83 protein-coding genes, 1 tRNA gene, 1 other RNA gene and 1 pseudogene are annotated in these 86,324 nt (G+C 74.0%); 39 read left to right on the top strand and 47 right to left on the bottom strand.

The window, feature by feature from the left end:
* Positions 1-75 precede the first annotated feature (75 nt).
* The 4 genes from ACQP6G_RS10650 to ctaC all read right to left on the bottom strand — a co-directional run bounded on the left by ACQP6G_RS10650 (position 76) and on the right by ctaC (position 4,246).
* Complete coding sequence (locus tag ACQP6G_RS10650) at positions 76-909, bottom strand: SCO4651 family lipoprotein (protein ID WP_429764283.1); 834 nt, start codon at positions 907-909, stop codon at positions 76-78.
* A 195-nt stretch (positions 910-1,104) separates the two neighbouring features.
* Positions 1,105-1,506 (bottom strand): cytochrome c oxidase subunit 4, encoded by a 402-nt coding sequence (locus tag ACQP6G_RS10645; RefSeq protein WP_429764282.1) that lies wholly within the window; start codon positions 1,504-1,506, stop codon positions 1,105-1,107.
* Positions 1,503-3,323 carry an aa3-type cytochrome oxidase subunit I gene (ctaD, locus tag ACQP6G_RS10640; RefSeq protein WP_429764281.1) on the bottom strand — a complete coding sequence of 607 codons (1,821 nt, stop codon included), beginning with the start codon at positions 3,321-3,323 and terminating at the stop codon, positions 1,503-1,505. The genes ACQP6G_RS10645 and ctaD overlap by 4 nt, the downstream gene beginning before the upstream one ends.
* A complete protein-coding gene (gene ctaC, locus ACQP6G_RS10635) occupies positions 3,323-4,246 on the bottom strand; it encodes an aa3-type cytochrome oxidase subunit II (protein ID WP_429764280.1) in 924 nt (307 codons plus the stop codon). The genes ctaD and ctaC overlap by 1 nt, the downstream gene beginning before the upstream one ends.
* A gap of 370 nt (positions 4,247-4,616) precedes the next feature.
* On the opposite strand from ctaC, the gene ACQP6G_RS10630 reads away from it, so the two are divergent.
* Together ACQP6G_RS10630 and ACQP6G_RS10625 are read left to right on the top strand one after the other, a co-directional pair.
* Positions 4,617-5,816, top strand: coding sequence for a cysteine desulfurase family protein (locus tag ACQP6G_RS10630; protein ID WP_429764279.1), 1,200 nt, complete (start codon positions 4,617-4,619; stop codon positions 5,814-5,816).
* Complete coding sequence (locus ACQP6G_RS10625; protein ID WP_429764278.1) at positions 5,813-6,085, top strand: sulfurtransferase TusA family protein; 273 nt, start codon at positions 5,813-5,815, stop codon at positions 6,083-6,085. The genes ACQP6G_RS10630 and ACQP6G_RS10625 overlap by 4 nt, the downstream gene beginning before the upstream one ends.
* An 81-nt stretch (positions 6,086-6,166) precedes the next feature.
* On the opposite strand, the gene erpA is transcribed toward ACQP6G_RS10625, so the two are convergent.
* Positions 6,167-6,517, bottom strand: a complete 351-nt coding sequence (gene erpA, locus ACQP6G_RS10620) for an iron-sulfur cluster insertion protein ErpA (protein WP_429764277.1) — start codon at positions 6,515-6,517, stop codon at positions 6,167-6,169.
* 112 nt (positions 6,518-6,629) lie between these two features.
* Positions 6,630-7,118: a hypothetical protein gene (locus tag ACQP6G_RS10615; protein ID WP_429764276.1), complete on the bottom strand. Its 489-nt coding sequence runs from the start codon at positions 7,116-7,118 to the stop codon at positions 6,630-6,632.
* A gap of 115 nt (positions 7,119-7,233) precedes the next feature.
* Here ACQP6G_RS10615 and nadA point away from each other — a divergent pair, with 115 nt between their 5' ends.
* The 3 genes from nadA (at position 7,234) to ACQP6G_RS10600 (ending at position 9,738) form a co-directional block, all read left to right on the top strand.
* The gene (nadA, locus tag ACQP6G_RS10610; RefSeq protein WP_429764275.1) at positions 7,234-8,463 is read left to right on the top strand and encodes a quinolinate synthase NadA; all 1,230 of its coding nucleotides are present in this window, start codon (positions 7,234-7,236) and stop codon (positions 8,461-8,463) included.
* 44 nt (positions 8,464-8,507) lie between these two features.
* The gene (locus ACQP6G_RS10605) at positions 8,508-9,119 is read left to right on the top strand and encodes a DJ-1/PfpI family protein (protein WP_429764274.1); all 612 of its coding nucleotides are present in this window, start codon (positions 8,508-8,510) and stop codon (positions 9,117-9,119) included.
* Between the two features lie 82 nt (positions 9,120-9,201).
* Positions 9,202-9,738: an acyl-CoA thioesterase gene (locus ACQP6G_RS10600; protein ID WP_429764297.1), complete on the top strand. Its 537-nt coding sequence runs from the start codon at positions 9,202-9,204 to the stop codon at positions 9,736-9,738.
* A gap of 25 nt (positions 9,739-9,763) precedes the next feature.
* Here the strand turns inward: ACQP6G_RS10600 and ACQP6G_RS10595 are convergent, their stop codons facing one another.
* From ACQP6G_RS10595 to ACQP6G_RS10585, 3 genes are read right to left on the bottom strand one after another with little or no spacing between them, the layout of a single operon-like run.
* Entirely contained in the window at positions 9,764-10,306 is a 543-nt protein-coding gene (locus ACQP6G_RS10595; protein WP_429764273.1) for a hypothetical protein, read from the bottom strand.
* A complete protein-coding gene (locus tag ACQP6G_RS10590; RefSeq protein WP_429764272.1) occupies positions 10,296-10,802 on the bottom strand; it encodes a pyruvoyl-dependent arginine decarboxylase in 507 nt (168 codons plus the stop codon). The genes ACQP6G_RS10595 and ACQP6G_RS10590 overlap by 11 nt, the downstream gene beginning before the upstream one ends.
* The gene (locus tag ACQP6G_RS10585) at positions 10,799-13,753 is read right to left on the bottom strand and encodes a hybrid sensor histidine kinase/response regulator (protein WP_429764271.1); all 2,955 of its coding nucleotides are present in this window, start codon (positions 13,751-13,753) and stop codon (positions 10,799-10,801) included. The genes ACQP6G_RS10590 and ACQP6G_RS10585 overlap by 4 nt, the downstream gene beginning before the upstream one ends.
* A gap of 132 nt (positions 13,754-13,885) precedes the next feature.
* Here ACQP6G_RS10585 and ACQP6G_RS10580 point away from each other — a divergent pair, with 132 nt between their 5' ends.
* On the top strand, positions 13,886-14,272 hold the full coding sequence (locus tag ACQP6G_RS10580; protein ID WP_429764270.1) for a response regulator: 387 nt from the start codon (positions 13,886-13,888) through the stop codon (positions 14,270-14,272).
* Positions 14,269-14,652, top strand: a complete 384-nt coding sequence (locus tag ACQP6G_RS10575) for an Hpt domain-containing protein (protein WP_429764269.1) — start codon at positions 14,269-14,271, stop codon at positions 14,650-14,652. The genes ACQP6G_RS10580 and ACQP6G_RS10575 overlap by 4 nt, the downstream gene beginning before the upstream one ends.
* Before the next feature lie 12 nt (positions 14,653-14,664).
* Here the strand turns inward: ACQP6G_RS10575 and ACQP6G_RS10570 are convergent, their stop codons facing one another.
* Complete coding sequence (locus tag ACQP6G_RS10570; protein WP_429764268.1) at positions 14,665-15,501, bottom strand: VOC family protein; 837 nt, start codon at positions 15,499-15,501, stop codon at positions 14,665-14,667.
* An 11-nt stretch (positions 15,502-15,512) separates the two neighbouring features.
* Positions 15,513-16,937 (bottom strand): dipeptidase, encoded by a 1,425-nt coding sequence (locus ACQP6G_RS10565; RefSeq protein WP_429764267.1) that lies wholly within the window; start codon positions 16,935-16,937, stop codon positions 15,513-15,515.
* Positions 16,938-16,967: 30 nt separating this feature from the next.
* On the opposite strand from ACQP6G_RS10565, the gene ACQP6G_RS10560 reads away from it, so the two are divergent.
* From ACQP6G_RS10560 to ACQP6G_RS10550, 3 genes are all read left to right on the top strand, one after another.
* The gene (locus ACQP6G_RS10560) at positions 16,968-17,582 is read left to right on the top strand and encodes a DUF3043 domain-containing protein (RefSeq protein ID WP_429764266.1); all 615 of its coding nucleotides are present in this window, start codon (positions 16,968-16,970) and stop codon (positions 17,580-17,582) included.
* 26 nt (positions 17,583-17,608) lie between these two features.
* On the top strand, positions 17,609-18,622 hold the full coding sequence (locus tag ACQP6G_RS10555) for an aldo/keto reductase family protein (protein ID WP_429764265.1): 1,014 nt from the start codon (positions 17,609-17,611) through the stop codon (positions 18,620-18,622).
* 95 nt (positions 18,623-18,717) lie between these two features.
* Complete coding sequence (locus tag ACQP6G_RS10550; protein ID WP_429764264.1) at positions 18,718-19,179, top strand: GNAT family N-acetyltransferase; 462 nt, start codon at positions 18,718-18,720, stop codon at positions 19,177-19,179.
* Positions 19,180-19,221: 42 nt separating this feature from the next.
* On the opposite strand, the gene yczE is transcribed toward ACQP6G_RS10550, so the two are convergent.
* A complete protein-coding gene (gene yczE, locus ACQP6G_RS10545; protein ID WP_460624651.1) occupies positions 19,222-19,899 on the bottom strand; it encodes a membrane protein YczE in 678 nt (225 codons plus the stop codon).
* A 318-nt stretch (positions 19,900-20,217) separates the two neighbouring features.
* On the opposite strand from yczE, the gene yczR reads away from it, so the two are divergent.
* On the top strand, positions 20,218-21,687 hold the full coding sequence (yczR, locus tag ACQP6G_RS10540; protein ID WP_429764262.1) for a MocR-like transcription factor YczR: 1,470 nt from the start codon (positions 20,218-20,220) through the stop codon (positions 21,685-21,687).
* Positions 21,688-21,718: 31 nt separating this feature from the next.
* Here the strand turns inward: yczR and ACQP6G_RS10535 are convergent, their stop codons facing one another.
* The 4 genes from ACQP6G_RS10535 to ACQP6G_RS10520 are packed head-to-tail and all read right to left on the bottom strand — an operon-like array spanning position 21,719 to position 23,890.
* Positions 21,719-21,925, bottom strand: coding sequence for a hypothetical protein (locus tag ACQP6G_RS10535; protein ID WP_429764261.1), 207 nt, complete (start codon positions 21,923-21,925; stop codon positions 21,719-21,721).
* Positions 21,922-23,031, bottom strand: a complete 1,110-nt coding sequence (locus ACQP6G_RS10530) for a quinone-dependent dihydroorotate dehydrogenase (protein WP_429764260.1) — start codon at positions 23,029-23,031, stop codon at positions 21,922-21,924. Before ACQP6G_RS10530 ends, ACQP6G_RS10535 begins: the two co-directional genes overlap by 4 nt.
* Entirely contained in the window at positions 23,028-23,534 is a 507-nt protein-coding gene (locus tag ACQP6G_RS10525; protein ID WP_429764259.1) for a hypothetical protein, read from the bottom strand. Before ACQP6G_RS10525 ends, ACQP6G_RS10530 begins: the two co-directional genes overlap by 4 nt.
* Positions 23,531-23,890, bottom strand: a complete 360-nt coding sequence (locus ACQP6G_RS10520; protein ID WP_429764258.1) for a hypothetical protein — start codon at positions 23,888-23,890, stop codon at positions 23,531-23,533. The genes ACQP6G_RS10525 and ACQP6G_RS10520 overlap by 4 nt, the downstream gene beginning before the upstream one ends.
* 63 nt (positions 23,891-23,953) lie before the next feature.
* Here ACQP6G_RS10520 and ACQP6G_RS10515 point away from each other — a divergent pair, with 63 nt between their 5' ends.
* The gene (locus ACQP6G_RS10515; protein ID WP_429764257.1) at positions 23,954-25,444 is read left to right on the top strand and encodes a leucyl aminopeptidase; all 1,491 of its coding nucleotides are present in this window, start codon (positions 23,954-23,956) and stop codon (positions 25,442-25,444) included.
* 77 nt (positions 25,445-25,521) lie between these two features.
* Here ACQP6G_RS10515 and ACQP6G_RS10510 read toward each other — a convergent pair whose 3' ends face one another.
* Together ACQP6G_RS10510 and ACQP6G_RS10505 are read right to left on the bottom strand one after the other, a co-directional pair.
* A complete protein-coding gene (locus tag ACQP6G_RS10510) occupies positions 25,522-26,274 on the bottom strand; it encodes a class I SAM-dependent methyltransferase (protein WP_429764256.1) in 753 nt (250 codons plus the stop codon).
* A 37-nt stretch (positions 26,275-26,311) separates the two neighbouring features.
* Positions 26,312-26,656, bottom strand: a complete 345-nt coding sequence (locus ACQP6G_RS10505) for an oxidoreductase (protein WP_429764255.1) — start codon at positions 26,654-26,656, stop codon at positions 26,312-26,314.
* 251 nt (positions 26,657-26,907) lie between these two features.
* Between ACQP6G_RS10505 and sucB the strand changes: the two genes are divergently transcribed.
* A complete protein-coding gene (gene sucB / locus ACQP6G_RS10500; protein ID WP_429764254.1) occupies positions 26,908-28,698 on the top strand; it encodes a 2-oxoglutarate dehydrogenase, E2 component, dihydrolipoamide succinyltransferase in 1,791 nt (596 codons plus the stop codon).
* Between the two features lie 78 nt (positions 28,699-28,776).
* On the opposite strand, the gene ACQP6G_RS10495 is transcribed toward sucB, so the two are convergent.
* Both ACQP6G_RS10495 and ACQP6G_RS10490 read right to left on the bottom strand, forming a co-directional pair.
* Positions 28,777-30,177, bottom strand: coding sequence for a hypothetical protein (locus tag ACQP6G_RS10495; RefSeq protein WP_429764253.1), 1,401 nt, complete (start codon positions 30,175-30,177; stop codon positions 28,777-28,779).
* Positions 30,178-30,232: 55 nt separating this feature from the next.
* A complete protein-coding gene (locus ACQP6G_RS10490; protein WP_429764252.1) occupies positions 30,233-31,324 on the bottom strand; it encodes a Gfo/Idh/MocA family protein in 1,092 nt (363 codons plus the stop codon).
* Positions 31,325-31,472: 148 nt separating this feature from the next.
* Between ACQP6G_RS10490 and ACQP6G_RS10485 the strand changes: the two genes are divergently transcribed.
* Positions 31,473-31,823 carry a hypothetical protein gene (locus tag ACQP6G_RS10485; RefSeq protein ID WP_429764251.1) on the top strand — a complete coding sequence of 117 codons (351 nt, stop codon included), beginning with the start codon at positions 31,473-31,475 and terminating at the stop codon, positions 31,821-31,823.
* Here the strand turns inward: ACQP6G_RS10485 and ACQP6G_RS10480 are convergent.
* The gene (locus tag ACQP6G_RS10480) at positions 31,804-34,182 is read right to left on the bottom strand and encodes an MMPL family transporter (protein ID WP_429764250.1); all 2,379 of its coding nucleotides are present in this window, start codon (positions 34,180-34,182) and stop codon (positions 31,804-31,806) included. The two genes, ACQP6G_RS10485 and ACQP6G_RS10480, sit on opposite strands and share 20 nt — an antisense overlap.
* A gap of 36 nt (positions 34,183-34,218) precedes the next feature.
* Between ACQP6G_RS10480 and ACQP6G_RS10475 the strand changes: the two genes are divergently transcribed.
* The 4 genes from ACQP6G_RS10475 (at position 34,219) to ACQP6G_RS10460 (ending at position 37,336) form a co-directional block, all read left to right on the top strand.
* Complete coding sequence (locus tag ACQP6G_RS10475) at positions 34,219-34,731, top strand: MarR family winged helix-turn-helix transcriptional regulator (protein ID WP_429764249.1); 513 nt, start codon at positions 34,219-34,221, stop codon at positions 34,729-34,731.
* Entirely contained in the window at positions 34,728-35,447 is a 720-nt protein-coding gene (gene lipB / locus ACQP6G_RS10470; protein WP_429764296.1) for a lipoyl(octanoyl) transferase LipB, read from the top strand. Before ACQP6G_RS10475 ends, lipB begins: the two co-directional genes overlap by 4 nt.
* Positions 35,448-35,564: 117 nt before the next feature.
* Positions 35,565-36,575, top strand: a complete 1,011-nt coding sequence (gene lipA, locus ACQP6G_RS10465) for a lipoyl synthase (protein ID WP_429764248.1) — start codon at positions 35,565-35,567, stop codon at positions 36,573-36,575.
* A gap of 11 nt (positions 36,576-36,586) precedes the next feature.
* Positions 36,587-37,336 carry a DUF4191 domain-containing protein gene (locus ACQP6G_RS10460; RefSeq protein ID WP_429764247.1) on the top strand — a complete coding sequence of 250 codons (750 nt, stop codon included), beginning with the start codon at positions 36,587-36,589 and terminating at the stop codon, positions 37,334-37,336.
* Between the two features lie 110 nt (positions 37,337-37,446).
* Here ACQP6G_RS10460 and ACQP6G_RS10455 read toward each other — a convergent pair whose 3' ends face one another.
* Positions 37,447-37,920: an RDD family protein gene (locus ACQP6G_RS10455; protein ID WP_429764246.1), complete on the bottom strand. Its 474-nt coding sequence runs from the start codon at positions 37,918-37,920 to the stop codon at positions 37,447-37,449.
* Positions 37,921-38,109: 189 nt separating this feature from the next.
* Between ACQP6G_RS10455 and glnA (ACQP6G_RS10450) the strand changes: the two genes are divergently transcribed.
* On the top strand, positions 38,110-39,534 hold the full coding sequence (gene glnA, locus ACQP6G_RS10450; protein ID WP_429764245.1) for a type I glutamate--ammonia ligase: 1,425 nt from the start codon (positions 38,110-38,112) through the stop codon (positions 39,532-39,534).
* A 375-nt stretch (positions 39,535-39,909) separates the two neighbouring features.
* On the opposite strand, the gene ACQP6G_RS10445 is transcribed toward glnA (ACQP6G_RS10450), so the two are convergent.
* The 5 genes and pseudogenes from ACQP6G_RS10445 to glnA (ACQP6G_RS10425) all read right to left on the bottom strand — a co-directional run bounded on the left by ACQP6G_RS10445 (position 39,910) and on the right by glnA (ACQP6G_RS10425) (position 46,339).
* Positions 39,910-40,203 (bottom strand): hypothetical protein, encoded by a 294-nt coding sequence (locus ACQP6G_RS10445; RefSeq protein WP_429764244.1) that lies wholly within the window; start codon positions 40,201-40,203, stop codon positions 39,910-39,912.
* A gap of 54 nt (positions 40,204-40,257) precedes the next feature.
* Positions 40,258-40,491: pseudogene (locus tag ACQP6G_RS10440) on the bottom strand (citrate/2-methylcitrate synthase); the annotation flags it as partial.
* A 175-nt stretch (positions 40,492-40,666) separates the two neighbouring features.
* On the bottom strand, positions 40,667-41,677 hold the full coding sequence (locus ACQP6G_RS10435) for a DUF808 domain-containing protein (protein WP_429764243.1): 1,011 nt from the start codon (positions 41,675-41,677) through the stop codon (positions 40,667-40,669).
* A 121-nt stretch (positions 41,678-41,798) separates the two neighbouring features.
* On the bottom strand, positions 41,799-45,005 hold the full coding sequence (locus ACQP6G_RS10430) for a bifunctional [glutamine synthetase] adenylyltransferase/[glutamine synthetase]-adenylyl-L-tyrosine phosphorylase (RefSeq protein ID WP_429764242.1): 3,207 nt from the start codon (positions 45,003-45,005) through the stop codon (positions 41,799-41,801).
* Positions 45,002-46,339, bottom strand: coding sequence for a type I glutamate--ammonia ligase (gene glnA, locus ACQP6G_RS10425; RefSeq protein ID WP_429764241.1), 1,338 nt, complete (start codon positions 46,337-46,339; stop codon positions 45,002-45,004). The genes ACQP6G_RS10430 and glnA (ACQP6G_RS10425) overlap by 4 nt, the downstream gene beginning before the upstream one ends.
* Before the next feature lie 118 nt (positions 46,340-46,457).
* Here glnA (ACQP6G_RS10425) and panB point away from each other — a divergent pair, with 118 nt between their 5' ends.
* Complete coding sequence (gene panB, locus ACQP6G_RS10420; RefSeq protein ID WP_429764240.1) at positions 46,458-47,330, top strand: 3-methyl-2-oxobutanoate hydroxymethyltransferase; 873 nt, start codon at positions 46,458-46,460, stop codon at positions 47,328-47,330.
* 7 nt (positions 47,331-47,337) lie between these two features.
* Here panB and ACQP6G_RS10415 read toward each other — a convergent pair whose 3' ends face one another.
* Entirely contained in the window at positions 47,338-48,201 is an 864-nt protein-coding gene (locus tag ACQP6G_RS10415; RefSeq protein WP_429764239.1) for an alpha/beta fold hydrolase, read from the bottom strand.
* Positions 48,202-48,259: 58 nt separating this feature from the next.
* Positions 48,260-48,457 carry an SPOR domain-containing protein gene (locus ACQP6G_RS10410; protein WP_429764238.1) on the bottom strand — a complete coding sequence of 66 codons (198 nt, stop codon included), beginning with the start codon at positions 48,455-48,457 and terminating at the stop codon, positions 48,260-48,262.
* Between the two features lie 28 nt (positions 48,458-48,485).
* Here ACQP6G_RS10410 and ppgK point away from each other — a divergent pair, with 28 nt between their 5' ends.
* On the top strand, positions 48,486-49,253 hold the full coding sequence (gene ppgK, locus ACQP6G_RS10405) for a polyphosphate--glucose phosphotransferase (RefSeq protein ID WP_429764237.1): 768 nt from the start codon (positions 48,486-48,488) through the stop codon (positions 49,251-49,253).
* Positions 49,254-49,281: 28 nt separating this feature from the next.
* On the opposite strand, the gene ACQP6G_RS10400 is transcribed toward ppgK, so the two are convergent.
* The gene (locus tag ACQP6G_RS10400; RefSeq protein WP_429764236.1) at positions 49,282-49,671 is read right to left on the bottom strand and encodes an STAS domain-containing protein; all 390 of its coding nucleotides are present in this window, start codon (positions 49,669-49,671) and stop codon (positions 49,282-49,284) included.
* Positions 49,672-49,941: 270 nt separating this feature from the next.
* Between ACQP6G_RS10400 and ACQP6G_RS10395 the strand changes: the two genes are divergently transcribed.
* The 3 genes from ACQP6G_RS10395 (at position 49,942) to ACQP6G_RS10385 (ending at position 52,955) form a co-directional block, all read left to right on the top strand.
* Positions 49,942-50,649: a DUF1990 family protein gene (locus tag ACQP6G_RS10395; RefSeq protein WP_429764235.1), complete on the top strand. Its 708-nt coding sequence runs from the start codon at positions 49,942-49,944 to the stop codon at positions 50,647-50,649.
* Positions 50,650-50,821: 172 nt separating this feature from the next.
* A complete protein-coding gene (locus ACQP6G_RS10390) occupies positions 50,822-51,661 on the top strand; it encodes an alpha/beta hydrolase (protein WP_429764234.1) in 840 nt (279 codons plus the stop codon).
* A gap of 118 nt (positions 51,662-51,779) precedes the next feature.
* Positions 51,780-52,955, top strand: a complete 1,176-nt coding sequence (locus tag ACQP6G_RS10385) for an epoxide hydrolase family protein (protein WP_429764233.1) — start codon at positions 51,780-51,782, stop codon at positions 52,953-52,955.
* Positions 52,956-52,958: 3 nt separating this feature from the next.
* Here ACQP6G_RS10385 and rnpB read toward each other — a convergent pair.
* Positions 52,959-53,348, bottom strand: an RNA gene (gene rnpB / locus ACQP6G_RS10380) — RNase P RNA component class A.
* 50 nt (positions 53,349-53,398) lie between these two features.
* Positions 53,399-53,782 carry a tautomerase family protein gene (locus tag ACQP6G_RS10375; RefSeq protein WP_429764232.1) on the bottom strand — a complete coding sequence of 128 codons (384 nt, stop codon included), beginning with the start codon at positions 53,780-53,782 and terminating at the stop codon, positions 53,399-53,401.
* A 78-nt stretch (positions 53,783-53,860) separates the two neighbouring features.
* Between ACQP6G_RS10375 and ACQP6G_RS10370 the strand changes: the two genes are divergently transcribed.
* Both ACQP6G_RS10370 and ACQP6G_RS10365 read left to right on the top strand, forming a co-directional pair.
* Entirely contained in the window at positions 53,861-54,697 is an 837-nt protein-coding gene (locus ACQP6G_RS10370; protein ID WP_429764231.1) for a YaaA family protein, read from the top strand.
* A 36-nt stretch (positions 54,698-54,733) separates the two neighbouring features.
* The gene (locus ACQP6G_RS10365; RefSeq protein ID WP_429764230.1) at positions 54,734-55,075 is read left to right on the top strand and encodes a TfoX/Sxy family protein; all 342 of its coding nucleotides are present in this window, start codon (positions 54,734-54,736) and stop codon (positions 55,073-55,075) included.
* Positions 55,076-55,078: 3 nt separating this feature from the next.
* Here ACQP6G_RS10365 and ACQP6G_RS10360 read toward each other — a convergent pair whose 3' ends face one another.
* Genes ACQP6G_RS10360 through ACQP6G_RS10345 form a run of 4 tightly spaced genes read right to left on the bottom strand, consistent with a single transcriptional unit; the run spans position 55,079 to position 59,289 of the window.
* A complete protein-coding gene (locus ACQP6G_RS10360) occupies positions 55,079-55,771 on the bottom strand; it encodes a histidine phosphatase family protein (RefSeq protein ID WP_429764229.1) in 693 nt (230 codons plus the stop codon).
* On the bottom strand, positions 55,771-56,520 hold the full coding sequence (locus tag ACQP6G_RS10355) for a zinc ribbon domain-containing protein (protein ID WP_429764228.1): 750 nt from the start codon (positions 56,518-56,520) through the stop codon (positions 55,771-55,773). The genes ACQP6G_RS10360 and ACQP6G_RS10355 overlap by 1 nt, the downstream gene beginning before the upstream one ends.
* 22 nt (positions 56,521-56,542) lie before the next feature.
* Complete coding sequence (locus ACQP6G_RS10350) at positions 56,543-57,514, bottom strand: Nif3-like dinuclear metal center hexameric protein (RefSeq protein ID WP_429764227.1); 972 nt, start codon at positions 57,512-57,514, stop codon at positions 56,543-56,545.
* Between the two features lie 26 nt (positions 57,515-57,540).
* A complete protein-coding gene (locus tag ACQP6G_RS10345; RefSeq protein WP_429764226.1) occupies positions 57,541-59,289 on the bottom strand; it encodes a bifunctional 3'-5' exonuclease/DNA polymerase in 1,749 nt (582 codons plus the stop codon).
* A 139-nt stretch (positions 59,290-59,428) separates the two neighbouring features.
* Here ACQP6G_RS10345 and ACQP6G_RS10340 point away from each other — a divergent pair, with 139 nt between their 5' ends.
* Together ACQP6G_RS10340 and ACQP6G_RS10335 are read left to right on the top strand one after the other, a co-directional pair.
* Positions 59,429-60,847, top strand: a complete 1,419-nt coding sequence (locus tag ACQP6G_RS10340) for a dihydrolipoyl dehydrogenase family protein (RefSeq protein ID WP_429764225.1) — start codon at positions 59,429-59,431, stop codon at positions 60,845-60,847.
* Between the two features lie 134 nt (positions 60,848-60,981).
* Positions 60,982-62,724, top strand: coding sequence for a serine/threonine-protein kinase (locus ACQP6G_RS10335; protein ID WP_429764224.1), 1,743 nt, complete (start codon positions 60,982-60,984; stop codon positions 62,722-62,724).
* A 287-nt stretch (positions 62,725-63,011) separates the two neighbouring features.
* Here the strand turns inward: ACQP6G_RS10335 and ACQP6G_RS10330 are convergent, their stop codons facing one another.
* The 5 genes from ACQP6G_RS10330 to ACQP6G_RS10310 form a co-directional block, all read right to left on the bottom strand.
* Entirely contained in the window at positions 63,012-64,109 is a 1,098-nt protein-coding gene (locus tag ACQP6G_RS10330) for a fatty acid desaturase family protein (protein ID WP_429764223.1), read from the bottom strand.
* 139 nt (positions 64,110-64,248) lie between these two features.
* Positions 64,249-64,470 carry a hypothetical protein gene (locus tag ACQP6G_RS10325; protein WP_429764222.1) on the bottom strand — a complete coding sequence of 74 codons (222 nt, stop codon included), beginning with the start codon at positions 64,468-64,470 and terminating at the stop codon, positions 64,249-64,251.
* Positions 64,471-64,498: 28 nt separating this feature from the next.
* Complete coding sequence (locus ACQP6G_RS10320; RefSeq protein WP_429764221.1) at positions 64,499-64,873, bottom strand: LapA family protein; 375 nt, start codon at positions 64,871-64,873, stop codon at positions 64,499-64,501.
* Between the two features lie 103 nt (positions 64,874-64,976).
* Complete coding sequence (locus tag ACQP6G_RS10315; protein WP_429764220.1) at positions 64,977-65,984, bottom strand: acyl-CoA desaturase; 1,008 nt, start codon at positions 65,982-65,984, stop codon at positions 64,977-64,979.
* A gap of 79 nt (positions 65,985-66,063) precedes the next feature.
* Positions 66,064-66,645, bottom strand: coding sequence for a hypothetical protein (locus ACQP6G_RS10310; RefSeq protein ID WP_429764219.1), 582 nt, complete (start codon positions 66,643-66,645; stop codon positions 66,064-66,066).
* A gap of 85 nt (positions 66,646-66,730) precedes the next feature.
* Between ACQP6G_RS10310 and ACQP6G_RS10305 the strand changes: the two genes are divergently transcribed.
* Positions 66,731-67,066 (top strand): DUF6221 family protein, encoded by a 336-nt coding sequence (locus tag ACQP6G_RS10305; RefSeq protein WP_429764217.1) that lies wholly within the window; start codon positions 66,731-66,733, stop codon positions 67,064-67,066.
* Between the two features lie 61 nt (positions 67,067-67,127).
* Here ACQP6G_RS10305 and ACQP6G_RS10300 read toward each other — a convergent pair whose 3' ends face one another.
* Positions 67,128-67,679, bottom strand: coding sequence for a GNAT family N-acetyltransferase (locus ACQP6G_RS10300; protein ID WP_429764215.1), 552 nt, complete (start codon positions 67,677-67,679; stop codon positions 67,128-67,130).
* A 220-nt stretch (positions 67,680-67,899) separates the two neighbouring features.
* On the opposite strand from ACQP6G_RS10300, the gene ACQP6G_RS10295 reads away from it, so the two are divergent.
* Positions 67,900-68,676, top strand: a complete 777-nt coding sequence (locus tag ACQP6G_RS10295; protein WP_429764213.1) for a CPBP family intramembrane glutamic endopeptidase — start codon at positions 67,900-67,902, stop codon at positions 68,674-68,676.
* A gap of 18 nt (positions 68,677-68,694) precedes the next feature.
* Entirely contained in the window at positions 68,695-69,501 is an 807-nt protein-coding gene (locus ACQP6G_RS10290; protein ID WP_429764211.1) for a CPBP family intramembrane glutamic endopeptidase, read from the top strand.
* 219 nt (positions 69,502-69,720) lie between these two features.
* Here ACQP6G_RS10290 and ACQP6G_RS10285 read toward each other — a convergent pair whose 3' ends face one another.
* Positions 69,721-70,947 (bottom strand): FAD-dependent monooxygenase, encoded by a 1,227-nt coding sequence (locus tag ACQP6G_RS10285; RefSeq protein ID WP_429764209.1) that lies wholly within the window; start codon positions 70,945-70,947, stop codon positions 69,721-69,723.
* Between the two features lie 101 nt (positions 70,948-71,048).
* Between ACQP6G_RS10285 and ACQP6G_RS10280 the strand changes: the two genes are divergently transcribed.
* A complete protein-coding gene (locus tag ACQP6G_RS10280) occupies positions 71,049-71,699 on the top strand; it encodes a TetR/AcrR family transcriptional regulator (RefSeq protein ID WP_429764207.1) in 651 nt (216 codons plus the stop codon).
* 95 nt (positions 71,700-71,794) lie between these two features.
* On the opposite strand, the gene ACQP6G_RS10275 is transcribed toward ACQP6G_RS10280, so the two are convergent.
* The 3 genes from ACQP6G_RS10275 to ACQP6G_RS10265 all read right to left on the bottom strand — a co-directional run bounded on the left by ACQP6G_RS10275 (position 71,795) and on the right by ACQP6G_RS10265 (position 72,831).
* Positions 71,795-71,871, bottom strand: a tRNA-Val gene (locus tag ACQP6G_RS10275).
* Between the two features lie 68 nt (positions 71,872-71,939).
* Positions 71,940-72,416, bottom strand: a complete 477-nt coding sequence (locus ACQP6G_RS10270) for a peroxiredoxin (RefSeq protein ID WP_429764205.1) — start codon at positions 72,414-72,416, stop codon at positions 71,940-71,942.
* A 4-nt stretch (positions 72,417-72,420) separates the two neighbouring features.
* The gene (locus tag ACQP6G_RS10265) at positions 72,421-72,831 is read right to left on the bottom strand and encodes a DUF3052 domain-containing protein (protein WP_429764203.1); all 411 of its coding nucleotides are present in this window, start codon (positions 72,829-72,831) and stop codon (positions 72,421-72,423) included.
* Positions 72,832-73,209: 378 nt separating this feature from the next.
* On the opposite strand from ACQP6G_RS10265, the gene aceE reads away from it, so the two are divergent.
* Entirely contained in the window at positions 73,210-75,957 is a 2,748-nt protein-coding gene (aceE, locus tag ACQP6G_RS10260) for a pyruvate dehydrogenase (acetyl-transferring), homodimeric type (RefSeq protein ID WP_429764201.1), read from the top strand.
* Between the two features lie 93 nt (positions 75,958-76,050).
* On the opposite strand, the gene ACQP6G_RS10255 is transcribed toward aceE, so the two are convergent.
* On the bottom strand, positions 76,051-76,725 hold the full coding sequence (locus tag ACQP6G_RS10255) for a hypothetical protein (protein WP_429764200.1): 675 nt from the start codon (positions 76,723-76,725) through the stop codon (positions 76,051-76,053).
* 99 nt (positions 76,726-76,824) lie between these two features.
* Between ACQP6G_RS10255 and ACQP6G_RS10250 the strand changes: the two genes are divergently transcribed.
* The 6 genes from ACQP6G_RS10250 to ACQP6G_RS10225 all read left to right on the top strand — a co-directional run.
* A complete protein-coding gene (locus ACQP6G_RS10250) occupies positions 76,825-78,057 on the top strand; it encodes a PucR family transcriptional regulator (RefSeq protein ID WP_429764199.1) in 1,233 nt (410 codons plus the stop codon).
* 96 nt (positions 78,058-78,153) lie between these two features.
* Entirely contained in the window at positions 78,154-79,134 is a 981-nt protein-coding gene (locus ACQP6G_RS10245; protein ID WP_429764198.1) for an ACP S-malonyltransferase, read from the top strand.
* On the top strand, positions 79,131-80,156 hold the full coding sequence (locus tag ACQP6G_RS10240) for a beta-ketoacyl-ACP synthase III (protein WP_429764197.1): 1,026 nt from the start codon (positions 79,131-79,133) through the stop codon (positions 80,154-80,156). The genes ACQP6G_RS10245 and ACQP6G_RS10240 overlap by 4 nt, the downstream gene beginning before the upstream one ends.
* 151 nt (positions 80,157-80,307) lie before the next feature.
* Positions 80,308-80,559 carry an acyl carrier protein gene (locus tag ACQP6G_RS10235; RefSeq protein ID WP_079574895.1) on the top strand — a complete coding sequence of 84 codons (252 nt, stop codon included), beginning with the start codon at positions 80,308-80,310 and terminating at the stop codon, positions 80,557-80,559.
* Positions 80,560-80,663: 104 nt separating this feature from the next.
* On the top strand, positions 80,664-81,917 hold the full coding sequence (locus ACQP6G_RS10230) for a beta-ketoacyl-[acyl-carrier-protein] synthase family protein (RefSeq protein WP_429764196.1): 1,254 nt from the start codon (positions 80,664-80,666) through the stop codon (positions 81,915-81,917).
* Between the two features lie 287 nt (positions 81,918-82,204).
* Positions 82,205-86,324, top strand: a 4,120-nt coding sequence (locus ACQP6G_RS10225) for a choice-of-anchor G family protein (RefSeq protein ID WP_429764195.1), incomplete at its 3' end; no start/stop codon positions are given.

Below are 86,324 nucleotides of genomic sequence, written 5' to 3'. Positions count from 1 at the left end.
AGGCCGGGACGGGGCCGCGGTGCTGCGGCCCCGTCCCGGCCTCTCTATCTCGGCGAGTCTCTCTATCTCGCGGGATCAGCCCTGACCGAACTCCGAGTACGGGATCACGTCGTCCTCGGCGGGCGCCGTGACGTCGACCGGCTCGCCCCACTTGCTGAACGTGGACTCGACGACCATCTCCTGCCCCTCGACCTCCATCGTGATGTCGGCCTCCACGGGCAGGCCCCGCGGGTCCACCTTGTAGACCGCGGAGATCTCGCCGAGCTGGTCAGCGGTCGACGCGTCGATGCCCGCCGTGCCGTCCTTCACCTTGGACGGGTCGATCGTGGCCGTGTAGACCTGGGTCTCGACACCGTCGACGGTCTCGGTGCCGGTGTGCTCGAACGAGGTCACGGCGTCCGCCATCGCCTCTGCCTGCGAGGCCGCGTCCATGGACTCCATCGAGTCGATCGTGCCTGCGAGGGCCGGGTCCTTCGCCATGTCCTCAGCGGTCATCGACAGGTACTTGCCCTGGGTCATCTCCCCCATGGACAGGTAGATCGTGCCGTCGAGCAGCACGATGTCCATGTCCATGCCCATGACCGCCATGGACATCTGCATGGTCGTCTCGTCGAACGTCGGGCCGTAGGCCACGTCGGCCGACGTGGTGCTCTCGGTCATCCCCGCCGACTCGGCGAGCTCGCCCGAGTACGTCAGCTCCATGTGCGCGCTCGACGCCTCTTCCTGCGCGGCCTGCATCTGTCCGGCCAGGTCCGTCATCGTCGAGACCGTCGCGATCTTCGCCGCCGGCTCCTCGGCGGCCTGCTCGCCGGCGGCGGGGGCCGCGGGCTCCTCGCTCCCGCAGGCGCTCAGGGCGAGGGCGACCAGGCCCGCCGATGCCAGGGCCACGGTCTTCTGGGGGACGCGCATGATGCTCCTTCTCAGGGAATCGTGAAGTTTCATTGCATCACGGGATGCACTGCACGGTCAGCGGGTCGGACAGCACCGTCGCGGATCGTTGTCGATCCGTGTCCCGCGCCGTCTCGGCCCTAGGACGCCCCCGGGGGAACGGCGAAGGGCCCCTCACGCGCGTCGCGTGAGGGGCCCTTCCCGGGAGCAGAAGCCTCAGTGGGCGTGCTGACCGCGGCTGAACTCGAACACCCAGCCGACGAGCCCGATGACCCCGAGGATGAAGCCGATGTAGAGCACCCACCAGCCCACGGCAAGCCCAAGGAACGCGATCGCGGCGGCGGCGGCGATCACCAGCGGCCACCAGCTCCACGGCGAGTACACGCCCTGGTCGCCGGCGCCCTGCTCGATCTCGCCCTCCTCGTCGTCCTCCGGACGGGGGTCGATACGACGGGCGGTGAGCGCGAGGTAGGCGCCCACCATCGCGACGAGCGCACCCACCAGCGGGATGCCGAGGTAGCCGACCGGCTCCTGGAAGTGCGTGACGAAGCCGTAGATCACTCCGACGAGCACGAAGAACGGGGCGAGGAACAGGAAGAGCTTGATCTCGATCTTCACTTGCGGTTCTCCCCCTCGTCGTCGATCACGGTGGTGGTCGACTGGGCAGCCGACGACTGCGCGCTGTCGCGACGCTCCTCGACCAGCTGCTGGTGCCCGCGCCGGTCCGGGTCACCGTAGACCTGGACCAGAGGCCCGTGGCCCGGCGCCTGCTCCATCGCCGCGACCTCGGGGTGGTGCAGGTCGAAGGCCGGCGACTCCGAGCGGATGCGCGGCAGCGAGGTGAAGTTGTGCCGCGGCGGCGGGCAGCTGGTGGCCCACTCGAGGGAGCGGCCGTAGCCCCACGGGTCGTCGACGGTGACCTTCGGCGCGTTCCGCCAGGTCGTGTACACGTTCCACAGGAACGGCAGCGTGGAGGCCGCCAGGATGAACGCGCCGATGGTCGACACCTGGTTCTCCCAGGTGAAGCCCTCCTCGGGCATGTAGTCGGCGTACCGACGGGCCATGCCCTCGACGCCCAGCCAGTGCTGGATGAGGAACGTCATGTGGAAGCCGATGAACAGCAGCCAGAAGTGGATCTTGCCGAGCCGCTCGTTGAGCATCCGGCCCGTGAACTTCGGCCACCAGAAGTAGAAGCCGGCGAACATCGCGAACACCACGGTGCCGAAGACCACGTAGTGGAAGTGCGCCACCACGAAGTACGAGTCGGACAGGTGGAAGTCCAGGGCGGGGCTGGACAGGATGATGCCCGTCAGGCCGCCGAAGAGGAAGGTCACGAGGAAGCCGATCGACCACAGCATCGGTGTCTCGAACGTGAGCTTCCCGCGCCACATCGTGCCGATCCAGTTGAAGAACTTCACACCGGTCGGGATGGCGATCAGCATCGTCATGAAGGCGAAGAACGGCAGGAGCACCGCGCCGGTCACGTACATGTGGTGGGCCCACACCGTCACGGACAGCGCCGCGATCGCGATCGTCGCGTAGATCAGGCCCTTGTAGCCGAAGATCGGCTTGCGGCTGAAGACCGGGAAGATCTCCGACACGATGCCGAAGAACGGCAGCGCGATGATGTACACCTCGGGGTGGCCGAAGAACCAGAACAGGTGCTGCCAGAGGATCGCCCCGCCGTTCTCGGGGTTGAAGACCTGCGCCCCGAGACGACGGTCGGCGCCCAGCGCGAAGAGCGCGGAGGCCAGCGGCGGGAAGGCCATCAGCACGAGGAGGCTCGTGACGAGCGTGTTCCACGTGAAGATCGGCATCCGGAACATGGTCATGCCCGGCGCGCGCATCGTGATGATCGTGGTGATGAAGTTGACGGCACCGAGGATGGTGCCGAAGCCAGCCAGCGCGAGGCCGAACACCCAGAGGTCTCCGCCTAGCCCTGGACTGAACGTCGTGTTCGACAACGGTGCGTACGCGAACCAGCCGAACGACGCGGCGCCCTGCGGGGTGAAGAAGCCCGCCGCCGCGATGAGGCCACCGAAGAGGAACAGCCAGTACGCGAACATGTTGAGCCGCGGGAACGCGACGTCGGGCGCGCCGATCTGCAGGGGCATGATCACGTTGGCGAAGCCCGCGAACAGGGGTGTCGCGAACAGCAGCAGCATGATCGTGCCGTGCATCGTGAAGAGCTGGTTGTACTGCTCCTTGCTCTGCACCACCTGCAGGCCGGGCATGAACAGCTCGGCGCGGATGAGCAGGGCGAGGATGCCTCCCACCGCGAACCAGATGAACGACGTGATGAGGTACAGGTAGCCGATCGTCTTGTGGTCGGTGGAGGTGATCCACTTGACCACGGTGCGACCGAGGTTCTGGCGCTTCGGCGCGAGACCGGGGATGACCTCGACGTCGTGCGCGGGGGCAGTCGTGGCCGCCATCAGTTCTCGACCTCCGGGAGGGTGTCTTCCTGCGGGAAGTTCGCGTCGTGCTGCTGGCGGTTCAGGTCGAGCCCGAGCTCGCCGGTCTGGCCAGCGGCCTCGAGGTCGGCCATGTGGGCGTCGTACTCCGCCTGCGAGACGACCTTGACGTTGAAGAGCATCCCGGAGTGGAACTCGCCGCAGAGCTCGGCGCACTTGCCGGCGTACGTGCCCTCACGGGTCGGGGTGACCTGGAAGGTGTTGGTCCGGCCCGGGATCATGTCCTGCTTGTACAGGAAGGCGGGGATCCAGAACGAGTGGATGACGTCGCGGGAGTCCAGCGTGAACTCGACCGTCTGGTCGACCGGGAGGTACAGCGTCGGGACGTCCTTCGACGTGCCCGGGGCACCGTCGACCTCGTCGTCGATCGTCTGGCCGCCGACGTCGAGCAGGTGCTGCCCGGAGTCGTAGACGTCGGAGTCCAGGTAGTTGAAGTCCCAGCTCCACTGCTTGCCGATGACCTGGATGTTCACGTCCGGCTCGGCGCTGGTGTCCTGCACGGCCGACATGTCGCGGTCCGTGTAGAAGAACAGGACGAGGATCATGATCGTCGGCACGGCCGTGTACATGATCTCGAGCGGCATGTGGTAGCGCGTCTGGATCGGGAGCTGGTGGTCGTCCCGGCGCTTGCGGTACGCCGCGACGCACCACAGCATCAGGCCCCACGTGATCACACCGACGATCAGCGCCGCGATCCAGGAGCCGACCCAGAGGTTCGTGATTCGCTCGGTCTGGTTGGTCACCTCCCCGTCGGCGTAGCCGGGCAGGTATCCGCGCTTGACGGAGTCGCTGGCACAACCGGAGGCCAACACGGCGACGGCGCCGGCGATAGCCGTCGCGCGCAGGATGACCCGCCGGGTGCGGGTGGGGCTCTTCGAGTGCAAGGGAGGCCTTTCACGTCACGTCCTGCCCGACCGCCACGGCCCCTCTGGGCAACAGGCACGCGGACAGGACCTTCGTCCTCGATGAGGTGCAGCCTAGCGCGCCCGGAGCAGGTTCGACGCCGCAAAAGCACCCTCGGGGCGTGACTCTTTCCGCACGGGACGTCCACAACTCCTTCTTGCACACAGACCCCAGGAGAGTGTCAGATCGATCCTCGGGAGTGTCAGATCCTCCGGACCGTCCCGGACCCCGACCGACCGGACCTCGACGCCCCGAAGATGGCACGATCGTGCCCCGGGCGCGCAATCCGCGCCCGCCCGACGCGCCTCGACACGGCATCGGGACGCACGTCAGCCCCCACGGAGCACGCCTGTGACCGACACCACCGAGCCGACCGGGAACCACTCCCCCGCGGCGCCGCCCACGGCGTCCGCCTCGCGGGTGCACCTGGACAACGGCGGCGGCGCCCCGCTGCACCCGCTCGCGCGGCAGGCCCTCCTGCAGGCGCTCGACGACGGCTGGGCCGACCCGCACCGCCTGCACACGGAGGGACGCAGGGCGGCGCGCCTCCTCGACGGCGCGCGGGAGGCGGTCGCCGCAGTCCTGGGGGCGCGTACGGAGGAGGTGCGCTTCACGGCCGGACACGCGTCCGCGCTGCGCGACGCCCTGGTGGGCACCGCGAAGGCCCGGCGCCGCGCGGGCGGGGACGTCGTCGTGGGCGGCACCGAGCGCGCGGCGGTGCTGCACGCGGCAGCCGCCGCCGCACAGGCCCAGGAGGGCGAGCGCGCGGTGGTCGGCGTCGACCGCCACGGTCGCGTCGACGCGGACGCCTTCGCGGACCGCGTCGCGCGCCCCGGCGTCGCGCTCGCGGCGCTCCAGCACGCCAACGGCGAGGTGGGCACGCGGCAGCCGCTGAGCACCGTGCACGAGGCCACCCGGGCCGCGGGGGTGCCGCTCCTCGTGGACGCGGGCGCATCGCTGGGCCACGACGTCGTGCCCGACGCCTGGGACCTCCTCGCCGCCCACCCGGCCGACTGGGGCGGGCCCGCCGGGGTGGGTGTGCTCGCTGTGCGTCAGCGCGTGCGGGCCGTCCCACCCGCGCCTGAGGACGCCGACCCCTGGGCGCCCGGCGGGGTGAGCGTGCCCGCCGTGTTCGCCGCCGCCGTGGCCCTGCAGGCCACGGAGGCCGACCGCGCCGCGCAGGACGAGCGGCGCCGGCTCCTCACGCAGCGCGTGCGGGAGGCGGCCGCAGCCGTCCCCGACGTCGAGGTGGTGGGCGAGCCGGACGACCGGCTCCCCCACGTCGTCACGTTCTCGTGCCTGTACGTCGACGGCGAGGCGCTCGTGACGGAGCTGGACCGGGCGGGCTTCGCCGTCGGCTCCGGCTCCGCCTGCACCGCGAGCACCCTGGAGCCGTCGCACGTGCTCGCGGCGATGGGGGTGCTCACGCACGGCAACGTGCGGATCGCCCTCGACCGGTCGACCACCGAGGACGACGTCGACCGCTTCCTGGCCGTCCTGCCGGGCGCCGTGCGGCGGGTGCGCGACGTGCTCGGGGTGGGCGGGCTGTGAGCGCCGGCGACGCCGTGGTCGTCGACGCCCGCGGCCTGCGCTGCCCGCTGCCCGTGATCCGGCTGGCCGCGGCGTCCCGCGACCTGCCCGCCGGGACGCTCGTGACCGTGCTGTCGACCGACCCGGCGGCCCGGCACGACGTGCCCGCCTGGGCCCGGATGCGGGGGCACGCGACCGTCGCCGAGGCGGAGGTGACCCCGGACGAGGGAGCAGACGGAGGCACCAGGTGCGTGTGGTCGCTCACCGTGCGGCTGGGCGCCGACTCCTGAGCCGCGACGACACCCGGCCCGCCACGACGACGGCCCGGCCACCCCGTGGGGGCGGCCGGGCCGTCGAGGTCGCTCAGCGGTTCAGCTGAAGGAACCGCCGCAGGCGCAGGAGCTGCCGGCGTTCGGGTTGTCGATCGTGAAGCCCTGCTTCTCGATGGTGTCCGCGAAGTCGATCTTCGCGCCCTCGAGGTAGGGCACGCTCATGCGGTCCACGACGACCTCGACGCCGTCGAAGTCGCGCAGGGCGTCGCCGTCGAGGAGACGCTCGTCGAAGTAGAGCTGGTAGATGAGGCCGGAACAGCCGCCGGGCTGGACGGCCACCCGCAGACGGAGGTCGTCGCGGCCCTCCTGCTCGAGCAGGCTGCGAACCTTGTCGGCGGCGACGTCGGACAGGTCCACGGCGTGCGTGGCGATCTCGGTGGTGTCGGTCATGCTTCCTCCAACAGGCGGACCGGTACGGCTGTTCCCGATCCTACGCGCGAATTCCGTGGGCGCGATGACGCGGGTCACAGGCGCGGCGCGGCAGCCGTCGAGGTCGTGGCGGTCATGCCCAGGACGGCGCCCAGGTCCGCGCCACGCGCGCGGTCGCCGGCACGGCGTCGGCCCCCGTCTCGTGCACGCCGCTCACCCCGGCCCCGGACCACTCGCGCCGCGACACCTCGCTGCGCCCGGCCAGCACCACGACCGGGACGGCGTGCGGCGCGGCGGCCGCCACGGCGGCGGGGACGCTCCCCTCGCGCAGGGTCGTGCCGTCCAGCACGGGGACGTGCACGACGACGAGGTCGGCCTCCGCGGCCGGGCCGGTGAGCGGCCCCTCCTCCGGCCCCGCGACGCTCGACAGCCCGAGGGCGTCCAGGGGGACGAACACGCCCGCGAGCGCCGGTCGGGCCTCCCCGGGCGGCATCGTGTCGGACGGGGTGCCGGGCAGGACGACGGCGGTCACGTCGCACGACGGTGCGGCCTCCCGCCACGCCGTCGCGAGCGCGGGGGCCAGAGGGCCGGCGTCCTCGCCGACGCAGAGCAGCACCTGCATGCCGCGATCGTGGCACACCCGGCGGCGCCGCGGACGCTCGACGTCCCGGACGCGACGCCGGCGGAGACGCGGACGCACGGCGCGCCGCGCGCGGGCGCTGTGGAAATATGGGCGCGTGACCACCCTGCTGAACGACACCGCGGGCACCTCGACCGGCACCACGGCCGGTTTCGCCGAGCCCGCACCCTCCGCGCTGCTGCTCCTCGGCCAGGGCCGCGACCTCGCCTCCGAGCGGGGCGTCGAGTGCACCGGGGCGCTGCCGTCGCCGTCGGACCCGGACCTGGTGGAGCGGGCCCGCGCCGCGCGGGCCGCCCTGGGCGAGCGCGCGTTCGTGCTCGGGCACCACTACCAGCGCGACGAGGTCATCGACTTCGCCGACGTCACCGGGGACTCCTTCAAGCTCGCGCGCGAGGCCGCCGCCCGCCCCGAGGCGGAGTTCGTCCTGTTCTGCGGCGTGCACTTCATGGCCGAGAGCGCCGACATCCTCACGTCGGACGCGCAGCAGGTCGTGCTGCCCGACCTCGCCGCGGGCTGCTCCATGGCGGACATGGCCGAGATCGGCCAGGTCGAGGAGGCGTGGGCGGTGCTGCAGGACGTCGGGATCGCCGACGACACCGTGCCCGTCACCTACATGAACTCGTCCGCCGCGATCAAGGCGTTCACCGGCCGCCACGGCGGCACCGTCTGCACGTCGTCGAACGCGCAGGTCGCGCTGCGCTGGGCGTTCGACCGGGTGGGCGGCGTGGAGGGCACCGGCAAGGTGCTGTTCCTGCCGGACCAGCACCTGGGCCGCAACACCGCCGTCCTCCAGCTCGGCCTGAGCCTGGACGACTGCGTGGTCTACGACCCGCGCAAGCCGCTCGGCGGCCTCACCGAGCAGCAGCTGCGCGACGCGCGCGTGATCCTGTGGCGGGGGCACTGCTCGGTGCACGGGCGCTTCTCCGCGCGCAACGTCGAGGACGTCCGGGCGAGGGTGCCCGGCGTGACGGTGATGGCCCACCCGGAGTGCAAGCACGAGGTGATCACCGCGGCGGACCAGGTGGGGTCCACCGAGTTCATCATCAAGGCCCTCGACGCCGCCGAGCCCGGCAGCTCCTGGGCGATCGGCACCGAGCTCAACCTGGTGCGCCGTCTCGCCAAGGCGCACCCTGACAAGCAGGTGCACTACCTGGACTCGACCGTGTGCTTCTGCTCGACCATGAACCGCATCGACCTCCCGCACCTGGTGTGGGCGATGGAGTCGCTGGTCGAGGGACGCGTGGTCAACCGGATCGTGGTCGACGCCGACGACGCCCACTGGGCCCGCGTAGCGCTCGACCAGATGCTGGCGCTGCCCGGGATCTGACATGACCGTGGGGCCGCGACGGCCCTGACGACGCAGGAGAAGGCATGAGCACCGACGGCGGGCTCCACATCGGCATCCTCGTGTTCGACGACGCGGAGGAGCTCGACGTCGTCGGGCCGTTCGAGGTCCTCGCGGCCTGGGAGCAGCACTCGAGCACCGAGTCGGGGCCGAAGCCGCACGTGAGCACCTTCTCGCGCGACGGCGACGGCGTGCGCCTCGCCAAGGGCCTGCGGCTCGTGCCCGCCCGCTCCGCGGACGACGTCGGCCCGCTGCACGTGCTGGTCTACCCGGGCGGCTGGGGCACCCGCGCCATGATGGCCGACCCGACCCACCTGGAGTGGCTGCGGCAGGTGCGCGTGCAGACGCCGGTCCTCGCGAGCGTGTGCACGGGCGCCTTGGTGCTCGCGGCGGCGGGACTGCTCGCCGGCCGGCCGGCGACGACGCACCGCGACCACTACGACGAGCTGGCGGAGATCGACCCGAGCGTCGTCGTGGACACCGAGGCGAGGTTCGTCGACGACGGGGACGTCGTGACCGCGGCCGGCGTCTCGGCCGGGATCGACATGGCCCTGCACCTGGTGGCCCGGCTCGAGTCGCCCGAGGTGGCGCGCGCGGTGCGCCGGGGGATCCAGTACGACCCCGCTCCCCCGGTCTGACCCGCGGGTCGTCCGCGCGCGCGGCCGGGCGAACGGTATCTGATACCGCCGGTCGCCGATATAGCCTGCGCGGGTGACTCGAATGATCCAGCTCACCTGGGCGTCCCTGCGCCCCCGCAAGCCGGTGCCCGGCCAGGGCCTGCTCGACCCGTCCGTGACGCGCATGCGCGTGCACCCCGGCGACCTCGACCTGTACCTGCACGTCAACAACGGCTCGTACCTGCAGATGATGGACGTGGCACGGTCCAACTTCATCGCCGACCTCGACGGCTTCGCCAAGATCGGCGACCGCAGGTGGTACCCGGTGGTCGCGGCGTCGACGATGACGTACAAGCGCTCCCTGAAGCTGGGCGACCGGTTCGAGATCACCACGCGCGTGCTCGGCTGGGACGAGCGCGTGATCTACATCGAGCAGGTCTTCACGTGCCGCGGCCAGCTCTACGGCCGCGGCTACGTGGCCGGCCGGTTCCTCGGCCCGGGGAACGCCCGGGTCCCCGCGCCGGACGTCGTCGCGCTCATGGGCCCGGAGGCTCCGGCGCAGAGCCCCGACCTGCCCGACGACGTCGCCGCCTGGGCCCGGGCGCTCGACGTCGCGCACCGGGACCCCGACCGGGCCTGACGCGCGTGGGCGGCAGCGCGCGCCGTCAGTGGAACGTCGTCGCGTAGTAGGTCTGCCGGTCCACGGTCTCGACCGTGACGTCCTGCGTGCGCTCGAGACGGCGGCGCAGGTTGTCGGCGAACCGCAGCGAGTCGTCGTTGAAGCGGGACACGTCGTACGCGCACACGACCCGGTGCTCGGCGAGGTGGGCGACCAGCGCGTCGATCATGTCCATGAACGTGCGCGTGGCGCGCCGGCCGGGGTGCGCGAGGGTGAAGCCGATGTACCAGACCGCGCCGCGCGCCGCGTGCTCCGGGTAGCGGGCCGCGAAGAACTCCGGGCTCACCCACGGCACCGCGGCCAGGTCCGTCGCGAGCGTCGTCAGGCCGACCGACTCCCCGGCACGGTCGTGCGCGAGGAGCTTCAGCACGCGCGGGTCGGCCATCTCCTCGTCGAACTCCTCGCGGTGCAGCACGTGGCGGGCCGCGGCGCGCGTGCGCAGCGGCTCGAACGCCTCCAGGTAGAGGCGCCAGAAGTCCTCGGCGACCTCACCGGTCACGGTGTGCTCGAACGTGACGTCAGCGCGCACGGCCCAGCTCCTCCCACCCGGCCCGACGGAACGTCGCCACGACGACGGCGCAGACGGGGAGCGTCTCGCAGGCCAGGCCGGTGATCCGCCGCCCCTCCTGGTGGTACGCGCCCCCGCGGATCGCGGACAGGTCGTCCAGGCTGTGCGTGAGGTCCGTCTCGACCTGCTCGTGCGACGGACCGTCGTGCTCGACGAAGAGCCCGGCGCCGCTGCCGTCGTCGCGCCGCGACCACGCGACCCCGGCCCAGGCCTCGTGGCCGGGCAGCGAGGCATGACCGGCGGCGTACACGCAGTACAGCGCGTCGCCGTGCTCACCCCGGAGCTGGTCGCGCCCGTCCACCTCCAGGACCCCGCTGCCCGGTGGCACGACGGAGCTCAGCCGCACGAGGTTGAAGTCACCCACCCCGGCGGCGACGAGGGCCGCGTCGAAGGCTGCGAGCGTCGTGCGGCCCGTCCCGGTGCCGGTGCTTACGCGGATGGTCAGGGGCTCGGTCATGTGGTCCTCGGGGTCGGGCGGTCGGCGGACCCGTCGACGGTACGTCCCGCGGCGGCGTCCAGGAGGTCCAGGACGGGGCGCAGGACCGCGTCCGGCGCCTCCCGCCCCTTGGTGAGGAAGACGGTACTGCCCAGGCGGAGGTCCTCCCGCTCGGCCGGACCGACCTCGGCGCCCGAGTAGACGACGAGCGGGGTCCGGTGCAGGCGGCCGCTGCGTCGCAGGTCCGCCACGAGGTCGTGCCCGGTGCCGTCGGGCAGGCGCAGGTCGAGCAGCACCAGGTGCGGCTCCCCGCCGTCGTCGAGGGCGGCGCGCGCCTCGGCCAGGCCACGGGCCGGCGTCACGACCAGGCCCGCGCTCTCCAGGACGGTTGTCAGGACGGCCCGGAGGTCGTCGTCGTCCTCGACCACGAGGACGCGCTCGTGGTGTGGGCGCAGCAGGACGACCTCGCGGACGGTCGCCGCGAGGCGGGCGGGGTCGACGGGCTTGACGAGCCAGCCGTCCGCGAGCGCTGCTGCCTCCCGGGCGTCCGACGGGGCGGTGCCCGACACGACGACCACCGGCAGCTCGGCGGTGGCCGCCGAGAGACGCAGCTGCCGGAGCACCTCGGCGCCGTCCGTCCCGGGCATCGCCAGGTCCAGCACGATCGCGTCGGGGGCCTCCGCCTCGACGGCCTCGAGCGCCGCGCGCCCGTCGGTCACCCCGATGACGACGTACCCGCGGGCCTCCAGCACGGCGCGCAGCACGTCGACCACGTACGGGTCGTCGTCGACGACGACGACCCGGGTGCCCGTCGCGACGGCCGCCCCCACGAGCGACGGCTCGGACGCCGCCGTCGACGCGGCGTCGGACGCCGCCCTCGGCGCCCCGGTGCGGGACGGTGCGGGCTCGACCACGCGCGGCAGGGTCAGCCGGAAGCTGGAGCCGTGCCCGTCCCCGTCGCTCTCGGCCCACATCCGCCCGCCGTGCCGCTCGACGATGCTGCGGGCGATGGCCAGGCCCAGCCCCGTGCCGCCGCGCTCGCGCGCGTCCGAGGCGTCCACCTGCTCGAAGCGGCGGAAGACGGTCTCGAGCTTGTCCGGCGGGATCCCCCGCCCCTCGTCGTCGACGCGCACCTCGACGAGGTCCCCCACCGGCCGGGCGGACACCCGCACGGTGCTGCCTCGCGGCGAGAACTTCACGGCGTTGCTGAGCAGGTTGGTCAGGGTCTGGACGATGCGCTCGCCGTCGACGCGCACCAGCTCGGGGCCGTCGTCCGGCGACAGGGTCACCCCGGCGTCGTCGGCCTGGATCGAGACCTGCTCCACCGCGGCGGCGACGAGGCCGTCGAGCCGGTGCTCGGCGAGCTCGAGCTGTGTCGTCCCCGCGTCCATGCGCTCGACGTCGAGGATGTCGTCCACGAGCCGGCCCAGCCGCTCGCTGCTCGTGAGGGCGATGTGCACCATGCGGGCGGCCTGGTCGGAGGACCGGTCGAGCACCCCGCTGTCGAGCAGCCCCAGCGCGCCGCGGATCGAGGTGAGCGGGGTGCGCAGCTCGTGGCTCACGACGGAGACGAACTCGTCCTTGATGCGCTCCACCTCGCGCCGCTCGGAGATGTCGCGGAACACGACGACGGCGCCGCTGATCGCGTCGTCCGTGCGCAGAGGGCTGGCGGCGACCTCGACCGGGACGTCCTTGCCGTCGGGCCGGCGGTAGACGTCCTGCTCCGCGGTCGCGGTGAGCCCGTCGCGCACGGCCTCGGTGATGTAGCAGCCCGCCGCCGGGTACGGGGTGCCGTCCTCGGCCGGCGCGTGGAAGGTCTCGTGCGCGTCGCGTCCCACCAGGTCGGCCGCCGCCACGCCCAGCGTCCGGGCACCGGCGTCGTTGACGAAGGTGATGCGCCCGCTCGAGTCGACGCCGTAGATCCCGTCGGCGACGGACTCGAGGGTGCGCTCCCGCTCGCTCGCCAACGCGCGCAGCTGCGCGGTGCGTTCCTCGACGCGCCGCTCCAGCCCGTGGCGCAGCGACTCGTTGTCGACGACGACGAGGATCTGGCGGACCGCGACCGCGACCAGCACGGCCGCCCAGAGCGCGTTCGCCACCCACGGGAACTCGTCGTTCGCCTGCCCCACGCGCACGAGCGCCGCCGTGAGGAAGAGCCCGAAGGTGATGACGGTGCCGAGGACGGGCGAGCCGTCGGTCCGCTGGCTGGTCACGGGGCTGCCCGATGCCGCCGGGTGCCGGGCGGCGACCGCGATGGCGAGATAGCCGCCCACCCACCCGACGTCGACAGGGCTGCCGAACGTGAAGCCCCCCTCGGCCGTGAGGAGCGCGAACGCGACGTCGGCCACGGCGTAGAGGACGAACCCGATGCCGACGAGGCCCAGGGGCACCCGTTCGGCCGCGGGCGACCGGGTGAGGACGAGGACGGCCAGCGTCGCCAGGAGCGCGTCCACGACCGGCAGCGCGTACGCGGTGAGCGCCGGCTCGGCCTCGAAGCCGCCGGTGCCCGCCAGGGCGACGCTGAAGACCGCGATGTACAGGACCGAGCCTCCGACGACCACGCTGTCGAGCAGCATGCGGACCAGCTCGTGACCGCGCGGTCGCACGGTCGGGAACAGCGCCATCCCCACCACGCCGAGCAGGAGCGCCGCGATGTAGGCCGTGTCGCCGGTCTCCGGGTCGCCCACCAGACCCGCGTACACGTTGCCGAGGAGGCCGACCGCGCCGCCCAGGGACAGCAGTCCCCACGCACGGCGTCGACGCCCCGTCGAGCGCGCCGCGCGCCAGCCGCAGCTCAGCGCCGCGACCACGCCGGCCGCTGCGATGGCGCCGCGAGAGATCGCAGCCTGCGCGGCCTGGTCCAGGGGGCCCGCCAGGAGCACGACCAGGGCCAGCACCAGCACCGCCGCGACCCAGCACCAGCGCACGAACCTCGCGTACGCCCGCGCCGTCGCCTGTCGCGAGTCCCCCATGGGCCCGAGGGTAGGAGAGGTTCGCGCGCTCCGCTCCCGATGCCGACGCCCGGAGCGACGAAAGGCGTCCTCGCGTGTCGGGGGGTACCGTCGTGCGGAATCGGAGAAGGGCACTGACAGGAGGCGCAGCACGTGGCGACGGGGGGCCGACGCGTGGTGGTCATCGACGACGATCCGTCGATCAGGGAGGTGGCAGCCGTCGCGCTGTCCGCCGTCGGGGGGCACGAGGTGCACACGGCCGGCGACGGCACGGAAGGCCTGGACGTGGCGCGGCGCGTGCGCCCGGACGTGATCCTCCTGGACGTCATGATGCCCGTGCACGACGGGCCGACCGTCCTCGGCCGGCTGCGTGCCGTCCCCGAGCTGCGCGAGGTACCGGTGGTGTTCCTCACCGCGAAGGTCGGTAGCCAGGACATCTCGCGGCTCGACGGCCTGGGTGCGACCGGCGTGCTGACGAAGCCCTTCGACCCGCTGAAGCTGTCCTCCGACCTCGCTGACGTGCTGGGTTGGGACGCGTGACCGGCTCGCCCGGCACGCCGCACGGCCGACCGAGGACCGGGTCGGACGGCGGGAGCGCACCGGGCCCTGTCGGCGACGGGCTCGACGACGCGGGTCTCGACGACGCGATCGCCGCCCTCGGGCGGCGCGCGCGCGAACGCAACCGGGGACGGGCACGGCGGCTCACCGAGCTCCTCGCGACGGCCGAGACCCGGGACGACCCCGTGGTCCGCGAGGAGGCCGTACGGCTCTGCCACACGATGGCGGGCTCGGCCGCGACGTTCGGCGAGGTAGGGCTCTCCGAGGCGGCCGGGCGGCTCGAGGCGGCCCTGAGCACGGGCGTCGACGCCGACGTCCCGGTCGCTCTCGACGTCCTCCGCGCGGCGGCCGGGGTGAGCTGAGGCTGCGGCGCGTCAGCCGGCCGCGTCGGTCACCAGGGCGCGCGCCTCGTCCGCCGCGGACCTGACGGCCGCGTCCCCCGCCCCGCGGCCGCCGGCGAGCTCGTCGAGCTCGGCGACGAGCTCGACCGCCGCGGCGGGGTCCCCGGCGCGCACCGCGAGCTCGGCGAGGTAGGCCAGCGCGGGCGCGAGCTCGCCGGCGGGCGAGGAACCGTCCGCCGCCCGGGCGCGGCGGACGGCGCCGCCCAGGAGCTTGCGGGCCTGGGCGACGTCGCCGTGCGAGTCCCCGACGACGACGGCGTTCTCCAGCGCTCGCGCCAGCGGGCCGCCGCCTCCCGTCGTCCAGGTGGTCGTGCCGCCCTCCCCCGCGACGACCGGCGCGTCGGGCAGCCGGGTGACCCGCACCCAGTTGCCGGCCGGGTCGATCAGGCTGAACCCGCTGAGCCCCCCGTTGTTCGCCCTCTTCCGCGGCCGGGTCACCCGGGGCGCACCGGACAAGGGCAACCGACCGAACAGCGTGCGCAGACCGGCGGCGAACGACTCGTAGACCGGCGCGGTGTCGGGCACCGCCACGACGCACGTCGAGTGGCTCTGCTCCGGGTCCCAGCCCGGCATCCCGTAGTACTGCAGCTGGAGGCCACCCCGACCGAAGGCCACGATCGGGTTGGGCCGGCGCTGCCGGTAGGTGACCTCCAGGCCGAGCGCCGTCCAGAAGGCGACCAGCTCGTCGAGGTCGGCCTCGTCACCGCCGCAGGGCAGCAGCGGCACCATGATCGCCGCGGCGAGCGCGTCCTCGAAGCCGTCCTCGGAGCCGTCCTCGGAGCCCGGGGGCGTCGCGTCGTCCCGCGTCATCTCGCGGTCCCTCAGCCCTCGAGGTCCGCGACCCGGCGCAGGAGGAGCGCCTCGGCCAGCACGACCTTGCGCAGCTCGCCCAGGTGCACCGACTCGTCGGCGCCGTGCGCGCGGGAGTCCGGGTCCTCGACGCCGGTGACGAGCACGGCGGCCTCGGGGAAGAACTCCAGCAGGTCGGCGATGAACGGGATGGAGCCGCCGACGCCGATGTCCACCGGGTCCGTGCCCCAGGCCGCCGCGAAGGCCGCCCGCGCGGCGCGCATCGCCGCCGAGTCGTCCGCGGCGTGGAAGGCCCGCCCCTGCTCGCCCGGCCGCCACGTGACCCGTGCGCCGAACGGCGCGTGCGTCTCGAGGTGGGCGCGCAGCGCGTCCTCCGCCGCCTGCGGCTCCTGCCCCGGCGGGATGCGCAGCGACAGCTTCGCGGCCGCGCGGGGCGCGATCGTGTTGGACGCGTGCGCGAGGCTCGTGGCGTCGATGCCGATCACCGAGAGCGCCGGCTTGGACCACAGCCGGCCGGCGATGGTGCCCTCGCCCGCGAGCGCGACGCCGTCGAGCACCGAGGAGTCGGCACGGAATGCCGCCTCGTCGTAGTCGACCTCCGGCTCCGGGGCGCTGACCAGGCCCGCCACCGCGACGCTGCCGGCGTCGTCGTGCAGGGTGGAGATCAGGCGGGCGAGGAGCGTGTTCGCGTCGAGCACGGGGCCGCCGAACATGCCCGAGTGCACGGCGTGGCCCAGCGCCTCGACCTCGACGACGCCGTCGACCAGGCCGCGCAGCGAGGTGGTGAGCGCGGGCACGCCCACCTTCCAGTTCGTCGAGTCGGCGACCACGATGACGTCCGCCGCGAGCAGCTCGCGGTGGTCGGCGAGGAACTGGCGGAAGCTCGGGGACCCCGACTCCTCCTCGCCCTCGACGAACACGGTGATCCCGACGGGCAGGTCGCCGCCGCCCTCCTCCGCGAGGGCGGCCAGGGCGCGCAGCGCGCCGACGTGCGCGACCAGCCCCGCCTTGTCGTCCGCGGCGCCGCGGCCGTACAGCCGCTCGCCCACCTGGACCGGCTCGAACGGGTCGGTCGCCCACGCGGCGGCGTCGCCGGGCGGCTGGACGTCGTGGTGCGCGTACAGCAGCACGGTCGGGGCGCCCTCGGGCGCGGGACGGCGCGCGACGACGGCGGGCGCCCCGGGCGTCCCGTCGGGGCGGGCCGAGCGCAGGATCCGCACGTCGGGCAGCCCCGCGTCGCGCAGCAGCGCGGCGACGGCGTCGGCGCTCGCCGCGACGTGCGCCTGGTCGAAGGCCGCGGCCGAGACGCTCGGGATGCGCACGAGACGCTCGAGGTCGGCCTGCAGGGCGGGGAACTGCCGCTCGACGTGCGCGCGCAGGGTGGTGGCGTCGTCGAGGTGCTGGGCGTTGCCGGGGGTGTCTGTCACGCGGCTCACGCTACCTGCGCGCTCGACTACTCTGGGAGCGTGTTCTCCCGCAACAAGCCCGACGCGACGCCGTCGTCCCCCGGCTCCACCGACCCCGTCGACGCGGCCGCCGAGATCGAGAAGGCCGGCACGCCCGGCGGCAAGGGCCGCCCCACGCCCAAGCGCAGCGTGTCCGAGGCCGCGAACAAGCGCCCTCTGGTGCCCGACGACCGCAAGGCCGCGACCAGGGCGGCGCGGGAGAAGGCGCGCGAGCAGCGCAACCTCGAGTACAAGGCGATGCAGACCGGCGACGAGCGCCACCTGCCCCCGCGCGACAAGGGCCCGCTGAAGCGGTACGTGCGCGACTACGTCGACGCGCGCTGGAACCTCGGCGAGTTCTTCCTGCCCGTCGCCTTCGCCTTCATCGTCCTGAACTTCATCTTCATGCAGAACGTGACGATGGCGGCGGTCGTGCTGATGCTGCTGTACGCCGTCGTGCTGCTCACCATCGCCGACGCGTTCCTGCTGTGGCGAGGGTTGCGGAAGCGGCTGCGGGCGAAGTTCGGCGAGGTGCCGAAGGGCACGATGATGTACGCCGTCATGCGCGCGTTCCAGATCCGCCGCTCGCGCCTGCCCAAGCCGTCGTCGAAGAAGCACGGCGTCTGGCCGGAGTGACCCAGCGCCGCGCCTAGGGTGGGTGCATGGTCAACTACCGGTACCTCGGCAACAGCGGTCTGAAGATCTCCGAGATCACCTACGGCAACTGGCTCACCCACGGTTCGCAGGTCGAGAACGACGTCGCCACGCAGTGCGTGCGCGCCGCGCTCGACGCGGGCATCACGACGTTCGACACCGCGGACGTCTACGCGAACACGAAGGCCGAGCAGGTGCTCGGCGACGCGCTCGCGGGCGAGCGTCGCGAGTCGCTCGAGATCTTCACCAAGGTGTACTGGCCGACCGGACCGGGCGGCCCCAACGACACGGGCCTGTCGCGCAAGCACGTCATGGAGTCGATCAACGGCTCTCTGAAGCGCCTCGGCACGGACTACGTCGACCTCTACCAGGCGCACCGCTACGACACCGAGACGCCGCTCGAGGAGACGATGCAGGCGTTCGCCGACATCGTCCGCCAGGGCAAGGCCCTGTACATCGGCGTCTCCGAGTGGACGGCGGACCAGATCCGCGCCGGCGCGGCCCTGGCGAAGCAGCTGGGTTTCCAGCTCATCTCCTCCCAGCCGCAGTACTCCATGCTGTGGCGGGTCATCGAGGACGAGGTCGTGCCCGCCTCGCAGGAGTGCGGGCTGTCGCAGATCGTCTGGTCGCCGATGGCGCAGGGCGTGCTGTCCGGGAAGTACGTGCCCGGGCAGCCGCTGCCGGCCGGGTCGCGCGCGACCGACGAGAAGGGCGGCGCGTCGAGCATCCGCCGCTTCCTCGACGACGACGTGCTCACGCGCGTGCAGGGCCTGCGCCCCGTCGCCGACGAGCTGGGCCTCTCGATGGCGCAGCTCGCTGTCGCGTGGGTGTTGCAGAACGACAACGTCGCGGCGGCCCTCGTCGGCGCCTCCCGGCCCGAGCAGGTCGCGGAGAACGTCAAGGCCTCGGGCGTGACGATCCCGGCCGAGCTCCTGGCGACGATCGACGACGTCCTGGGCGACGTCGTCGTCCGCGACCCGGCCAAGACCGCCGAGAACGCGCCGCAGACCCGCGTGGCCTGACCGGCCCGCGGTCCCCGGCGGGACCGACGTCGCGGTGGGTCCTCGTCCTGAGACGCGACGACGACCCACCGCGACGTCGACGCTACGGTGCCGTCGTGCCCTCCCCGACCGTCCGCCCCGCCCGCGCCGCCGACGCCGACGCCCTGTGGCCGCTGGCCCGCGACTTCGCGACCAGCTTCCGGCCCCGGCGGGACGCCTTCGACCGCACGCTCGCCGCGCTCCTCGCCCGGGACGACACCCTGCTCGCCGTCGCCACGGACCCGGCGGGCGACGACGTCCCGCGCGGCTATCTCCTCGCGAGCACGCACCTCACCTTCCTCGCGAACGGCCCGGTCTGCTGGGTCGAAGAGGTCATGGTCGCCCCGGCGCACCGCGGCCGCGGGCTCGGCGCCGCGCTCATGGCCCACGCCGAGCGGTGGGCGACGGTGCGCGGCGCGGCCTACGTCTCCCTGGCGAGCCGGCGCGCGGGCGGCTTCTACGAGACCCTCGGCTACGACGCCTCCGCCACCTTCTACCGCCGCACCCTGCCGTCCGGCGGACGAACCGTCGCGCCCTGACGGCCGACGGCGCGAACGATCGCGTGCCGGACGCTGTGCCGGTCAGTGGTCGCGGTGCTCCCGGGCGACGGTGTCGAGCGCGCGGGCGATCCCGCGTGCGCGCCGCGCGACGTCGTTGTCGGCGTCGGTGGGCCGCTGGCTCGTCGCGCCGGCGGAGCGGACGGCGGGCGCGCCGGCTCCCGTGAGGCCCGCCGGCACCAGCCACCGCCAGCGCACGGTCGCCTGCACCACGGGGCCGACGCCCAGCGCGAAGGCCACCGTGGCCCAGCCGAACGTCCCGCCGAGCAGGATTCCTGCGAGCACGACGACGACCTCGATGGCGGTGCGCACCAGCCGCACCGACCCGCCGGTGCGCTGCACGAGTCCGGTCATGAGCCCGTCGCGCGGGCCCGGGCCGAGCCGCACGCCGATGTAGGCGGCGGTCGCCACGCCGTTGAGGACGATGCCGCCGAAGGCGAGCGCCACGCGGGCGACCGGGCCCGGGTCGGGCACGAGCCACGCCGTGGCCGCGAGGCAGGGCCCGATCGCCAGGCTGATGACGGCCACGTTCGCCACCGTGCCGATGCCGGGCCGCTGGCGCAGCGGGACCCAGGCGAGCAGCACGAGCACGGACGTCAGCGCGACGACCGTGCCGAACCCCAGGCCCGTGCTGCGCACCAGGCCCTGGTGCAGCACGTCCCACGGCATGCCGCCCTGGCCCGCGTGCAGCATCATCGCCATCGACCACGTGAAGCCCAGCAGCCCGAGGACGAGCTGCGTCCCGCGGCGGACGGGCCCCCAGGGCACCGCCGGGGCCACGGCGGGCACGGCGGCGTCGTCGGGCGCGGTGGTCCCCGCGGTCACGGGCGGCGCCGCGGACGTGGCCCGAGGCGCTCCGGGGCGCGGGCTGCGCGCCGTCTGCCGGCGGAGAGGGCGGCGCGGCAGGCGGCGCGCGGGTCGGCGGGACGGACGGCGGACAGGGCGGGCGGTCGTGCTCATGCTCCCACCCTCCGCGCCAATGGCCTTGCAATCCATATCCATTGGGGCGACAGTGGCCCCGTGACCGTCGTCTCCCCACCTTCTGCCACGTCCACGCCGCCCGCCGTCCGGCAGCTCTCCCCTGCCGCCACCGCGCGTCTGCTCGGCGACTGGCGCGCGGGAGGGCCGGCCTACCTCGCACTGTCGGACGCCCTGCGCGCCGCGGTGCTCTCCGGTAGCCTGCCGCCGCTCACCCGGGTACCCAGCGAGCGCGAGCTGGCGACGGCGCTGCGGGTCTCGCGCACGACGACGTCCGGCGCCTACGCCCGCCTGCGCGAGCTCGGCTTCCTCGCGAGCCGCGTCGGCTCCGGCACCGTCACGACACTCCCCCGCGGGGCCGGCGCGACGCGCGGGGGCGTGCCGGTCGCGGCGGGCGACGCCCCCACGGACCCGCACGGCGACACACCCCCCGAGGCCCCCGTCGACCTGGCTCAGGCGACCCCGTCGGCCACCTCCGCCCTGCACGACGCCTACACCGCGGCCCTCGAGGTGCTGCCCGGGTACCTGGCCACCGGCGGCTACGCCCACCTCGGCGTCGAGGCGCTGCGGTCGGCGATCGCCGACCGCTACACGGCACGCGGCGTGCCGACCACGCCGGACCAGATCCTGGTCACCACGGGCGCCCAACAGGCGATCTCCGTGCTCACCGCCGCGTTCGTCGGGCGCGGCGAGACCACGGTCGTCGAGTCGCCCACGTACTTCCACGCCCTGGAACCCACGCGACGGTTCGGCGGACGGGTCGTCGGCGTCCCCGTCGGCGACGTCGAGACGCTCGCGTCGGCGGTGCGTCGCACCCGCCCCCGGCTCGTCTACCTCGTGCCGGACTTCCACAACCCCACCGGCACGACGATGTCGGCCGAGGCGCGGGCGGCGGTGCGCGACCTCGCGCACCGCACGGGCACGACCGTCGTCGGCGACGAGACCCTGACCGACCTGGCCCTCGACCCCGGCGCGCAGGTATCGGAGCCGTTCGCGGGCGACGGCACCTCCCCGCACGTCGTGACGATCGGCTCCGCGTCGAAGTCGTTCTGGGGCGGGGTGCGCGTCGGCTGGGTCCGCGCCGACCCCCAGGTGGTGCGCCGGCTGGCGCGCGTGCGCGAGTCGGCCGACATCGCCACCCCGGTGCTCGAGCAGCTCGCCGTCGTGGAGCTGCTGCGCCGTGCCGACGCGATCCTGCCCGGCCGCGTCGCCGAGCTGCGGGCGCGCCGCGACCTGCTCGTCGACCTGGTCCGCGACGCCCTGCCGGACTGGCGCGTACGCGTGCCGGCGGGCGGGCTCTGCCTCTGGGTCGACCTGGGTCGACCGCTCGCGCAGGCGCTCGCGGCCGCCGCGGTGCACCACGGCGTCCTCGTCACGCCCGGGCCCGCGTTCACCCCGGACCGCTCGTCGCGCGACCGCGTGCGTCTCACGTTCACGCGCGAGCCCGACCAGCTCGCGACCGCCGTCCCGCGGCTCGCCCGGGCCTGGGCGCAGGTGGCACCGGGCAGCTGATGCTGATGGCGCGACGCCCGCGGTGGTGCCGTCAGACCGACGGCAGCACCACACCGGGGGTCGCCTGCGCCCCGTCGTGCAGCAGGCGGGCGAGGGTCGCTCCGCCGGCAGCCAGCTCCCGCCAGTGCTCGCCGAGCCACTGCTCGGCGTCGTACTGCGTGGTGAAGACCGGGCTCGGGACGCTCAGCACGCGCCCCTCGGCGTCGTCCAGCGCCCACTCCCAGTGCGCCCGGATCACGCGGCGCTCCCGGTGGAGCCGTTGCCACGGTCGATGCTGCCGGCCGCGACGGACCCGCGGGTGCGCGTCAGGGCGCGGTTGACCCGCGCCGGCCAGAACGGGCCGGAGTAGATGAACGACGTGTACCCCTGGGTCAGGTCGGCGCCGGCGCGCAGGTACGCGCGCACGTCGTCGGCGCTCGAGATCCCGCCGACGCCGATGATCGCCGGGTCGGGCCCGAGGCGCTCGCGCAGCCGGGCGACGACCTGCAGCCCGCGCTCCAGGAGCGGCGGGCCGGACAGGCCGCCGGGGCCGCGGTCGTGCCCGATGGTCGTGTTCACGGCGACGACGCCGTCCAGGCCGAGGTCGGTGACGAGCCCCGCCACGGCGTCGACGTCCGCGTCCGCGAGGTCGGGGGCGATCTTCACCAGGAGCGGTACCCGGCGGGTGCCCGCGGCGGCGGTGGCCTCGTCGGCCGCGGCCCGGGCCGCGGTGAGGATGGGGCGCAGCTCGGCGGTGGTCTGCAGGTCGCGCAGGCCGGGGGTGTTCGGGGACGACACGTTCACCACGAGGTAGTCGGCCCACGGGGCGAGCTCGCGGGCGCAGGCGGCGTAGTCGTCGGCCGCGGCCTCCGCGGGCGTCGTCTTGTTCTTGCCGATGTTCGCGCCGACGACGACGGCCCGGCCCGCGGGCGTGGCCCGCAGCTCGCGGAGCCGCGCGGCCGCGGCGGGGGCGCCGTCGTTGTTGAAGCCCATGCGGTTGCGGATGCCCCGCACGTCGAGCTCGCGCCACATGCGCGGCGCCTCGTTGCCGGGCTGCGGGCGCGGGGTGACCGTGCCGATCTCCACGAAACCGAACCCGAGCATGGTCAGGCCCCGGATCGCACGGGCGTTCTTGTCGAACCCGCCCGCCAGCCCGAAGGGCGCGGGCACGGTGCGGCCGAGCACCTCGATGCTGCCCGGCCCGCCGCTGCCCCGGCCCAGGTACGGCGCGAGGGCGCCCTGGACGACATCCCGCAGGACGGGGACGCGTCCGGCGAGCGAGATGGCGCCGAACGCGAGCTCGTGCGCCCGTTCGGGGTCCATCCGGCGGAAGACGCCGTTGAACAGCAGGGTGTACGGGCTCATCGGACCTCCGGGTCGGGGGCTGCGGGCTCGGTGGGCTCGGGCGTGGCCGGTGCCGCCGCTGCGCCGTCGTCACCGCTCGTACCGCGCGGGCGGGTGCGCCACAGCCACCACAGCCCCACGAACGGCAGCACGAGCGGCACGTAACCGTAGCCCTGGCCGAAGCCGGACCACACGGTCGTCTCGCCGAAGACGTCGGGCGAGACGGCCGAGGCCGCCCCGACCGCGAGGACGCCCACGGCCTCGAAGCCGACGGTCACCCAGGCGACGACGCGCCAGCGGGGCCCGCCCTTGGCGAGGGCGACGGTGGCCAGCACGTACACGACGGCGGACAGCGTGGACAGGGAGTAGGCGACGGGCGCCTCGGAGAACTTGGTGGCCAGCTCGTACGACGACCGGCCGATCGCGGCGAAGGCGAGGATGCCGTAGACGGTGACGAGCAGCCGGCCGAAGCCGGAGCCGGTTCGGCGCGCGCCCGCGGCGGGTGCGGGGTCGGTGCCGCTCATGCCGCCCCCCAGATCTGCCACAGGCGCCAGTCGAGGAAGCCCACGGTGAGAGCGGCCACCGCCAGGACGACCGACGACCACTTGGTGCGCTCCGCGAACGCCCAGATGGCGGCCACCGGCAGCACGACGAGGGCCGTGGCGACGTACCCCCAGAACAGGGGTCCGTCGACCGGGTGGTCGCGGGTGACCATGAGGACGCCGGCCACCACCGCCTGCACGACGACGAGCGCCTCGACCACGGCGGCGCCGATGAGCTGCTTGAGGATCACGGCGCGGTCCTGGACGACGAACCACAACGCCCACCCGGCGAGCGCGGCGCACGCCAGCAGGACGACGATGAGCAGGGGAAGGACCACGCCCGCAGACTACCGGCCGTCGGCCGCCCGACGGCGGCCGCGGGACGGCGATAGCATCGGCGCGTGGCAGACCTCACCCTCACCGGCAAGAATCCCAGCTCTCTCAAGGTCGACGTCCTCGTCGTCGGCACCTGCTCCACCTCGGACGGCGTCGCCGTCGTCGCGGACCAGCTCCCCGAGGCGTTCGTGCGCCAGATCGAGACCCTCGCGCCCCGCCTCGGCGTCACCGGCGCCCGCGACGAGGTGCGGCGCGTGCCCGCCGGCGACGGCGTGTCGGCCGGCGTCGTCGTCCTCGCCGGGCTCGGCGAGCGCGCGGCCGACGGCACCTTCCCGCACGAGGTGCTGCGGTCCGCCGCCGGCGCCGCCACCCGCGAGCTCGCCGGCACCGACACGGCCGCCCTCGCGCTGCCCGCGGTGGACGAGGACGAGCTCGGGGCCGTCGTCGAGGGGGCGCTGCTCGGCGCGTACTCCTACACGCGGTACCGCACGGGCAAGGACACCAAGGGCGCCGTCGGCAGCATCCAGGTCGTGACGACGTTCGCGCGCTCGGGCCGGGCCAAGGCCGCGGTCGCGCGCGCCGAGGTGCTCGCCGCGGCGGTGCACGGCACGCGCGACCTGGTCAACGACGCCCCCAACGAGCTGTTCCCGGCCGCCTTCGCCGACGCCGCCAAGGCCGCGGCCAAGGGCGTCAAGGGCATCAGGATCACGGTGCTCGACGACAAGCAGCTCGCCGCGGGCGGGTACGGCGGGCTCGTGGGCGTCGGCCAGGGCTCGTCGCGCGGGCCGCGCCTCGTCAAGCTCTCGTACACGCCGGCCAAGGCCACCGAGAAGGTCGCCATCGTCGGCAAGGGCATCACGTTCGACACGGGCGGCATCTCGCTCAAGCCGCCGGCCAGCATGCCGACGATGAAGTCCGACATGGCCGGCGCCGCCGCGGTGCTGCACACGGTCCTGGCGGCCGCGCGCCTCGGCCTGCCGGTCGCCGTCACCGGGTACCTCTGCCTCGCGGAGAACATGCCGGGCGGCAACGCACAGCGTCCCGCCGACGTCATCACGATCCGCGGCGGCAAGACCGTCGAGGTCACGAACACCGACGCCGAGGGCCGCCTCGTCATGGCGGACGGCCTGGTCGCCGCCGTCGAGGACGGGCACGACGTCGTCCTGGACATCGCGACCCTCACCGGCGCGCAGATGGTCGCGCTCGGCAACCGCACCTCCGGCGTCATGGGCACCGACGCGGTGCGCGACGAGGTCAAGGCCGCCGCCGACGCCGCGGGCGAGGCGTTCTGGCCGATGCCGATGCCGGCGGAGCTCAAGGCCGGCCTGAGGTCGACCGTCGCGGACATGGTCAACTCCGCCCCCAGCCGCTGGGGCGGCATGCTCTTCGCCGCGCACTTCCTCGCCGAGTTCGTCGGCGACACCCCGTGGGCGCACCTCGACATCGCCGGCCCGTCGTACAACGAGGGCTCGTCGTTCGGGTACACCCCCGCCGGCGGCACGGGCGTCGGCGTGCGCACGATGCTCGCCTTCCTCGAGGGTCGCGCCGGCGCCTGACGCGCCCCACGACCCGGCCGGACGACGACGGCGCCCGGCCGCGCCCCACGGGGTGGCCGGGCGCCGTCGTCCGCTCGTCAGGGGGCGACGGCCACGGCCCAGCGGAACGCGTTCGCGAGGCGGTACCCGCCGCCGGGTACCCGGAACGGCGACGCCGCGGCCACGACGACCGGCGCGAGCGCGGCCGTCGTGGCCTCGTCCTCGCCGAGCAGGACGCCGCGCACCAGGCGGTCGTCGTCGGGCGCGGTCCACGGCACGTCGACGATCCCCGCCCCCACGACGTCGAACCCCGCGCCGACGAGGGCGGACTCCAGCCCGCCCGCAGCGCGCAGCGGGCCGTCGGGCGGCACCTCCTCCTCGTACGCCTCCGCGACGGCGCGCTCGACGACGTCGAGGTCGTTGCGCGCCCCCTCGGCCCAGTTCGCGATCGCCACCCGGCCGCCCGGGACCAGCACGCGGGCGACCTCGGCCAGGGCGTCGTCGACGTCGTCGGCGAACTGGAGGGCGTTGACCGCGAGGACCGCGTCGAAGGTGCCGTCCTCGAACGGCAGGTGCTCGACGTCGCCGTCCCGGACCGTCGCACCGGGGTTCCGCTCGCGAGCCGTCCGCGCCATCGCCGGGGCGGGGTCGACACCTGCGGCGACGACGCCGGCGCGCACCAGGTGCCCGACCAGCTCGCCCGTGCCGCACCCGACGTCGAGGACACGCGTCCCCTTCCCGACCTGCGCGGCCGTCAGCAGCGACGGCCAGACCGGTGCCGCGAACGAGCCCCACAGCTCGGCCCACCCGGCGGCCACCGCCGACCAGCGCTCACCGCCCCCGCCGTCCATGACTCCCGGGTCTCCTCCGTCACCCACGCGCCGCGGCTCAGGCCTTGCGGCGCTGCGCCGACGTCCAGTCCCGCATGCGTTGCGGGTATCCGGTGAAGCGCACGTTGTAGACCGGGATGCCCAGCGACCGCGCCACCTCGAACCCCGTGCGCTCGTCCGGCACGCGGCGTCGCGTCCACTCGCCCGTGGTCGCCACGAGGAGGACGGTGGTGGGCGTCTGCGCGTTCGGCGGCTCCACGTACGCCTCCACCCCTACCCGGGTGCGCACGAACTCCTGCAGGTACGCGATCGTCTCGCCCCGCGATCCCGACGACGACGGTGCGCCGGGGGCCGGCGACGACGACCTGCCCAGCAGGCGTCCCAGCGAGGTCCTGAGCGACATGGCGCGAGACTACCGCCGTCGTGGGCATCGTGGTCGGGAGGCCGCCCGGAGGTGTCCTGGAGGTCATGCGGCGGTCAGGTGTACCCAGCGTCACACCAACCCGGACCCCCGAACGATTGGGGCGACCCCCGTGGAGGTGACAAGATGGCAGGCAGTGACCAGAACGCGGCAACCCCAGATGTCGCGGGCCGGCAAACCGGCTCGCCTCGGCTCGTCGCCTGACCCACTGATCGAAGGAGACTCCACAGGTCATGTCTGAGAACGTGCAGCTCCCTGCACTCGGCGAGTCCGTCACCGAGGGCACCGTCACCCGATGGCTCAAGGCCGTCGGCGACACCGTCGCCGTCGACGAGCCCCTGCTGGAGGTCTCGACCGACAAGGTCGACACGGAGATCCCCTCGCCGGTCGCCGGCGTGCTCGAGCAGATCCTCGTCGAGGAGGACGAGACCGTCGAGGTCGGCGCCACCCTCGCCGTCGTCGGCGACGGCTCCGGTGCCGGTGGCGGCGACGCGGCCCCGGCCGCCGAGGCCCCCGCCGCCGAGGCCGAGGCGCCCGCGGAGCCCGAGCAGCCCGCCGCCCCGGCCGAGCCCGCCCCGACCCCCGAGACCCCCGCACCCGCCGCCGAGGCCCCTGCTGCCGAGGCACCCGCCGCCGGTGGCGGCGAGGGCACCGAGGTGACGCTGCCCGCCCTGGGCGAGTCCGTCACCGAGGGCACCGTGACCCGCTGGCTCAAGGCCGTCGGCGACTCGGTCGAGGTCGACGAGCCCCTGCTCGAGGTGTCGACCGACAAGGTCGACACCGAGATCCCGTCCCCCGTGGCCGGGACGGTGCAGAAGCTCCTGGTGGACGAGGACGAGACGGTCGAGGTCGGCGCCGTGCTGGCGGTCGTCGGCTCCGGCGCGGCCCCCGCTGCCGAGAAGCCCGCCGAGCCCTCCCCGGCCAAGGCCCCCGAGCCCGTCGGTGCGCCCTCGAAGCCCGAGGAGCCCGCCCCCGCGCCCGAGAAGCCGGCCGAGGAGAAGCCTGCCGCCGTGGAGAAGCCCGCTCCGGCCCCGCAGGAGCCGGCCCAGCCGGAGCCCGCCGCCGAGAAGCCGGCGCAGTCCGCCCCGGGCAAGGGTTCCTACCTCACGCCGCTGGTGCGCAAACTCGCCGCGGAGAAGGGCGTGGACGTCTCGAGCCTCCAGGGCACGGGCGTCGGCGGCCGTATCCGCAAGGAGGACGTGCTCGCCGCCGCCGAGAAGGCCGCCGCCCCGGCTCCGGCCGCCGCCGCGCCTGCCGCCGCCCCGGCCGCCAAGGCTCCGGCCACGCTGCCGGTCTCCCCGCTGCGCGGTACGACCGAGAAGATGTCCCGCCTGCGCAAGATCGTCGCCGAGCGCATGGTCGAGGCCCTGCACACGCAGGCCCAGCTCACGACCGTGGTCGAGGTGGACGTCACCAAGGTCGCCAAGCTGCGCGCGAAGGCCAAGGAGTCGTTCAAGGCCCGCGAGGGTGCGAACCTCACCTACCTGCCGTTCTACACGCTGGCCGCGGTCGAGGCTCTCAAGGCGTTCCCCAAGATCAACGCCTCGATCGACCAGGACAAGGGCGAGATCACCTACCACCCCGCGGAGAACGTCGGCATCGCCGTCGACACCGAGCGCGGCCTGGTGGTCCCGGTCATCAAGAACGCCGGCGACCTGAACCTGGCGGGCATCGCCCGCCAGATCGGCGACCTGGGCGCCCGCACGCGCGCCAACAAGGTCGGCCCGGACGAGCTCTCCGGCGCCACGTTCACGATCACGAACACCGGCTCGGGCGGTGCGCTCATCGACACGCCGATCGTCCCCGGGGGCCAGGTCGCGATCCTCGGCACCGGCACGATCACCAAGAAGCCGGCCGTCGTGACGGGTCCGGACGGCGAGGAGACCATCGCCATCCGCCAGTTCGCGTACCTGTTCCTCTCCTACGACCACCGCCTGGTCGACGGTGCGGACGCCGCGCGCTTCCTCACCGCCATCAAGGCACGCATCGAGGAGGGCGCGTTCGAGGCCGAGGTCGGTCTCTGACCTCGCCCCGTCCCTGACCGACGAAGGGCGTCCCGGCTGCGGCCGGGACGCCCTTCGTCGTCCCACGGGAGACGCGGCTCAGGAGACCTCGGTGACCCGCCAGCCGTCCGGCGTCCAGGCGAGCCGCAACGTCGCGGTGCGCACGTCCGTCGCGGGCACGGCGGTGACGGTGCCGTCGGCGGCCACCTGCTCGTGCGCCGTCACGGCATAGCGCACCACGACGTCCGCCGAGTCGTCCGCCGAGTCGTCCGCCGAGCCGCCGGCTCCGGACCCCTCCGGACGGGCGTCCTCCACCCTCGCCTCGGCTCCGCGCACCCGGGTGCCCGCCCGCGCGGCGTCCTCGAGCAGGGCCGCGTCCGCAACGTGCGCCGGCGACCCGGGCACGTCCACCGTCCCCCACCGCGCCGGGTCCGCGTCCGGGTCCGCGATCAGGGAGACCCGCCGACGGGTGAGCTCCGCGGCCGCGGCGCCGGGGTCGGCCCGGTCCCGCGTGGGGTCCAGTGTCGTGCTGCGGTCGGTCTCCGGGATGTCGTCGCCGACCGGCATCGGCGCGGCCGCCGGTGACGCGCCGACCGACGCGACGCCGGTCGCGCCCGACCTGCCCGCGCCGTCGTCGGGCGACCGGACCTGGACCGCGACCGCCGACAGGACCGCCACCGTGGCCACCGCGCCGGCCAGGCCGAGCACGCGTCGCGCGGTCCCGGCGCGGCGCGGGGCGGTCGCGCGCCGCGCGGACCTGCTCGCCGGGCGGCCGGCACTGCTCCCGTCGGCGCGCCGGACCGCCCGCCTCCGGGACGCGCGGGCGGGCGCCTCCTCCGCCGCCGCCGGCACGGCGGACCGCCGGCCCAGCGCCGCGGCCGCCAGCGCCGCGGGCTCCGGGAGCCGCACCGGCTCGGCGGCGACGACCGCGTCCGCCTGGGCCGCGAGGGTGCCCGCCTCCGGACGCACCCTCGCGTCGGGTGCCGCCGCCGGGGCCAGCACGGCGCGCAGCGCGGCCGCGTCGTCGTCGCTGCGGTCGCGGAGCAGGTCGGCGACGAGCGTCGCGAGCGCGTGCACGTCCGCCGCTTCCGCCTCGGCGGGGTCGCTCACGACCCCTCCGGCACCGCCGGCACCGACGACGTCGCCCGCGTCGGCCCGCGGGCGCAGGAGCGCTCCGCCTCCGGGGTCGAGCACCACGTCGTGCGCGCCCACGCTCCCCTGCCGCAGCCCTGCGCTGTGCAGTGCGGCGAGCCCGCGCGCCACGGCGACGAGGACACCCGCCGCCTCCCGCGACGTCAGGCGCCCGCGGACGGCGAGCACGGTGGGCAGGTCGGTCGCGGCGCCGCCGCGCCGCACGGCCAGGGTCCCGTCGTCGCGCACGTCGACGGCCACCACGGGCTCGACGCACGGGTGCCGGAGCGCCGAGAGCGCGCGCACCCGCCCCAGGAGGGCGTCGCGGGCGCCGGCGTCGGTCGGGATCGGCAGCGTCTGGGTGGCCACGGAGCCATCGAACACCTTCGCGGCCGCCCGGCGTCGCCGTCATCCACAGGCCGCGTCAGAGGGTGAGGCGACGCCCCTCGCGCGCCGACACCCGGGCGGCGTCCAGCACCTCGGCGGTGCGCACGGCGTCGGCCGGGTCGACGGGCGCGGGCTCGTCCCCGTGCAGCCACGGCCCCAGCGCCCGGTAGAAGTCGGCGTGGCCGCCCGGTGCCGCGGGCACGGCGCGCCGGTCGCGGCCGCGTGCGAGCCAGCCCACCGAGCCCTCGGGCGCGTCGTCGTCGAGCGCCTCGAGCGGGGAGGCGTCCTGCTCGAAGGTCGTCACCAGGTAGGCGCCCGCCGACCCGAGCACGCGGGTCCGGGGGCCGGGCGCCCCCACGACGGACCCCGCCCAGAGCCGGGACACGACGGCGTGCGGGCTCGCCGCGCGGCCGCCGCCGGCCTCATGCTCCAGGACGAGGAAGACGTCGTCCTCGGTGGGCGTGGTGAGCCTGCGGGTCTGCGCCCAGACGGACCGGACGCGGCCGAACAGCTGGGTCGCCGAGTCCACCAGGTGCGGGCCGAGGTCGAGCAGCAGCCCTCCGCCGACCGGGTCGTTCTCCTTCCACCGCTGACGCGGGACGGGCCGCCAGCGCTCCCATCGACGCTCGAACGTGTGCACGTCACCGAGCTCCCCGGAATCGATCAGGCTCGCCAGGGTGAGCTGCTCGGGGTCCCAGCGCCGGTTCTGGAAGACCGTGAACGGCGTGCCGGTGGCGGCCGCCTCCTCGACGACGGCGCGCGCCTGGTGCGCGTCCAGGCCGATCGGCTTGTCGAGCACGAACGGGATCTCCGCGCGGGCGAGGGCGGCGGCCTGCTCCGCGTGCAGGGTCGTGGGGCTCGCGACCACGACGAGGTCGTAGGCACGGCGGGCGGCGATCAGCTCGTCGAGGTCCGACACCAACCGGGCTCCCGGCCAGTCCCCCGCGGCCTGGTTGCGCCGGCCGGGGTCGCGCGTCACGACCGCCGTCACCGGCAGCCCCGCCTCCGCCGCGAGGCGGGCGTGGATCTCCCGGCCCGCTCCCCCGTACCCGACGATCGCCAGGCGCGGCGGCGGTGCCGCCGTCACGCCGTCGGTCGCGCCCGCCTCTGCCGCCTCGTCCGTGACCATGGCGTCCATCGTGCCCGACGCCGCGCCCCTCGCCCCGGCACCGCCCCGGCGAGCCACGCCGCCGGCGGGTGGTGACCATCCGGCACCTCCCGTAGACCGGGGGTGGGTCGGCACGCGACCCACGGGAGAGCCGGAGGGAGCCACGACGATGGCGACACGACTGAACCAGCCGGGTCTGGACCAGGCCCGGGCCCTGGTGCGCGAGGGTCGGGTGGTGCGCGACGAGCGCGACGACTGGAGCGAGCACGTTCCGAGCACGGACGCCGAGAACCGCTTCGTCGACCGCGAGGGCTGGACCGAGTTCCGGCACTGGCACCTCGGCGTGGACGACGACGAGAAACCCGAGTCGAAGCAGGCGGTGTCGTTCCCCTACGGCGACCTGTCGAAGGTCCACCGGTGCGCCGTGGTGTCGCTGGAGAGCCGGGCCGGGCAGTACGACCACGGTGACATCCGCGACGCTGCCCGCGCCCTGCTGGAGCTCATCGACTCGACGGCGTGACGGCGCGCTCCGGCGCGCGCGTGCCGCGGCCCAGGCGCGACGGCCACCAGACCCGGTCGCCGACGTCGTGCACGAGCGCCGGGACGAGCAGGCTGCGCACGACGAGCGTGTCCACGAGCACGCCGAACGCGACGATGACGGCGAGCTGGGCGAGGAACAGCAGCGGGATGACGCCCAGGGCCGCGAACGTCGCGGCGAGCACCACGCCAGCCGACGTGATGACCGAGCCGGTGACGGCCAGCCCGCGCAGCACCCCTCGTCGCGTGCCGACCCGCAGGCTCTCCTCGCGCACGCGCGTCATGAGGAAGATCGAGTAGTCGACCCCCAGCGCCACGAGGAAGCAGAAGGCGTACAGCGGCACAGCCGGGTCCGCGCCCGGGAAGTCGAGCACGTGGTTGAACACGACCGCCGAGACGCCGAGGGCGAACCCGAACGACAGCACGTTCGCGGCCATGAGCAGCACGGCGGCGAGGACCGACCGGAGCAGCAGCACGAGGATCAGGAGGATCACGGCGAGGACGACGGGCACGATCACGCGCAGGTCGTGCTGGCCGGCGAGCTGCGTGTCCAGACGCTCCGCGGCCGCGCCGCCCACCAGCGCGTCCGGGCTGACGTCGTGCACCGCCGTGCGCAGGTCGGCCACCGCCTCGACGGCCGCCTGGCTGTCGGACGGCGCCTCCGTGGTGACGTCGACGCGCACCTGCCCGTCGACGACCAGCGGGTCGCCCTCGGCCGGCATCCCCGGCGCGGTGGCCGGCTGGTCGGTGACGACGGTCGCCGCCGTGATCCCGTCGGAGCCCTCGGCCGCCTCCACGACGGCGTCGGCGTCCGCCTCGGGGGCGATGACGATCGCGGGCTGCGCGGACACGCCCTCGAAGTGGCGGGTGAGCACCTCCTCGCCGTCCACGGAGTCGACCTGTGTGAGGAACACCTCCGAGTCGCCCGTGCCGTTCGCGTCGAGCGTCGGGACGAACGCCGCCCCGGCCGCGAGGACGACGGCGGTGACGACCCACACGACGCGGTCGTGCCGCCCCACGAAGCCGGCGACGCGCGACCACACGCCGTGCCCGGCGACCTCCACGTGCGTGTCGTCGGCCGTGTCACCAGCCGTGTCACCGGCCGTGCCACCGGTCGTGTCACCGCCCGGGTCACCGACCGTGTCACCGGTCGGGTCGACCGGCTCCGGGGCGTCGGGCGCGTCGGAGTGCTTGCCGACCGCGTGCGGCACCCGAGGCCAGAACACCCACCGGGCCCGCCGTCCGCCGACGAGGAGCATCGCCGGCAGCAGGGTCGTCGCCGACAGGAACGCGGCGACGATGCCGATGGCGGCGACCGGGCCCAGGCTGCGGTTCGACGAGAGGTCGGACAGCAGGAGGCACAGCAGCCCGACGATCACCGTGCCCGCGCTGGCCGCGATCGGCTCGATCGAGGCGCGGACGGCCCGGCGCATCGCGGTGTACGGGGAGCTGGTGGCCCGCAGCTCCTCGCGGTACCGGGCCACCAGGAGCAGGGCGTAGTCGACGGAGGCGCCCACCACGAGGATCGACAGGATGCCCTGCGACTGGCCGTTCAGCGTCAGCACGTCGTTCGCGGCGAGGTGGTAGACCGCCAGTCCCGCGAGGCACAGGGCCAGGACCGCCGTGAGGATCACGACGAACGGCAGGAACGGCGAGCGGTAGACGAGCGCGAGGATCACCAGGACGGCGCCGAGGGCCACGAGCAGCAGCACGGTGTCGATCGCACCGAACGCGCTCACCAGGTCCGCGACGAAGCCCGCGGGTCCGGTCACCCAGGCGTCGAGACCGGTACCGGCGAGGCCGCCGTCGGAGGCGTCCGCGGCGGCGAGCGCCCGGAGGGCCGCGACCGCGAGCTCGGAGCCGCTCGTCTCGTCGGCGCCGACGTCCTCGGAGGCCTGCGCGGCGTCGAGCGAGACGACGACGAGCGCGGCCTGCCCGTCCTCGGACGGCACCACGACGGGGTCGGCGATGCTGAGGTCTCCCACCGTGCGCGGCTCGTCGCCCGACGTCCCCTCGAGCGGGGCGTCGGCGATCGAGTCCGCGAACGCCTGGACGTCGGCGAGCTGCTCCCTCGTCAGCTCGGACCCGTCCGAGGTCTCTGCCACGACCAGGGCGGGCAGCGTCTCGGAGTCGGTGAACTCCTCGGCCAGGGCGGCGGCCTGCGTGGACTCGGCGCTCGCGGGCAGGAAGGCCGCGTCGTCGTTGGTCTGGACGCTGCTCAGGCTGCCCTGGGCCTGCCCCCCGAACGCGCCGATCGCGAGCCAGACCCCGATCGCTGCCAGAATGACGAGGCCCCGCAGCAGACCTCGACCCCGATTGCCCCGCGCCCGATTACTCAGCATGCTGAGTATTCTGAGGGCGGACCAGGGAGGAAGCAAGTGCAGCACGACGAAGCGCGTGACGCCGCGGCAGCGCCCGGCACCGCACCCCACGCGTGGCCCGACCCGGTCGACCCCACCAGCGACGACCCGGGCCAGTGGCCCACCGGCCGGCTGCTGTTCACCGTCGTGCGCCGCATCGAGCACGACTGGAACGCCCACCTCGCCGGCTGGAACCTCAACCACGCGGGCTTCCCCGTGCTGCTGCACCTGTTCGCCGGGCCCAGGACGCAGCGCGAGCTCGCGACGCTCAACGGCGTCACCGAGCAGACGATGAGCCGCATCGTGGCGAGGCTGGAGCGCGCCGGCTACGTCACCCGCGGCGCGGACCCCCGCGACCGGCGCCGCCGCGCCGTCGCGGTCACCGACACCGGCCGCCGCGCAGCTGCCGAGGCCGGCCGGCTGCAGCCGGCGGAGGACCTCACCGCCCGCGGGCTCGCCGACGACGACGTGGGCCGGCTGCGTGAGATCCTCGTCACCCTCGTGCGGGCGCAGCGCGACGCCGACGACTGACCGCACGGCAAAGGACTAGCCTCGGCCGGGTGGACGTGATGACGCTGCCCGGACTGACCGACTACCACGAGGCGTGGGAGCTCCAGCGCCGCGTGCACGCCGACGTCGTCGCCGGCGACCGCCCCGACACGCTGATCGTCGTGGAGCACCCCGACGTCTACACGGCCGGGCGGCGCACCCACCGCGACGAGCGCCCCACCGACGGCACACCCGTCGTCGACGTCGACCGCGGCGGCAAGATCACCTGGCACGGCCCCGGGCAGCAGGTGGTCTACCCGATCCTGCGGCTCGCCGAGCCCATCGACGTCGTTGCGTACGTCCGGGCGCTCGAGGAGGCCGTCATGGAGGTGTGCGCCGGGTTCGGTCTCGCGACGATCCGGGTCGAGGACCGGACCGGCGTCTGGTTCGCCGCCGACGGCGACCGCCTCGAGCGCAAGGTCTGCGCCATCGGCGTCCGCACCGCCAAGGGCGTGACGATGCACGGCATCGCGCTCAACTGCGACCCCGACCTGAGCCGGTTCGACAGCATCGTGCCGTGCGGCATCACCGACGCCGACGTCACCTCGCTGACCATCGAGACCGCTCGGCACGTCACGCTCGACGACGTCCGCGCGCCGCTCGTCGACGCCCTCGCCCGCCACCTCGACCCGCTGCGCGCCGCACCCACGTCGGCCGTCGCCGCGCCGGGTGTTGCTGAGGTCACGTCCACACGGTGAGCAGGTCGCGGCGCCGGGACGCGCCGCTCACGTACTCTGACGAGGTCCGGCGGTCAGGGTCCGCACAGGCCAGTCACGCCGGACGTCCACCTGCTCGACGACGACCGGGAGACACCCGTGACGATCGCACCCGAGGGCCGCCGCATGCTGCGCATCGAGGCCCGCAACGCCGCCACCCCCATCGAGAAGAAGCCCGAGTGGATCAAGACGAAGGCCACGATGGGCCCCGAGTACCGGGAGCTCAAGGGCCTGGTCAAGGGCGAGGGCCTGCACACGGTGTGCGAGGAGGCGGGCTGTCCCAACATCTTCGAGTGCTGGGAGGACCGCGAGGCCACGTTCCTCATCGGCGGTGACCAGTGCACCCGACGCTGCGACTTCTGCCAGATCGACACGGGCAAGCCGGCCGACTTCGACGCGGACGAGCCGCGCCGTGTCGCCGAGTCCGTGCGGACGATGGGCCTGAAGTACTCGACGATCACCGGCGTCGCGCGCGACGACCTCGCCGACGGCGGCGCCTGGCTGTACGCCGAGACCGTGCGGCAGATCCACGCGCTCAACCCGGGCACGGGTGTCGAGCTCCTCATCCCCGACTTCAACGCGATCCCCGAGCTGCTCGACGTCGTCAACGAGTCGCGGCCCGAGGTCATGGCGCACAACGTCGAGACCGTGCCGCGCATCTTCAAGCAGATCCGCCCCGCGTTCCGCTACGAGCGCTCGCTGTCCGTGCTCACCCGGGCGCGCGAGGCCGGCCTGGTCACCAAGTCGAACCTCATCCTCGGCATGGGCGAGACGATCGACGAGGCCCGCGACGCGCTGCAGGACCTGCACGACGCCGGCTGCGACCTCGTGACGATCACGCAGTACCTGCGCCCGTCGCTGCGCCACCACCCGGTGGACCGCTGGGTGCGCCCGGAGGAGTTCGTCGAGCTCTCCGAGGCGGCCGAGGAGATGGGCTTCCTGGGCGTCATGGCCGGGCCGCTGGTGCGCTCCTCGTACCGCGCCGGCCGCCTGTGGGGTCAGGCGATGACGCGCCGCGGCCTGCCCATCCCGCAGTCGCTGGCGCACCTCGCGGAGCCGACGACGTCGCGCCAGGAGGCCGCGAGCCTCCTTGCCCCGCGAGCCCACTAGACTTGACGACCATGGCCCGCACCAAGTCCGACGCCGGCGCGCCCGCTGACGCCACCGGCAAGCAGAAGAAGCCCAAGAAGCAGCGCTGGTACCACCAGGTGTGGGCCGCGTACCAGATGACGCGCAAGCAGGACCCCACGGTGACGTGGCTGCTCCTCGGCGTGTTCGTCGGGATCCTCGCGGTCGTCGCCGCGATCGTGCTGCTGCTCGACCTGCCGACCGGCTTCCAGATCCTGTACATCGTCGTCCTCGGCCTCCCGTTCGCGGCGCTGGGCGCGATGTTCGTCCTGACCCGCAAGGCCGAGAAGGCCGCATACACCCAGATCGAGGGCCAGCCCGGCGCCGCCCGTGCGGCGCTCGGCACCGTCCGCGGCGGGTGGGAGTTCGCGGACGAGCCGGTCGCGATCAACCCGCGCACCCAGGACTTCGTGTTCCGCGGCGTCGGGCGACCGGGGGTCGTCCTCGTCTCCGAGGGCCCGTCGCACCGGGTGCAGCGCCTGCTCGAGGACGAGCGCCGCAAGACGGCGCGCGTGCTGCCGAACGTGCCGATCACCCTCATCCAGGTCGGCAACGAGGAGGGGCAGGTCCCGCTGCCCAAGGTCGCCAAGAAGGTGCAGAAGCTCAAGCGGAGCCTCACCAAGCCCGAGGCGGAGCAGGTCAAGAAGCGCCTCAAGGCGCTCGGCGGCGCGCGCCTGCCGATCCCCAAGGGCGTCGACCCGATGCGGGCGCGCCCGGACCGCAAGGGGCTCAAGGGCCGCTGACCGGCGCCGCTCCCACGAGATCGACCCACCCGCCGCGAGAACGACCCACCGAGGGTCGACGTCGCGACGGGTGGGTCGATCTCGTTGCGCCCGGTGTGGTCGTGGCGGCGTCAGCGGCGGACGAGGACGGTGCCGGCAGCACGGTCGTGCAGGCCGCGCCCGTCGCGGTCCCACACGACGGCGGGGATCACGAGGCACAGCAGCAGGGTGCGCACCGCACCGCGCGCGAAGCCCGGCGCGACGCCGTCGGGGGCGCCCAGGGTGCGCACCTGCATGCCCAGGAGGCGGTGGCCGAGGGTGAAGCCGACGGTGCTGACCAGCAGCAGGTTCTCGAGGGCGAAGACACCGAGGGTGACCCACGAGTTCAGCTCGGCGAACGACACCGGGCTCGTCACCAGGTAGGCGATCAGCGTCGCCACCGCCCAGTCGACGACGAGGGCCACGGCCCGACGTCCGAGCCGCGCGAGCGACCCGGGGCCGGCGTCGGGGAGGCCCAGGCGTCCGCCGCTACCGGCCGCGTCCCGACGCCCGCCCTCGAGCCACGACCCGACGTCTTCTCTCGAGATGTCCTCCGGCGATGCCATGCGTCAAGGCTACGCGGCGCCGGGAGCGCGACCGCCGTAACGTGTTGGAAACAATCGCGCCATGCCGGAGAAACGCCGTCACCCTACGGTCGTGGACGTCGAGCGGCGAGCACAGGCCCGTCGCGCCCGTCCTTCGGAACCGTCCGGCGGCACCGACCGAACGGCACCATCCACGCAAGGAGTGCATGCATGTTCACGAACGCCGAGGAGGCCATCGCCTTCACCCGTCGCGAGGGGGTGGAGTTCATCGACGTCCGCTTCATCGACCTGCCGGGCGTGATGCAGCACTTCAACATCCCCGTGGAGCAGTTCTCGGAGGACTCCTTCACCGAGGGCCTCATGTTCGACGGTTCGTCGATCCGCGGCTTCCAGGCGATCCACGAGTCGGACATGAAGCTCGTGCCGGACGTCACCACGGCGTACCTGGACCCGTTCCGCAAGCGCAAGACGCTCATCGTCAACTTCTCCATCGTGGACCCGTTCACGGACGAGCCGTACTCGCGCGACCCGCGCACGATCGCCGCCAAGGCCGAGGCGTACCTGAAGTCGACCGGCATCGCGGACACCGCGTTCTTCGCGCCCGAGGCCGAGTTCTACGTCTTCGACGACGTCCGCTTCTCGACGAACCAGCACGAGAGCTTCTACAGCGTCGACTCCGTCGAGGCCGCGTGGAACACCGGGCGCGAGGAGGAGGGCGGCAACCTCGGGTACAAGACCCGCTACAAGGGCGGCTACTTCCCCGTCTCCCCCAACGACCAGTTCGCCGACCTGCGCGACGAGATGTGCGCGGTCCTGGCCGAGGTCGGGCTCGATGTCGAGCGCGCGCACCACGAGGTGGGCACCGCCGGCCAGCAGGAGATCAACTACCGGTTCAACACCCTGCTGCACTCGGCCGACGACCTGATGAAGTTCAAGTACGTCATCAAGAACGTCGCCTGGCAGCACGGCAAGACCGTCACCTTCATGCCGAAGCCGATCTTCGGCGACAACGGCTCGGGCATGCACTCGCACCAGTCGCTGTGGCTGAACGGCGAGCCGCTGTTCTACGACGAGAAGGGCTACGGCGGCCTGTCCGACACGGCCCGCTGGTACATCGGCGGCCTGCTCAAGCACGCCCCGTCGCTGCTGGCCTTCACCAACCCGTCGGTGAACTCCTACCGCCGCCTGGTGCCCGGCTACGAGGCCCCGGTCAACCTGGTCTACTCGGCCCGCAACCGCTCCGCGTGCATCCGCATCCCGGTGACCGGCTCCTCGCCGAAGGCCAAGCGCGTCGAGTTCCGCGTGCCGGACCCGACGGCCAACCCGTACCTCGCGTTCGCCGCGCAGCTCCTCGCGGGCATCGACGGCATCAAGAACCGCATCGAGCCGCCGGCGCCGATCGACAAGGACCTGTACGAGCTGCCCCCCGAGGAGCACGCGCAGATCGCCCAGGTGCCCGCGTCCCTCGAGGAGGCCCTCGACAACCTCGAGCGCGACCACGAGTTCCTCACGCAGGGCGACGTCTTCTCCGAGGACCTCATCGCCACCTGGATCGACTACAAGCGCAGCAACGAGATCGACCCGATCCGCCTGCGCCCGCACCCGCACGAGTTCGAGCTCTACTACGACATCTGATCGGCGGCCCTGCGAGGGCCTGCTGACGTCGCCCGGACGGCGGCCCACCCTTCGGGGCGGGCCGCCGTTCGGCGTCACCGGAGACGCGGACGGGTGCAGGACCGGGCCGTCCGCTGCCGTCAGGGCATATGCCCGATCGGTGGTACCCGCCCGTCCGTCGGCCGGTCCCGCCCGCAGCGGGCGCAGAGCAGGTACTGGGAGTCCTCGTTCTGGCGCCGCTGCCACTTGTGCATGCCGAGCATGCAACGCACGTCCTTCATGACGTGCTCCCCTCGACGACGCGGACGTGGCGACGGCCGCCACGGGTCGCAAGTCCCAGGCTAGGCCGCGGTCGGCCGGCTCGACAGCCGCGCGACGGCTCCTGCGCGATGCCCCCTACCGCCGGGTGACCGCGCCCGCCCACAGCCAGACGAAGCCCTCCCGACCATGGGAGTCGATGTAGCGCACATGCACCTGCGCGTCGGTCCAGGCGGTCGCCTCGCCGTCGACGAGCTGCTCGCCGGACTGGCGCGACGTGATCCAGGCCCGCACGGGGATCCCGCGCTCGGGGCGCGTGACGTGCGCGCCGTCGCGCGACCGCCCCGGCGCGCCCTCCGCCGCGTCGCGCAGCGGCACCCTGTCGACCGCGCCCGACGACCCGCCGGCCTCGTCTCGTCGCCTGCTTCCCACGCGAGCAGGATAGCCCCGATTCGAACATGTGTTCTACCCGCGGCGCGGTGCCATCTACTCCGCCTGCTCCACCTCCCGGGTCGCGGCCGCGAGCGCGGCGTCGCCGGGCACGTAGCCGTCGACGTGCCGCTCGGGCACGCCGTCGTAGGCGCTGAGCGGCCGGATGAGCGCGTTCGAGGCGAGCGGCTCCTGGACGTGCGCCGTCCAGCCCGCGATGCGCGAGGCGACGAATCTCGGGGTGAGCAGCTCCGTGTCGAAGCCGATGAGGTGGTAGGCCGGGCCGGACGGGTCGTACCGCACCGAGAAGGACATGCACCGGGTGGCCAGGATGATCCCGCTGCTGCACGGTCGCGACGAGCGAGCTCGGCGCCAGACCTGGCGGCGTCCAGGGTCGCCGCGGAGGAGGTGACCTCCCGCTCGTGAGCCCGTCGCCCGCCCTGGGGAACCCGAGGCGGACGGCGGCTCAGGCCTGCGGCTCGTCGGTGGCCGCCGCCTCGCCCTCGGCACCGTGCTCGGCACCGTGCTCGGACCCGTGCTCGGACCCGTGCTTCTTCCCGAAGGGCAGCACGTGCATGACGGCGACGACGACGGCGCCCACGATCACGCCGACCAGGGCGGAGAAGAACGTGTTGACCAGCCAGCCGAGGAACCCGCCGATGCCGGGCACGGCGTGCGCGACGGCCTCCTCGAGGTGGTGCACGAACTCGTAGGGCGCGTGCCACCCGAGCTCGTCGGTGCCGGTCAGCAGGATGTGGCCGCCGACCCACAGCATCGCGACGGTCCCCACGACGGAGATCACCGCGAGCACCTTGGGCATCCCGGTCACGAGGGCACGTCCGACGCGCTGGCTGCCCCGGGAGTCGCGGCCCGCGAGCGCCAGGCCCATGTCGTCCATCCGGACGATGAGGCCGACGACGCCGTAGACGATCACGGTGATGGCGAGCGCGACGACCAGCAGGATGACCAGCCGCGAGAAGAACGGCTCGTGCGCCACCTCGTTGAGGGCGATGACCATGATCTCGGCGGACAGGATGAGGTCGGTGCGCACGGCGCCGGCGACGAGGCTCTTCTCCGCGTCCGGTCCCACCGTCGCGGCAGGCTTGTCGTGCCCCTCGTGACCGCGCAGGCGCCCCCAGATCTTCTCGGCGCCCTCGAAGGCCAGGTACGTGCCGCCCAGCATGAGGATCGGGGTGAGCAGCCACGGCGCCCACTGGCTGAGGATCAGCGCCACCGGGAGGATGTAGAACACTTTGTTCCGGATCGAGCCCCAGGCGATCTTCTTGACGATGGGGATCTCACGGTTCGCGGCGACGCCGTGCACGTACTGCGGCGTCACGGCCGTGTCGTCGACGACGACGCCCGCGGCCTTCGCCGTCGCCTTCGCGGCGGCGGCGCCGACGTCGTCGAGCGAGGCGGCGGCGAGCTTGGCGATCGCCGCGACGTCGTCGAGCAGCCCGAGCAGGCCGGCGCTCACGCCACCGCTCCCGAGGGTCGGCGGCGAGCGGTCGGCGCGCCCGCGGGCGACGGCGATGACATCAGCATGGACATATCGTGCCGCATGCCGCGGCGCAGGGAGACCCGCGCTCGGCAGCGCATCACTCCTCGCCGTAGAAGACGCGCTCCACGACCGTGCGGGCGCGTCGGGCGGTGCGGAGGTAGAGCTCCTCGAGCTCTCCCCCGGTGCCCACGTCGCCGAGCAGGGCGGCGACGCCGGCCAGGTCGCGCGAGTCGTGCGGCAGCCGGTCGGTCTGCGCTCCCGTGGTGCGCCCGGACCAGAGCACGACGGCGGACCGCACGCGCGAGGCGAGCACCCACGCGTCGCGCAGCTGAGCGGCGTCCTCGGGGTCCAGGAGGCCCGCCGCGGTCGCGGCGTCGAGCGCCGCGACCGTGCCGGTCGTGCGCAGTGCCGGCACCTCGCCCGCGTGCTGCAGCTGGAGCAGCTGCGCCGTCCACTCGACGTCCGCGACGCCGCCGCGCCCGAGCTTGAGATGGCGCGCCGGGTCCGCGCCCCGGGGCAGCCGCTCCGCCTCGACCCGCGCCTTGATCCGCCGCACCTCCCGCAGGCGGGCGTCGTCGAGCCCGCCGGCCGGATAGCGCAGCGGGTCCACGAGCGCCTCGAACCGGGAACCCAGCGAGCCCGCTCCGCCGGCGTCGCCCGCCACCGGCCGGGCACGCAGCAGCGCCTGGGCCTCCCACACGCTCGACCACCGCCCGTAGTACTCGGCGTACGAGTCGAGGGTGCGCACGAGGGGCCCCTGCCGGCCCTCCGGGCGCAGGTCCGCGTCCACCGGCAGGGTCGGCTCCGGGCCGACCTCCGACAGCAGCGCGCGCAGGCGCGTCGCGGCGCGCGTGGCGAAGTCCTGCGCGAGCTGCGGCGCGGCGCCCGGCACCGGCTCGTGCACGAACATCACGTCGGCGTCCGAGCCGTACCCCATCTCGCGTCCGCCGAGCCGCCCCATCGCGACGACGAGCAACCGGGTGGGGTTCGCCTCCGACGACTCGCCCAGCCCGAGCTCGGTGCGCGCCGCGTGCTCGGCGGCGCGCAGGCCACCGGCCAGGACCATGTCCGCGGCGTCCGAGACCGCGGCCGCGGCGTCCACGGGCGGCAGCAGGCCGAGGACCTCGGCGGCCCCGGTCCGGGCCAGCTCGCGACGGCGCAGGGCCCGCAGCCGCTGGGCGGCGGACGTCGGCTCGTCGGCCCGCGTGAGGATGGCGTCCGCCTCCGCGGCCAGCCGCTGCGGGCCACGGGGCTCGAGGCCCGACGTGTCCGCGAGCCAGCGCACCGACTCGGGCGACCGTGCCAGGGCGTCGGCGAGGTACGTCGACGAGGCCAGCAGCCGGCTCAGGTGATAGGCGGCGTTCTCGGAGTCGCGCAGCAGCCGCAGGTACCAGGGCGTGGCGCCCAGCTCGTCGGACAGCTTGCGGAACGCCAGCAGCCCGCCGTCCGGGTCGGCGCCCTCGGCGAACCAGCCGAGCAGCACCGGCAGCAGCTGCCGCTGCAGCGCCGCCCGGCGCGACGTGCCCGACGTCAGCGCCACGACGTGCCGCATCGCGCCCTCGGGGTCGCGGTAGCCGACGGCGGCGAACCGCTCGCGCGCGACGTCCGGGGACAGCGACAGCTCGGCGTCCGACAGCTGCGCCGAGGCCGGCAGCAGCGGCCGGTAGAAGACCTCCTCGTGCAGGGCGCGCACCTCGCGACGCGTCGCCCGCCACCGCTCCAGCAGTCCCTTCGCGCCCTCGGCGCGCATGCCGAGCGACCGCGCGAGGCGGCGCAGGTCCCCCTCCGCGGTGGGCAGCAGGTGCGTCCGTCGCAGCCGGAACAGCTGCACGCGGTGCTCCAGCGCGCGCAGGAACCGGTAGCAGACCGCCATCCGCGCGGCGTGCTCGCGCCCGACGTACCCGCCGGCGGCCAGGGCGGCGAGCGCGGACAGCGTGTGGGGCGAGCGGATCTTCGGGTCCGCGCGACCGTGCACGAGCTGCAGCAGCTGCACGGTGAACTCGACGTCGCGCAGGCCGCCCTTGCCCAGCTTGATCTGCCGGTCCGCCTCGGCGGCGGGGACGTGCTGCTCGACGCGGCGGCGCATCGCCCGGGCGTCCTCGACGAAGTGCTCGCGATGGACGGCCGACCAGATGAACGGGTCGACGGCCGCCCGGTAGTCGCGGCCCAACCCCGCGTCGCCGGCCACGGGGCGCGCCTTGAGCAGGGCCTGGAACTCCCACGTCTCCGCCCAGCGCTCGTAGTACGCGAGATGGCTCGCCAGCGTGCGTACCAGGGGCCCTTGCGCGCCCTCGGGCCGCAGCGCGGCGTCGACCGGCCACAGGGCGGGCTCCGCGGAGGTGGCTGAGCACACGCGCTGCAGCCCGGACGCGAGACGGGTGCCGACGGCGAGCGCCGTCTCCTCGTCGAGGACGCCCCCGTCCGGCAGCTCGCCCGGCTCGCACACGTACACGACGTCGACGTCGGAGACGTAGTTCAGCTCGCGCCCGCCGGTCTTGCCCATGCCCAGGACGGCGAGCCGCACGCCCGCGCCGTGGTCGTCCAGCTCGGCCCGCGCGACGGCGAGCGCGGCCTCCAGGGCGGCCGACGCCAGGTCGGCGAGCGCCGCCCCGACGACGGGCATGCGGGTCAGCGGCTCGCTCGCGGTGAGGTCGTCGGCGGCCAGCGCCAGCAGCCGGGCGCGGTAGGCCCGGCGCAGCGCGTCCGTGGTGGTCGCCGCGCCCGCGTCCGGCCAGCCGACGCCCGGGCCGGCATCCGGGTCGGCCGCGACCGGCACCGCGGCGGCCGGGTCGGCGCCCACGGCGCGCAGCAGCGCGGCGCGCACCTCGGCCGGGCCCGCCACGGTGCGCGGGCCGGGGTCGCCGCCGTCCTCTCCCTCGCCGTCGCCGTCGCCGTCGCCGTCGATGTCGATGTCGATGTCGATGTCGTCCGTGTCGAGCGCCGCCCCGTCGGGCACCGCGAGGACGTCGAGCAGCTCGGGACGGCGCACGACCTCGTCGCCCAGGGCCGACGACGCCCCCAGCACGGCCAGGAGGCGGGTGCGCGCCCGCGGCGGGGCGCCCTCGTCGAGCAGCGCCCCGAGCCGCTCGCGGGCATCGGGGTGCTCCGCGAGCCGCACCAGCTGCAGGAGCGCGAGGTCCGGGTCGGCGCAGGTCCCGACCGCCGCCAGGAGCGCGTCCGCACGACCGGGCTCCGCGAGGGCCTCCTGCAGCGCCGGGTCGGACCAGAGCGACGCCGACCTGGTGAGGTCAGCGAAGCCCGCGTGCAGCAGCCGGCTCGTGAGGGTCGGCGGGCGGGCGGTCACAGGTTCTGCAGGAACCGGCGCAGCTCGTAGGGCGTGACCTGCGCGCGGTAGGCGTCCCACTCCTGCCGCTTGTTGCGCAGGACGAAGTCGTAGACGTGCTCCCCGAGCGTCTCCGCCACCAGCTCGGAACGCTCCATGAGCTCGATCGCCTCGTCGAGCGACTGCGGCAGCGGGGCGATGCCGAGGGCACGCCGCTCGCGGTCCGTCAGCTCCCAGACGTCGTCCCCCGTGGCCTCCGGCAGCTCGTAGCCGTGCTCGATGCCCTTGAGACCGGCGGCGAGCAGCACCGCGAACGCGAGGTACGGGTTCGCCGCCGAGTCGAGCGCCCGGTACTCCACGCGGGCGGAGTTGCCCTTGCCCGGCTTGTACATGGGCACGCGCACGAGGGCGGACCGGTTGTTGTGGCCCCAGCAGATGTAGCTGGGCGCCTCGGCGCCGCCCCACAGCCGCTTGTACGAGTTGACGTACTGGTTGGTCACGGCCGTGATCTCGGCGGCGTGCACCAGCAGGCCGGCGATGAACTGCCGGGCCGTCTTCGAGAGCTCGAACTGGGCGCCCGGCTCGTGGAAGGCGTTCTGGTCGTCCTCGAACAGCGACAGGTGCGTGTGCATCCCCGAGCCCGGCTGGTCGGCCATCGGCTTGGGCATGAACGACGCGAACACGCCCTGCTCGAGCGCGACCTCCTTGACCACCGTGCGGAAGGTCATGAGGTTGTCCGCCGTGGTCAGCGCGTCGGCGTACCGCAGGTCGATCTCGTTCTGACCCGGCCCGGCCTCGTGGTGGGAGAACTCCACCGAGATGCCCATCGACTCGAGCATCGTGATCGCGGCCCGGCGGAAGTCGTGCGTGCTGCCGCGGGCCAGGTGGTCGAAGTAGCCCCCGTTGTCGACCGGGACCAAGGGGTCCTCCGGCGCCGCGAGCTGGTTGAACAGGTAGAACTCGACCTCGGGGTGCGTGTAGAAGGTGAACCCCCGGTCGCTGGCCTTGGCAAGCTGCCGCTTGAGCACGTTGCGCGAGTCCGCCAGCGAGGGCTCGCCGTCCGGCGTGAGGATGTCGCAGAACATGCGGCCCGTGCCGTGCCGCTCGCCGCGCCAGGGCAGCACCTGGAACGTCGTGGGGTCGGGCTTGGCGATCATGTCCGCCTCGTAGACCCGCGTCAGCCCCTCGATGGAGCTGCCGTCGAACCCGATGCCCTCCGTGAACGCCTGCTCGAGCTCGGCCGGGGCGACCGCCACCGACTTCAGCACCCCGAGCACGTCGGTGAACCAGAGCCGGATGAAGCGGATGTCGCGCTCCTCGACCGTGCGGAGCACGAACTCCTGCTGCCTGTCCATGAGCCCATCCTGCCCGAGAAGTGTTAACGGGGTATGTCCTGGCACCTCCCCTGCGCGCGCCGGGCCCCGACCTGGACGGATACCCGGTACCGCGCGCCGGAGGCATAGGCTGGCCGCCATGTCCAACCCCGGTCACGACGCCGCCGCCGACGTCGCCGCAGCCCCCTCGCCCGCCGCCGACCTCACGCGCCCCCGCCGCGTCCGGGTCCACCACCTGGCCGAGGCCAAGGAGCGCGGGGAGAAGCTCACGATGCTCACGGCCTACGACGCCGTGACGGCACGGATCTTCGACGCCGCGGGTCTCGACCTGCTGCTCGTCGGCGACTCGATCGGCAACACCATGCACGGGCACGCGACCACGCTGCCGGTCACCCTCGACGACATGATCCCGCCGGCCCGCGCCGTCGCCCGGGCCGCCGAGCACGCGCTCGTCGTCGTCGACCTGCCGTTCGGCACCTACGAGGCCGGGCCGGAGCAGGCCCTCGCCTCCGCGGTGCGGGTCATGAAGGAGACCGGCGCCGCCGCGATCAAGCTCGAGGGCGGCCGCCGGTCGGCGGCCCAGATCCGCGCGCTCACCGACGCCGGCATCCCCGTCGTCGGCCACCTCGGCTTCACGCCGCAGTCGGAGAACATCCTCGGCGGCCCGCGGGTCCAGGGCCGGGGCGACGACGCCGCGGAGGCGCTGTGCGAGGACGCGCTCGCCGTGCAGGAGGCCGGGGCGGTCGCCGTCGTGCTGGAGATGGTGCCGGTGGAGGTCGCCGCGCGCGCCACCGAGATCCTGCGCATCCCGACCATCGGCATCGGCGCGGGCCCGCGCGTCGACGGGCAGGTGCTGGTCTGGACCGACATGGCCGGGATGACGGACTGGTCGCCGCGGTTCGCGCGCCGGTTCGCCGAGGTCGGAAACCTGCTGCGCCAGGCGGCGCAGGACTACGCCGCCGAGGTGCGCGGGGGCACGTTCCCCGACGCCGCCCACTCCTTCGAGCGCTAGCCCGGCATCAGGCGGCGCCGGGGTCGCCCGTCAGGGCGCGCATCGCCGCCGCGACCCGGCCGGCGGCGGCGTCGGGAACCGCCGTCGAGGCCTCCTCGAGGATCAGCAGCCTCGCTCCCGGGATCTCGCGGGCGAGCACCTCCCCGTTCCCGACCGGGAAGAACGGGTCGCGGCGGCCGTGCACCACGAGCGTCGGGACCGCGACGTCGCCGAGCCGCTCGCGCCAGCGAGGCGTGCAGTCGAGGGCGGCGAAGACCATGCCCTGCTGGTTGGCCGCGTGCACCGCCGGCGCCGTCCCCGGCGTGCGGTCCCAGACCCGACCGGCGACCACGCGCGCCGCGGCAGGGTCGTCGCCGAGGATCTCGGCGCCTCGGGCGGCGTGCTCGGCCACGGCGTCCCGGTCGGACCAGTCCGGCTCCGCCAGCGCGAACAGCCGCCCCATCGCCCCGCCGTCGTGGTCGGGCAGGTCGTCGTCGACCGGGCCCGGCGCGACCGGGCGCGTGCCGACCAGGGTCAGCGCCGCGAACGCCTCCGGGTGGTCGAGCGCGGCGACCTGGGCGACCATCCCACCCACGCCGATGCCCGCCAGGTGCGCGGGCCGGTCGTCGAGCTCCCGGGCGAGCGCCGCGGCGTCGGTCGCGAGGTCGCGCAGCGTGTAGGCCGGCGCCACGGGGTCCGCGGTCGTGGACGCCCCGGCGTCGCGCAGGTCGTACCGCACCACGTGGCGTCCGCCGCGGGCGAGCGCCGCGCAGAGCGCGTCGGGCCAGGAGAGCATCGTCGTCCCGCCCGCGCAGAGCACCAGGGGGTCCGCCTCGTCGCCGAAGTGCGCCACGCCGTGCGTGACGCCGTTCGCCTCGATCGTCGTCGTCATGCGGGGCCGACCCCGGTCGGGGCGGGGACTCATCGGTGCGCCGCGCGGGGCTCCGCCGTCAGTCCTTCCCGCGCCAGTCGGCGTCCTCGCCCTCCCACTCGTCGTTGCGTCGCTGGGCCGAGTCCAGGGCGTTGCGGGCCGCCTCGCGCGAGGGGTAGGGGCCCATGCGGTGGCTCCAGCTGGAGCGGTCGCGGCTCTCCTCGACCTCACCGGTCTTGGTGTTGTACCAGTACTGCGCCGGGCTTGTGTCGCTCATAGGACGATCCTGCATCAAGATGGGGCCCATGGTGGAGGCAGCGCAGCCGGTCGCGTTCGGCATCGACATCGGCGGGTCGGGCATCAAGGGGGCGCCGGTCGACCTGGCGACGGGTGAGTTCGCGGACGAGCGGCGCCGCATCCCGACCCCGGAGAGGTCCACCCCGGACGCCGTGGCCGGCGTGCTCGCCGAGCTCGTCGACTCGTTCGAGCTGCCGCCCCACGTGCCGGTCGGCGTCGCCTTCCCCGCCCCGATGGACCACGGCGTCGTCCGGTTCATCGCCAACCTGCACAAGTCGTGGAAGGGCGTCGACCTGCCCGCGCTGGCCAGCGAGGCCACGGGCCGGCACGTGACCGCCGTCAACGACGCCGACGCCGCCGGCGTCGGCGAGCAGCGGTACGGCGCCGCCCAGGGGCGCGACGGCGTCGTCCTCGTGGTCACGCTCGGCACCGGCATCGGCTCGGCGCTGCTCGTGGACGGCGTGCTCGTGCCGAACACGGAGCTGGGCCACCTCGAGATCGACGGGCACGACGCCGAGTCGCGGGCCGCCGAGTCCGCCCGCGAGCGCCACGACCTGTCGTGGCACGAGTGGGCCGCGCGGCTGCAGCGCTACTTCGAGACGGTCGAGATGCTCCTCGCGCCCGAGCTCATCGTCGTCGGCGGCGGCGTGAGCAAGCACCACGAGAAGTTCCTGCCCCTGCTGAACCTGCGGGCGCCGATCATCCCCGCCACCCTGCGCAACCGCGCGGGGATCGTCGGCGCCGCCGCGCTCGCCGCCAGCGGTCGCGACCACTGACGCGCTGCTGACGCTCCGTCGTCCGCCCTCAGCCGGCGAGGCTGTGCGGCGCGGCGGGGGTCGGTGCCGTCGGGGTCACGGGACGGTCGAGGACGGTCGCGTCCGGGGGGACGTCGAGATCGAGCATCCGCAGCACGTCGAGGACCGCGGCCGGCGGCCGGTGCAGCGACACCCGCAGGCCCTCGTCCCGGCCGATCCGGCAGAGCTGGACGAGGAAGGCGACGCCGGCGGAGTCGATGAACGTCACCCGCGACGTGTCGACGACGACGGGGAGGTCGCGCTCGAACGCCCTCGCGAGCGCCGCGCTCGCCTCGTTGCGCAGGGCGATGTCGATCTCGCCCCACATGTCCACCACGCTCACGTCGGTCCGCTCCACCAGGGCGATCCCCCCGGCCTGCGCCTCGTCGGTGAAAGTCACTGCCACACCTTCGTCCCACGTCCTGCGTCCCTGCGCGCCTCGGGCTCGAGCGCTGCGATCCGGACTCGCGACCTCGTCGTCGCGACGCCCGCCACGCTACACCTCTCCCAACCCGGAACGGAACCTCGGCATAGGAACTCTTTACGCACTGTTCACAGACGCGGAACCCTCGGGTCGGCCCCCGCCCCGCCTGCAGCGGGCTACGGACCCCGAGCGTGCCATGACCTCCGCCTCCACGCTCGGCACGCCCGGGTACGGCACCATGACGGGGTGCGTGCGACATCGCGGGACGACGGCGTCTGGTTCACCCTGCGGGACGACGCCTCGAAAGCAGCGCAGGAGGCCGCGATCCGGGCGGCGCTGAGCGCGCAGCGAGACCGTCTGGAGCGGGTGGAGATCGACGTTCTCTCGGACGATGAGTGGCCCGGCGAGGCGTGCGCCGCCGTCCGCGTCGCGGAGGCCCGCCTCGCCGCGCAGCGACGGCGCAGCACGTCGCTCACCCTCGACCCCCGGTCCGACGAAGACCTCGGCCTCGCGATGGCCCTCGCACCGCACAGCATCGGCGGTTCGGCGACCGACGACACCGGCGCGCTCGTCTGGGACGCCAACGACACCGGGACGAGCGCGGCGTTCCGGCTCGCCTCGTCCGAGGTGGCGGCGGTGCGCGCCGCCGTGGAGCGAGCCGGCGGGGGGCGCGACGACGTGGTCACGCTCGTGAGCCACCACCTGGGACGCCGGAGGCTCGGCTATGACGTCGTGGGCGCCACGGCACCGGGCGAGGAGGCCTTCATCGTCCACCGCGAGGACGACGGGACCGTGATCCTGACACTGCGCTCGCTCACCCGGCCCGGCCGAGGGTTGTGGCGGGTGCTCTTCCCCGCGATCCTCGTGGCCCAGCGGCTCTACCGCCGTCGGTACCTGCGCGCGCTCGTTCCGACCGCGCCGGGTGCCGGGCAGCAGGACTCTGCGGACGGGTGAAGTTTCGCGCCCGGCCGCGCCGCTGTGGGAGCGCTTCCCTATCGTGTGCTCCGGGCCGGCACCGACGCACGCCTCCTGACGATCCGGGCAGCGGACACGCCTGCCCGACACCGACCGCGACCGGCTGCACGCGGATCCTCTGGCGACCATCGACTCCCTGAGAGGCCATGCCATGAGCGACACGACCGGAACCACCGCGCCCGACACCGTCGTCCTCGTCCACGGACTGTGGATGACACCCCGCAGCTGGGAGGGCTGGGTCCAGCACTACCAGCAGAAGGGCCTGACCGTCGTGACGCCCGCCTACCCCGGGTTCGAGATCGAGGTCGAGGCCCTCCGTGAGAACCCCGAGGTCATCGCCGACCTCACCGTCCCCGAGACCGTCGAGCACCTCGCCGGCATCATCACCGCCCTGGACCGGCCGCCGATCATCATGGGCCACTCCTTCGGGGGCGCCCTGACCCAGATCCTCCTGGCCCGGGGCCTCGGCGCCGCCGGGGTGGTCATCGACTCCGCCCCGACCGAGGGCGTGCGGGTCAACCCGCCGTCGCAGGCGAGGTCGCTCTTCCCCGCGCTCAAGAACCCCGCGAACCGGCACCGTGCCGTCGGGTTCACCCCCGAGGAGTTCCACTACGCGTTCACCAACACCCTCTCGGAGGAGGAGTCCCGGGCGGTGTGGGAGCGCTACGCGATCCCGGCCCCGGGGCGCTGGGTGTGGGACTACGGCCTCATCGCCAACTTCAAGCCCGGCCATCAGGAGACCTGGGTGGACTTCGGCACCGACCGCGCGCCGCTCCTGTTCATCGGGGGCGAGCTCGACCACATCATGCCGCCGTCGGTGAACCGGTCGAACGCCAAGCACTGGGAGAAGTCGCCGGCCGTCACCGAGTACTACGAGTTCGCGGGCCGGGACCACTGGACCTGCGCCGCGCCGGGCTGGGAAGCGGTCGCCGACCACGCCCTCGCCTGGGCCTTCGAGCACGCGCAGGGGGCCGAGCGGGCCACGGCCTGACGCCCGACGCGCGGGCGGACGCGCCGGGGGCGGCCCCCCGGCGTGTCAGGGCCGCTTGGTAGAACCGTGAGGTCGGCTCCCGACGGCGGAGCCGGCCTCGCGACGACCAGGAGCCCCCATGCCCCATCCGTCCAGCGACGTCCAGGCGTTCGAGTGCCGCGCCACCGACGCCGACCTCGACGACCTGCGCGCGCGGCTCGCCGCGGCACGGCTGCCGGAGCCCGAGACGGTCCGCCGCCCCGCGCCCGACCCGCGCCGGTGGGACCAGGGGGTCCCCCTCGCCGACCTCGTGGACGTCGTCGACCACTGGCGCACCGGGTACGACTGGCGGGCGTTCGAGAGTCGCCTCGAGGAGATCGGCCAGTTCCGCACGACCGTCGACGGCCTGGGCATCCACTTCCTGCACCGCCGGTCCCCGCGCGCGGACGCCACGCCGCTGATCCTGACCCACGGCTGGCCCGGCAGCGTCGCCGAGTTCGTCGACGTGGTGGACGAGCTGGCCGCCCCGCCGGACGCGGGCGCGCCGGCGTTCCACGTCGTCGTCCCGTCACTGCCCGGCTTCGGCTACAGCGACAGGCCGGCCGTCGCCGGATGGGGCGTCGAGAAGACCGCGGCCGCGTGGGTGGAGCTGATGGGACGGCTCGGCTACGACGAGTTCCTCGCCCACGGCGGCGACTGGGGCGGCAACGTCACCGCGGTCCTCGGCGGGAGGTTCCCCGCGCACGTGCTCGGCATCCACACCACGCTGGCACTCCCACCGCCCGGGATGACGACGGACGGTCTGACGGGCGAGGAGCGCCGGCACGCCGAGGAGACCCGTGACTTCTGGCTCCACCACCGGGCGTACGCGACGCAGCAGGCGACCCGGCCGCAGACCATCGGCTACTCGCTCGTCGACTCGCCGGTCGGCCTGCTCGCCTGGCTCCTCGACAAGTTCGCCGAGTGGTCCGACACCGAGGACAGCCCGTTCGAGACGATCTCCCGGGACAGGATCCTCGACGACGTCACCCTGTACTGGCTGACCCGGACCGGCGCCTCGGCCGCCCGCATCTACGCCGAGAGCCCCGGCTCCCTGGACCCCGACCTGCGGGTGGACGTCCCCTGCGCCATGACCATGTACCCCGGCGACATCGAGTCGCGCACCCCGCGCGCCTGGGCCGAGCAGCGCTACCGGCGTATCGTCCGGTGGACCGAGCCCGAGCACGGCGGGCACTTCCCGTCGCTGGAGGTCCCCGACTACTTCGTCAAGGACCTGCAGGACGGCCTCTCGGCGGTGCTGGCCGCGAGCAGATGAGGGCGGACGAGCCGGTCTGTACGCCGGGTTCTGTCCCCGTGCCCGGTTACCCCGGCACGGGCGACGGTCATCCATCTAGGCCCTGCGTTGCCGCAGGGCTCGAGCGGTCTACCCGGGAGCATCGGGCGGGCAACCCTCGAACGCTCCCTGTCTGACCTTGCTCCAGGTGGGGTTTACCGAGCCACGACCGTCACCGGCCGCGCTGGTGGTCTCTTACACCACCGTTTCACCCTTACCGCCACCGGTCGCCCGGCGACGGCGGTCTGCTTTCTGTGGCACTGTCCCGCGGGTCGCCCCGGGTGGCCGTTAGCCACCACCTTGCCCTTCGGAGCCCGGACGTTCCTCGGCGACGACACCCGAGGGTGCCGCCGACGCGACCGTCCGACCGACTCGTCCGCGCCGCACAGTCTATGCGGGTCCGGCCCGCGTTCTCGCCAGCGGCGTCAGACGTCGACCTTGTAGCTCAACGCCAGCTCGTCGCCCGACCGTCCGCGGATGCCCCAGCTTTCGGCCGGCGACTCGAGGACGACGAGCTCGACGTCGTCCGTCGCGACGCCCAGCGCGGGTGCGACGTCCTCGTAGACGCGACGGATCAGCTCGCGCTTCGCCTCCCGGGTGCGGCCGGTGAACGCGACGATCTCGATCATCAGGTAGTCGTCGGAGCGGGGGGCGACGAGGTCGCCGTCGTCGAGCAGCAGGAACCGGTGGAACCGCTTGTCCTCGGGGATCTGCCAGGCCCCGACCAGCGCCGCGTGCAGCGCGTCGGAGACCTCCGCGCGCCGCTGACCCCACACCCGTCGGTTGCCGTAGATCTTCACCTGGACCATGCCCGACGACGATAGCGGTGACCGACGGCACTGTCACCGGGAGGTCCGCGCCCCGAGACCCGACCGTAGGGTGTCCGGGTGCTGATCTGCCTGCCGCCCTCCGAGGGCAAGACGCCCGCGCCCGACGGCGCCGCCCCGGTCGACCTGACGCGGCTCACGGGGGCCGAGCAGCTCACCGACCGACGCCGTTCCGTGCTCGACGCCCTCGCCGCGGTGAGCGCGCGGCCGGAGGCGACCGAGATCCTCGGGGTGGGCGCGTCGCTCGCCGCGGAGGTCGCGCGCAACACCGAGCTCAAGGACGCGCCGACGGCGCCCGCCTCCCACGTCTACACGGGCGTGCTGTACGCCGCGGCCGGCCTGGCCGACCTGCCCGACGACGCCGCCCGCCGCGCCGCCGCCGACGTCCGGGTCTTCTCCGGCCTGTGGGGCGCCGTCTCCCCCGCCGACCACATCCCGGCGTACCGGCTCTCGATGGGCGTGGACCTGCCCGGCGTCGGGAAGCTCGCCACGGCCTGGCGCGCCGACCTGGCCGCCGCCCTGGACACGCGGGCCGCGGGCGACGTCGTCGTCGACTGCCGCTCGGCCGCCTACCTCGCCGCCTGGAAGCCGGCGACCACGGGCGACGCCGCGGCAGACTGGGTGACCGTCCGGGTGGTGCGCGAGGCGGACGGGAAGCGCACCGTCGTGTCGCACAACGCCAAGCACACGCGCGGCGTGCTCACGGGCCACCTGCTGCGCCGCTCCGGCCCCGCCCCCACGAGCGCGGCGGAGCTGCTGGACGCCGCGCGAGAGCTCGACGGGCAGGTCATCGGCACCGAGGTGGGGACCGGGCTGTCGTACCGGATGGTCGAGGCGACGCTGCACGACGCCGCCACCCGCCGCGGGCCGCGCACGCTCGAGGTCGTCATCGCCTGACGGGCGGGTCGTCGGCCACCCGGCGACACTGGCCGCATGGCCTACGACGAGGACCTCGCCGAGCGCGTGCGCGACGCCGTCGCGGAACGAGCCGCGTTCACCGAGCAGCGGATGTTCGGCGGGCTCGCCTTCATGGTGCACACCCACATGGCGGTCGCGGTGGGCGACGACGGGCTGATGGTGCACGTCGGCACCGACGGCCACGCGGCCGCGCTCGCCGACGGCGCGCACGAGGTACGGATGGGCCAGCGGGTCATGCGCGGCTGGGCCGGCGTGCCGGCGTCGGTCGACGAGGACGCGCTGCGGCGATGGGTCTCCCGCGGCGTCGACCTCGCCCTCGCGCTGCCGCCCAAGGCGCCCAAGGCACCGAAGGGATAGCCGTCAGACGTCGGTCGGGAACCCGGTCGCCGTCAGGTCTGCGAGGGCGGGCTCGCCGTCGTCCCCGCGACCGAACCGGAGCACGGTGAGCGAGGCGGGCGGCACGTGCAGCCGACGCCAGGACGACGCGGGCGCGCCGAACGCTCGGCCCACCAGCGCCCGGACGACGACGAGGTGCGTCACGACGACGGTCGTGACGGTGGGGTCGTCCGCGGCGACGACGTCCCCCAGCCCGGCCCACGCCCGCTCGCCGACGTCCGCGTACGACTCACCGCCGGGCGCCGGGCCCGCGCCGGCCGACCAGGCGGCGCGCTCGCCGGGCCACCGGGCCGTGATCTGCTCGGGGGTCAGCCCCTCCCAGGCGCCGAAGTCGCACTCGGTGAACCGCCCGTCGGGTCGGGCGTGCTGCCCGATGCGCCGTCCGACGGCCGCGGCGGTCTCCAGCGTGCGCGCCGTGGGCGACGCGACGAGCGCACCGGCGCGAGGCAGCTCGGGCCACAGGTCCTTGCCGACCCGGAACACGGCGTCGGCCGCGCGGGCGGCCTGCGTGCGGCCCCGCGTCGTGAGCGACGGCCCGGGGACACCCCCTCCGCAGGAGGCACGGGCCTCCGTCAGGGGGGTCGCGCCGTGCCGGACCAGCACGACCGTGCGCAGGTCGGCGCCCCCCACCGGGCTCGCCCCGGACCGACCGGCCATCAGGCCCCCGCGGCCTCGTCCGTCTGGCGCACGAGGATGCGCCCGCACTCCTCGCACCGCACGACCTGCTCGGGCGCCGCCGCCTTGGCGGCGGCGAGGTCACGCGGGTTGAGGTCGAGGCGGCAGCCCTCGCACCGGCCCCCGCGCAGCGCCGCGGCGCCGACGCCGCCGAGCTGGGCGCGCAGCTTGTCGTACAGGGCGAGGAGGCCGGCGTCGAGCCAGGCCGCGGTCGCCTCCCGCTCCGCCTTGACCTTCGACCCGGTCGCGTTGATCTCGGCCCAGGCCTCGTCGCGCTCGGCGGTGGCCTTCGCCTTCGCCGCCTCGAGCTCGGCGTGCGCCGACTCCACCTCGGCCAGCGAGCCCTGGTGCGCCTCCAGGCGCTCCATGACCTCGATCTCCGCGTCCTCGAGCACCGACTGGCGGCGGGCGAGCGACTCGAGCTCGCTCACCAGGGCCTGGGAGTCCTTCGCCGACAGGGCGCCGGAGTCCAGCTTCTGCTGGTCCCGCTCGGCGCGCGTGCGCACCTGGGCGACGTCGGACTCCGCCTTGGCGAGCTCGCGCTCCAGGTCGGCCACGGCCGTGCGCGAGTCGACGAGCGAGGTGTGCAGGTCGCCGATGCGGCCGTCGAGCTCCGCGATGGTCGCCAGCGCCGGGTGGTTGCGGCGCTGGTGGACGAGCTGCTGCAGCCGGGTGTCGAGGGCCTGGACCTCGAGCAGTCGGCGCTGGTCCTCGGGGGGTGCAGTGGCCACGGGCGGGTCCTCTCGCAGTGATTCAGCTGGTGGGGCGGTCGGTCGCGCGCACGCTGCTCGCCACCCGCGCGGTCCACGGGTCGGTGCCGATCGTGCTCACCCTCGTGGTCACCGTACCTTCTCCGGAACCGTCTCCGGTCTCCCCTCCGGCCCGCTCCCCGAGCCGCGCCAGGACGTCGTCGGCGGCGTACGCGAGCCACGGCCACTCGCTCGCGAAGTGGGCCACGTCCACGAGGAACGGCGTCGCCGCGCCGGTGGAGGTCCGGGACTCGAAGTCGGCCCGCTCCCGCAGCTCCGACGCGGGGTGGTGGCGCAGGTCCGCGGTCACGTACACGTCGACGGCGGCGGCGCGGACGGCGTCGAACAGCGAGTCCCCGGATCCGCCCACCACGGCGGCGGTCGCGACCGGGGCGTCGAGGTCGCCGGCGACGCGCACGCCCTGCGCCGTCGCCGGCAGCACGGCCGCGACGTGCTCGGCGAACGCGCCCAGCGTCGTGGGCTCGGCGAGCCGGCCGACCCGCCCGATCCCCCGGACCGCACCGGCATCGACGCCGTCGGGCCCCACGACCAGCGGGCTCCGGTCGGTGATGCCGACGAGATCGGCGAGCGCGTCCGCGACGCCGCGCGGGGCGGCGTCGGCGTTGGTGTGCGCCACGTACAGGCCGCAGCCCGCGCGCAGGAGCCGGTGCACCACGTCGCCCTTGAACGTCGTCGCCGCGACCGAGTGCACGGGCCGCAGGAACAGCGGGTGGTGCGTGACGAGCAGGTCCGCGCCCCAGGCGACCGCCTCGTCGATCACTGCGGCCACCGGGTCGACGGCGAACAGGATCTTGCGCACCGGCGCAGCGGGGTCCCCCACCACCAGGCCGACGGCGTCCCAGCCCTCCGCCGTCGACGGCGGGTACAGGTCCTCGAGGGCGGCGACGACGTCGTGCAGCCTCGGCGGATTCTCCGGGGTGCGCGGTGCCGCGGTGTCTGTGGTCCCGATGGTCATGGCACCGACCCTAGAGCCGGGGCCGGTCACTTGGCGTCGGCGTAGGAGTCGACCGCCGCGACGGTGAGCGGGAAGTCGACCGGGAAGTCCCCGAACAGCAGGCGGCCCGCCTCCTCGGCAGCGGCGCGCACCTCGGCGGCGACCACGTCGGCGAGCTCGCGCGGAGCGTGCACCACCACCTCGTCGTGCAGGAAGAACGCGAGGTGCGGGCGGTCGGCGAACGGGGCGGGCGCCAGGCCCGGCCGCGCGCCGTCCGCGACCCCGAGCGCCCAGAGCCGACGACGGATCGACGCGAGCCAGCACAGCGCCCACTCCGCCGCGGTGCCCTGCACCACGAAGTTGCGGGTGAACCGCCCCCACGACCGGGTGGCGGACCGGGCGCGGGCCGCGGCGTCGGCCCCCGCGTCGTCGGCGAACGCGCCCGCCTGCGCCTCGTCCCACGCGGAGCCCGGGGCCGGGGACGACCGGCCGAGCCACGTCGTCACGACGCCCCCGCGCTCCCCCGTGCGGGCGGCCTCCTCCACCAGCGCGATCGCCCGCGGGTACTCCCGCCCCAACCGCGGCAGCACCTGGGCGCTCGCCCCGGTGGTGCCCCCGTACATCGCGCCGAGCATGCCCACCTTGGCCAACTCCCGGGTGGGCACCGCCCCGGACGCGACGATGCCGGCGTAGAGGTCGCCGGCGCGGCCCGCCGTCGCCATGGCCTCGTCACCCGCCATGCCCGCCAGGACGCGCGGCTCGAGCTGCGCGACGTCCGCCACGACGAGGCACCAGCCCGGGTCGGCGACCACCGCCCGTCGCACGCCCTTCGGCAGCTGCAGCGCCCCGCCGCCGGTGGACGCCCAGCGGCCGGTCACCACGCCGCCCACCACGTACTCGGTGCGGAACCGGCCGTCGGTCACCCACTCGTCGAGCCAGTGCCAGCCGTTCGCCGTGAGCAGGCGGTAGAGATTCTTGTACTCCAGCAGCGGCGCGACGACGGGGTGGTCGAGCTTTTCCAGCTCCCACTTGCGCAGGCTGCGCGTCCCGACGCCGGCGTACTGCATCGCCTTGAGCAGGTCAGGGTGCGAGTCGGGGTTGAGCGACGGCGGAGCGTCGAGGGCCGTGCGGATCTGTCGCGCGAGCTCCTCGAGCCGCGCGGGACGCTGCCCCTCGGGCGGCCGGGGACCGAGCGCGTCGGTGAGGATCGCGTCGTGCACGTCCGCGCGCCACGGCAGCCCGGCGTGGTGCATCTCGGCCGCGACCAGCGCACCCGCCGACTCCCCCGCCGCGAGCAGCCGCAGCCGCCCGGGTGCCGACGAGCCGCGCACCGCGTCCTCCTGGCGCCGCAGCTCCGCCACCGGGTCGACCGCCCCGGCGCCCTGCGGGACCGGGGCGGACCGCTCCGGCGCCGCGAGGTCGAAGAGCGCCTCGCCCTGCGGCACGCGGCGGGCGCCCACCGGCGGCGCCGCGCCCGCCGGCGTCGGGGTCATCGCGTCCCACGCGCCGACCCCCGCCGCCGCGAGCTCCGAGCCCGCGGTGGCCGTGGAGTGCCGCAGGATGCGGTGCACGAGCCGCAGGTCGTGCGACCGCTCCACGCGGACGCCCGCCCGCAGCAGGCCGGGGTACCAGCGGTTCGTGTCGTCCCACGTCCAGCGCGGCACGGCCGCACCGCCGTGCACCCCGCCCTCCGCATCGGCCACGAGCGCGGGGAGGTCCGCGGCGGGCACGGCGCGCTGCGTACCGTCGTGCAGGCGGACCGTGCCGCCGGGCTCTCGGGTCAGGACGACGTGCACGCCGCCATCCTGCCGTGCGCCACCGACGCACGATCGACGCGCCGCACCCGCGCCGCTCGCCGCGCGACGAGACCGTCGATATGGTGCGCTGGCCGGGGTCGGCGCACCCGGCCGCCCACCCGCGCCCGAGGAGGACCGCATGACGACCGAGCAGCCCGTCGAGAGCGTCGAGACCGTCGACGTCGTGGTGATCGGCACCGGCCCGGGCGGGGAGGACGCGACCGGCCGGCTGGCCCGCGCGGGGCTCGACGTCGTGGCCGTCGAGGCGCGCCTCGTCGGCGGCGAGTGCCCGTACTTCGGCTGCATCCCCACGAAGATGATGGTGCGCGCGTCGGACGCGCTCGCCGAGGCCCGCCGCGCGGCCACGCTGGCCGGGCGGGTCGACGTCGCGCCGGACTGGGCGCCCGTCGCGGCGCGCGTGCGCGACGAGGCGACCGCCGACTGGGACGACACCGCCGCCGTCGAGCGCCTGGAGAAGGCGGGCGCCCGCGTCGTGCGCGGCCGCGGCCGCCTGGTGGGCCCGGGCGAGGTCGCCGTGGCGACCGCGGACGGCGAGCGCCGCTTCCGCGCGACGCGCGGCGTCCTGCTCAACCCCGGCACCGAGCCCGCGGTGCCGCCGGTCGACGGCCTGGCCGACACCCCCTACTGGACCAACCGCGACGCCGTGCGCGCCACGGAGGCGCCGGCGTCGCTCACCGTGCTGGGCGGCGGCGCCATCGGCTGCGAGCTGGCGCAGGTCTTCGCCCGGTTCGGCACGGCCGTCGAGGTGGTCGAGGCGGGCCCGCGCCTGCTGGCGCTCGACGAGCCCGAGGCGAGCGCGCTCCTCGCCGGCCGCTTCGCCGCCGAGGGCATCGGCGTGCGTACGGACGCGAAGGTCTCGTCGGTCTCGCACGACGGCGGCGGGTTCACCCTGACCCTCGGCGACGGCACCCAGCTGGTCTCCGAGCGGCTGCTGGTCGCCGCGGGCCGGCGCACCGACCTGAAGGCGCTGGGCGTCGCGACCGTCGGCATCGACGACTCGGGCCGCACGATCCCCGTCGACGACCGGATGCGCGCGGCGGACGGCGTCTGGGTCATCGGGGACGTCACGGGCAAGGGGGCGTTCACGCACGTGTCGATGTACCAGGCGCGCATCGCCGCCGCGGACATCCTCGCGGCCGGGGGCGGCGACGGCGACGGCGCGGAGCGGGCCGACTACCGCGCCGTCCCGCACGTGACGTTCACCGACCCGGAGATCGGCGGCGTCGGGCTCACGGAGGCCGCCGCCCGCGACGCCGGGTTGACGGTGCGCACCGGCCTCACCGACCTCGCGGCGTCGTCGCGAGGGTTCGTGCACGGGCCCGGCAACGAGGGCCTCATCAAGCTGGTCGAGGACGCGCACGCCGGTGTGCTCGTCGGCGCGACGGCCGCCGGACCGGCCGGCGGCGAGATCCTCGCCGTCCTCACGCTCGCCGTGCAGGCGCGGGTACCGGTCAGCGAGCTGCGGCACCTGATCTACGCGTACCCCACGTTCCACCGCGCGATCGAGAGCGCGCTGGCGGACCTCCAGGAGGCGTGACCGGGCACACTGCAGCACGCGCGGCCACCACTTATCCTGTGATGGCCCATGACTGAAATGACCGAGTTCGCCGCCCCGATGCCCTCCCGCCCAGGCCTCCGCCTCGACGCCCCGCACTCGCCGCGGTGCCCGGCATGACGCCGAAAGACCCGGCCGACGAGCCGGCGGGCGGGCACGTCGTGCTCGGCGGGAAGTACGTGCTGGGGGACATCCTCGGCACGGGTGGCACGTACACCGTGTACGAGGCCTCGCGCCTGCCCGGCGAATCAGACGAGACGGGCGACGCGACGAGCGACGAGACCCCGCTCCTCGTCAAGGTGCTCCACCCGCACCTGGTCGACGACGAGGCGGCGCGCGCCAGCCTCGCCCGCGAGGTGGCGGCGTCTGACCTGATGGACCATCCGGGCGTCTCGAAGGTCCTCGACACCGGGGAGGACGAGGTCGCGGGCGCGAACGTCCCCTGGCTGCTCATGCGACGCCTGCCAGGCACTCCCCTGTCGGAGCTGGCGGCCGGCACCGGCATGCCCTGGCCCGAGGCGCTCACCGTGGTGGCCGGGCTGCTGGACGGCCTCGCGGCCGTCCACGAGGCCGGGCTGGTGCACCGCGACGTCGGCCCGCGCAACGTGGTGGTCGACCGGCACGACGACGGCAGCATGACCGTCGGTCTGCTGGACCTGGGCCTCACCGCGCCCGGCGGAGGCGACGGCGACGGCGAGCGCGTCGCCGGCTCGGCGTCGTACATGTCCCCCGAGCAGGCGCAGGGTCGGCCGCTCGACGGCCGCAGCGACCTGTACTCGGTCGGGGCGCTCGCCTACTTCGCGCTCACGGGCCATCCCCCGTACGAGCGTGCCCGGCCGGGCGACGTCCTGCTCGCCCACGTCGGGGCGCCCGTGCCCGCGCCGTCGGCCCGCCGCCCCGCCGTGCCGTCCGCCGTGGACCGGTTCGTCGCCCGCGCGATGGCGAAGAGCCCTGCCCGGCGGTTCCCGACCGCGAGCGCGATGGGCCAGACCGTCGCCACGCTGCTCGGCGGAGCGCCGCCGGCGTGGGCCGCGCCCGCCACGGTAGGGCCGGAGACCCCCGACGGCGACCAGACCATGACGATGGGCCAGATCGCCGCCGAGGACCCGCACCGGACCGCGGCGATCGGCGCCGCCGGCCTCGCGGCCGCCGCAGCGGCGGGCGCCGAGGCGGAGCTCCAGCGCACCCGGATGCTCGGTGCCGTCGACGCGACCGAGGCTCTGACACCGGACGACGGTGCGCCGACGGAGCCCCTCGCGACCTCCGGCGACGAGCCGACCGAGGTGCTGGGCGACCCACCGCCCGAGCCGCCCGCGGACACCCCCGTCGGCGGGGTGCCCGCGGCCGAGGAGCCCGAGCCGTCCCGCCGGCGTCGGATCCTCCTGATCGTCCTGGCCGCGATCCTGGTCGCTGCCCTCGGTGCGGGGGCCTTCTGGCTCTTCGGCGACACCGACGGCAGCGGCCCGGTCGCGCCGGTCACCCACAGCCCGTCGCCGTCGTCCACCCCGTCTCCGACGCGCAGCACGACCGCCCCCACGACACAGGCGCCGGCCGAGCCGACGTCGCGCCCCGACCGGACGTCGACGCCCACCCCGACCAGCACGCCCACTCCCAGCGAGACGCCGTCGGAGACTCCGACGCCCACCGAGACGCCCACGTCGACGCCCACGCCGACGGACGAGCCCACCTCGACACCCACGCCGACGGACGAGCCGACGGACGACCCCACGCCCACCGAGGAGCCGACCGAGCCGGAGCCGGACCCCACCGACGAGGAGACCACGCCGCCGGCGGAGCCCGACCCCACCGACGGTCCCGTCGACAACGCCGGCGGGTCGACGTCGAAACCCACGCCCTGACCTGCTGACTCCCTGACTCCCAGGAACCGCATAGGCGCGCGATCGTCGCGTCCCAGGTGCGCTCCCTGGCCTCCGGATCACGCGCCGCCTGCCTGGCGGCACCGATCCAGGGAGTCGAGGGTGTTGCTCCAACGCTCACGGTCGTCCGTGACCTCACCGTCGTCGGGGGGACCCCGACGACCCGCCGGCCCGCCGCGGTCGCGTGGCCCTGCGGCTGCGCGGGCGCCGCCCCGGGCTGGTGACCCTTCGGGCGGGGGCGCCCGCGCGGCCGGACCCACCCACAGGCCTCAGTAGCCCCGCAAGCTCCGTCGCAGGGGGCAGTCGAACGGGTCGCGGGCGGCCAGCCCGACGCGGTTGAGATAGCCGACGACGATGGCGTACGACCGCACCAGTCCGGTCTCGGTGTACGGGAGGCCGTTCGCGGCGCAGTGCTCGCGCACCAGGAGACGGGCCCGCGCCAGGTGCGGGCGGGGCATGCTCGGGAACAGGTGGTGCTCGACCTGGTGGTTGAGGCCGCCCATGAGCGCGCTCATCCAGGCGCCGCCGCGGATGTTCCGTGAGGTGAGCACCTGCTTGGACAGGAAGTCGAGGCGGCTTCCCTCGGGGACCATCGGCATGCCCTTGTGGTTGGGCGCGAACGACGCCCCCATGTACACGCCGAACACGGCGAGCTGGACGCCGAGGAAGGCGGACGCCATGCCGAACGGCAGCCACCAGAACACGACCGCCGTGGCGAGGACCAGCCGCAGGCCGATGGTCACGAGCTCGCGCACGCGAGCGCCCCGGTCGGCGTCGGTGCCGTGCAGGAGCGAGCGCACCGACGTCAGGTGCAGGTTGAGGCCCTCGAGCGTGAGGAGGGGGAAGAACAGCCAGCCCTGGTAGCGCGTGACCAGCGCGAGCAGGCCGCGGTGCTCGCGGGCGCCCTCCTCGGTGAACACGATCGTGTCGTTCGCGACGTCCGGGTCCTTGCCCACGTGGTTCGGGTTCGCGTGGTGGCGGGTGTGCTTCGACATCCACCACGAGTAGCTGATGCCCACGACGACGTTCGCCACGACGCGACCGACCCGGTCGTTGACGGGCCCGGTCGCGAAGACCTGCCGGTGCGCGGCCTCGTGCGCGAGGAACGCGAACTGCGTGAGGATCAGCCCGAGCGCGCCGGCGACGAGCAGCTGGAGCCACGAGTCGCCGAGCAGCACGAACCCGCTGGCCGCGGCCCCGAGCGCCAGGACGAGCAGCCCACCCGTCCGCAGGTAGTAGCCGTACGCGCGCCGCAGCAGCCCGGCCTCGCGCACGGTGCGGGACAACGCGCTGTAGGAGCTGGTGTGAGGGGCGCCGGAGAGCCTGGCGGCTGCCGCCGAGCCGTCGACGACGGTGGCTGTGGTCATCTGGTCCTCGCAGAGATCGAGGTCGACTTCCCAGCCGTGGGGTGAGCGGTCACTCGATCGTGCGGATGTCTCGAGCCTACGGGGTCAGCGGCTCAGGACAAGGGGGCTGTCCCCCCGAGCGCGCTCCCGTCCGGCACGGTCAACGCGCCTCGACGGTCGACGCGCCCGCGCCGACCCGCCGGTTCCAGGCCGTGACCGCGGCGTCGAGCCGCGCCCTCGCCGTCAGGTAGCGCGAGAGGTCGATCGCCAGGCCCCCGTCGACGACGGAGACCACGTCCTCCACGGCCCATTGCGCGGCCGCGAGCTCGCCGAGCAGGTCGTGGCGTCGGCCCGGCCTGGAGGTCAGGGCGTCGTGGGTCACGGTGCGCCTCCCTCCACGGCGCGGCGGGTCATGCGCCGCGGTGCAGGCGACGACGCAGCTGGGTGATGCGGACGGTGCCGATGATCAGGGCGATGATGCCGACGCCGACACCCGCGATGAGGAGGGCGACGGCGAGCGGGACGGTGCCCTGCATGCCCAGGAAGGAGACCAGGACCAGCTGGGTGTTCTGCAGCATGAAGACGATCAGTGCGACCAGCAGCAGGGCCGCGACGCAGATGCCGACCCAGACGGCTCCGGCGCGGCTCCGCGGCGCCCTCCCGGGGAGCTCGCCGCTGCTCGTGCGGGTGACTCGGGGAGCCCGGGTCGTGCCGGTCACCTTCCTGCTGGGGTTGCCGTTGGTCGCAGAGGCGAGCGGCGGGGTGGGGGTCGGGGTGGTGGCCATGACGGCCTCCTCGCTTCTCCGGACCCACGTACCTCAGGTGGGGGACGGTCGTCCCGGATACCTCGACTGTACGCGCCATTCGCCCCGTTCGGGCGAAAGTCCGCTACCGCCCGAGCTGCGCCGCCAGGGGGCACTCGAACGGGTCGCGCGCCCTGTGGTCGACGTCGTTGAGGTAACCGACGACGATCCGGTAGGAGACGAAGAAGCCGACCTCGGTGTACGTGACCCCGAGGGTGGAGCAGTACTCCCGCACGAGCGGCTGCACGCGCCGGAGGTTCGGCCGCGGCATGCCCGGGAACAGGTGGTGCTCGATCTGCCGGTTGAGGCCGCCCATGAAGAAATCGACGACGACGTTCCCCCGGATGTTGCGGGACATCAGCACCTGCCGACGCAGGAAGTCGACCTCCGCGTCCGCCGGGACGATCGGCATCCCCTTGTGGTTGGGCGCGAAGGCCCCGCCCAGGAGGACGCCGAACAGGCCGAGCTGGACGGCGAGGAAGGCGCCCGCCATCGCGGGCGGCAGCAGGAGCGCGAGGACGGCGACGTTCAGGACCAGGCGGGTCAGCAGGACCGGGACCTCGACGCCGCGGTGGACGACCGGACCACGGCCCAGCACCGTGCGCACGCTCGCCACGTGCAGGTTGAGTCCCTCGAGCGCCAGCAGCGGGAAGAAGAACCAGCCCTGCCTGCGGGCGAACCACCGGCGCCACCCGTGCCGGCTCGCGAGGACCGCCGGCGTGAACGCGATGACCCCGGGTGAGATGTCCGGGTCGTGCCCCTCGCGGTTCGGCGCCTCGTGGTGCGCGTTGTGCTTCGCGGTCCACCACACGTGACTCAGCCCCACGAACGCGTTCGCCAGCACGCGGCCGGTCCAGTCGTTCCAGGCCCGCGAGCGGAAGATCTGCCGGTGCGAGCTGTCGTGCCCGAGGAACGCCAGCTGTGCCAGGACGACGGCCAGGGCCGCGGCGAGCACGAGCTGCCACCAGGTGTCGCCCAGCAGCACCACCCCGGCCCACACCAGGGCGAACGCGACGACCGTCACGACCAGCCGCGACCAGTAGTAGGCGTAGCGGCGGCTGTGGAGGCCGGAGTCCCGCACGACCTTGGCCAAGGCGGCGTAGTCCCTCGTGACGCGCCTCGCGGGGCGACGGACGCCGTGGGGTGCAGGGGCCGGCGCGGGGGTCGGAAGGTCACTCGAAACGGACACGGTCTGCCTCAGCCTTCACCCGGGCGGCGCGCACCGCTTCCGCCTCGCTCCACCGCACCCGCTCGTCGTCGCGCCGTTCACGGGCCGTCACGACCTGCTCCTCCACGTCTCGGAGGAGCGCCGCGACCTGGGAGGCGAGACCGCTCGCGAGCGTCGCCAGGTTCGTCCCCGAGATCTCCAGGCGGCGGTCCGCGACCTTGAGCCCCACCCCCGGGTACCCGCGCGCCGCCAGCGTGGACCGGGCGTCCGGCCCCTCGATCAGCGCGCGTTCCTCCGGGGCGACCTGGCGCGAGAAGATCGCGGCGACCGTGTAGCGCTCCGGCTCGGCGTCCGTGCCGAGCTCGTGCGGGAGGGCGGAGTCGAGGATGCCGCGCAGGAAGAGACCGCCCGCGGGCGTGTCGGCCCCGGAAGCTGTGGCTGCGTCGCGGTCGGTGTCGTCGGGCTCGTAGCCGCCGTCGTCGTCCCAGCGCGCCTCGGACGCCATCTCGTCGGTGCCGGAGGACCGAACCTCCGTCGGCGAGCCGTCGTGATCGGCCTCGTGCGGGCCGATCCGTCGATCACCCACCTCTTCACTGTACGCCCCCTCGGAGGCCGCTCCGGCCACCCGTGCCGAGAAGCTCGTCGCCGCGGCTCCGCCGTATGCTGCCCCTGTGACCCTGACCGAGTTCCTGACCGCACGGCTGGACGAGGACGAGGCGAGGGCGACGGCCGCCGCGCTCCGACGGCGCGAAGGTCCCGACGCGACATCGTCGAGCGAGCTCGATCGGGCGTTCACTCCGGCGCGGCTGCAGGCAGAGGTCGAGGCCAAGCGCCAGCTCGTCCATCTTGCCTACGAGGCGACCGGCCTCGACATGGACAAGGACCTCGACCGGGACGTCGACGCACGGGAGGTCAGCGGCATCGAGTTCGTGGGCGAGCGCATGCTCCGGGCCCTCGCGCTCCCCTACGCCGACCACGCCGACTACCGCGAGGCCTGGCGGCTCTAGCGAGCGCCGACGGCGCACGGGACGGGAGCGGGCAGCTCGACGTGCGGCCCGCTCCGGCCCGTCAGGCGGCCAGCCCTCGCCGGTAGCGCAGGCGTCGCACGAGCCTGGGCCCCGAACGGACCGTGTCGTGGACGCCGTCGTGCTCCCACCCCTGCCGCTCGTAGAAGGCGCGCGCACGCGCGTTGTCCTCGAGCACCCACAACGCCGCATGGAGATATCCCCCCGCAGTGGCGGCGTCGACGGCCGCACGCAGGAGCGACGTGCCGGCGCCGCTGCGCCAGCTCGACGGGACCGTGTACAGAGCTCCGATCTCCGCCACCTGCGCCGGGTCGAGATCGAGGTCCTCGCTCGGGTACCACCGGACGTAGCCGAGGATGTCGTTCTTGTCGCCCTCGCCGTCCTCGACCAGGCACAGGGTGTTCGCGCGATCTCCGTCGCGCTCGCCGAGCCGGTCCACCCACCTCTCGCGCAGGGTCTCCAGCCGGAGCCCGGCGAGCTCGGCGGGATCGAGCACGTCCTGGAACGCCGCAGTCCACGACCGGAGCTCCACCATGGCGAGGCTCTCGAGGTCGCTGGTCAGGGCAGCCCGGCTGATGCGGGTGTTCGACGTCACGGTGCGCGAGTCTGCCACGGCGCGTCCCACCGCCCGGAACCGCGGGCTGTCGGGGTCCGGACGTGTCCCGCCCGGGTTCGGTGGCGGCTCTGGTGTGCCCCGGCGTGCCGGAGCCATTCGACCGGGTCGGGCGTTGCGACGCCGCGCGGTCTCCGCGAATGCCTGCGAGGCTTGGCCCGGTTCTGGACCGATGTGTGTCTGTCGAGCAGAGGGAGTCGGGATGCGCGTACGTCCTCGGGCATGGGTGGGTCTGGCCGTGTGGGTCCTGTACGGCGTGGTGGTGGTCGTGCTGCAGAAGTCCAGCGGCGTCCCCTACACCGACTTCGGTGACTCGCCGTCGAACCTGTGGCGCGGTGCCGTCGTGTCGCTGGTCGTCGGGGCCGCGGTCCTTGCCGTGGTCACGACGTGGCTGGGCTGGTGGCGGCCCGCGCTGCACGAGCGCCGCACCACGAAGGCGAAGTGGACGGTCATCGCGCCGGGACTGCTCGCGGTGGCCGTGATCGGCAACCTCGCGGGCACGACGTGGTCGGCGGTGAGCCTGGACTTCGTGCTCGCCGCCCTGGCGCTGGGAGTCTTCGTCGGGTTCACCGAGGAGCTGACCACCCGCGGCGTCCTGCTCGTGGGACTGCGCGGCAGCGTCGCCGAGGTCTGGGCCGTCCTGATCTCGAGCCTGTGCTTCGGCCTGATGCACGGGATCAACATCTTCCTCGGGCAGTCGGTCGCCGCCACCGTGCCGCAGATCGGCCAGGCGTTCCTGCACGGGCTGACGTTCTACATCCTGCGCCGGGTGATCGGTTCCCTGATCGGGGCCATGGTCCTGCACGGCGCGTGGGACTTCTCGGTGTTCAGCCTCGAGCAGGCCGGCGGGTCGAACCCGCTGGCGGTGCTGGCGATCGTGGCCGGCGTGCTGGCACTGATCTTCTTCTGGTTCGCCGCCCGCGACGCTCACGAAGCCGTCGGAGACCGGGCACCCGATCCCGCAGCGGCGAAGGCCTGAACCCGGGAGATGAACAGCATGCCGGTCGATCCTCCGGGCACCACCAGCACACGGGACGAGGCCGAGGACGTGCGCGTCAGGCCCACCGTTCTCGTCGGCCTCGCCGTGGTCGCGACCTACGCCGTCCTCATCACGATCGACGACCTGCTGCCCGGCGGCAGCGACGGCGAGATCACCGATCCCGCTCTCGCGTTCCTGCGCACGCACGTCCTGCCCCTGACGATCATCGCCGTCCTGCTGGTCGTGTTCGTGCGCCGCGCGGGCTGGTGGGCTCCCGTCTGGCACGAGACTCCCCGTCAGCGGGTGCCGCGGTGGTGGTGGGCGTTCCCGGCCGTCTATCTGGTGGTCATCGCCGGGAACCTCAGCCAGGTCGACTGGACCCAGGCCCTCACCTATCTCCTGGTCGTGGCGGCCGGTACGCTCCTGGTCGGGTTCACCGAGGAGCTCGCACTGCGCGGGATCCTGCTCACCGGCGCCCGCGGCTCGTGGTCCGAGCTGCCCACATTCTTCCTGACGTGCCTGGTGTTCGGAGCACTGCACACCCTGAACCTGCTGCACGGCGCCCCGCTGGTCCCCACCCTCATCCAGGTCGCCGTCACGTCGTTCCTCGGCGCCGTCTACTACGCCGTCCGGCGCGCCGCCGGCGGCCTGTGGCTCGCCATCGCGCTCCACTTCCTGGCCGACTTCGCGCTCTACGCAGCCGGCTACTCGGACTCCAGCAATGGCAATCCGCCCCTGTGGGGCGCCATGGCGCTGACGCTCCTCGGGGTGCTGAGCATTCCGCTCATCGTGTCGGTCGCCCGCCAGGCGCGACGGCCACGCTGAACCACGACGGTTCCGCGACGTCACCGAGCCTGCGAATGGCAGCCGACCCACTGCCACCACCTCAGGATCCTCACCGTGCGGGCCAGCTCACGCGAGCGCAGCTTGACCGCTGGCCGCCTGCTTCTCCTCCGCGCTGGGCGCTCACCCGGGAGTGTCCGATGGACGGTTGCGACAGAGGCATGGGCGGCCCCGGCGCTGGTGGGTGACTCGGCGATCCGGTCACGGCGCGGCGATGTCGAGGGACTTCTCCTTGAACTTGGTGGCGATCGCGGCCCGCATGAGTCGGTTGGTGAGGTTGTTGCTGGTGACCTTGGACATGACGTTGCGGGTGGCGAGGTCACGTCGGGTCTGGGGCACGAACATGGACAGTCCGTCGGTGCGACCTGAGCGCTGCTGGACGTCGACGAAGGGGCGCAGGCGCTGCTCCCACTCGCGCAGGGCGCGGGTGGTGTTGCCGGGGTTGCGAGCGAGCGTGGTGCCGAGCAGGTCGGCGCCGGCCAGGCCCAGGGAGGCGCCCATGCCGGAGTAGAGGGTGAGGCACCAGGCGGAGTCGCCGACGAGGACGACGCGGTCGGTGTGCCAGGTGGGCATGTCGACCTGGTGGACGGAGTCGAAGAGGCTGTCGTCGGCGGCTTCGAACTGCTCGAAGAGGTTCTCGAGGATCGGGCCCGCCGGTTCAGGGCCGTAGGCGGCTCGCAGGGACTCGATGGGAGTCCGGCGGAACTCGGCGTCCTCGTCGTCGGTGCGGTAGGAGAACAGCACGCCGGGTGCGTGGTCGGCGAAGGGGAACACCCAGGCCGAGCGCCCTTCTTCGGCGAGGGTCAGCCCGTCGGTGGGCCGGAATCCGGGCACCTGTTCCTTGAGGAGGGTCGCGCCGATGATGTGGTTGAGCGGGCGCAGCAGCTGGGAGTCGGGCCCGAATGACAGTCGGCGGACGGTCGAGCGCAGGCCGTCGGCGCCGACCACGAGGTCGAACCGTTCGGTGGTCTCGGTCGTGGCCCAGCCGGTGCCGGCGCCGGTGGTGGTGCGCAGCGTGACGTCGACGCCGTCGTCGTGCTCGTCGATCGCGACCGGGGTGGTGCCGTACCGGATCTCTGTGGTGGCGGCGATCTGGGGGAAGAGGGCGGCCTCGATGTCGCCGCGCATGATGAGGCGCGGGTCGCCGGGCAGGTCGCCGTATCCCATGCTCGGCCGACGTCGCTCGCCGGACCGGTCGACGTCGTACGTCTTGCCGTCCGGGTCGGCGCGGTTGCCGATCGCGTCCAGCACGCCCATGCGCTGCGCCGTCGCGCGGCCGGTCTCGAACAGGCCGACGAAGTAGCCGGCCGGGCGGCGTTCGGGCGCGCGCTCCACGAGCAACGGCTCCCAGCCGACCTCTCGCAGCCGCATGGCCGTGGCCAGTCCAGCGATACCCATCCCGACGACCAGTGCTCGCGGTGCGCTCATTTCTCATCCTCCCAATAAGCGGAGACCAACTCTCCGTTTCCGCGACGGAGCGTACCACGAACCGGAGAGCAAGTCTCCGTTTCGCGGCTAGGATGGGATGCATGAGCACGCCATCAGCCCCGGACGCCAGGCCGTTGCGCGCGGACGCCGAGCGCAATCGTCAGCGCCTGATCGCTTCCGCCCGTGACCTGTTCGCGAGCCGCGGGCTCGACGTCACGCTCGACGACGTCGCACGGCACGCGGGCGTGGGCGTGGGCACGGCCTACCGGCGGTTCGCGAACCGCAGCGAGCTCGTCGCGGCCGTCCTGGACACCGCGGTGCAGCGTGTGGTCGAGCGCGCGGAACAGGCCCTCGTGCTCGACGACCCGTGGGAGGCGTTCGAGCAGTTCTTCCTCGCGGCGACCGCCGACTTCGCCGAGAACCGCGGTCTGCGGCAGATCCTCCTCGAGGGCGGCCATGGCACCGGCGTCGCGTTCGACATCGCGAGCGAGCGACTCTCGCCCGCCGTCGAAGGGCTCATCGTTCGCGCCCAGGAAGCCGGGCAGCTGCGCACGGACCTCGAGCCGTCGGACTTTCCGCTGATCCAGCTCATGCTCGGCGCGGTCACCGAGCGCAGCCGCGACGTCGCGCCCGACCTGTGGCGGCGCTACGTCACCCTCTTCCTGGACGGCCTACGAACACGGCGCGAGTTCCCCACCCCGCTCGCCGCACCCGCGCTCACCAACGACGAGTTCGACCGCAGCCTCACCTAGCGGAGGGTCTGCATGGCCCTGTGGAGGTAGGGCGGTCCGCTCAAGTCCACGAGCGGTCGGCGCAACGATGCAGGTCAGGGCTACAAGACAAGGGGTGGTGGGCCCGGAGGGACTCGAACCCCCGACATCCACGGTGTAAGCGTGGCGCTCTGACCAGCTGAGCTACAGGCCCTGGGCAGCGCAGCAAAGAATACCCGGCGAGGGGCGCCCCACCGGACACCTGCGCACCCCTGCTCCGAGTCAGATCTCGGCGAGCGCCTCGCGGTATGCCTCGAGGTCCCGCCGTTGGCCACGCGGGTTGACGACCGACCACCGCACGATCCCGTCGGCATCGACGAGGAAGGTGCCGCGCAGCGCGTGGCCGCTCGTGGGGTCGAAGACGCCGTAGGCGTCGGCGACGGCGCCGTGGGGCCAGAAGTCGCTGAGCAGGTCGAAGCCGAAGCCCTCCTGCTCGTGCCAGGCCTTGAGCGTGAAGACCGGGTCGGTGGAGACGGCCAGCAGGCGCACCCCGGCCGCCTCGAAATCCTCGATGTTGTCGCGCAGCTCGCACAGCTCACCGGTGCAGATGCCCGAGAACGCGAACGGGAAGAACACGAGCAGCACCGCCTCGCCGCGCAGGTCGGCGAGGTGCACGGGAGTGCCGTGCGTGTCCGGCAGCGTGAAGTCGGGCGCGGGGTCGCCCGCACGCCACCGCACCTCGGGGGCCGTGCTCGTCACCAGGTCAGCGTCCGCGGCCGCGGTTGGCCAGCTTTGTGGCCGACCAGTCGGGCGCGACGGCGAACGTGCTCGTGGCGTGCAGGCCGGCGGTGGTCGCGGCCTCCTGGATCTCGTCGTGGCCGACGTGGCCGTCGCGACCCGGCTTCGGCGTCAGCAGCCAGATGAGGCCGCCGTCGTCGAGCACCGTCAGGACGTCGACGAGCATGTCCGTGAGGTCGCCGTCCTCGTCGCGCCACCACGCGATGACGCCGTCGGTGACGTCGTCGTAGTCCTCGTCGACCAGCTCGCTGCCGACCGCGGCCTCGACCTCGGCCCGCAGCGCGTCGTCGACGTCGTCTCCCCACCCGAACTCCTGCACGACCTGCCCGGGCGTGAACCCGAATCGAGCTGCCGGGGATTCCGCCTGCTTACCCACTTTGGACCTTCGTTCCTCTCCGTCTGACCATCACCGACGCGTACGGACGCGCGCGGGGCGCACGTCTGTGTGTGCGCCAACGTAGTCCACCGGAAGGACGTCCGCCCGGCAACCCCCGCCCGCCCGTGGTTTGCTCGGAGCGGGGCTGCACAGTGACCTCGGCAACATCGGCGACCCGCGGCATGACGTAGATCACGGATCCTTGACCGCCCGATGGTGTTCCCCCGGCCCGTCTGGGGACACAATGAGTGATGACCACCCGTTCGGGGGCCGCACCGCCGCGACCACGCGACGCGGTGCCTTCACGACGGGATGCCTGACACGGACCGGGGCGGCGACCATGTGCCGCACGCCGTCCGAAGATGAGAGAGGTTGCTGGTGGCTTCGTACGACGAGACCGGACCGTTGATCAACGGCCTGCTCAGCGCCGTCCCGGACATCGACCCCGCCGAGACCGGCGAGTGGGTCGAGTCGTTCGACGGTCTGATCGACGACAAGGGCGGCCCGCGGGCGCGCTACGTCATGCTCAACCTGCTGCGTCGCGCGCGGGAGCGCAACGTGCATATCCCCGCGACCGTGGCGACGCCGTACGTCAACACGATCGCCGTGCACGACGAGCCGTACTTCCCGGGCGACGAGGCGATGGAGCGCCGCTACCGCTCCTGGATCCGCTGGAACGCGGCCGTCATGGTGACGCGCGCCCAGCGCCCCGAGATCTCCGTGGGCGGCCACATCTCCTCCTACGCGTCGGTCGCGACGCTGTACGAGGTGGGCCTGAACCACTTCTTCCGCGGCAAGGACCACCCGGGCGGCGGCGACCAGGTGTACTTCCAGGGGCACTCCTCCCCCGGCCAGTACGCCCGCAGCTTCCTCGAGGGCCGCATGTCGGCCGAGACGCTCGACGGGTTCCGCCAGGAGAAGTCGCACGCCGGAGGCGGCCTCCCCTCGTACCCGCACCCGCGCATGCTGCCGGACTTCTGGGAGTTCCCGACCGTCTCGATGGGCCTCGGCCCGGCCTCGGCGATCTACCAGGCCTGGACCAACAAGTACCTGCACAACCGCGGCATCAAGGACACGAGCCAGCAGGACGTCTGGGCGTTCCTGGGCGACGGCGAGATGGACGAGCCCGAGTCGCGCGGCATGCTGCAGCAGGCGGCGCACCAGCAGCTCGACAACCTGACGTTCGTCGTGAACTGCAACCTGCAGCGCCTCGACGGTCCGGTCCGCGGAAACGGCAAGATCATGCAGGAGCTGGAGGCCCAGTTCAAGGGCGCCGGCTGGAACGTCATCAAGGTCGTCTGGGGCCGTGAGTGGGACGCCCTGCTCAACGCGGACAAGGACCGCGCCCTGGTCAACCTCATGAACGCCACGCCCGACGGCGACTACCAGACGTACCGCGCGGAGTCCGGCGCGTTCATCCGTGAGCACTTCTTCGGCCGCGACCCGCGGACCAAGGCGCTCGTCGAGAACATGACCGACGACGACATCTGGAACATGAAGCGCGGCGGTCACGACTACCGCAAGATCTACGCGGCGTACTCCGCGGCCCGCGCCCACACCGGCCAGCCGACGGTCATCCTCGCGCAGACGGTCAAGGGCTACGCCCTCGGCTCCAGCTTCGCCGGCCGCAACGCCACGCACCAGATGAAGAAGGTCAAGAACTCCGACCTCAAGGCGCTGCGCGACAACCTGCACATCCCGCTGACGGACGAGCAGATCGACGCCGACCCGTACCTGCCCCCGTACTACCACCCGGGCATGGACGACGAGGCGATCCAGTACATGCTGGAGCGCCGTCGCCACCTGGGCGGCTTCGTGCCCGAGCGCCGCTCGACGCCGAAGCCGCTGACGCTGCCGGAGCCGAAGGCCTACGAGATCCTCAAGAAGGGCTCGGGCACGCAGCACGTCGCCAGCACGATGGCCTTCGTGCGCCTGCTCAAGGACCTCATCAAGGACAAGGAGTTCGGCAAGCGCGTCGTGCCGATCATCCCCGACGAGGCCCGCACGTTCGGTCTGGACGCGATCTTCCCCAGCGCCAAGATCTTCAACACGCAGGGGCAGAACTACCTCGCCGTGGACCGTGAGCTCATGCTGAGCTACAAGGAGTCCGAGTCGGGGCAGATCATGCACACGGGCATCAACGAGGCCGGCTCCGCCGCGGCCTTCCAGTCCGTCGGCACGTCGTACGCGACGCACGGCGAGGCCATGGTGCCGGTCTACATCTTCTACTCGATGTTCGGCTTCCAGCGGACCGGCGACCAGTTCTGGGCGGCCGGCGACCAGCTCGCCCGCGGCTTCATCATCGGCGCCACCGCCGGTCGCACCACCCTGACCGGTGAGGGTCTGCAGCACGCCGACGGCCACTCGCCGCTCATCGCCGGCACCAACACGGCGATGGTGCAGTACGACCCGGCGTACGGCTACGAGATCCGCCACATCATGCGCGACGGCATCGAGCGCATGTACGGCGACGGCTCCGACGGCCGCGACCAGAACGTCATGTACTACCTCACGGTGTACAACGAGCCGATGATCCAGCCGGCGGAGCCGGAGGAGGTGGACGTCGACGGCATCCTCCGCGGCATCCACCGGATCGCGACGTCCGACGTCGAGGGACCCAAGGCGCAGCTCCTCGCCTCCGGCGTGGGCGTGCCGTGGGCGCTCGAGGCGCAGCAGCTCCTCGCGGAGGACTGGGGCGTGTCGGCCGACGTGTGGTCGGTGACCAGCTGGAACGAGCTGCGTCGTGACGCGCTCGCCGCGGAGAAGGACGCGCTGGTCGACCCGACGGCCGAGCCGCGCGTCCCGTACCTGACGCAGAAGCTGTCGGGCGCCCAGGGACCGTTCGTCGCGACCAGCGACTACGACCACCTGGTGCCGGACCAGATCCGCGCCTGGGTCCCGGGCGACTACGCGGTGCTCGGTGCGGACGGCTTCGGCTTCTCCGACACCCGCGCGGCCGCGCGGCGCTTCTTCCTCATCGACGGCCCGTCGATGGTCGTGAAGACGCTGCAGCAGCTCGCCCGCCGCGGCGAGGTCCCGGCCGACGTCGTCGCCAAGGCGGTGGAGAAGTACCGCCTGCTCGACGTCAACGCCGGCACGTCCGGCGTCGCGGGCGGCGACAGCTGACGTCACGCCGCACAGCACGAAGGCCCCGAGCCGCACGGCTCGGGGCCTTCGTGCTGTCCCCGGCGGAATCGTCGGGGCGACGTCGGCGAGGTGCTACGTCGGCGAGGTCTGCTCGCGGGCCGCGACGACGCGGTCCAGCTCCGCCCGCAGCTCGGCCGTGCCGGGGTGCTGCGCGAGCGACTCCAGGTGCTGGCGCGCCTCCGTGACGCGCCCCGCCTCGAGCGCGGCGAGGACGAGCTGGCGCCCCACCTCGGGGGTGTGCTCGCGGGCGCGCCAGTGCCCGATGCCGAGACCGAGCGCCTCGGTCGCCATGCCGGCCTCGCGCAGGATCGCCAGGCCCTCGGCCAGGGCCTCGCCGCCAGGGTCTCGTTCGGCGGCGGTGGCGAGCCGGCGGGCCGCGCCCTCCGGGTCGTCGGCCACGGACAGGCGTCCGAGCTCGAGCAACGGGCGCCAGCCGCGCGGATGTCCGGCGAGCTCCTCCGCGAGCGACCACACGGCGAGGTCGGCGGCCCGCTGCAGCGCGGCCTCGTCGGAGGGTGCCGTGAGCGGGTCCTCGGCGTTGGGCGACTCGGCCGCCCGTCGGCGCACGATCTCCGCGAGCGCGCGGAAGGCCGGCGCGTCGTTCGGGTCGTCGGTGAGGATCGCCCGCAGGGCGTCCTCGGACTGCCTGTCCCCGCGCTCCCGCGACGACGACGGGCGGCGCGCCGCGACCGTGGAGGCGGAGAACGGCCGGCGCAGCAGCTGCCGGAGCCGGGGCATGAGGGCCATGGACCGACACTATCCAATGACCCTCGCCGCGGCCGGGGCCCCGCTCCGCCCGTCCGGACGTTTGTGCACTCCCCACAACCACGCCCGTATCCTCGACCCATGACGAGCAGCGGCACGCCGACCTCCACGACCGACGGGACCGCCGTCCCGGAGGGCGGCACGGACGGCGCACCCGTCTCCCGGGGCGAGAACGTGCAGCGCGTGCGCGAGGGCATGGGGCTGCTCACCTCGACCGCGATGCGCCGCCTCGAGGAGGAGGTGCACTGGTACCGGCACCTCCCGGCGGAGGACCGGTCGTACGTGGCCCTGGTCGCGCAGTCCGGCATCAACGCCTTCGTGAGCTGGTTCGCCGAGCCCACGCCCACCCCGCACGGCGTGGGCGAGATGTTCGCCGCCGCGCCGCCCGAGCTCACGCGCTCCATCTCCCTGCAGCACACGCTGCAGCTCGTGCGCCTCATGGTCGACGTCGTGGAGCAGCACTCGGACGAGATCGCGGCCCCCGGGTACGAGCGGGAGCTACGGGAGGCGGTCCTGCGCTACTCCCGCGAGATCGCCTTCTCGGCCGCCGAGGTGTACGCCCGCGCCGCCGAGGTGCGCGGCGCGTGGGACGCCCGTCTCGAGGCCCTGGTCGTGGACGCGCTGGTGCGTGGCGACGGCGACGACTCGCTCCGCTCGCGGGTGTCGGCGCTCGGGTGGAGCGGCCGTGGCCAGGCGCTCGTGATGGTGGGCGAGGCGACGACGCGGCTCGACGACGTCCGCACGGCCGAGCTCCGGCGGCTCGCCCGCCGCGCGGCCGGCGACGCCCTGGTCGGCATCCACGGCGACCGGCTGGTGCTCGTGCTGGGCGGCGAGGGCGACCTGGTCGCCGCCGCCACGTCCCTCCTGGACCGCTTCGGTCCCGGGCCCGTGGTGATCGGCGGCGTCGTGCCCGACGTCTCCGACGCGGCGGCGTCCGCGGCCGCCGCCCTCGCCGGTCTGGCCGCGGCACCCGCGTGGCCGCAGGCGCCGCGCCCCGTCCTCGCCGACGAGATCCTGCCGGAACGCGTGCTGACCGGCGACGTCACCGCACGCCGCACCCTCGTGGCCCAGGCCTACCGCCCCCTGCAGGAGGCGTCGGGCTCGGTGCTCGAGACCCTGTCCGCGTACCTGGGCACGGGCCGGTCGCTCGAGGCCGCCGCACGCCGCCTGTACGTGCACCCGAACACGGTCCGCTACCGGCTGCGCAAGGTCTCCGAGATCACCGGCTGGGACCCGCTCGACGCCCGCGAGTCGTTCGTCCTCCAGATCGCCCTGGCCCTCGGGCAGCTCGAGGGGGACCCGGGCGTCGTCTGAGTACCCGCCCTCTTGGAGGATTCCCACAATCGCTTTCGACGAGGTTCGTGCGCGTCGCGACGACGCACCCCCCGCGCGAGGTGACACCGTGGGCACGTGCTCGCCGTCGTCTGCCCTGGACAGGGCTCTCAGACCCCCGGGATGCTCAGCCCCTGGCTGGAGCTGCCCGGCACCGCCGACCTGCTCGACTCCTTCTCGGCCGCGGCCGGGACCGACCTCGCCCAGCACGGGACGACGTCGGACGCGGACACGATCCGCGACACGGCCGTGGCCCAGCCGCTGATCGTCTCGTCGTCGCTCCTCGCCCTGCGCGCCATCCTCGACGGCCGTCCCACGACCGAGGTCGTGGACGTCACCGCGGGCCACTCGGTCGGCGAGCTCAGCGCCGCAGCCGTCGCGGGCGCGCTCGACGACGCCGGCGCCGTCGGGCTGGTCTCGCACCGCGCCCGCGCGATGGCGGAGGCCGCCGCGGCCGCGCCGTCCGGCATGAGCGCCGTCGTCGGCGGCGACCCGGACGAGGTCCTGGCCGCGATCGAGGCGGCCGGCCTGTTCCCCGCGAACGTCAACGGGGGAAGCCAGGTCGTGGCCGCCGGCGACCCGGAGCGCCTCACCGCACTGGCCGCCGACCCGCCGACCCGCGCACGCGTCATCCCGCTGCAGGTCGCGGGCGCGTTCCACACCCCGTTCATGGAGTCGGCCCGCGTCGCCTTCGAGCAGGTCGCGACCGGCTGGCTCGCCACCGACCCGCGCCTCCCGCTGCTCTCGGACGCCGACGGCGCCACCTACGACACGCTCGCGGCCGGCTCCCACGGGCACGGCACCGCCACGGACGTCCTCGCGCGCCTCGCCGCGCAGGTCACCGCCCCGGTGCGCTGGGACCTGTGCCAGGCGACGCTCGCGGATCGCGGCGTCACCGGCATCCTCGAGCTCGCCCCGGGCGGCGTCCTCACGGGCCTGGCCAAGCGCGCGCTCAAGGGCGTCGAGTCCGTCGCCGTGAAGTCCCCCGACGACGTCGAGGCGGCGCGCGACCTCATCGCGCGCCACTCGGTCGTGGGCGGCGCGGGGGCGTCCGCGTGACCGACGGGTCCAGCGGCGCGCGCCGCGCGCTCCGCCAGGCCGAGCCGGTCCGCTTCTCGCGGATCCTGGCGGTCGCCGGCGAGCGGGGCGAGCGCGTCGTGACGAACGACGACGTCGCCGGCCCGATCGACTCCTCCGACGAGTGGATCCGCCAGCGCACCGGCATCGTCACCCGGCGGTACGCCGCCGCGGACGTCGACGTGCTAGACCTGGCCGAGGCGGCCGCCCGCAAGGCGCTCGACGCCGCCGGGATCACGGGCGCCGACGTGGACGTGGTGATCCTGTCGACGGTGACGTACTTCCACCAGACCCCGGCGGGTGCCGCCGTCCTGGCGGAGCGCCTCGGCGCCACCCCTGCCGCCGCCTACGACGTCTCGGCCGCCTGCGCCGGCTACGCGTACGGGATCGGCCAGGCGGACGCTCTCGTGCGGTCGGGCGCCGCCCGGCACGTGCTGGTGATCGGCGCCGAGAAGATGTCCGACTTCGTCGACCCGACCGACCGCTCCATCTCGTTCCTGCTGGGCGACGGCGCGGGCGCGGCCGTCGTCGGGCCGTCGGACACCCCCGGCATCGGTCCGACGGTGTGGGGCTCGGACGGCGCGAAGTCGCAGGCCATCTCGCAGACGCGCGGCTGGGCGGACCTGCGGGCGGAGCCGTCGGCCGGCTGGCCGACGCTGCGCCAGGACGGCCCGACCGTCTTCAAGTGGGCCAGCTTCCAGATGGCCCCGATCGCGGCGAAGGCGATGGCGGAGGCGGGCGTCGAGCCCGAGGACGTCCAGGTCTTCGTGCCGCACCAGGCGAACATGCGCATCATCGACCAGCTCGTCAAGCAGCTCCGGCTGCCGGACAGCGTCGTCGTCGCGCGTGACATCGCCGACACCGGCAACACGTCCGCCGCGTCGATCCCGCTCGCCACGGAGCGGCTGCTCGCCGAGGGGCAGGCCCGCTCGGGCGACCTGGCCCTGCAGATCGGCTTCGGCGCGGGCCTCGTCTACGCGGCCCAGGTCGTGGTGCTGCCCTAGCCTCTGGTGCGACCCTGGCACTCGGTCGCGCGACAGGTCGCGCGACCGGCCGCCCGGGGTCGTGACCGACCCCCGTGGTGCGGGACAATCGCACCGCAACACCCCACGGTGCCGGACGGCCGGTACCCCGTTTCAAGGAGAGACGCACCCCATGGCTTACACCTCCCAGGAGATCCTCGAGGGCCTCGCCGAGATCGTCGCCGAGGAGACCGGTCTGCCCACGGACGCGGTCGTGTCGGAGAAGTCGTTCACGGACGACCTCGACATCGACTCGCTGTCGATGATGACGATCGTGACCCACGCCGAGGACAAGTTCGGCGTCCGCATCCCCGACGACGAGGTCAAGAACCTCACCACGGTCGGCGACGCCGTCTCGTACATCGAGGGTGCGCAGGCCGCGTGACGCCGCGGGGCGCTCGCCCCGCCGCGCGGGCGGGCCGGTGAACCCCGGCCCGCCCGGCAACCTGAACCAGCCGTTCCCGCTCTCACCTCAGGAGTGACCCACCCATGACTGCCGCACCCGCCTCGCGCGACGTCGTCGTCACCGGCCTCGGCGCCACCACCCCGCTCGGTGGCGACGCCCCCAGCACCTGGGCTGCCGCCCTCGCGGGAGAGTCGGGCGCGCGCACCCTCGACAACGACTGGGCGGAGAGGTACGGGATCCCCGTCACCTTCGCCGCCACCATCAAGGTCAACCCCGACCAGGTGCTGTCCCGGCCCGAGACCAAGCGCATGGACCCGTCCACGCAGTACGCGATGGTCGCCGCGCGCGAGGCCTGGCAGGACGCCGGCGCCCCCGAGGTCGACGGCGAGCGGCTGGGCGCCGTGGTCTCCTCCGGCATCGGCGGCATCTGGACCACGCTGGACGGCTGGGACACGCTCCAGGAGCGCGGCGCCCGCCGCATGCTCCCGATGACCGTCCCGATGCTCATGCCGAACTCTCCCGCGGCCTACGTGTCGCTCGAGTTCGGCGCGAAGGCCGGGGCCCACGCCCTCGTGTCCGCCTGCGCGTCGGGCGCCGAGGCGATCGGCTACGGCGTCGACATGATCCGCGCCGGCCGCGCCGACGTCGTCGTGTGCGGCGGCACCGAGGCGACGATCCACCCGATGCCCATCGCGGCCTTCGCGGCGTCCCGCACGCTGTCGCTGCGCAACGACGACCCGCAGGGCGCCTCCCGCCCGTACGACGTCGACCGCGACGGCTTCGTCATCGGCGAGGGCGCCGCGATCGTGGTGCTGGAGAGCGCCGAGCACGCGGCCGCCCGCGGGGCCCGCGTCTACGCGAAGATCGCCGGCGTCGGGCTCTCCGCCGACGCCTTCCACATCACCTCCCCGGACCCCGAGGGCACCGGGCAGGTCTCCGCGATGCGCCGTTCGCTCGAGGACGCGGGCGTCACCGCCCGCGACGTCGTGCACGTCAACGCGCACGCCACGTCCACCAAGGTCGGCGACCTCACGGAGACCGCGTCGATCCGTACCCTCATGGGAGGCGAGGCCGACCACGTGCGGCTCTCGGCCACCAAGTCCATGACGGGCCACCTGCTGGGCGGCGCCGGCGCGCTCGAGACGCTCTTCACCGTCATGGCGGTGCACGAGCGGCTCGCCCCGCCCACGATCAACGTGGCCAACCCGGACCCCGAGCTCCAGGTGCCGCTGGTGCGGGCCACCCCGGAGAAGTTGCCCGACGGCGACATCGTCGCGCTCAACAACTCGTTCGGCTTCGGCGGCCACAACGTCGCCCTCACGGTGACGAGCGCCTGAGAGGTCCGCTCCGCCCGCGTCGCACCGTCCGCAACACCTGTCCCTGATGCCCGGAGTCGTCGTCCGGGTCGGTTTGTCCCTCGTGATGCCTGCGTGATCCGGGCAACCTATGTTGGCGCCCGAGGCCACCAACGTCGGTGAGCCGCAGTGAAGGTCCGAGGGGGAGACCAGTGGCACGTGCGCGCCGTCATGCGAAGCAGGGTCGATCGACAGCTCACGGGAACGGGGCGGCTCCCCCGCAACGATCCCGACGGCGCGGCGACGCTCTGCGAAACCTCACCGCCGGTGTGACCTCAGCAGCCGTGCTCGGGGCGCTCGCCTTCGCGGGCGCTCCGAGCGCGGCCGCCGTGCCTACCGACGCGTCGGAGTCCCTGGGCAAGTTCCTCGGCGGTGACGTGGTCCTCGGGAACGTGGACCTCGACTCGATCGCCGAGGTGGAGGGGGCCGACGCCGCGTACCCGTCGGGCACCTCTCCGGACACCAACCCGCTCGCAGCCGACGTGCTCAACACGCTCGACGTCGACCTCACCGACACGCTCCAGCTCGTCGGCCCGGGCGGCATCGTGGAGCTCGGTGCGGTGAACCAGTACGCCGGCGCCGACGAGGACGGCTCCACCTCCGCCTCGGGCGCCGTGACCGACCAGGGCGCCATCTCGTTGGGCGGCTCGGAGCAGTTCCCGGCCGACGCCACCGTGTCGTTGACCCCGCTGGTGCCCGAGGCCCTGCGCGACTCCACCGTCTCGCAGCTCGACCTGTCCCTCGGCGCGCTCTCCGCGACGGCCCAGGCCGAGCCCGGCTCCGACCCGACCGGCGACTACCAGATCGCGGGCGCGACCCTTGACCTCACCAGCCCCCTCGTCGGCAACGTCTACACCCAGCTGCAGAACGCCATCACCCCGGTGCAGTCGTCGCTCGACGGTCTTGAGGGCACGCTCACCACGGCGCTCGACGGCCTGATCAACGTCAATCTGGCCGTCGCGCGCTCGACCGGTGCCGTAGACGTCGCGGTCCCGGACCTCACGCAGGCGCTGCCCACCGGTTTCGTGGGCGACGGCGCCGTCCAGGTCAACCTCGAGACCGGCGAGGTCAGGGTCGACCTCGAGCAGCTGCTCGCGGACGACCCGGACCTGCCCGACCTCGACGAGCTGCCGGCGAACTACGAGATCCTCAACGGCGACGTGGTCGCTGCGATCTCCGACGCCGTCACCAGCACGATCACGTCGGTCGTGCAGGACGTCGCCGACGGCGTGCACGCCGCCGTCGAGGCCACCGCCGTCAGCGTGGACATCGACTTCCAGGTGTTCTCCGTGCTCACGTGGACGGACGTCCTGAGCCTCGACCTCGACGCCAGCCTCGCGGAGATCGACGCCGGCACCGCCACCGCGGACATCGACGTCCTCGGCAGCACCGCGCTCGTCAACACCCTGCTCGGCGCTCTAGGGCTCGGCTCCACGCAGGCGCTCGCGTCTGCGGTCGTCAACGCCCTCCTCGCGCCGGTCGGTGCGGTGTTCACCCTCCTCGACACGATGGAGAGCACGCTCGACGGCATCACGGGGCCCCTAGCGACGGAGGTCGTCGGCCCGGTCCTCGACGTCCTCACCGGCGTCGTGTCGCTCACGGGCAACGTGCAGGAGCAGCCGGGAGACCTCCCCGACCACGACCCGTCGGGGGCAACCTCGTTCACGGAACGCGCGCTGTCGGTGCGCCTGCTCTCGCTCGGCACCGGCGACGACCTGGCCACCGTCAACCTCGCGTCGGCGACCGTCCGCGCCGTGGCGGCACCGACGATCGCCGCCGACCCGGCGACGGTCCAGGCCGATGCCCGGACGACGATCACCGGCGCCGGCTTCGCGCCCGAGACGCCGCTGACCGTCCAGCTCACCGACGCAACCACGGGCGACCCCGTCGGCGACCCGGTCTCCGTCACGTCGGACGGCGACGGAGCGTTCAGCGTTCCGCTGCCGGTCGGTGCGGACACCGCGCCGGCCGACTACACAGTCACGGCGACCGGCGACCCGTCCGGCGTCGTCCCGTCCGCCCCGCTCACGGTCACCGCCGCGCCGAGCATCGCCGCCGACCCCGGCACCGTCCCGGCCGGCGGCAGCACCACCATCACCGGCGAGAGCTTCACGCCCGCGGGCGACGTCACCGTCCAGCTCGTCGACGAGAACGGTGACGCCGTGGGAGACCCGGTCGCCACGACCGCCGACGACGCGGGCGCCGTCGAGGTCGCCCTGCCCACCGGTGCGGGCACCGCCCCGGGCGCGTACACCGTCGTCGCCACGGACGCGGGGACCGGTGCGACCGCGGAGGCGGACCTCGCCGTGACCGCGGCCCCCGCGATCACGCTCGACCCGACGACCGTGACGCCGGGCGGGACCACGACGGTGACCGGGACCGGGTTCACCCCCGGGTCCGAGGTCTCCGTCCAGCTCACGGACGAGAGCGGCGAGCCCGTCGGCGACCCGATCACCACCACGGCCACCGACGCGGGCGCCATCGGGGTCCCGTTCGTCGTCCCCGCCGATGCCGCGACGGGCGACTACTCCGTGGCCGCCGCGGACGTCACGGATGCCACCGCCACGGCGGACCTCGCGGTCATCGACCCCGCCGTCACCACCGACCCGGGCACCGTCCCGGCCGGCGGCACCACCGCCGTCACCGGCACCGGCTTCACGCCGGGCGGGGAGGTCACCGTCCAGCTCACGGGCCCCGGTGATACCCCGGTCGGCGAGCCGGTCACGACGACGGCCACGGAGGCGGGAGCCATCGAGGTCGCCCTTCCGACGGCTCCAGGCACGGCCCCGGGGACGTACGCGGTGGTCGCGACCGACGTCTCCGGCCTCACCGCCGAGGTCCCGCTCGAGGTCACCGAGGCGCCGACCATCGTCGTCGACCCCGGCACGGTCCCGGCGGGCGGCACCACCACGGTCACCGGCGACGGGTTCACGCCCGGAGGCGAGGTGACCCTGCAGCTCACCGACGCCGACGGCGACCCGGTCGGCGACCCCGTCACCACGGCCGCCGGGGACGACGGCGCCATCGAGGTCGACGTCCCCGTACCGGCCGACACCACGCCGGGCGACCTCGCCGTCGTCGCCACAGACCCCTCGGGCGCCACGGCCGAGGCCCCGCTCGAGGTCACCGAGGCGCCGACCATCGTCGCCGACCCGGGCACCGTCCCGGCAGGCGGCACCACCACCGTCACCGGCGACGGGTTCACGCCCGGAGGCGAGGTGACCCTGCAGCTCACCGACGCCGCGGGCGACCCGGTGGGTTCCCCGGTGACCGTGGCGGCCGGGCCGGGCGGCGAGGTCAGCACTCCCCTGACGGTGCCGTCGGGCACGCCGAGCGGCCCCACCACCGTCGTCGCCACCGACGCCACGGGCGCCACGGCCGACGCCCCGCTCGCCGTCACCGGGCCGCCCTCGGTCGCCGTCGACCCCGGCACCGTCCCGGCCGGCGGTACCACGACCGTCACCGGCGGGGGCTTCACGCCGGGCGAGGACGTGACCGTGCAGCTCACGGACGAGGACGGCGAACCGGTCGGCGACGCGGTCACCACGACCGCCACCGACGCGGGCACGATCGAGGTGGATCTCACCGTTCCGGCCGACGCCGAGCCGGGCGATCACACGGTCGTGGCCACCGACTCCTCCGGCGCCACGGCCGACGCCCCGCTCACGGTCACCGCGGCACCGACCGTCGCCGTCGACCCTGGCACCGTGCCGGCCGGCGGCACCACCACCGTCACCGGCGCCGGCTTCACGCCCGGCGAGGACGTCACCGTCCAGCTCACCGACGACGCCGGGAACCCGGTCGGCAGCCCTGTCACCACCACCGCCGGGGACGACGGCACCATCAGCGCCGGCCTCCCGGTCCCGGCCGACACCACACCCGGTGACTTCACGGTCGTCGCCTCCGACGTCACGGGGGCCGCCGCAGAGGCGCCACTGACGGTCACCGCCGCCCCCGCCCTCGTGGCCGATCCCGGCACCGTGCCCGCCGGCGGCGCCACCACGGTGACGGGCACCGGCTTCACGCCGGGGTCGGACGTCGCCGTGCAGCTCACCGACCCTGACGGGGAGCCGCTCGGTAGCCCGATCACGGTGACGGCGGGCGACGACGGCGGCTTCGAGGTCGACGTCCCCGTCCCGGCCGACGCCGAGCCCGGTGACCACTCCGTGGTGGCGCAGGACGTCAGCGGAGCGACGGCCGAGGCCCCGCTCGTGGTCACGTCCGCCCCGACGATCGCCGTCGACCCGGGCACCGTGCCCGCCGGCGGCTCCACCACGGTCACCGGCGACGGGTTCACCCCCGGCGAGGACATCACCGTGCAGCTCACGGACGCCGACGGCGACCCGGTCGGCGAGCCCGTCACCACCACCGCCGGGGACGACGGCGCCA

This window comes from Isoptericola nanjingensis, assembly GCF_050311635.1.
Lineage (GTDB): Bacteria > Actinomycetota > Actinomycetes > Actinomycetales > Cellulomonadaceae > Isoptericola > Isoptericola nanjingensis.
Note: the sequence above shows the minus strand (reverse complement) of the source record. Positions and strands in the feature narration are given on the sequence as shown.

Coding starts and splice junctions, on each gene's coding strand:
- ACQP6G_RS10650 (WP_429764283.1), bottom strand. CDS start 909: ATGCGCGTCCCCCAGAAGACCGTGGCCCTGGCATCGGCGGGCCTGGTC.
- ctaD (WP_429764281.1), bottom strand. CDS start 3,323: ATGGCGGCCACGACTGCCCCCGCGCACGACGTCGAGGTCATCCCCGGT.
- erpA (WP_429764277.1), bottom strand. CDS start 6,517: ATGACCGACACCACCGAGATCGCCACGCACGCCGTGGACCTGTCCGAC.
- ACQP6G_RS10615 (WP_429764276.1), bottom strand. CDS start 7,118: ATGCAGGTGCTGCTCTGCGTCGGCGAGGACGCCGGCCCTCTGGCCCCC.
- ACQP6G_RS10605 (WP_429764274.1), top strand. CDS start 8,508: ATGAGCACCGACGGCGGGCTCCACATCGGCATCCTCGTGTTCGACGAC.
- ACQP6G_RS10600 (WP_429764297.1), top strand. CDS start 9,202: ATGATCCAGCTCACCTGGGCGTCCCTGCGCCCCCGCAAGCCGGTGCCC.
- ACQP6G_RS10590 (WP_429764272.1), bottom strand. CDS start 10,802: ATGACCGAGCCCCTGACCATCCGCGTAAGCACCGGCACCGGGACGGGC.
- ACQP6G_RS10585 (WP_429764271.1), bottom strand. CDS start 13,753: ATGGGGGACTCGCGACAGGCGACGGCGCGGGCGTACGCGAGGTTCGTG.
- ACQP6G_RS10570 (WP_429764268.1), bottom strand. CDS start 15,501: ATGACGCGGGACGACGCGACGCCCCCGGGCTCCGAGGACGGCTCCGAG.
- ACQP6G_RS10555 (WP_429764265.1), top strand. CDS start 17,609: ATGGTCAACTACCGGTACCTCGGCAACAGCGGTCTGAAGATCTCCGAG.
- yczE (WP_460624651.1), bottom strand. CDS start 19,899: ATGGCGATGATGCTGCACGCGGGCCAGGGCGGCATGCCGTGGGACGTG.
- ACQP6G_RS10530 (WP_429764260.1), bottom strand. CDS start 23,031: ATGAGCCCGTACACCCTGCTGTTCAACGGCGTCTTCCGCCGGATGGAC.
- ACQP6G_RS10525 (WP_429764259.1), bottom strand. CDS start 23,534: ATGAGCGGCACCGACCCCGCACCCGCCGCGGGCGCGCGCCGAACCGGC.
- ACQP6G_RS10510 (WP_429764256.1), bottom strand. CDS start 26,274: ATGGACGGCGGGGGCGGTGAGCGCTGGTCGGCGGTGGCCGCCGGGTGG.
- ACQP6G_RS10505 (WP_429764255.1), bottom strand. CDS start 26,656: ATGTCGCTCAGGACCTCGCTGGGACGCCTGCTGGGCAGGTCGTCGTCG.
- sucB (WP_429764254.1), top strand. CDS start 26,908: ATGTCTGAGAACGTGCAGCTCCCTGCACTCGGCGAGTCCGTCACCGAG.
- ACQP6G_RS10490 (WP_429764252.1), bottom strand. CDS start 31,324: ATGGTCACGGACGAGGCGGCAGAGGCGGGCGCGACCGACGGCGTGACG.
- ACQP6G_RS10485 (WP_429764251.1), top strand. CDS start 31,473: ATGGCGACACGACTGAACCAGCCGGGTCTGGACCAGGCCCGGGCCCTG.
- ACQP6G_RS10480 (WP_429764250.1), bottom strand. CDS start 34,182: ATGCTGAGTAATCGGGCGCGGGGCAATCGGGGTCGAGGTCTGCTGCGG.
- ACQP6G_RS10460 (WP_429764247.1), top strand. CDS start 36,587: ATGGCCCGCACCAAGTCCGACGCCGGCGCGCCCGCTGACGCCACCGGC.
- ACQP6G_RS10455 (WP_429764246.1), bottom strand. CDS start 37,920: ATGGCATCGCCGGAGGACATCTCGAGAGAAGACGTCGGGTCGTGGCTC.
- glnA (WP_429764245.1), top strand. CDS start 38,110: ATGTTCACGAACGCCGAGGAGGCCATCGCCTTCACCCGTCGCGAGGGG.
- glnA (WP_429764241.1), bottom strand. CDS start 46,339: ATGGACAGGCAGCAGGAGTTCGTGCTCCGCACGGTCGAGGAGCGCGAC.
- panB (WP_429764240.1), top strand. CDS start 46,458: ATGTCCAACCCCGGTCACGACGCCGCCGCCGACGTCGCCGCAGCCCCC.
- ACQP6G_RS10415 (WP_429764239.1), bottom strand. CDS start 48,201: ATGACGACGACGATCGAGGCGAACGGCGTCACGCACGGCGTGGCGCAC.
- ACQP6G_RS10410 (WP_429764238.1), bottom strand. CDS start 48,457: ATGAGCGACACAAGCCCGGCGCAGTACTGGTACAACACCAAGACCGGT.
- ppgK (WP_429764237.1), top strand. CDS start 48,486: ATGGTGGAGGCAGCGCAGCCGGTCGCGTTCGGCATCGACATCGGCGGG.
- ACQP6G_RS10390 (WP_429764234.1), top strand. CDS start 50,822: ATGAGCGACACGACCGGAACCACCGCGCCCGACACCGTCGTCCTCGTC.
- ACQP6G_RS10385 (WP_429764233.1), top strand. CDS start 51,780: ATGCCCCATCCGTCCAGCGACGTCCAGGCGTTCGAGTGCCGCGCCACC.
- ACQP6G_RS10375 (WP_429764232.1), bottom strand. CDS start 53,782: ATGGTCCAGGTGAAGATCTACGGCAACCGACGGGTGTGGGGTCAGCGG.
- ACQP6G_RS10365 (WP_429764230.1), top strand. CDS start 54,734: ATGGCCTACGACGAGGACCTCGCCGAGCGCGTGCGCGACGCCGTCGCG.
- ACQP6G_RS10360 (WP_429764229.1), bottom strand. CDS start 55,771: ATGGCCGGTCGGTCCGGGGCGAGCCCGGTGGGGGGCGCCGACCTGCGC.
- ACQP6G_RS10350 (WP_429764227.1), bottom strand. CDS start 57,514: ATGACCATCGGGACCACAGACACCGCGGCACCGCGCACCCCGGAGAAT.
- ACQP6G_RS10340 (WP_429764225.1), top strand. CDS start 59,429: ATGACGACCGAGCAGCCCGTCGAGAGCGTCGAGACCGTCGACGTCGTG.
- ACQP6G_RS10335 (WP_429764224.1), top strand. CDS start 60,982: ATGACGCCGAAAGACCCGGCCGACGAGCCGGCGGGCGGGCACGTCGTG.
- ACQP6G_RS10330 (WP_429764223.1), bottom strand. CDS start 64,109: ATGACCACAGCCACCGTCGTCGACGGCTCGGCGGCAGCCGCCAGGCTC.
- ACQP6G_RS10320 (WP_429764221.1), bottom strand. CDS start 64,873: ATGGCCACCACCCCGACCCCCACCCCGCCGCTCGCCTCTGCGACCAAC.
- ACQP6G_RS10295 (WP_429764213.1), top strand. CDS start 67,900: ATGCGCGTACGTCCTCGGGCATGGGTGGGTCTGGCCGTGTGGGTCCTG.
- ACQP6G_RS10290 (WP_429764211.1), top strand. CDS start 68,695: ATGCCGGTCGATCCTCCGGGCACCACCAGCACACGGGACGAGGCCGAG.
- ACQP6G_RS10285 (WP_429764209.1), bottom strand. CDS start 70,947: ATGAGCGCACCGCGAGCACTGGTCGTCGGGATGGGTATCGCTGGACTG.
- ACQP6G_RS10280 (WP_429764207.1), top strand. CDS start 71,049: ATGAGCACGCCATCAGCCCCGGACGCCAGGCCGTTGCGCGCGGACGCC.
- ACQP6G_RS10255 (WP_429764200.1), bottom strand. CDS start 76,725: ATGGCCCTCATGCCCCGGCTCCGGCAGCTGCTGCGCCGGCCGTTCTCC.
- ACQP6G_RS10250 (WP_429764199.1), top strand. CDS start 76,825: ATGACGAGCAGCGGCACGCCGACCTCCACGACCGACGGGACCGCCGTC.
- ACQP6G_RS10235 (WP_079574895.1), top strand. CDS start 80,308: ATGGCTTACACCTCCCAGGAGATCCTCGAGGGCCTCGCCGAGATCGTC.
- ACQP6G_RS10230 (WP_429764196.1), top strand. CDS start 80,664: ATGACTGCCGCACCCGCCTCGCGCGACGTCGTCGTCACCGGCCTCGGC.